The 111793-nt window shown below is 68.2% G+C and carries 102 protein-coding genes, 2 tRNA genes and 1 pseudogene; 51 read left to right on the top strand and 54 right to left on the bottom strand.

From position 1 onward, the window contains the following. Positions 1 to 147: 147 nt before the first annotated feature. Positions 148 to 420, top strand: a complete 273-nt coding sequence (locus tag MNOD_RS00495) for a hypothetical protein (protein ID WP_012634392.1) — start codon at positions 148 to 150, stop codon at positions 418 to 420. A gap of 19 nt (positions 421 to 439) precedes the next feature. On the opposite strand, the gene MNOD_RS00490 is transcribed toward MNOD_RS00495, so the two are convergent. The 6 genes from MNOD_RS00490 to MNOD_RS00465 all read right to left on the bottom strand — a co-directional run bounded on the left by MNOD_RS00490 (position 440) and on the right by MNOD_RS00465 (position 6539). Next, positions 440 to 1237, bottom strand: a complete 798-nt coding sequence (locus MNOD_RS00490; protein WP_012634391.1) for a 2-keto-4-pentenoate hydratase — start codon at positions 1235 to 1237, stop codon at positions 440 to 442. Next, positions 1234 to 2070, bottom strand: a complete 837-nt coding sequence (locus MNOD_RS00485; protein WP_012634390.1) for an SDR family NAD(P)-dependent oxidoreductase — start codon at positions 2068 to 2070, stop codon at positions 1234 to 1236. Before MNOD_RS00485 ends, MNOD_RS00490 begins: the two co-directional genes overlap by 4 nt. Positions 2071 to 2395: 325 nt before the next feature. Further along, positions 2396 to 3289, bottom strand: coding sequence for an ABC transporter permease (locus MNOD_RS00480; RefSeq protein ID WP_012634389.1), 894 nt, complete (start codon positions 3287 to 3289; stop codon positions 2396 to 2398). A gap of 2 nt (positions 3290 to 3291) precedes the next feature. Further along, the gene (locus MNOD_RS00475) at positions 3292 to 4245 is read right to left on the bottom strand and encodes an ABC transporter permease (protein WP_012634388.1); all 954 of its coding nucleotides are present in this window, start codon (positions 4243 to 4245) and stop codon (positions 3292 to 3294) included. Next, positions 4242 to 5525 carry an ABC transporter substrate-binding protein gene (locus MNOD_RS00470; RefSeq protein WP_012634387.1) on the bottom strand — a complete coding sequence of 428 codons (1284 nt, stop codon included), beginning with the start codon at positions 5523 to 5525 and terminating at the stop codon, positions 4242 to 4244. Before MNOD_RS00470 ends, MNOD_RS00475 begins: the two co-directional genes overlap by 4 nt. Positions 5526 to 5549: 24 nt before the next feature. Next, the gene (locus tag MNOD_RS00465) at positions 5550 to 6539 is read right to left on the bottom strand and encodes an ABC transporter ATP-binding protein (RefSeq protein ID WP_012634386.1); all 990 of its coding nucleotides are present in this window, start codon (positions 6537 to 6539) and stop codon (positions 5550 to 5552) included. 289 nt (positions 6540 to 6828) lie between these two features. Here MNOD_RS00465 and MNOD_RS00460 point away from each other — a divergent pair. Both MNOD_RS00460 and MNOD_RS50260 read left to right on the top strand, forming a co-directional pair. Further along, a tRNA-Thr gene (locus MNOD_RS00460) sits at positions 6829 to 6903 on the top strand. A gap of 1376 nt (positions 6904 to 8279) precedes the next feature. Continuing rightward, the gene (locus MNOD_RS50260; protein ID WP_244424632.1) at positions 8280 to 8429 is read left to right on the top strand and encodes a hypothetical protein; all 150 of its coding nucleotides are present in this window, start codon (positions 8280 to 8282) and stop codon (positions 8427 to 8429) included. Positions 8430 to 8517: 88 nt separating this feature from the next. Here the strand turns inward: MNOD_RS50260 and MNOD_RS00450 are convergent, their stop codons facing one another. After that, a complete protein-coding gene (locus MNOD_RS00450) occupies positions 8518 to 8769 on the bottom strand; it encodes a hypothetical protein (protein WP_043747767.1) in 252 nt (83 codons plus the stop codon). An 880-nt stretch (positions 8770 to 9649) separates the two neighbouring features. On the opposite strand from MNOD_RS00450, the gene MNOD_RS42530 reads away from it, so the two are divergent. Beyond that, positions 9650 to 11593 carry an adenylate/guanylate cyclase domain-containing protein gene (locus tag MNOD_RS42530; protein WP_012634383.1) on the top strand — a complete coding sequence of 648 codons (1944 nt, stop codon included), beginning with the start codon at positions 9650 to 9652 and terminating at the stop codon, positions 11591 to 11593. A 695-nt stretch (positions 11594 to 12288) separates the two neighbouring features. Continuing rightward, positions 12289 to 12540, top strand: a complete 252-nt coding sequence (locus MNOD_RS00445) for a hypothetical protein (RefSeq protein WP_012634381.1) — start codon at positions 12289 to 12291, stop codon at positions 12538 to 12540. A gap of 908 nt (positions 12541 to 13448) precedes the next feature. Here MNOD_RS00445 and MNOD_RS42525 read toward each other — a convergent pair. The 4 genes from MNOD_RS42525 to MNOD_RS49820 all read right to left on the bottom strand — a co-directional run bounded on the left by MNOD_RS42525 (position 13449) and on the right by MNOD_RS49820 (position 16150). Further along, entirely contained in the window at positions 13449 to 13703 is a 255-nt protein-coding gene (locus MNOD_RS42525; protein ID WP_083786272.1) for a recombinase family protein, read from the bottom strand. A gap of 433 nt (positions 13704 to 14136) precedes the next feature. Then, positions 14137 to 14694: a phospholipase A2 family protein gene (locus MNOD_RS00440; RefSeq protein ID WP_012634380.1), complete on the bottom strand. Its 558-nt coding sequence runs from the start codon at positions 14692 to 14694 to the stop codon at positions 14137 to 14139. Positions 14695 to 15471: 777 nt separating this feature from the next. Further along, positions 15472 to 15666 (bottom strand): hypothetical protein, encoded by a 195-nt coding sequence (locus MNOD_RS00435; RefSeq protein WP_012634379.1) that lies wholly within the window; start codon positions 15664 to 15666, stop codon positions 15472 to 15474. A 358-nt stretch (positions 15667 to 16024) separates the two neighbouring features. Beyond that, positions 16025 to 16150, bottom strand: coding sequence for a hypothetical protein (locus MNOD_RS49820; protein WP_012634378.1), 126 nt, complete (start codon positions 16148 to 16150; stop codon positions 16025 to 16027). 285 nt (positions 16151 to 16435) lie between these two features. On the opposite strand from MNOD_RS49820, the gene MNOD_RS42520 reads away from it, so the two are divergent. Next, a complete protein-coding gene (locus MNOD_RS42520) occupies positions 16436 to 18379 on the top strand; it encodes an adenylate/guanylate cyclase domain-containing protein (RefSeq protein ID WP_012634377.1) in 1944 nt (647 codons plus the stop codon). A 351-nt stretch (positions 18380 to 18730) separates the two neighbouring features. On the opposite strand, the gene MNOD_RS00430 is transcribed toward MNOD_RS42520, so the two are convergent. Both MNOD_RS00430 and MNOD_RS42515 read right to left on the bottom strand, forming a co-directional pair. Then, the gene (locus tag MNOD_RS00430) at positions 18731 to 18949 is read right to left on the bottom strand and encodes a hypothetical protein (RefSeq protein ID WP_012634376.1); all 219 of its coding nucleotides are present in this window, start codon (positions 18947 to 18949) and stop codon (positions 18731 to 18733) included. A 617-nt stretch (positions 18950 to 19566) separates the two neighbouring features. Beyond that, on the bottom strand, positions 19567 to 19839 hold the full coding sequence (locus MNOD_RS42515) for a hypothetical protein (RefSeq protein WP_012634375.1): 273 nt from the start codon (positions 19837 to 19839) through the stop codon (positions 19567 to 19569). 132 nt (positions 19840 to 19971) lie between these two features. Here MNOD_RS42515 and MNOD_RS00425 point away from each other — a divergent pair, with 132 nt between their 5' ends. Continuing rightward, on the top strand, positions 19972 to 20145 hold the full coding sequence (locus tag MNOD_RS00425; RefSeq protein ID WP_012634374.1) for a CsbD family protein: 174 nt from the start codon (positions 19972 to 19974) through the stop codon (positions 20143 to 20145). 945 nt (positions 20146 to 21090) lie between these two features. Here the strand turns inward: MNOD_RS00425 and MNOD_RS00415 are convergent. The 3 genes from MNOD_RS00415 to MNOD_RS00405 form a co-directional block, all read right to left on the bottom strand. Next, positions 21091 to 21315: a hypothetical protein gene (locus MNOD_RS00415; RefSeq protein ID WP_012634373.1), complete on the bottom strand. Its 225-nt coding sequence runs from the start codon at positions 21313 to 21315 to the stop codon at positions 21091 to 21093. A gap of 865 nt (positions 21316 to 22180) precedes the next feature. Continuing rightward, positions 22181 to 22780, bottom strand: a complete 600-nt coding sequence (locus tag MNOD_RS00410; protein ID WP_012634371.1) for a DUF4142 domain-containing protein — start codon at positions 22778 to 22780, stop codon at positions 22181 to 22183. Between the two features lie 251 nt (positions 22781 to 23031). After that, complete coding sequence (locus MNOD_RS00405; protein ID WP_043747755.1) at positions 23032 to 23274, bottom strand: tyrosine-type recombinase/integrase; 243 nt, start codon at positions 23272 to 23274, stop codon at positions 23032 to 23034. A 250-nt stretch (positions 23275 to 23524) separates the two neighbouring features. On the opposite strand from MNOD_RS00405, the gene MNOD_RS00400 reads away from it, so the two are divergent. Further along, a tRNA-Thr gene (locus MNOD_RS00400) sits at positions 23525 to 23599 on the top strand. 333 nt (positions 23600 to 23932) lie between these two features. Here MNOD_RS00400 and MNOD_RS00395 read toward each other — a convergent pair. Continuing rightward, positions 23933 to 24529 carry a phasin family protein gene (locus tag MNOD_RS00395; RefSeq protein WP_012634370.1) on the bottom strand — a complete coding sequence of 199 codons (597 nt, stop codon included), beginning with the start codon at positions 24527 to 24529 and terminating at the stop codon, positions 23933 to 23935. A gap of 617 nt (positions 24530 to 25146) precedes the next feature. On the opposite strand from MNOD_RS00395, the gene MNOD_RS00390 reads away from it, so the two are divergent. Further along, positions 25147 to 25422: a DUF6894 family protein gene (locus MNOD_RS00390; RefSeq protein ID WP_012634369.1), complete on the top strand. Its 276-nt coding sequence runs from the start codon at positions 25147 to 25149 to the stop codon at positions 25420 to 25422. Positions 25423 to 25783: 361 nt separating this feature from the next. Here MNOD_RS00390 and MNOD_RS00385 read toward each other — a convergent pair whose 3' ends face one another. Continuing rightward, positions 25784 to 26623: an SGNH/GDSL hydrolase family protein gene (locus tag MNOD_RS00385; RefSeq protein WP_012634368.1), complete on the bottom strand. Its 840-nt coding sequence runs from the start codon at positions 26621 to 26623 to the stop codon at positions 25784 to 25786. Between the two features lie 647 nt (positions 26624 to 27270). Between MNOD_RS00385 and MNOD_RS00380 the strand changes: the two genes are divergently transcribed. Further along, entirely contained in the window at positions 27271 to 28683 is a 1413-nt protein-coding gene (locus MNOD_RS00380; protein WP_043750048.1) for an adenylate/guanylate cyclase domain-containing protein, read from the top strand. 37 nt (positions 28684 to 28720) lie between these two features. On the opposite strand, the gene MNOD_RS50255 is transcribed toward MNOD_RS00380, so the two are convergent. Next, positions 28721 to 28903, bottom strand: a complete 183-nt coding sequence (locus tag MNOD_RS50255; protein WP_341874481.1) for a hypothetical protein — start codon at positions 28901 to 28903, stop codon at positions 28721 to 28723. 644 nt (positions 28904 to 29547) lie between these two features. Here MNOD_RS50255 and MNOD_RS00375 point away from each other — a divergent pair. From MNOD_RS00375 to MNOD_RS00350, 7 genes are all read left to right on the top strand, one after another. Continuing rightward, complete coding sequence (locus MNOD_RS00375) at positions 29548 to 29793, top strand: hypothetical protein (RefSeq protein WP_012634366.1); 246 nt, start codon at positions 29548 to 29550, stop codon at positions 29791 to 29793. A gap of 228 nt (positions 29794 to 30021) precedes the next feature. Beyond that, the gene (locus tag MNOD_RS00370) at positions 30022 to 30528 is read left to right on the top strand and encodes a DUF2267 domain-containing protein (protein ID WP_012634365.1); all 507 of its coding nucleotides are present in this window, start codon (positions 30022 to 30024) and stop codon (positions 30526 to 30528) included. 117 nt (positions 30529 to 30645) lie between these two features. Continuing rightward, positions 30646 to 31791 (top strand): DUF3182 family protein, encoded by a 1146-nt coding sequence (locus MNOD_RS00365; protein WP_012634364.1) that lies wholly within the window; start codon positions 30646 to 30648, stop codon positions 31789 to 31791. Then, positions 31778 to 32512 (top strand): alpha/beta hydrolase family protein, encoded by a 735-nt coding sequence (locus MNOD_RS00360; RefSeq protein WP_012634363.1) that lies wholly within the window; start codon positions 31778 to 31780, stop codon positions 32510 to 32512. The genes MNOD_RS00365 and MNOD_RS00360 overlap by 14 nt, the downstream gene beginning before the upstream one ends. 543 nt (positions 32513 to 33055) lie before the next feature. Then, complete coding sequence (locus MNOD_RS00355; protein ID WP_012634362.1) at positions 33056 to 33442, top strand: response regulator; 387 nt, start codon at positions 33056 to 33058, stop codon at positions 33440 to 33442. A 385-nt stretch (positions 33443 to 33827) separates the two neighbouring features. After that, the gene (locus tag MNOD_RS45920; RefSeq protein WP_157091359.1) at positions 33828 to 33965 is read left to right on the top strand and encodes a hypothetical protein; all 138 of its coding nucleotides are present in this window, start codon (positions 33828 to 33830) and stop codon (positions 33963 to 33965) included. Next, the gene (locus MNOD_RS00350; RefSeq protein ID WP_012634361.1) at positions 33962 to 34591 is read left to right on the top strand and encodes a DapH/DapD/GlmU-related protein; all 630 of its coding nucleotides are present in this window, start codon (positions 33962 to 33964) and stop codon (positions 34589 to 34591) included. The genes MNOD_RS45920 and MNOD_RS00350 overlap by 4 nt, the downstream gene beginning before the upstream one ends. 75 nt (positions 34592 to 34666) lie before the next feature. Here MNOD_RS00350 and MNOD_RS00345 read toward each other — a convergent pair whose 3' ends face one another. Further along, complete coding sequence (locus MNOD_RS00345) at positions 34667 to 34948, bottom strand: hypothetical protein (protein ID WP_012634360.1); 282 nt, start codon at positions 34946 to 34948, stop codon at positions 34667 to 34669. After that, entirely contained in the window at positions 34932 to 35138 is a 207-nt protein-coding gene (locus tag MNOD_RS00340; RefSeq protein ID WP_012634359.1) for a hypothetical protein, read from the bottom strand. The genes MNOD_RS00345 and MNOD_RS00340 overlap by 17 nt, the downstream gene beginning before the upstream one ends. A 259-nt stretch (positions 35139 to 35397) precedes the next feature. Here MNOD_RS00340 and MNOD_RS00335 point away from each other — a divergent pair, with 259 nt between their 5' ends. Together MNOD_RS00335 and MNOD_RS00330 are read left to right on the top strand one after the other, a co-directional pair. Further along, entirely contained in the window at positions 35398 to 35901 is a 504-nt protein-coding gene (locus MNOD_RS00335; RefSeq protein ID WP_012634358.1) for a TIGR00645 family protein, read from the top strand. 329 nt (positions 35902 to 36230) lie between these two features. Continuing rightward, positions 36231 to 36755 carry a Ros/MucR family transcriptional regulator gene (locus MNOD_RS00330; protein WP_012634357.1) on the top strand — a complete coding sequence of 175 codons (525 nt, stop codon included), beginning with the start codon at positions 36231 to 36233 and terminating at the stop codon, positions 36753 to 36755. Between the two features lie 441 nt (positions 36756 to 37196). On the opposite strand, the gene MNOD_RS00325 is transcribed toward MNOD_RS00330, so the two are convergent. From MNOD_RS00325 to MNOD_RS00310, 4 genes are all read right to left on the bottom strand, one after another. Next, positions 37197 to 38705 (bottom strand): ATP-binding cassette domain-containing protein, encoded by a 1509-nt coding sequence (locus MNOD_RS00325; RefSeq protein ID WP_012634356.1) that lies wholly within the window; start codon positions 38703 to 38705, stop codon positions 37197 to 37199. Between the two features lie 25 nt (positions 38706 to 38730). Next, entirely contained in the window at positions 38731 to 39657 is a 927-nt protein-coding gene (locus MNOD_RS00320) for a branched-chain amino acid ABC transporter permease (protein WP_012634355.1), read from the bottom strand. Positions 39658 to 39678: 21 nt separating this feature from the next. Next, a complete protein-coding gene (locus MNOD_RS00315) occupies positions 39679 to 40554 on the bottom strand; it encodes a branched-chain amino acid ABC transporter permease (protein WP_012634354.1) in 876 nt (291 codons plus the stop codon). Positions 40555 to 40639: 85 nt separating this feature from the next. Then, the gene (locus MNOD_RS00310) at positions 40640 to 41905 is read right to left on the bottom strand and encodes an ABC transporter substrate-binding protein (RefSeq protein ID WP_012634353.1); all 1266 of its coding nucleotides are present in this window, start codon (positions 41903 to 41905) and stop codon (positions 40640 to 40642) included. A 301-nt stretch (positions 41906 to 42206) separates the two neighbouring features. Here MNOD_RS00310 and MNOD_RS00305 point away from each other — a divergent pair, with 301 nt between their 5' ends. After that, the gene (locus MNOD_RS00305) at positions 42207 to 43346 is read left to right on the top strand and encodes an iron-containing alcohol dehydrogenase (protein WP_012634352.1); all 1140 of its coding nucleotides are present in this window, start codon (positions 42207 to 42209) and stop codon (positions 43344 to 43346) included. Positions 43347 to 43440: 94 nt separating this feature from the next. Further along, a complete protein-coding gene (locus MNOD_RS00300) occupies positions 43441 to 43647 on the top strand; it encodes a DUF3606 domain-containing protein (protein WP_012634351.1) in 207 nt (68 codons plus the stop codon). A 154-nt stretch (positions 43648 to 43801) separates the two neighbouring features. Here the strand turns inward: MNOD_RS00300 and MNOD_RS00295 are convergent, their stop codons facing one another. From MNOD_RS00295 to MNOD_RS00280, 4 genes are all read right to left on the bottom strand, one after another. Further along, on the bottom strand, positions 43802 to 44659 hold the full coding sequence (locus MNOD_RS00295; protein WP_012634350.1) for an urea carboxylase-associated family protein: 858 nt from the start codon (positions 44657 to 44659) through the stop codon (positions 43802 to 43804). Between the two features lie 354 nt (positions 44660 to 45013). Further along, positions 45014 to 46126: an ABC transporter substrate-binding protein gene (locus MNOD_RS00290; RefSeq protein ID WP_012634349.1), complete on the bottom strand. Its 1113-nt coding sequence runs from the start codon at positions 46124 to 46126 to the stop codon at positions 45014 to 45016. Next, on the bottom strand, positions 46123 to 47520 hold the full coding sequence (locus tag MNOD_RS00285) for a sensor histidine kinase (RefSeq protein ID WP_157091358.1): 1398 nt from the start codon (positions 47518 to 47520) through the stop codon (positions 46123 to 46125). Before MNOD_RS00285 ends, MNOD_RS00290 begins: the two co-directional genes overlap by 4 nt. Further along, positions 47505 to 48182 (bottom strand): response regulator transcription factor, encoded by a 678-nt coding sequence (locus MNOD_RS00280; RefSeq protein WP_012634347.1) that lies wholly within the window; start codon positions 48180 to 48182, stop codon positions 47505 to 47507. The genes MNOD_RS00285 and MNOD_RS00280 overlap by 16 nt, the downstream gene beginning before the upstream one ends. Before the next feature lie 119 nt (positions 48183 to 48301). On the opposite strand from MNOD_RS00280, the gene MNOD_RS00275 reads away from it, so the two are divergent. The 8 genes from MNOD_RS00275 to MNOD_RS00240 all read left to right on the top strand — a co-directional run bounded on the left by MNOD_RS00275 (position 48302) and on the right by MNOD_RS00240 (position 56968). Continuing rightward, positions 48302 to 49072, top strand: a complete 771-nt coding sequence (locus MNOD_RS00275; RefSeq protein ID WP_012634346.1) for an ABC transporter ATP-binding protein — start codon at positions 48302 to 48304, stop codon at positions 49070 to 49072. 189 nt (positions 49073 to 49261) lie between these two features. Continuing rightward, positions 49262 to 50140: an ABC transporter permease gene (locus MNOD_RS00270; RefSeq protein ID WP_012634345.1), complete on the top strand. Its 879-nt coding sequence runs from the start codon at positions 49262 to 49264 to the stop codon at positions 50138 to 50140. A gap of 62 nt (positions 50141 to 50202) precedes the next feature. Beyond that, a complete protein-coding gene (locus MNOD_RS00265) occupies positions 50203 to 51219 on the top strand; it encodes an ABC transporter substrate-binding protein (protein ID WP_012634344.1) in 1017 nt (338 codons plus the stop codon). A gap of 121 nt (positions 51220 to 51340) precedes the next feature. Beyond that, the gene (gene pabB / locus MNOD_RS00260; protein ID WP_012634343.1) at positions 51341 to 52735 is read left to right on the top strand and encodes an aminodeoxychorismate synthase component I; all 1395 of its coding nucleotides are present in this window, start codon (positions 51341 to 51343) and stop codon (positions 52733 to 52735) included. Between the two features lie 103 nt (positions 52736 to 52838). Continuing rightward, a complete protein-coding gene (locus MNOD_RS00255) occupies positions 52839 to 53444 on the top strand; it encodes an anthranilate synthase component II (protein WP_012634342.1) in 606 nt (201 codons plus the stop codon). Next, positions 53431 to 54294, top strand: a complete 864-nt coding sequence (locus tag MNOD_RS00250) for an aminotransferase class IV (protein ID WP_012634341.1) — start codon at positions 53431 to 53433, stop codon at positions 54292 to 54294. Before MNOD_RS00255 ends, MNOD_RS00250 begins: the two co-directional genes overlap by 14 nt. Positions 54295 to 54382: 88 nt before the next feature. Then, positions 54383 to 55390: a 2-dehydropantoate 2-reductase gene (locus MNOD_RS00245; RefSeq protein ID WP_012634340.1), complete on the top strand. Its 1008-nt coding sequence runs from the start codon at positions 54383 to 54385 to the stop codon at positions 55388 to 55390. A gap of 45 nt (positions 55391 to 55435) precedes the next feature. Then, positions 55436 to 56968: an acyl--CoA ligase gene (locus tag MNOD_RS00240; RefSeq protein ID WP_012634339.1), complete on the top strand. Its 1533-nt coding sequence runs from the start codon at positions 55436 to 55438 to the stop codon at positions 56966 to 56968. A gap of 272 nt (positions 56969 to 57240) precedes the next feature. Here the strand turns inward: MNOD_RS00240 and MNOD_RS50250 are convergent. Continuing rightward, positions 57241 to 57459: pseudogene (locus MNOD_RS50250) on the bottom strand (MarR family winged helix-turn-helix transcriptional regulator); the annotation flags it as partial. A gap of 158 nt (positions 57460 to 57617) precedes the next feature. Here MNOD_RS50250 and MNOD_RS00235 point away from each other — a divergent pair. The 6 genes from MNOD_RS00235 to MNOD_RS00210 all read left to right on the top strand — a co-directional run bounded on the left by MNOD_RS00235 (position 57618) and on the right by MNOD_RS00210 (position 65450). Further along, positions 57618 to 59000 (top strand): MATE family efflux transporter, encoded by a 1383-nt coding sequence (locus tag MNOD_RS00235; RefSeq protein WP_012634338.1) that lies wholly within the window; start codon positions 57618 to 57620, stop codon positions 58998 to 59000. Positions 59001 to 59004: 4 nt separating this feature from the next. Continuing rightward, positions 59005 to 59463, top strand: a complete 459-nt coding sequence (locus MNOD_RS00230) for a MaoC family dehydratase (protein ID WP_012634337.1) — start codon at positions 59005 to 59007, stop codon at positions 59461 to 59463. Between the two features lie 138 nt (positions 59464 to 59601). Beyond that, a complete protein-coding gene (locus MNOD_RS00225; RefSeq protein ID WP_012634336.1) occupies positions 59602 to 61419 on the top strand; it encodes a DUF294 nucleotidyltransferase-like domain-containing protein in 1818 nt (605 codons plus the stop codon). A gap of 1 nt (position 61420) precedes the next feature. After that, positions 61421 to 62092, top strand: coding sequence for a 3'-5' exonuclease (locus MNOD_RS00220; RefSeq protein ID WP_012634335.1), 672 nt, complete (start codon positions 61421 to 61423; stop codon positions 62090 to 62092). 83 nt (positions 62093 to 62175) lie between these two features. Continuing rightward, positions 62176 to 64011 carry a molecular chaperone HtpG gene (gene htpG / locus MNOD_RS00215; RefSeq protein ID WP_012634334.1) on the top strand — a complete coding sequence of 612 codons (1836 nt, stop codon included), beginning with the start codon at positions 62176 to 62178 and terminating at the stop codon, positions 64009 to 64011. A gap of 206 nt (positions 64012 to 64217) precedes the next feature. Beyond that, complete coding sequence (locus MNOD_RS00210) at positions 64218 to 65450, top strand: CynX/NimT family MFS transporter (RefSeq protein WP_012634333.1); 1233 nt, start codon at positions 64218 to 64220, stop codon at positions 65448 to 65450. Positions 65451 to 65726: 276 nt separating this feature from the next. Here MNOD_RS00210 and MNOD_RS00205 read toward each other — a convergent pair whose 3' ends face one another. Together MNOD_RS00205 and leuD are read right to left on the bottom strand one after the other, a co-directional pair. Further along, positions 65727 to 66923: a lytic murein transglycosylase gene (locus MNOD_RS00205; protein ID WP_012634332.1), complete on the bottom strand. Its 1197-nt coding sequence runs from the start codon at positions 66921 to 66923 to the stop codon at positions 65727 to 65729. Between the two features lie 95 nt (positions 66924 to 67018). Continuing rightward, on the bottom strand, positions 67019 to 67621 hold the full coding sequence (leuD, locus tag MNOD_RS00200) for a 3-isopropylmalate dehydratase small subunit (protein WP_012634331.1): 603 nt from the start codon (positions 67619 to 67621) through the stop codon (positions 67019 to 67021). 390 nt (positions 67622 to 68011) lie between these two features. Here leuD and MNOD_RS00195 point away from each other — a divergent pair, with 390 nt between their 5' ends. After that, complete coding sequence (locus MNOD_RS00195) at positions 68012 to 69124, top strand: helix-turn-helix transcriptional regulator (protein ID WP_012634330.1); 1113 nt, start codon at positions 68012 to 68014, stop codon at positions 69122 to 69124. A gap of 73 nt (positions 69125 to 69197) precedes the next feature. Here the strand turns inward: MNOD_RS00195 and ccrA are convergent, their stop codons facing one another. After that, positions 69198 to 70493, bottom strand: a complete 1296-nt coding sequence (ccrA, locus tag MNOD_RS00190) for a crotonyl-CoA carboxylase/reductase (protein ID WP_012634329.1) — start codon at positions 70491 to 70493, stop codon at positions 69198 to 69200. Positions 70494 to 70827: 334 nt separating this feature from the next. Between ccrA and MNOD_RS00185 the strand changes: the two genes are divergently transcribed. The 3 genes from MNOD_RS00185 (at position 70828) to MNOD_RS00175 (ending at position 75086) form a co-directional block, all read left to right on the top strand. Next, the gene (locus tag MNOD_RS00185; RefSeq protein ID WP_043747741.1) at positions 70828 to 72855 is read left to right on the top strand and encodes a protein meaA; all 2028 of its coding nucleotides are present in this window, start codon (positions 70828 to 70830) and stop codon (positions 72853 to 72855) included. 291 nt (positions 72856 to 73146) lie between these two features. After that, entirely contained in the window at positions 73147 to 74148 is a 1002-nt protein-coding gene (locus MNOD_RS00180) for an MraY family glycosyltransferase (protein ID WP_012634327.1), read from the top strand. Then, positions 74145 to 75086: an NAD-dependent epimerase/dehydratase family protein gene (locus tag MNOD_RS00175; RefSeq protein WP_012634326.1), complete on the top strand. Its 942-nt coding sequence runs from the start codon at positions 74145 to 74147 to the stop codon at positions 75084 to 75086. The genes MNOD_RS00180 and MNOD_RS00175 overlap by 4 nt, the downstream gene beginning before the upstream one ends. Positions 75087 to 75280: 194 nt before the next feature. Here the strand turns inward: MNOD_RS00175 and MNOD_RS00170 are convergent, their stop codons facing one another. The 5 genes from MNOD_RS00170 to MNOD_RS00150 all read right to left on the bottom strand — a co-directional run bounded on the left by MNOD_RS00170 (position 75281) and on the right by MNOD_RS00150 (position 81347). Further along, positions 75281 to 75940, bottom strand: a complete 660-nt coding sequence (locus MNOD_RS00170; RefSeq protein WP_012634325.1) for a LabA-like NYN domain-containing protein — start codon at positions 75938 to 75940, stop codon at positions 75281 to 75283. 200 nt (positions 75941 to 76140) lie between these two features. After that, positions 76141 to 76731 carry an orotate phosphoribosyltransferase gene (gene pyrE, locus MNOD_RS00165; RefSeq protein WP_012634324.1) on the bottom strand — a complete coding sequence of 197 codons (591 nt, stop codon included), beginning with the start codon at positions 76729 to 76731 and terminating at the stop codon, positions 76141 to 76143. A gap of 196 nt (positions 76732 to 76927) precedes the next feature. Continuing rightward, on the bottom strand, positions 76928 to 79141 hold the full coding sequence (locus MNOD_RS00160) for a RelA/SpoT family protein (protein WP_012634323.1): 2214 nt from the start codon (positions 79139 to 79141) through the stop codon (positions 76928 to 76930). 438 nt (positions 79142 to 79579) lie between these two features. Next, positions 79580 to 79990: a DNA-directed RNA polymerase subunit omega gene (gene rpoZ / locus MNOD_RS00155; RefSeq protein WP_012634322.1), complete on the bottom strand. Its 411-nt coding sequence runs from the start codon at positions 79988 to 79990 to the stop codon at positions 79580 to 79582. Between the two features lie 133 nt (positions 79991 to 80123). Further along, the gene (locus MNOD_RS00150) at positions 80124 to 81347 is read right to left on the bottom strand and encodes a caspase family protein (protein ID WP_043747738.1); all 1224 of its coding nucleotides are present in this window, start codon (positions 81345 to 81347) and stop codon (positions 80124 to 80126) included. 356 nt (positions 81348 to 81703) lie between these two features. Here MNOD_RS00150 and yciA point away from each other — a divergent pair, with 356 nt between their 5' ends. The 4 genes from yciA to hemW all read left to right on the top strand — a co-directional run bounded on the left by yciA (position 81704) and on the right by hemW (position 84221). Then, the gene (yciA, locus tag MNOD_RS00145) at positions 81704 to 82123 is read left to right on the top strand and encodes an acyl-CoA thioester hydrolase YciA (protein WP_012634320.1); all 420 of its coding nucleotides are present in this window, start codon (positions 81704 to 81706) and stop codon (positions 82121 to 82123) included. A 75-nt stretch (positions 82124 to 82198) separates the two neighbouring features. After that, on the top strand, positions 82199 to 82459 hold the full coding sequence (locus MNOD_RS00140; RefSeq protein WP_012634319.1) for a hypothetical protein: 261 nt from the start codon (positions 82199 to 82201) through the stop codon (positions 82457 to 82459). Beyond that, positions 82456 to 82758 carry a YkgJ family cysteine cluster protein gene (locus tag MNOD_RS00135; protein WP_012634318.1) on the top strand — a complete coding sequence of 101 codons (303 nt, stop codon included), beginning with the start codon at positions 82456 to 82458 and terminating at the stop codon, positions 82756 to 82758. The genes MNOD_RS00140 and MNOD_RS00135 overlap by 4 nt, the downstream gene beginning before the upstream one ends. Positions 82759 to 83057: 299 nt before the next feature. Continuing rightward, positions 83058 to 84221 carry a radical SAM family heme chaperone HemW gene (hemW, locus tag MNOD_RS00130; RefSeq protein WP_012634317.1) on the top strand — a complete coding sequence of 388 codons (1164 nt, stop codon included), beginning with the start codon at positions 83058 to 83060 and terminating at the stop codon, positions 84219 to 84221. A gap of 278 nt (positions 84222 to 84499) precedes the next feature. Here the strand turns inward: hemW and MNOD_RS00125 are convergent, their stop codons facing one another. Further along, entirely contained in the window at positions 84500 to 85696 is a 1197-nt protein-coding gene (locus MNOD_RS00125) for a penicillin-binding protein activator (RefSeq protein WP_012634316.1), read from the bottom strand. A gap of 177 nt (positions 85697 to 85873) precedes the next feature. Here MNOD_RS00125 and rsmI point away from each other — a divergent pair, with 177 nt between their 5' ends. Beyond that, positions 85874 to 86827 (top strand): 16S rRNA (cytidine(1402)-2'-O)-methyltransferase, encoded by a 954-nt coding sequence (gene rsmI, locus MNOD_RS00120; RefSeq protein WP_012634315.1) that lies wholly within the window; start codon positions 85874 to 85876, stop codon positions 86825 to 86827. Continuing rightward, positions 86814 to 87203, top strand: coding sequence for a YraN family protein (locus tag MNOD_RS00115; RefSeq protein ID WP_012634314.1), 390 nt, complete (start codon positions 86814 to 86816; stop codon positions 87201 to 87203). Before rsmI ends, MNOD_RS00115 begins: the two co-directional genes overlap by 14 nt. A 283-nt stretch (positions 87204 to 87486) precedes the next feature. Here MNOD_RS00115 and MNOD_RS00110 read toward each other — a convergent pair whose 3' ends face one another. Then, positions 87487 to 87801, bottom strand: coding sequence for a response regulator (locus tag MNOD_RS00110; RefSeq protein ID WP_425277525.1), 315 nt, complete (start codon positions 87799 to 87801; stop codon positions 87487 to 87489). Positions 87802 to 88101: 300 nt separating this feature from the next. Here MNOD_RS00110 and MNOD_RS00105 point away from each other — a divergent pair, with 300 nt between their 5' ends. The 3 genes from MNOD_RS00105 to MNOD_RS00095 all read left to right on the top strand — a co-directional run bounded on the left by MNOD_RS00105 (position 88102) and on the right by MNOD_RS00095 (position 90977). Continuing rightward, positions 88102 to 89034 (top strand): glycine betaine ABC transporter substrate-binding protein, encoded by a 933-nt coding sequence (locus MNOD_RS00105; RefSeq protein WP_012634311.1) that lies wholly within the window; start codon positions 88102 to 88104, stop codon positions 89032 to 89034. 63 nt (positions 89035 to 89097) lie between these two features. Continuing rightward, positions 89098 to 90237, top strand: coding sequence for an ABC transporter permease (locus MNOD_RS00100; RefSeq protein WP_012634310.1), 1140 nt, complete (start codon positions 89098 to 89100; stop codon positions 90235 to 90237). Beyond that, positions 90234 to 90977 carry an ABC transporter permease subunit gene (locus MNOD_RS00095; protein WP_012634309.1) on the top strand — a complete coding sequence of 248 codons (744 nt, stop codon included), beginning with the start codon at positions 90234 to 90236 and terminating at the stop codon, positions 90975 to 90977. Before MNOD_RS00100 ends, MNOD_RS00095 begins: the two co-directional genes overlap by 4 nt. A 162-nt stretch (positions 90978 to 91139) precedes the next feature. Here the strand turns inward: MNOD_RS00095 and MNOD_RS00090 are convergent, their stop codons facing one another. Beyond that, the gene (locus MNOD_RS00090) at positions 91140 to 92159 is read right to left on the bottom strand and encodes a L,D-transpeptidase family protein (RefSeq protein ID WP_012634308.1); all 1020 of its coding nucleotides are present in this window, start codon (positions 92157 to 92159) and stop codon (positions 91140 to 91142) included. A 58-nt stretch (positions 92160 to 92217) separates the two neighbouring features. Then, positions 92218 to 92964, bottom strand: coding sequence for an extensin-like domain-containing protein (locus MNOD_RS00085; protein ID WP_012634307.1), 747 nt, complete (start codon positions 92962 to 92964; stop codon positions 92218 to 92220). Between the two features lie 132 nt (positions 92965 to 93096). Between MNOD_RS00085 and MNOD_RS00080 the strand changes: the two genes are divergently transcribed. Both MNOD_RS00080 and MNOD_RS00075 read left to right on the top strand, forming a co-directional pair. Then, positions 93097 to 95154, top strand: a complete 2058-nt coding sequence (locus MNOD_RS00080; RefSeq protein WP_012634306.1) for a M3 family metallopeptidase — start codon at positions 93097 to 93099, stop codon at positions 95152 to 95154. A 104-nt stretch (positions 95155 to 95258) separates the two neighbouring features. Further along, positions 95259 to 96131: a hypothetical protein gene (locus MNOD_RS00075; RefSeq protein WP_012634305.1), complete on the top strand. Its 873-nt coding sequence runs from the start codon at positions 95259 to 95261 to the stop codon at positions 96129 to 96131. Between the two features lie 3 nt (positions 96132 to 96134). Here MNOD_RS00075 and MNOD_RS00070 read toward each other — a convergent pair whose 3' ends face one another. The 9 genes from MNOD_RS00070 to recQ all read right to left on the bottom strand — a co-directional run bounded on the left by MNOD_RS00070 (position 96135) and on the right by recQ (position 107086). After that, positions 96135 to 96314, bottom strand: coding sequence for a hypothetical protein (locus MNOD_RS00070; RefSeq protein ID WP_012634304.1), 180 nt, complete (start codon positions 96312 to 96314; stop codon positions 96135 to 96137). A gap of 972 nt (positions 96315 to 97286) precedes the next feature. Then, positions 97287 to 98186 (bottom strand): NAD(P)/FAD-dependent oxidoreductase, encoded by a 900-nt coding sequence (locus MNOD_RS00060; RefSeq protein ID WP_012634302.1) that lies wholly within the window; start codon positions 98184 to 98186, stop codon positions 97287 to 97289. Between the two features lie 118 nt (positions 98187 to 98304). Next, positions 98305 to 98643 carry a Grx4 family monothiol glutaredoxin gene (grxD, locus tag MNOD_RS00055; RefSeq protein WP_012634301.1) on the bottom strand — a complete coding sequence of 113 codons (339 nt, stop codon included), beginning with the start codon at positions 98641 to 98643 and terminating at the stop codon, positions 98305 to 98307. Positions 98644 to 98656: 13 nt separating this feature from the next. Then, on the bottom strand, positions 98657 to 99172 hold the full coding sequence (locus MNOD_RS41180) for a DUF29 family protein (protein WP_012634300.1): 516 nt from the start codon (positions 99170 to 99172) through the stop codon (positions 98657 to 98659). 17 nt (positions 99173 to 99189) lie between these two features. Continuing rightward, the gene (locus tag MNOD_RS00045; protein ID WP_012634299.1) at positions 99190 to 99426 is read right to left on the bottom strand and encodes a BolA family protein; all 237 of its coding nucleotides are present in this window, start codon (positions 99424 to 99426) and stop codon (positions 99190 to 99192) included. A 26-nt stretch (positions 99427 to 99452) separates the two neighbouring features. Next, a complete protein-coding gene (gene purL, locus MNOD_RS00040; protein WP_012634298.1) occupies positions 99453 to 101666 on the bottom strand; it encodes a phosphoribosylformylglycinamidine synthase subunit PurL in 2214 nt (737 codons plus the stop codon). Positions 101667 to 101747: 81 nt separating this feature from the next. Further along, a complete protein-coding gene (locus MNOD_RS00035; RefSeq protein WP_012634297.1) occupies positions 101748 to 102893 on the bottom strand; it encodes a PepSY-associated TM helix domain-containing protein in 1146 nt (381 codons plus the stop codon). A gap of 1 nt (position 102894) precedes the next feature. Next, positions 102895 to 105024, bottom strand: a complete 2130-nt coding sequence (locus MNOD_RS00030; RefSeq protein ID WP_012634296.1) for a TonB-dependent siderophore receptor — start codon at positions 105022 to 105024, stop codon at positions 102895 to 102897. Between the two features lie 211 nt (positions 105025 to 105235). Further along, on the bottom strand, positions 105236 to 107086 hold the full coding sequence (gene recQ, locus MNOD_RS00025) for a DNA helicase RecQ (RefSeq protein ID WP_012634295.1): 1851 nt from the start codon (positions 107084 to 107086) through the stop codon (positions 105236 to 105238). Between the two features lie 29 nt (positions 107087 to 107115). Between recQ and MNOD_RS00020 the strand changes: the two genes are divergently transcribed. Next, on the top strand, positions 107116 to 107448 hold the full coding sequence (locus MNOD_RS00020; protein WP_244424631.1) for a hypothetical protein: 333 nt from the start codon (positions 107116 to 107118) through the stop codon (positions 107446 to 107448). Between the two features lie 296 nt (positions 107449 to 107744). Here MNOD_RS00020 and recF read toward each other — a convergent pair whose 3' ends face one another. From recF to dnaA, 3 genes are all read right to left on the bottom strand, one after another. After that, positions 107745 to 108893 (bottom strand): DNA replication/repair protein RecF, encoded by a 1149-nt coding sequence (gene recF / locus MNOD_RS00015; RefSeq protein WP_012634294.1) that lies wholly within the window; start codon positions 108891 to 108893, stop codon positions 107745 to 107747. Between the two features lie 116 nt (positions 108894 to 109009). Further along, positions 109010 to 110131, bottom strand: a complete 1122-nt coding sequence (dnaN, locus tag MNOD_RS00010; RefSeq protein ID WP_012634293.1) for a DNA polymerase III subunit beta — start codon at positions 110129 to 110131, stop codon at positions 109010 to 109012. 162 nt (positions 110132 to 110293) lie between these two features. After that, complete coding sequence (gene dnaA / locus MNOD_RS00005) at positions 110294 to 111793, bottom strand: chromosomal replication initiator protein DnaA (protein ID WP_012634292.1); 1500 nt, start codon at positions 111791 to 111793, stop codon at positions 110294 to 110296.

The raw sequence follows: 111793 nt of genomic DNA, 5'->3' as shown, positions 1-111793 counted from the left end.
CTCTCCGCCACGCCCCGGCTTTCCCTCGCCGGCCTCCGATCACGCCGGCACTTTCGCGAAGCTGGACCGTTGACGAAACACGTGCTTCGGCGCGCCCGGACAGCGGCAGGCAGCCGGAGACGACGTCGTCACTCGGAGATTTTCGCGATGAAGCGCTCTCTTCTTCTGGCCTCCCTGGTTCTCGGGACGGTCATCGCGGCGGGAAGCGTCCAGGCGCAGGGCATCCCCGGCGGAATCCGGCGCGGCGCTGCCGAGGGCGACCGGGTCGCCGGCCCGATCGGCGGGATCGTGGGCGGTGCGGTCGGCGGCGCGGTGGGCGGCGTGAACGGCGTGCTCGGCATCGATCCCGGCCGCCGGGCCTACCGCACCAGTCTGCCGGGGCGCCGCCATCACTATCGCCGCCACCGGCATTTCCGCTGAGCGCAAGGAAGGCCGGGCATCATCCCGGCCCGATCCGCACCGTCAGCCGCCCCAGAGGGCCGAGATCGGCCGTCAGCGAACTCTGCGGCCGGATCGGGATCGGCACCGTGGTGGTCCCGGTCGTGACCACCTGTCCGGCTTGCAGCGTGATTCCGAGGCCGGAGAGTTCGTTCACGAGCCAGACCAGGGCGATGCGCGGATCGCCGAGCACGTTCGCGCCGATCCCCGGGTGATCCGGCCCGCCGGACAGCGAGGCCCGCGTCGCGAGGTGGACCAGATCCAGGTCGCGCCATTCTGGCGCCGGCGGGCCCAGCACGAAGAGATGCGCGCAGGCATTGTCGGCGATGAGCTGGGGTCCGCCGGCCGTGACGAAATCGGCGAAGCGGGAATCCGGGAACTCGATCGCCGGATGCACGGTGTCGACGGCCGCCAGCACGGAGGCGAGGTCGTAGGGCTCGGCGCGCGGCGGAAGATTCTGCCCCATCCGAAACGCGATTTCGGCTTCGGCGACCCGCATCAGGTTGCCCCGAAACGGCACCTCCTCCTGCGGATCGAGCACGCGCTCGGCGAGGAGGCGTCCGGCCAGCGGCCCGTCGACACCGATATGAGCCTGTCCGGCCGCGCTCGTGGCGGCGATCTTCCAGCCGAAGAGCGGCGCCCGGCTCAGGCTCGCCATCCGCGCCTGGATGGCATAGCCCTCCGCCCGCGTGGCGGGGCGCTCGGCCGCCGGCAGGGCGTCGAGGCGGCTGCCCTCCTGCCAGTGACGCCAGAGCCGTTCGGCGGCGGCCGCCACCGCCGGGCCGTCGAGCCGGCTCACGAGCCTGCCCGCGCGATCAGGCCGCCATCGACCGGCAGCGCCACGCCCGTGATGTAGGCGGCCTCGTCGGAGGCGAGGAACAGGGCGGCGTTCGCCACGTCCCAGGCGGTTCCCATCCGGCCCATCGGGCAGGCCGCATCGCGGGCCCTCACCATCTCGTCGGCATCGGCGTATTGGCCGGCGATCTGCCGGAAGATCAGCGGCGTGTTCATCATGCCCGGCATGATGGCGTTCGCCCGGATGCCCTCGCGGGCGTACTGGAGGGCGAGCCCCACCGTGAAGTGGTTCACGGCGGCCTTGGCTGCGTAATAGGCGGCGTAGGGATAGCCGGTGTAGCGCACCGCCGCGACCGACGAGATGTTGACGATGCTGCCGGAGCGCTGCGCGAGCATGTGCGGCAGCACGTGCTTGCAGGTGAGGAAACAGCTCGTGAGGTTGAGATCGAGGCTGCGCCGCCATGCGGCCTCGTCGAGCTCGACGGGCCCGCCCATGGTGGCGTGGCCGACATTGTTGTGAAGGATGTCGATCCGGCCATGCGCCGCGACCGCGTCCTCCACCACCGCCCGGACGGCGTCCGAGTTGGTCACGTCGCAGGACGCGGCGGTGGCCGAACCGTCGTCGTGGCGGATGATCGAGACGGTCTCCTCGGCGGCGGCCGGATCGAGATCGATGCAGACGACGCGCGCCCCCGCGCGGGCGAAGGTCACGGCGACGGCCTTGCCGTTGCTCCAGCCCGGGCCGGACGAGCCTGCCCCGAACACCAGCGCCACTTTTCCGGCGAGACGTGCGCTCGGCGCGGCCGCGTTCCGCGGCGTCCCGGCCTCGATGCCCATCGTCACGATCGTCCTCCCGGCGGATCCTGTTCCGATCCTTGCCGCCACCCTACCGCGTCGGCGCCAAAGGCGTCGACCCCGACCCGATCATTCCGGCCTTGTCGCGGTCGCTTCCCCGGGAGCCCCGAGCGCCCGATCACGGTGCCGGCTCGACGGCGCAAGCCGTGGCGGCGAGCAGCGCCATCGGCAGAAGCCGATCGCCGGACGGCTCAGGAACTGGGCAAATTCAGCTCATGCTGCCCGGCTTGCAGGCACCCCGACGCCCTGACCTCCGCCCTGCCGGGATACGGCTGCTGCTTTCCGCAAGGCCCCGGGGGGGATTCGCTCACCCCCCGGGCAGCGCGCGCCGGGCCCGCCGCCGCTGCAGCCAGAGATAGCTCGAGAAGGCGAGCGCGATCACGACCAGCGACACGCCCGTCGTGACGGTGCCGAGCGCGTAGATCTCCGGCGTCGTCACCGTGGTGGTGAGGCCCTGGAGTTCGAGGGGCAGGGTATTGCGTCCGCCGATCGCCTGGCTCGTGCGCGCGAGCTCGTCCCAGGAGAGCGTGAACCCGAACAGGGCGACGCCGACCAGGGAAGGCAGGATGATCGGAATCACGACGTGCAGGAGCGTGCGCGGGCCGCTGGCGCCGAGGTCGCGGGCCGCCTCCTCGTAGGCGCGGTTGAAGCGGTTGAACACCGCGAACATGATCAGCAGCCCGAAGGGCAGCGTCCAGGTCAGGTGCGCGCCGAGGGCGGAGGTGAACAGCCCCATCACCGTGCCGTGGTCCTGGAGGAAGCCCCAGCCGGTGGCGGCGGCGAGCGCCTTGACGGCATCGTCGAGCAGGCGGAATTCGAGGCCGATGCCGAGGGAGACCACGATCGACGGCACGATCAGGCTCGCGACCGCGATGTGGAACAGCAGGCCCTGTCCCCGGAACCCCTTGCGGAAGGCGAGCCCGGCGAAGAACGCCAGGGTGACGGTGAGCGCCATCACCACGAGGCCGAGGGCGAAGGAGCGCCGGAACGCCGCCCAGATGTCGACGACGCCGAGACCCGCCCAGAGCCGCGCGAACCAATGCGTCGAGACGCCGTTCATCGGGAAGGTGAGCCCGCCCTGAGGCCCCTGGAAGCTCAGGACCAGGATCGTCAGCGTCGGCCCGTAGAGGAACAGCACGTACAGAGCGAAGAACCCGGCGAGCAGGTAGAAGGCGAGGGGGCGGGGGCCGTCGCGGACCATGCTCAGAGCTCCCGCCGCAGATCGATGAGGCGGGTGAGGCCGGCGATCACCAGCGTCACCGCACCGAGCAGCACCACGGCATTGGCGGCGGCGGCCGGGAACTGCAGGTAGGACATCTGCACCTGGATGACCTTGCCGACCGAGGCGATCTGCTGGCCGCCCATGACGCCGACCGTGACGAAGTCGCCCATCGCCAGCGTCAGCACGAAGATCGACCCGATGGCGATGCCGGGCTTGGAGAGCGGCACGATCACGCTCCAGAGCGTCTGCCAGCCCGTCGCGCCGGCATCCCGCGCCGCCTCGATCAGCACGGGGTCGATGCGCATCATCGAGTTGAAGATCGGGACGATCATGAAGACGGTGTAGAGGTGCACGAAGGCCAGGACGACCGAGAAGTCCGAGTAGAGCAGGCCCTCGATCGGCCTGTCCGTGAGGCCGAGCGACATCAGCGCATCGTTGACGAGGCCGTTGCGGCCGAGGAGTGGGATCCAGGCGATCATCCGGATCACGTTCGAGGTCCAGAACGGGATGGTGCAGAGAAGGAACAGCACCGTCTGAATGGCGCTCGACCGCACGTGGAAGGCCACGAAATAGGCCACCGTGAAGCCGATGCCGAGCGTGAAGGCCCAGGCCAGCAGGCAGAATTTCAGCGTCGAGAGATAGGTCCGGAAGGTGGTGCAGAGGTCCCCGCCCGAGAAGCAGCCATCGAAGATGTCGGCGTAGTTCTGCAGGGTGAAGGCCGGGATGATCTCGTACTCGTTGTACTCCCAGACGCTGACGACGAGCGTGAGGGAGAGCGGCACCACGAAGAAGACGAGGAAGACCAGCGCCAGAGGGGCCGCCTGCAGGTAGGCGAGGCGGCGCTGGCGCCACCCCTCCGCGGCGAGCCCGGGCACGGCGCGGGGCACCGCCGCGGCACCGAGCAACCGGATCGCGCGCTCGGCCGCCGGGCTCATGCGGCGATGAACTCGTTCCACCGGCGGACCATGTAGGTGTTCTCGTCCATGACCGAGTTCCAGCAGGCCACCGCGCCCATGCGCTCCTCGAAGGAGCCGCCGTCGCGCACGGCGCCGGCCTTCTCCATCACGGTGCCGTCCGGCGCCTTGATGTCCTTCTCCGCCGGCTTGCCCTCCATCCAGTAGGCCCATTCGTAGGGCTCCATCTGGGCCCTGGCGGTCTCCAGCACCGCCGAGTAGTAGCCCTGGCGGTTGAGGTAGGCGCCGGCCCAGCCGGACAGGAACCAGTTGATGAAGTCGTAGGCCGCGTCGAGCTTCCTGCCCGAGAGGGTCTTGGGCAGGCCGAAGCCCGAGGCCCAGGCCCGGTAGCCCTCCTTCAGCGGCTGGTAGATGCAGGGCACGCCCTGCGAGCGGACCTTGGTGACGGCGGGCGACCACATCGACTGGATGACGGTCTCGCCCGAGGCCATCAGGTTCACGGACTCGTTGAAGTCCTGCCAGAAGGCCCGGAACTGGCCGGCGCGCTTGGCCTCGATCAGCACCTTCATGGTGCGGTCGATCTCCGCCTTCGTCATGTTGCCCTTGTCGGGATAGGTGTACTCGCCCATCGCCTCAACCACCATGGCGGCGTCCATGATGCCGATCGACGGGATGTTGAGGATCGAGGCCCTGCCCTTGAACTCGGGGTTGAGCAGTTCCTTCCAGCTTGCGATCGGCCGCTTGATCAGGTCAGGCCGGATGCCGAGGGTATCGGCATTGTAGGTCGTCGGGATCAGGGTGATCCACTCGGTGGCAGAGGCGGCGAACTTCGTCGAGTTCTGGCCTTCGAGGTAGAAGACCTTCCTGGGCGCGGTGCCCTGGTCGCCGATCTTTTTGCCGGCGACCTCGCCGCGGGTGAAGACCGGCGTGATCTTGTCGGCGTACTTGATCCTGCGCGCATCCATCCCGACGAGATTGCCCGAGGGCATCAGCTTCTTGAGGCTGAAATATTCCGAATCGACGATGTCGAAGGAGTTGGGCTGGGTGACGACGCGCTTCGACACCTCGTCGGTGACGACCGGGATGTACTCGATCGTGATGCCGAGATCCTCCTTCACCTTGCGGGCGATGTCGCCGCTCTGGTTCACGGCGGTGCCGAGATAGCGCAGCGTCACCGGCTCCGCGGCGTGGACCGCCGGAAAGCCCGTGATGGCGCCGGACCCGGCCGCGACGCCGGCGGCTCCCGCCCCCGCGAGAAGGCCGCGGCGCGTGAGGCCCTTCGTGTTCGGCGTGTCGGTCATCGTGTGTCTCCTGGAGATGAATCCTCAGGCATCCAGCCGGTGGGCTTCGCCCGCCTGCCAGCCGACCCGCACGGTGTCGCCGGGTGCGAGCGGCCGCTCCGCGAAGGCGCGGTCGCTGACGATGGCGAGGAGCGGGGCCGCCGCATCGGTGGCGAGATCCGGGGCCTCGAGGCCGAGATGCACGGCGCTGCCCTGGTACTCGACCGCGACCACGCGGGCGGGCACCGCGTCGGGTCCGGCTTCGGGCCCGAGCAGCATGCGATCGGCCCGCACGGCGATGCGATGGTCGGGCAGCGCGATGACGTTGTGCCCGCCGATGAAGCGGGCGACGAAGGCGGTGGCGGGCCGTTCGAACACCGTGCGGGGATCCGCCGCCTGCTCGATGCGTCCGCCATTCATCACCACCACGAGGTCGGCGAGCGCCATCGCTTCATCCTGGCTGTGGGTCACGTGCACGAAGGTGATGCCGAGTTCCGTCTGGATCCGCTTCAGCTCGGCGCGCATCCGCACGCGCAGGAACGGATCGAGGGCGGAGAGCGGCTCGTCGAGCAGCAGCACCTTCGGACCGGTGACGAGGGCCCGGGCCAGCGCCACGCGCTGCTGCTGGCCGCCGGAGAGCTGCGCCGGCAGGCGCCCGGCGAGGGCCTCCATCTGCACGAGGCGCAGCATCGCCTCCGCGCGCTGGTTCCGCTCGGCCTTCGGCATGCCGCGCATGCGCAACCCGAAGGCGACGTTGTCGCGGCAGGTGAGATGCGGGAAGAGCGCGTAGCTCTGGAACATCATGGCGGTGCCGCGCCGGGCGGGGGCCAAGTCGCCGACGGCCTTCGGCCCGATCACCACGTCCCCGCTCGTCACGGTCTCGTGGCCGGCGATCATCCGCAGCGTCGTGGTCTTGCCGCATCCCGAAGGACCGAGCAGGCAGCAATAGGAGCCGGAGCGGATCTTCAGGCTGATGGCATCCACGGCGAGGGTGTCGCCGTAGCGCTTGGTAAGGCCGACGAGTTCGATATCCATGCGCACTCCCCCGGGCCGCCGCGGGTGCAAGGCTCAGGCCAGAGCCGGCGGATCCGAAGAGCGCTGCGCCGGGGCCCTTCGGCCCACCGATGGCGGCATGGCGCCGGCCGCGGGGTCGCGCCATGCCGCCGGAAGAGGTCCGGGGAAGCGAACGGGCGACACTCGTCACGATCCCCGCAACAGCGCGATTGCAATGGCCGCGGCGATCCGCTAAAGCCCCACCCGTGTTCGGCGGCGCTGCCGCAGCAGCGCCCCTCGGGCCTTCCGCTCCGGGGTCGAACATCGGTTTGCCGTTGTAGCTCAGTGGTAGAGCGCGTCATTGGTAATGACGAGGTCGGGAGTTCAATCCTCCCCAGCGGCACCATCAAACTCCTGAAATTACAGCGAGTTAGAACCGGCATCGACCACACTTGAATCCGTTTCTCGTCAGCCTGTCACGCTCCAGTCACAGTGGCAGGTCGAAGCTATGGCGACCGTGAGGAAACGGAATGGTAAGTGGCAGGTTCGGGTCCGAAGGGCTGGCTGCAATCCGATCAGTCGCACGTTCCATCAGAAGGCCGACGCTCAAGCTTGGGCACGGCAGATGGAAGCGGAGGCGAACCGACAGGATCTACTGCCACGCCGCCATCATCGTTCAAGGGTCACGTTCGGCGAAATCGTCGCTCGGTATCGTGATGAGGTCGTGCCAAGGAAGCGGGGCCGGAACGGAGAGAGTTTTTTCCTGAACGCACTGCTACGCCACCCGCTCGCTCAAACACCGCTCTCGGCTCTCACTCCGGAGAAGTTTCCAGCCTGCCGTGATGAGCGGCTTAAGCAGGTGAAGGGAGCGTCCGTCAGGCGTGAGTTGGCCGTCCCTCGTCACTGTCTCGAAGTGGCGGTCGGAGAATGGGGCGTGCGACTGACGGCGAATCCTGTGAAGGCGATCAAACTCCCTGCGGATTCGAAAGCCAGTGACCGGCGCCTGAAGGAAGGGGAGGGGATCCGGATCAACGATGCCCTCAATACTCGATCAGCAGCCTACTACCCCTGTGTCACAAAGGAGCGCTGACAGCAGGGACATCGGTGGAGGGCTCGAACCAACGCATGCGCCAAGCTTAGGCGCACAGTCGCAATGGAGTTGGCGACGTGCCGCTCGGGTCGGATCGGGGAGCCCCCCGCAGACCCAGCCGACGAGGATGATGCCGGTTAAGACGCCGTATTGCCGAGCCGCCATTTGGACGTGCCTGCCTCGAAGACGCCACGACCGTGCGCCAGCCTTTCTGCCATCTCAGGAGGAAGGGGGGTATTCCTGATATGCGTCGATCCACGCTGTCCGTTTGCGCCGGTATCGTGGCAGTCTCAGCAATCGTGGCCGGCTTTTGGACGTCCCACGGACACCGCTCTCATGCGGGCCGGGAGAGCCAGCCACTAACTGTTTCCCAGTTGGCCTCCCAACAGCGTTCCACCCCCGACGGGCAGCCCATCCGCACGGTTTATCCGGGCCCTCTGGGTGGATCGGCACAGCCGATCAGCCCTCCGCCGCAGAGCGGAGCGGTAGCAGAATCGGCTCCCCCGGCTGCGGCCCCGGCTGTTGCCTCGTCGGCAGCTCCTCAGACGGCCCAGATTGCGCCGCCCGAGCTTACGCCGCCTCAGGAGCAGGGTGACAGTACGCTGACTACCGGTGTAACGACGGAGACAGCGGCGGTTCCCAGCAATCCGCCGGCACCTTCGGGGCCGGGCACCGACCTCAACACGGCTTCCGTGGAGGAGCTGAATGCACTCGGCGCCGGCATGATCGGGCGCAGGATCATCGCCTTCCGGCCCTACGCCTCGCCTGAGGATCTCGTCACCAAGCGTGTGCTCAAGCGAGCGGACTACGAGATCATCAAGGCTGCGGTTGTCGTCCGGTAGCTCGCCTTTGGTGGAGCGTTCCTCCGACGGCAGGCCGCCGGGCCGGCAGATCGCTTGGCGCTTCCTCACCAGGGAAGCGCCAGTCTCGTCAGTCCTCAGCAGGCTTGTCGGTGGGTGCCGTAGCTTCCTGTGGCCGCAGCTCCGAGGAGCGGTGCGGAGGATCAATCCAGTTCGAAGGCTCGGAACCGTCGCTTGCAGCTTCCTGGCTGACTGCCAAGACCACCGCCTCCGAAGCAAGGTCGGATTGCCTCATGGACGGTCCATCTACGAGCATCATCATGGCTGCGATCATTAGGCAGAGCAGCAGAACGCTGAGAGCGATTTCTCGAACATAGGACATCGGCAGCTCCGACCTGATGAGGTTTGGTCACACCGCATGTCCCAGCATTGAGCTTGTCCATTACGGCTAAGAAATGGCGTGTCAAAATAAGACATCGACAATCAAAGTAGGGGGAGGGGCTGTCCGCCTTATCTTACCGGGCCTGTACACCACCGATTAACTATGATCGGTGCCCATCGAGTTGGGATCGCCCTGTGCTGGCAATTCGGAGCCGGGCGGCCTTCTCGTGCGACCGCTCCGTCTGCGACCAGGGCGTTCAGAGCGTCCGTCAGGGCCCGGAATGGCAGCCGGGACCGTGCAGCAGTCTCCAGATCCTTGAACGGAACCCCTGCCTCACCATGCTGGGGATCAAGAGCTTCGAGGATCTCCTGAACTGTCACGCCCTGCATGGCGTCGGGTCGTGGTCCCCGTGGCCGCATGTGTCATCTCTCCCCGGTGCCAATGCGGAAGCCTAGCAGATCTCTGCCGCCGACATGCCGGCCACCAAGAGGGGAGGGCACTCGGATCAGGTAGGGCGGCGTTGAGCAGCTGCGCGTGAGACCGGAATGCATCCGGGTGAACTCCTCTCGATCACTTGGGCCGGTGTGGACCCCAAAGCCCGACGGGTAGAGGTGCTGAGGACCAAGCACGGCCACCCTCAATCAGCTCCGCTGTCTCCTGCCGCCATTCAGACTCACCTCAGCGATGGGACAAACCTCGGATCGAGCGCTCCCGATGTCCGACAATGCCGTCCCATTGGCGATGGAGGGAATGAGGAAGCGAGCTGGTATTCCAGACCCTCGGTTTCATGATCTCGGGCACAAAGCGGAGGTACGGCTGTTTGGACTCTTCAGAGGCTGTTCAAACGGACTTGCCATAACCGCCAAGGGAGAAGCTTGGCATGGGCCGGACGATTACAGACCGTCGTCTCGTCACAATCCTAGTAGCGGACGTGGTCAGTTACTCCCGCCTTATCGGTGCTGACGAGACCGGCACGCTACGACGCCTCAAGGCCCTCCGCCGAGACGTAATCGATCCGAGCGTCACCTCTGTTCACGGGCGTATCATTAAGACGATGGGGGGCGGGTTTATTGCCGAGTTCGCCAGTGCGGTTAGGGCTGTGAGCTGTGCGGTCACCATTCAGCAGGGCCTTGCCCGTCACGAGGCCGAGATACCGGACGACCGTGCCCTTCGCCTGCGCATCGGCATAAACCTTGGTGATGTGGTCGTGGAGCCCGATGGAGACCTCTATGGCGACGGAGTGAATGTCGCTGCCCGGCTTGAGCCATTAGCCGAGCCAGGGGGGATCTGTATCGCCCGCTCCGTCTACGATCAGGTGAGGGACAACCTCCGATACCCGTTTCAGGATCGGGGCGAGCTGGAGCTTAAAAATATCGCAAGGCCCGTAGGAGTCTACTTTCTCTCAGCCTCGGCAATAGTTGGTCTGGCCGGCACCGACGAACAGGCCCCAGAGCCGGTCAAAACCAGCAATCGTAAGCCTTGGAAGGCGACTGCGGTCGGGGCCGGTTTCTTGACGTTGCTCGCAGCCGGAGGGCTTGGGTGGTGGTCCTGGACGGCTTCAAAGGCACCTGCACCGAACCAAACCATCGCTGCCAAGCTGGCCGGAGAGACGAGAGAGGCGCCTCGCTTATCGATAGTGGTTTTGCCCTTTTCAAATCTGAGCAATGACCCAGAGCAGGATTACTTCGCCGATTCTATAACCGAGGATCTCACGACAGACCTATCCCACTTGGCGGGCAGTTTTGTGATCGCCCGCAATACGGCTTTCACGTATAAGAACAAGCCAGTCGGCGTAAAACAGATCGGGCAAGAACTTGGCGTCCGGTATGTTCTTGAGGGCAGCGTTCGTCGGAGTGGTGAGAGGGTTGTTGTGAGCGCAGAGCTTATCTCTGCCGAAACCGGTGCTCAAATTTGGTTTGATCGTTTCGACGGTGATCAAAGCCGGTTGGGCGACCTTCAGGTAGAGTTTGTTGCCCGTCTAGCTCGGTCGCTCGACGTTCAGTTGACCGAAGCCGAGAGCCTGCGTTCACTTCGTGAGCGGCCGGTCAATCCTGATGCCTCTGATTTGGCGATGAGAGGCTGGGCTTCGCTCAATAAGCAAAGATCGATAGCCAACAATAATGAAGCAATCCGGTACTTTGAACAAGCTTTGAAACTGGATCCGACTCTCCCAAGGGCCACGCTTGGGCTTTCAAGAGCTCTGATGAACAAGGTCTTAAACCGCTGGAGCGATGATATACAGTCCGATACAAGGTCAGCAGATGAGTTGGTAAATAGATATCTTGAGAAATTTCCCCATGACGCTGCTGCGCTCGTTGTGAAGGGTGATGTATTTCGGGCGGATAAATACTTCGATGCGGCCATTGCTATGTATGATGCCGCAATCAGCGATAATGATGATTTTGCGGCTGCGTATGCGGCAAAAGGTCAAGCATCCACTTTATCGGGTAAGGCATACGCTGCCATTCCAAATGTGTTACAAGCAATTCGGATCAGCCCACGTGATCCCCTTGTAAATGTCTGGTATTACTTTGTGTGCCATGCTCATATGCATATGGCGCAGTGGGAAGAGGCGATTTCCTGGTGCAATAGGTCCGTCGCAGTCTCACCATACTGGCTCCCCTATATTGATCTTGCGGCAGCCTATGCGTGGGTTGGACATGATCAGGAGGCAAAAGCTGCAGTTTCCGAGTTATTGAAGCTGACGCCTGGATATACCGTCAAGAAATGGGCCAATGCAGGTTGGTCTAACAATCCAAAATTCTTGGAGGAATACAAGCTCATTGTCGATGGTCTGAGAAAAGCTGGCTTGCAGGAAGAATAGCATTTTCAAAGGCTCTGCCTGAGAATGCTGATACCGAGTTGCTGGTGCAGGTCACATTGTTGGTGTCACCACATATACCTTTTCCTCCGAAACAAGACGGAGCCGCTCTTGTTGCTGATCTTCATCATTATCTGAGCAGAGGGATTGACTCCGGTACGTATCGATCTTCTCTCCAGGCGGATTTCCTAGGCTCGTCTTTCGGGTTCGTGATGTCACCTTTGCTGACAAGGGAGAGCTTGCCCAGGGCAACCTTTCCGAGTTCGCTGCCCGTGATGCCAGTGAGTTTTAATCCATTGCACTCCGGATCGACGTCGTTGGCCCGCAGATTTTCGTGTCTAACAGAGAACCAGCGGCTTCGTGCTCTGCTCCTGCCTTCCTCGACGTGGAGGTGTGGAGGCAGAATCATAACTTTCCCCATATTCAAAAACTACATCTATTTTAAGGGACGAACCTCCACACCTCCACGCCAGCATCGGAAAGGGGAGGGACATCAAGCGACTGACCGTGGTCAGTAGCTCGATCGGCGCAAGCTCGGGCATTCCAGAGGCACTGCGACAAACCGGATCTTCTCCTCAAACAAGGCCCGCCTGCCGGTGCTTGCAGTCCCTACCCACAAGCAATTGCGGATGGGTGGGCGACCGAGAGCTGCCTCAGAGCGTTATCACTCTGACGAATGCTTTCGAGGGGGGCACCCGATGGAACGGCCTTCCTACTACCGCCTCCGTGTTCATGCTGGACGCGAAGACCTCATCGTCAATGCGCCAACCGAGCGGGACATCTGCATTGCTGGCGAGCAGATTGTTCGCCACCTCTTCAGAGTGGATCTTACGGCCATGTACGTGATCGAGGGTCCCGACGCCGAGTGCGAGCGGCGGGTCCGGACTTACCTCATAGATGTGCTCAGCGAGTTGGGCAGCTCTGGAAGAGAGCTGCACCGGCTCATCTGAGCGGTTCATCAGGCAGGTCCCTCACAGCCTGTGTTCGGTCGCAGTTCGCCAGTGGATTGTAGCAATGATCCGCCTGAGTCACGGTTCGTTTCCCTCGATGAACGGCCTCCGCCGCTCCACGGCGGAGGCGTCGAGCGCAGGCGAGACCGGGACCAACAGGTGATCTCATCTGACCTCAGCAGGCCGAGCCACTTACGACACCCCTGGCGGAGCTGATCAAGAGACGGATGCAGGAGCTTGGCCTGACCGACGAGGCTCTGGGCCTCCGTCTCGGCTATGCGAACCCGGCCAAGGCTGCCGGTCGGGTGTACGCCCTGTGTAACGACCGGCCGTTCAGCGCAAAGAGCCGCTTCGCTCTTTGGCGCCTTCCAGACGTCCTTGAGCTTCTCACTACAACGCCTACGCCGCCATCCCACCAGTCTGGTACTACTTGGGTACTATTTTGGGAAGCGCTTACGGATCAAGGCTTGGAAATTGAGCTTGTTTCGCCCAACTCATTGATTTGGTTGGGCGGCTCAAAAATCCCGCCCAAGTAGCACCACGCGGCATCTAAGGCAGGATATTATGTTAAAGAGGTGAGCCGATGGACCTCGCCTGGTCGGTCGTGAGCTCAAGGAAGAGGAAACAAATCTGGTAGCAGGTGGGGCGAAGCCGGCGATCTCAGGAGGAGGGCTGACTACGGCCGGTGATGCCCAAGGCAATCCATTTCCCAGAGGCCCCGGCCTCGGTTTCCTCAACTCGCTCTGTTGAAGCTCCTCGCAGGCCAATTCGTACTCCTCGATTGAGGCCCACCCTCGATCCTGCTGAGGATGCAGCTGCTTGTGGGTGATCGATGCTCAGTGAGTGCCCAGGATGACTGCACAGGGCAGGCTCATGAGAGGACAGACGTCCGGCTCCGGAAGGAAGGTTCAGGTCGTCCATCGCAAAATGCGCTGTACTTGAGCAGCACACCACTTGCCGCCTCTTGCAGTTGGGATGCGGCATGCTTTCAGTTCATTGGCAATCGCACTGAAGCTGTACCCGGCAGATCGAAGCTCCTGCACCGATGGACCAACAGGAGCGGCATTGGCCATTGCCTTGGCCCTCCCGATAGCAATACCAGCAGAGATGGCTTTTGCGTGCCAGAGAAGAAAATTATTGTGTTTTCCGAGTGACGTGCGCATGGCGCATCTTGCTACCACTAACAGAAATAATTTGAATAAATTAGCAGTATTTCGAGTTGTTTGGTAATGATACACTGGGTGCCGGCAATGACGTGAGGCTGTTAACTCACGTCATCGATGCCTGAGAGCAAGCGCACGGAGCTGGCCGAGCCTCCAACTCTCGTGCAGGCCCTTCTTTTCTCTGAGACGACGGGTTGCTGGGGTGTGCTCGTACCAGACCGGCTATTCCTGACCGTTCACGACGCTTTTGAGATATTGGGCCGAGTCGGTTGCCAGGACTGAAGGTGGCTCGCCCTAGCCCATGTCGCACTGCTGGCGATCGTGGGCATCGTGATGGCGCTTCCGAGCAGTAATCCCATTCGGAGCCCACGGCGGGTGAGCGGCGGCCAGTTGCCGTTGTTTCGTGGCCGCCCCTTCGTCTTCCCGCTGTGCTTCAGATCGAGTTATGGAGCGGGCTCATCAATCCTGAAACAAAGGAAGGGAACGCCTCGTGAGAGAGCACATCGGCGGTGATGCTCTCGGCCGAATGCGCCAACAGACCAGCGCCGCCGGCCACGTCGCTTGGGTCGAGGTGCGTCAGCCCGTAGGCGATGTCGTGCTCAGATGTCGTGGCTGCCGCGGCGAGCTGGCGAGCGCTGAGCAGTTCCGGGTGACCATTGGTGACGGTCAGCTGCTCGACTGCAAAAATGAGCGCGGCTCCAGCATAGAGGCTTTCCTCGCCCGACATTGGGGTTTGAGACAGATGCTCAATTCCCATAATCAGGGCGAGATCACCTTCTGCACGCACCAGCGTGCTGGGCGAGTCGTAGACCATATCGTGGGCGCGAAAGAGCGAATCCAATGCGTCGACCGGCGTGGCCGAGTAGTCCACGCTCTGATTGGGTGATGAGAGAATTTCCCCATTCGAATATCCCGGCCCTCCATAGTTGCCATAAGTTGGGATCGGAACGCCATCTGGTCCTGAAACCGGCTTTGACCAATTGATATACATGGCGGCCTCCTAACGGACGTAGTAGGCGGAATGTTGAGGTGCCATTGGCACGATGCGTCGAATGTGGACGCGAAACGAACAGTAGCCCGAAGAAGGAGACCGCACAATCGGTCGGCTTAACAACTTGATCATGCTAATGAATTCCAGCCTATCCTGCCTTTCTTTGTCTCGGCAACGTAATTTGTTCCGTCTCAGCCCTGCTCGTGGTGTCGTGGGCTTGCCGCACTGCCCGAATGCTGACCGGCGCCGGACATCCAGTGAGGCAGGCTGTCTGGGCCGGTGTTGACCCATGCGAACTTCAGCTCTCAGCCGAGTTTGGCTTCGACAAACCTCATTCTTGGACTGGGCTGCAGGCGACCCACAGCAGTCTGTCCAACCGGTGCGCCATGGGTGTGCCCTTCCTGAACTGGCCTCAGGTTGGTTCAATGAGCAGCTTGTGGCCATTCAGAATGAGCCTCTGGCACGTAGACCAACCTACCTGAACCAGTCGAGTTACCAGCCTTTGGCCCGAATGCCAGCACAATCGAGCCACGTACGAGAGCGGCAGCAAGAAGGCTGACGATGCTGGTGCATTTCAAATGAGTGTTGCGCAACAAAGGGCGATATGACGAGATATATCGTGACTGGATGGTAATTAGGTGAAAAGCTTGTCAGTAATCTATCCTGCATGGTTGCTGCATGTTCGGCGGCGCCCTCCTATCATCCGGCAAAAAACGAGGGAGGATTATGGACATGCCACGCGCTAACGTTATCAACGATACGAATTTTATTTCTCCATCAGACGTCACCGATGATGTCCTTGGGCCCGATGCTCATCTGAATGTTCTCACGGGAACGTAATTTCATGCCGTTGGTCAGGGCCAGATCACGACTGACGAAGGCTTTCAGGCGACGGTGAAATTCATTCTGCATGACAACCCAAGCTTCAACACCTTGAATGCTGTGGCTCACACAGACGTTGGCGTCCTCCACTTCAACTCCAGCAGTTACCAGCACACAGACCAGCTGACGGGCCCTGCTGCATCGCTCTTCGACATTGATCTAAGCGAGCACCTTTCAGATTCACCAGCACCTTTTTAGCGGGATTAGCGGAAGGCGTCGGTCCGGGCTCTCTCCTCGGCCGGCGTTTCTCTGTGCGTCTCACTGAGGCCCATCATCGATCGTGCTGAGGATTCCGGCCGCCTGCGTGGCTGACCTACCTACCATCTCGGGTCGTGGGAACGCCTTCCTGATTCAACTCGCAACAGGGTGCGTGAGAAAAGTTCGATGCGCACGTGTCACGCATCGAGCCGTCGTTGAAACTATTCCCGACCGCGTCGTGGTCGTCGCCTCAGCGGCGTTCATCATGGTGCAGTGAGGATCGTGCCCCTGAGGCGTTGTCCAGTATGCGAACCACGGCCACGACGCCGAGGATCGTGACGCCTAGAAAGATCAGGAAGGAGAAGGGCTCAGACATGGGTGCCAGCTCCGACGCATAAAGCCCAACGTTAACAACGCCGTATCCACCGTCAGGTTCCTCTAAATGCCGTAATGGGCCTGCCGCCAGTGAGTGGCAAAGCGGGGCGGAAGTGCCCTCAAGGCTGACCACGCCGGGAGCCGGCACGCCCATGCAGCTCCAGACTACCCGGTACGCCCGCCTCGATAATACCATATGGTGTTTGCGGAACCGCAAACGGGGACAACGATCTGGCTTCAGAACAGGGCGAAACAGTCGTAGCATGACCGTCCAAGGAGGGCGGACATGGACCAGACGATTGCGGACCGTCGTCTCGTAACCATTCTTGTGGCTGATGTGGTTGGGTATTCCCGCCTTATCGGTGCTGACGAGACGGGCACCCTGCGACGCCTCAAGGCCCTCCGCCGGGACGTTATCGGCCCGAGCATTGCAGCTTCGAAGGGCCGTATCATTAAGACGGTCGGAGATGGGTTCATTGCCGAGTTTGGCAGTGCTGTAAGAGCTGTGAACTGTGCGATCTCCATCCAGCAGGGACTTGCTCGCCATGAGGCAGGGATAGCGGAGGATCGTGCTCTCCGGCTTAGGATCGGTATCAACCTCGGTGATGTGGTCGTGGAGCCTGACGGCGACCTGTATGGCGATGGGGTCAATGTCGCTGCCCGCCTTGAGCCGTTATCGGAGGCAGGAGGGATCTGCCTCTCTCGTTCCGTCTACGATCAGGTGAGGGACAAGCTCCGGTATCCGTTTCAGGATCGAGGCAAGCTGGAACTTAAGAATATCGCCCGGCCAGTGGGGGTGTTCTCACTTCCAGCCTCTGCCATTGCTGATCTGACCGACACCGACGAACAGGTCCCAGAGCCGGTCAAAACCAGCAATCGTAAGCCTTGGAAGGCGACTGCGGTCGGGGCCGGTTTCTTGACGTTGCTCGCAGCCGGAGGGCTTGGGTGGTGGTCCTGGACGGCTTCAAAGGCACCTGCACCGAACCAAACCATCGCTGCCAAGCTGGCCGGAGAGACGAGAGAGGCGCCTCGCTTATCGATAGTGGTTTTGCCCTTCTCAAACCTGAGCAATGACCCAGAGCAGGATTACTTCGCCGATTCTATAACCGAGGATCTCACAACCGACCTATCCCACTTGGCGGGCAGTTTTGTGATCGCCCGCAATACGGCATTCACCTATAAGAACAAGCCCGTGGATGTAAAACAGATCGGACGGGAACTTGGTGTGCGCTATGTATTGGAAGGAAGTGTGCGTAGGACTGGTGAGAAGGTTGTCTTAAACTCACAGCTTATCTCGGCTGAGACTGGCGCACATATCTGGTCTGATCGCTTCGACGGTGATCGAAGCCGGCTAGGGGATCTCCAGGTAGAGTTCGTCGCCCGCCTAGCTCGATCACTCGACGTTCAGTTAACTGAAGCGGAGAGCTTGCGTTCATTTCGTGAGCGGCCGGTCAATCTCGACGCCTCCGACTTGGCGATGAGAGGCTGGGCTTCGCTCAACAAGCAGAGATCGGTGGCCAATAACAATGAAGCAGTTCAATATTTCAGCCAAGCTCTGAAGCTGGATCCTAATCTCCCAAGGGCTGTTCTCGGCCTTTCGAGGGCCTTGATGAACAAAGTTATAAATCGCTGGAGTGAAGACATTCAGGCCGATATAGAAGGATCAGATGGGCTGATAACGAAATACATCGAAAAATTCCCGTCTGATGCTGCTGCTCTTGTCGTCAAAGGCGATGTGTTCAGGTCAAATAAGCACTTCGACGCAGCTTTAGCCATGTATGATGCTGCAATCGTGGCAAATAGGAACTTCGCGGCTGCATATGCGCTCAAAGGCCATGTTTCACTTTTGTCAGGAAAGGCATACGCTGCTATTCCCAGCGAGATTGAGGCAATCCGGATCAGCCCACGCGATCCCCTTGTGAATGTGTGGTACTATTTCGTGTGCCACGCCCATACTCATATGGCGCAGTGGGAAGAAGCAATTGCATGGTGTAACAAGTGTGTTGCGATCTCACCATTCTGGCAAGCCTACATTGATCTAGCTGCAGCTTATGCATGGACTGGACGAGCCTACGAGGCCAAAGCTGCAGTTTCGGAATTATTGAAGCTGATGCCCGGCTACACGGTTAAAAAATGGGCGACAGCCGGATGGTCCAACCATTCGAGGTTCTTGGAGGAATACCAGCTCATTGTCGAGGGCTTGAGAAAAGCCGGCCTGCAGGAAGAATAGAAATTTTACAGGCTTGACTTGAGAGTAGCAATACCGGGTAGTCGATACAGGATGCATCATAAAAAACACTACATATCTCAGTGTATCAGTCGCTGACGTGCACGCCGCCGAGATCGACAATGCCATCATTGCCCATGTGGAGTATGGTTGAGCTGGTAAGGCTCTCGATGCCCGTCACATCGACCCCGATGAACTGGAGGTGGTCCGCTCCGAATGCGGAGACCGTGATGCTGCCCTTGCCCGTCGAGAGCAGGTTGAACAGCTACGTGTCTGGGCATTGCCGCCCGTCAGCGCCTTCGTGCCAGGACCGCCGAGCAGGCCAGCAGCCTTCTCGGCGGCCTGCCCTTGTCACTAGGCCACAGCTTCGTGCTCCCAAACGGTAGCGTCCTCTTCGAGGCAACCTCTTACCCACTGCATTGCGTCCTCAGCGGTATCGAACACCTGAGATGGTGTCCGTGAGCAAGGACCGAAGCCTGCTTCGATGAACCAGCGGCCGGCGAACTCCTCACCCACCGAATTGCGAAGCTGGGTGACAACCGAGAGAAGGGTGTCGTTCAAGAACACCAGCATGCCGTCTTCATATCCGGTTTCGAGAGCGATGCGGGTGGGCTGTGATCGAAGCGGAGCATTCATGGGCGCCGCTTACTGGATGCAACTTGCCATTGCTTTCACATTAGATATTACAATCGTACCAATCTGTCAGCGGGCAGTGTTGCAGGGCGGCACCACGCTCCTTGGCGCCAGGCTGGACGGCCTCATTCCAAGGGACGCATCAAGGGGGATTTGACGATTCCTGACGGGTGGCCCTTGCCTCGCACGCTGTCCAGCTTCCCGTATGGGGTGGTCCGAATCGCCTGCTCGCTTTGTCCCCAACGGGCAGGGCACGCAAGGTTGGCTGTGAAGTTCGGGCCTGAGGCACCTCTGGACGAGGTGCCGAAGCGGATTGTGTACGACTGCCCGTGGCACCACCTCCCACGGGGCGGGAGACGAGCCTGATACATCCCCCATTGCGAGGCTCGGTACCCGAACCTTGAGGGGTTATGAAGGCCACCTGACTTGCCGCCTGGGCTGATGCGGCACACGCTCCCGGAGGGCGGGAACGAGTAGAGCTTGTTGCAAAGCTTTCCAGTTGTGCCGCCCCGCTGAAGCGGAGCAGCCAGTTCCCGAGTAGCAGGACTGGGCTGAGCCTAATCGCAGTCCTCCCGGTGCACCGTCTTGGATTCGCCCACGTCGTTCTCCTTGCGAACGGTGGTGTGAGAGCAGCCGCTCCGCCGTTCAATGACCGTACCGGTACGATCTGGCCCGGTTGCGGCATGCCCCACGCCGGCTCCCACTGCCGCGCCGACCGGGCCGCCGACAGCTGCACCCGCAGCAGCCCCGGCTGCTGCACCTTCCTCCGCAGCATACGCTGCCGACCCCATCAGCGTGGCAGCTGCGAGCAACATGATCGTCCGCTTCATTGCACTCCTCCCGAGCTTGCGTCTTGGCGGCGAGGGGGCTCCGTCCCTCGTCCCTGCGTTCGGAACTGTTCTAGCGCGCACACCGTTCCTTACTCTTGAAAGTTAGGTCTGTTGGCGAACAGGGAGAGAGACATGGACAAGGACCGCGTGGAGGGCTCGGCCACCAATATCGGCGGCAAGGTCAAGGAAGGTGCGGGCAAGCTGACCGGCGACGAGAAGATGCGCAGTGAGGGTGTTGCCGATCAGGTCAAGGGCAAGGCCCAGAATGTCGTCGGTGGCATCAAGGACGCTCTCAAGGGCAAGTAGCCCTCTGACAACGGACCGACCGCCCGCACCATCGGGTCTAGTTCGCCTGAGGTGCGGGAGGCCCACCCCTGGAGGCCACGATGAGGGGTACCCCACGCAGTCTTTGGCTTTCTGCCGCCAGCCGTGCTGCTGGATGGTGGATGGGCACTGCGACAGCCATCATGCGGCAGCAACAACGTGCGGCCGTCTCGAAGGCGGCCAAGCCGACCGGGAGCGTGACGCGGAAACCGAAACGCCGAGCGAAGCAACGGCAGAGCTGAGGCGGAGTAGCAAGGGCCACCCTTACGCCGCCTGGGCAATTGCGCCAGTGCAGGGTTACGGACCCGTACAATGAACCTCCAAAAATTGGTGCTACATACGTGAGGCGGGATCGACAGAGCCCGCTTTTGCTACTTCCGCCGAGCCCCTCTCCGGCTTCCCTCGGGTGAAGTTTTCAAGGTTGTTTGCAACCCAGGTCATGGCGAGGGAGGCCACCGAGGCCCTATCAGGCCGCCATGCATCATGACGACCTACTTCTCGAACGTGCGGCCTGTGCCATCCGTGAAGCTCAAGAACTTCGCAGAAAGCAGCTGCAGCAGCTATGCGACAGGGCCCAGGAGCTGAGGGCCGAGCGTCGCCGCATCATGAGGAGTCTGAACCGCCTTCGGGGTCAGATGAGGGCTACGTCGTCCTCAGAGGTAAAGATGACTGATGAGTAGGGTCCGATTCCCTGCTAATAAGGACAACCGGATTGGTCTGATCCATACTGCTAGAAGCGGTATAGGAATGATTTTGAAGCAGATAATGTTCTTTTTCAGCCTGTGTGGAGACTATAACGCAAGCCGCAGAGCGCCTTAAGTGAGGAGGCTTCGATCTCGCAGACAAGGAGGTAGATCATACCTTCTCCTCTCCAGATCCAGAACGGGCATCTTACACGATCTGAGCTTGTCCGCGTGGCACGCCACTTCAACGAGACCGGGTCATCAGTGCGGTAAGAGCGTCGATATTGCTGCTGACTTCGAGAGCCCTGACTCGATGAAAGCGAGCGATGCTGAGGATAATGTCCGCAGCCTGCGTGTCGCCTTCCGATTCACTTATCCGAGCCAGCCTGCCGCAGTCTCCAGCGAGGTTCTCATGGACGAGCACGGCTGCCCTCAGCTTCATATGTAGCTTCTCAATCTCGCTGGTCATGAGAGCACTCGTCAGAAGGCCTGTCCTGCTTCTGCTTTGAAGGTGTTTGTTGATGCGGGTGAACAGGAATCGGCCAATGCCCAGCTAATGCACGCGCTGCGCCCGCCAGCACAGGATCGAAAACGCTGCCGAAGCAGGGAACATGCGGGTCTGCGGCTATAAAGCTTGTCTTTGATTTAGCTAACGGTGAAGCCATTGTGGAGCAGGTGGTAAGGACTCGCCCCTGTTAACGCCACATCCGGGGCGATGTTGCCGTCTACCCCGAAGGAGCACATCTTGGCTTTAAGCCTCAGCCAAGTTGGTGGCTCCTTGGTGGGAGTCGTGCAGACGGGGCAGCCACGGACCAGTTCAATGACCCTGTGACGCTCTGTGGGCCGGGTTGACACGAGAGGTCTGCGTGGCGGAGACCAGGAGCCGCTCCGTCGGCTGATGGCCCACCCTGGCACCGGTCTTATGGACTAGACTGTCACTCTGCCTTCCGGTCCTCTCTTCTGAGGTCGGAGCAATATCCGTGACGGACGCCTAAGCTCCAATGCAGGACCTGCAACATCATGAGCAGCAGAACGCCCGGCAACGAAGGGGAGACCTTGCCGGGTGTCTGTGACACCGGGTGATCAAGCTTAAAGGAAGAAACGTGCCTTCATGAACCGTCAGCATCGAGTCTGACAATAAGAAAACCCCTAGCGTCGATGTGCTGACCCTCCACTCTCAGCAAAAGAGCCCCACGGAAATCGCTACGGCTCTCGGGATCGGCTGGGCCAGTGCTTACCGCATCATCGGCTCAAAGGTAGCTTGAAGGGAGGGGCGGCATGTCTCATCCGTGCCGCCACCCCACAATGTATGAGCAGGTCTCACTTGAACATAGTCATTCTTTCAAGTCTTTCTTGATATCAGACAGCAAAGCTAAGTGCTCTTTGATCATGCCACGAGCAAGCTTCGCGGCTCCTAAGTTCTCACGGTCCTTGCCTGTTGCCAGATAGTCCTCTTGGATTTTCAAGAGCGATTGATGTCCCTCGATTTGTCCTTTGATGTACTCTGCATCGAACGCGGGACCGGCCTTTGCCTGCTCCAGCTTGTCTAGTGTTGCCTTGCCCCTGGAGTCGATTTGACCTGTCACTTCCGGCTCGGAGGGCGCCTTCACCTGCCCGCTGGCCGGGGTGCTCGGGTCCCGCATCGCCTTCAGCACATCAGCGATGGTCTCCTGTTCGGCGACTTCGAACTGCGCAAACTGCTTAACGTCGTCATCCTTTGCCTTTTTGAGCGCTATCCGACTGGCAGCGAGGGCCAATGAGCCAGCCGCGAGAGTGTCAGCCGCGTGCTTGGCCTCGGCCTCACCCATCCTGGCGCCAGTGTTCCCAGTGGATTTCGAAGCGGAGCTTGGCTCGTTCTGCGCAAAGGCAGCGCCAATGAAGGACGGAATGGCGAAAGCCGAAGCTAGGGCGGTAAGTGCAAGGCGACGGTCCATGAACGTTTCCTTTAACTGTGCTGAACACGGTTGAACGTTCGTACCCAACTCGCCCCTGGACAAGACTGTTTCAGCTTCACCTTGGGAATGAACCGCCTGCGGCGATGAGGCTCAGTACCTTGGCAGCTGCTGCTCGCCGCCACGAAAGATCGGCATGATGGAGAAAGGAGGGCCTCACCGCTGAAGGCCCGCCACACTCAAGATCAGGATGGTGGCGGCTGACGGTCCATTGCACCAGCCGCCGAGGCCGTTTACCGCCGGGCTGCCGCCAACTTCTCCGCAAGAGCCTCGGGTCTCAGGTGCGTGTACCGCATCAGCCTCCGGGTATCCCGATGCCCACTGAGCATCGCCACCTCGGGGACGCTCAGACCCATCTCGAAGAGCCGGCTCACAGCTTCGTGTCTCAGGTCGTGAAAGCGGAGCCCTTGAACCTCGGCCCGCTTCCTGAGGCGTTCCCAGGCGAGACGGGCGGCATTGCCGCCGACGGGGAACATACGAAGGTTGGTCCTGGGGAGAGCGTTAGCATCTCGATGGCCTTTGGGTGCCATTCACTCCTGAATCCAGGGCTCCAGGGTGTCACAAGCAGCCGGTCACACTCCTGTCACAGCACCATTGCTCCCAAGCACCGCCAAACACCCGAAATCACAGGCATCGCACGCTTGATCAAGCAGCCGCCATAGGGTACCCAGGCCGCAGCAACAGGCTGATAGGAATACGGTTTTTCGAGCGATCGAACATCGGTTTGCCGTTGTAGCTCAGTGGTAGAGCGCGTCATTGGTAATGACGAGGTCGGGAGTTCAATCCTCCCCAGCGGCACCAGTCTCCCCTTGAAAATCAATCGCTGAGACCGCCGCAATCTTTGTGCTGCTGCCGGCCAGCGAGCAGCAATGGACCTCGCCCCCGGCATCGATCAAAGGCCCTGGCGTCCGCGAACCCGGCCACGTGCCTCGGGGGACGTCCTGCAAGCGGCCGCTTTGTCTCGGCGGCCACGATCTCGCTGAGGCCCCCGCGCGACGCGGACTGACAACGCGTCTTCGTACGCTGCCGTCCCCGGGCGCTCCGGGAGCGGGCAACCCGCGGAGAAGGGTCCGACAATCGGGGACGCCCCTCCGCGAGAGGAGTGCTACCGAGCCAAGCCCCCGCCTTGGCGGACTAGCGGATCTGCGCGAGCGGCTTCACGCTGGCGCAGATTCTGCTGGCTTCCTCGAAGGCCCGCAGCGACGACTCGGCCACCGTACGCGTGTCCTGAACAAGGTTTTGCAGGCTCTCGCGAGCCACTTCGCTCTGAAGCATGGCGAGTTCGTGCACCGACCTGGCTCGGGTCAGCTTGTTCAAGCCGTCGAGGTTGCTTTGCCACCGCTTCTGACCCAGCTCGAAGCTGTTCCGGAAGGCATCCTGCACAGCCTGGGTCAGCACCGTGCCGCAGCGGGCGATGGCTTCCGCGTTCTGCCGGGATTGGTCGGCCAAGCGTTCGCTATCCTCGCTGCCGAAGCCAAAAGTCCTCGTGATTTGATCGTTGAGTTCGCGAGTGTTCCTTGCGATCGTCTCAACGCTCATCTGCACGACCTGCAATGCGTTGTCGGCCGCGCGGTCGCGCAGATCGGACACTCTGCTCAAGTTCTCCTTGGCAAGATTGACCGCCTCTGAACCAGTCTCGGCTGCTCTGTCGACACTCTCTTGCGCCGGGTCCGCGATCCTGCGGATCTGCTCGGTCTTCTTGCTCTGATCGGTATGCTGAGCGACGGCCATTTGGATGCTCCTCGTCTGCTGCACTCGATGCTTTTCCTCGCCTGTGGCACATGCTCCCCAGTTACATGCCTAAAACGGGGAAATATTTTACTGTGCCAGTTTCAGTTGTTTTATGTCTTGGCACGATGCCAATGCTAAAATCCCACAGCCGAAAGTCAACCTGCGATCAACCATCAACTTTCCCTAGCAAATGTTGTACTCATTTCATAAGTGATTGATCGTATTGCACAATGCACAATCCTGCCTCTGGAATGTACAGTCTCGTGGCAGCCCGGTTTCGTCGCCCCCTTCCCAGAGGGCGCTGGGGCATTTCGGTCGCCGATGGGATTGGCCTTGAGCCTTCGCGCGGCCGGCCGGTGAACCGGGTCCGCAAGGGCGGCGACGAGGCCGCGCGGTCAAGCATGCCTGCCGATACTGCCGATGCGGATGGCGTTCCACGGTCCTGAAGGGGTCTCGCTCGCCTCTGCGCCGTCGCGCATCGCGCATGAGGCCGATCGGCGCCTTTCCGCATTCCGCATCGAGCGGGAGTGACAGGCGCCTTTCGAGAGGGCAAGCTGCGTGACGCGCTCAAGGGCGGAGAACAGCCTGCAGAGCGGGGAGGAAGCTTGGAGGGCGCAATGCCGCGTTACTATTTCGACGTGCTGTCCCGGTCCGGCCTCGTTTGCCAAGATTTCCAGGGGCTGGAGTGTCGCGACGACGCGGCGGCCCTTGCTGTCGCTCGCCATGGCGCCGGGTTCACGTCGCATGACGATTGTGCCCGTAATCCGCAGCTCACCCACTACCTGTTTTCAGTGGCTGATGCGGCGCACCGACCCTTGTTCACGGTCCCGTTCACGGAGCTTGAGCCGGACCAATCACAGGCACCGCGCCGACGCCGCGGCGCCGCTCATTAGAGCCGTGCCCGGCCACATTGGGTCGGGCACGGCTCCCAAATCTTGCTGCCGCGCGCTCCCTTGCGCCGTACCGGCCTCCACTTCGGCGGGGAGCGCTTTCGCACGATCGACTCGAAGCCCTGATTTGTGCAGTGAGTCGCCAAGGCTGCTGATGTGCGCCCCCGCAAAGCTGCCCTGACGCCCGGGCGCTTTCTTCGTGGCGCTCTCGCCGGGCGGCCCGGCCACCCCCTCTCGCCGGGCGGCCCGGCCACCCCCGTCGCCCTGCCCGCATCATCGCCAGGCGCAGCCGGAGGCTTGGCATTCTTCGCCGCCTCTATCGGCTACGCCTCCCGCTGCGACGGTCTCGCTTCGGCAGCCGATGTCACTCGCCCGCTTGCGCCATCACCACGGGCTGGGCCCGGCGCAGGATGTCGCGAGCAACGGCCTGCCCGAGCAGGTCGTAGCCGCGGTCGGCCATGTGCAAGCCGTCGGGCGCGAACAGCTCTTCGCGCGTGAGCCTCCCGCCGGCGATCCAGTCCCGCATCAGGTCCGAGCGGCGGATCACCGGAACGCCGAGCTCGGCCCCGATCTCCCGCACCATGTCCCGGAACCGATAAGCGTCCGGCGTCGCATCGAGCTTCGGGCACCATTGCGGCTCCATCAGCACGACGTCGCTGCCTGCAGCCTGCATCCGTCGCACACCCGCCACCGTCGCCTCGCGGAAATGCTCCAGGGAGACGCCCCGCAGCGGGTCGTTGCTGCCCGTCTGCCAGATCACGAGGTCGGGCCTGGCGGCGAGCACGTCGCGCTCCAGCCGCCCGAGCATGTCGTCCGCGTGCTCGCCGCCGATGCCGCGGTTGAGCACCGTGATGCCGCCCGCGAGGCGCGGAAGGGCACGCCTGAGAGCGGCCTCCAGCCGGGCCGGATAGGCGGCCGCCGGGGAACTGGCGCCGACGCCTTCGGTCGACGAGGAGCCGAAGGCGACGATCCGCAGAGGAGCGCCCTGCTGCGCGAGCCGCCGGGTGAGGTGCGGCAACCCTCCGGCCGGTGAGGCAAGAATCTCCTGCTCCATGACCTGCGGCAGCAGATCCGCATAGGCCAGGACCATCGTCGAGGAGGTGCTGAGGCTGACGAGCAGCGCCAGGCTGCGTGCGATCCGCCGCCAGCCACTGGCCGGACGTGGCTGAGAACTGACCGAGGACCGATGGCCGTCGCGCGTCATCGCTGAGCGTTTCCCTCTCCGAATCCTGCGCGGCGTGTCACGGCTCCGGAGGAGCCTGGACCGCCGCGATCGCCTGGACGAGGCGAATGGGATCCTGGAGCGAAGCCGCGCCAGCGCGCCGTCCTCGCCACGGTCTCATCGCCTGAGCTTGAGTGCTGCGCCTTTGCAGCAATCGCCAACATCTGCGCCGACCTGCTAAGGTCGACTGCCATCGACAGCATCGTCGAATCAGATTGTTGCGATGCACATGCTCGTACATGAGATGTGAGTGCAATGCAACACGCTTTATCTTGAGGGTTGATTGAGAGCGTGAGGAAGCGGCCGCAGAGTCGATGCTCGGCAGTTGAGCTCAAGCTCTGCCTCTGTCGGGCTGCGGCCGCAGCAGTGAACTGCCGGGATGGGCCGGCAGCGGATATTCGGACTCCGTCCGCGGAAGCTCCGTCTGACCTGGCGCAGGCCGGCTCGTGTGCTCGCGGATCCGGATCTGCCGGCGATGGCGGCTCCCCTCATCGAGCTCGGACGCGCCTCGGAACAGATCAACCGGAAGCCGTGTGAGGCCCACGGGTCATGCTGGCGCTCCCGGTTTGGCGATCGCGCCCGCTCCATCGTTGGTGCACGATCGCGCGAACCGGTATAGGCTTAAGATGATGCACGACAGCGACGCTCTCCTCGACGCCCTTCGTCAAGCGGGCGACCCCGAAGCGGTGCAGGCGCTGGAGCAGCTGATCCAGCACGGTGCCGATGAGGAACTCGTCCGCATCAACGCGCTGAGCTTTGCAGGCGAACACGGCTTGAGCCAGGACGCGGTGATCAGCACGCTCCTGCACGGCGCCCGGCTCGGTCTGTTCGAGATGTCCTGGAATATCCTCTGCTCCAGCTGTGGAGGCGTGCTCGGTGCGAATGCCAGCCTGAAAAGCGTGCGGCAGGACGCCTATCGCTGCGCCTTCTGCGCTCTCGACACGGAGCCGATCCTCGACGATGCCGTCGAGGTCAGCTTCGCGATCAGTCCGCGCATTCGGCGCGTCGCCGCGCACGATCCGGGCAGTCTCGCCTTCTGGGACTACCATCGGCAGATCTTCTTCGGCACGGGGGTGGTCTTCCCTGAGCCGCCCGCATTCGAGGACCTCGCGCGATTGGCGACGCTCGAAGCCGTCGAGCTGCAGGCCGGCGAGAGGATGATCCTGGCGCTGCAGATTCCGGCCGGGTCCCTGATCCTGTTCGATCCGGTCACTCATACCGCGCAGGTTCTCGACGTTGCTGGCGAACCGGCTCAGCAGCGTCAGGAGCTCAGCCTCGTGTTCGATGACATCAGGCCCGCCGTCGGCCATGTCGACCTGAAACCGGGCCAACTTCGCCTCACGTTGGAGAACCGCAGCGAAGAACGCGTGCTGCCCGGCATCTTCATCGCCGGCGAGGCGCTGAACACGCTGATCGGGGGCCGTCGGCCCTTCCTCACCGCGAAGCGCCTTTTGAGCAATCAAGCTTTCCGCGACATCTATCGGACCGACGCTCTCGATGTCGATCAGCGGCTCAAGATCCTGAGCTTGACCTTCGTGTTCACCGACCTGACCGGCTCAACGGATCTCTACGAACGGGTCGGCGATCTCGTCGCCTACGACCTGGTGCGCTCGCATTTCCAGATCCTCACGGCGGTGGTGGCTTCTCACGGCGGAGCCGTCGTCAAGACCATCGGCGATGCCGTGATGGCGACCTTTCCGATGCCGAGCCAAGCCGTCGCGGCTGCCCTCGAGATGCGAGAGGCCATGCGTCGTCTGAACACAGGTCGCGAGACGGACGAGCTGATCCTCAAGATCGGGCTTCATGAGGGACCCTGCCTTGCTGTCCTTCTGAACGACCGGCAGGACTACTTCGGACAGACGGTCAACATTGCGGCGCGCGTGCAGGAGCTCGCCACCTCCGGCGCCATCTTCGTCAGCGAGCCGGTCGTCCGGCATGCGGAGGCAGCCCGCCTGCTCACGGAGAAGGGGCTTCAGGCACAGCGGCACCTTTGCAGTTTGCGTGGGATCGGCAGTCGCATGCCCGTCTTCGAGCTGACTTAGAGCCGTTCCCGACCTGATTGCACCAGGTCGGCGGCTCTCAAGCCTTGATATGACGCGCTCCCTTACGCCGAACCGGCATCCACTTCGGCGGGGAGCCCTCCGGAGCATAGTCCGACGAAGTGGGTCCAGGTTCGGCAAGACGGAGCGACAAAGCCGGAATACCGAACGACGCGTCCGGATCCTCGACGATCAGCACGACGCTCTTCGTCCCGGCGGGCACATCGCACCAGGCGAGGGGAGGCGAGATCGTCTTTCCCGGGCGTATTTCGAAGGGATCGGTTCCCGGAGAGAAGGCGGAGCTTTCGCGTGTGAACGCCAGGACGGACCTTGTTGTGGATCGACGAGCCGGACGAAACCAGCAGCGCCGGATCAATGCTCCGCAGGTGAGCGCTCGCCCCTCACCCGACGGCTCGGCGGCCCTGGCGTGACGCCGTCACTCCGATACCGGAATCATCCTAAGGAAATCTCCGGTGCAACCACGATCGAGGTGCAGGATTCATTCACACGAGCAGCCTTCGCGCCACCCCGAGCCCCCATGCCGGGGAGAGCCCTGCGGTGCGGGATCGGGCAGGGGCGGCGTCCCGGCTGTGGGGTTCTCAGGCCATGAGTGGCTTCGAGAAACCCGAGGAGCGGGAGGTGGAACGGCCTCGCAATCTGGATCGACGCGAGTTGACGGGCCGGAGAGAAGCGCAGCCGCAAGCCGCCGATGCAAGCCGGCGATGATCGTGAAAACGACCCGAACAGGCGCAGGACCATGGAAGATGTCCTCGGCTCCAGGGACGAAGCGGCCTCTCCGGCTCGGGACAACTCCATCCTCACGGAGCAGGCAGGCCGCGCCTGAACGATGGCACCGGAGCCGAAGCGATGCAGCTGAGTGAGCTGGCCTGTGAGATCCTTGAGATCTTCCGTCAGAATCATCGCCGGCCGGGGGCGAGACTGACCTTTGGCTACTTGAGGGAGCGGCTGGGCTCCGAGCCGACGCTCACCGCGGCGGCGTCCGAGCTCACGGATGCCGGATACGTCATCGCCCCTGACGCGGACACGATCGAACTCACCGCACGGGGCTTCGATACGCTCCAGCGCGAGAATTATGGGAGCACGACAGGATAGCCGCGCGCTCCCAAGGCTCAGCCGGGCGGCCAAGATCGCAGAGGACCGGCGCCGGAGCGCGGGTCTGGACCGCCCGGCACGACCGGGAGCCGCCGCAACGGCCGGGCCGGAGGCTCCCCCGCGGAGACGGAACGGCGCGCCGTCCGCCGGACGCACATGCGGCGCCTCGAACGAAGCCTCGGGGCTTCCCGAGAAGCATCGTCTCAGGTCGTGAACAGGAGGAAACTCATGAGTGCGACAGGTCTCGCCGTCTTCGACAAGACCCTTCAGATCACCCATATCTGGCTCGACGAGCTGATGGCGGAACTCGGTCCCGACCGCGAAGTCGCATGGCACGTCCTCGGGGTCGTCCTGCGCCGAATCCGTGACCGCGTACCGCTCGAGCTTGCCGCCCATCTCGGCGCTCAACTGCCACTTCTGGTGCGTGGACACTACTATGACCAGTGGCGACCGGGTCATCAGCCGGAACGGTCGCGCAGCCTCGACGAGTTCCTGGACGGCATCGCGGCAGGCCTGGCGAATACGCGACCGGTGAACGTGCAGGCCGCGTCGCAGGCGGTGTTCGGCGTGCTCTCGCGCCATGTGGACCGCGGCCAGGTCGACAAGGTTCGCGCGGCGCTGCCCGAGGAGGTCCGCCTCCTCTGGCCCCATGAGCCGGATGCGCCCGGCATCTCGATCCTCGAAGACGAGCCTGGCGCGACGCCGTATCCTTCGGTCGGAGCAGACCGAGGCTGACATGGCCCCTCATGGAACGGCGTCGGGCGCGTCCGGTCGCTTCGGACGCGCCGCGGTTCCCGTCCACGCCGCCGAGGGCTGCGCTTTTCGCGCGATGGTGCGCCCGGGCTTCAGGCCATGCCGCAGCAAGCACGACCTCATCTGCATCAGCCGGCGCCGAACGGCGTCGTCGTCGTCCTCACGGCCGCCGACGGCGGGCTCTCCTCGCTTCACGAAAGGATGACACGAACCGAGATCGCAAAGCGGCTCGCCGGGCTCATGAATTTCGAGTTCGGGGGAGAGTATGATGCAGGGACGCGCTATCCCGGGCGGCTCTATTTTGTTCCGAGCCGGACGCTCGTCGGCCTCGAGACGGCGCAAAGCCTCGGAATACGCGGTGAGCAGGATCTGTTCGGAGGCGTGGTGCCGCACGCTTTCGTGGCCACGAAAGCCATCACCCAGCCGCTCGTGACCCCGGATGCATGCGCGCCGCCGGGATGGAACCGCGCATTCGGCGACGCCGTGCAGAACCTCGTTCTCGCCGGGTTCTCGGTGTTCACGCGGGAGGATGCTCGCCGGGCAGCCGAGACCCTCCTGCGATGCGGGAGAGTGCGGCTCAAGCCGGTTCTTGCCACCGGTGGGCGCGGGCAGGTGCTGCTCTCGGATCTCGCCGAACTGGAGACCGCGCTCGAAGCCGTCGACCCTGACGAGCTCTCCAGCTGCGGCCTCGTCCTCGAAGAAAACCTGACCGGCACGACGACCTACAGCGTTGGTCAGGTGCGAAGCTGCAACCTCCTGGTGACCTATTACGGGACGCAGCGCGTCACCACGGACAACAGCGGGCGTGAGGTCTATGGCGGCTCGACCCTGGTGGTCGTCCGCGACGGGTTCGAGGCCCTGCTCGCCCTCGATATCCCGAAGCTCGCGCGGATCGCCATTCGGCAGGCGCAGGCCTATGACAGCGCCGCATGGGCGCATTTCCCGGGCCTGCTCGTCTCCCGGAGGAACTACGATGTGATTCAGGGGCTTGATGCACGAGGACGCTGGCGTTCCGGCGTCCTGGAACAATCCTGGCGCTTGGGCGGCGCGAGCGCTGCGGAAATTGCCGCGCTGGAAGCATTCGCCGGTGATCCGGGCCTTCGGGTCGTGCGCGCGTCCTGTGTCGAGATCTACGGAGACAGTAAAGATCCGCCCACCGATTCGATCACCTTGTTCCGCGGTGTTGATGATGAGGTGGGCTTCATTTCGAAATATGCAATGGTTGACCTCCATGATACGGGATGAGCAAATCGAAATACCGGTCGACCATCGGCGGATCGCCGGCACTATGGTCCGCCCGACGATCGCAGCGCCCGGCATCCTGTTCGTGCATGGCTGGGCCGGCAACCAGGATCAATATCTGTCACGCGCGCGCGGAATCGCGGCGCTCGGCTGCGTCTGCCTCACCTTCGACCTTCATGGGCATGCAGAAACCGAATCCGATCAGGACAAGGTTACACGTGAAGATAATCTGAGGGATATCGTTGCCGCCTACGACAAGCTCGCTGGCCAAGCCGATGTGGATGCGGGTGCGATCGGTGTGATCGGCAGCAGCTACGGCGGCTATCTTGCGGCGATACTGACCTCGCTGAGGCCCGTCCGCTGGCTCGGATTGCGGGTGCCTGCCCTCTACAAGGATCACGACTGGACCGTACCGAAACAACAGCTCAACAAAAGGGAGCTGGCGATCTACCGACGCGGTCCCGTCTGTGCCGATGAGAATCGGGCACTGGGAGCCTGCGCAAATTTTCGGGGCGATGTGCTCATCGTCGAATCCGAGTTCGACGATGTCGTGCCGCATCCCGTCATCGTCAATTATCGCGACGCATTCGATCGGGCTCGATCCGTCACCTACCGGGTCATCGCGGGAGCCGATCACGCCTTGTCCGAGCCGCCCTGGCAAGAAGCCTATACTTCCCTTCTCGTGAACTGGGCAGAAGAACTCATCATCGGCGCGAGAGAATGACCGACCAAGGTACTGCTATCCAACATGAACTCTTGAGTCCGGCTCTTGGGAGGTGCCCGATGCCGGCCGATGGGCGAATCCGCCCCACCGGCCGACCCTCTCCGCATGCCCCGGCCCCATTCTCGCGGGGCGGGCCACGGCCGGCGGACCCCGGACCCCGGGCGCGAAGGCCGGATTGATCCGCCAAGGGAGGGCGGACGGGAGGGCGGACGGGTCGAGGGTCTCACCAGTGGACCGCCCGAAGCCTGCGGCGGCCGAGGACGGCTCGGCCTGCCGGCATCCGTGAAACGCGAGAGCTTTCCGCCGAGCCCTGACGCAGGCTCGGTCGCAGGCGTGCCTCCCTGCAGGCAGGTCTTGGTAGATGAAGAAGGTTGTCTGGCGCACGAATCAATTGCGCTCGTAGTAGATCATCGACCGCATCATCGATCATCGGAAAAAAATCTCATCGGATAATGGCAGCGCTTGAACCTGCCCCACATGATGTCGTTACAAGTCCCAGTGCGACCGCTTCCATAACCAGTCACATTCATGAGGACCTGAGGGATGGGACAGGCGATTTTTTCACGCGGAATAGCCCTGGTGGTCGAGGACGACCCCCACCTGCGCGACCTGGCTGCGGCCCTCCTCGAAGAGACCGATCTGCGCGTGGTCGAGGCGGCGAGCGGCGAAGAGGCTCTGGACTACCTGCGGGAACGCGCCGACGAGGTGGCCTTCGTGTTCGCCGACGTGCGCCTTCCCAACCTCGTCGACGGTGTGGACCTCGCGCGCATGATCGCGCTCAAGTGGCCGTGGATCCGGATGGTGGTGACCTCCGGCGCGGCCGGCGACCGGATCGATTACTTGCCCCGCTCGGCGACCTATATGCCGAAGCCGTGGAGGGCGCTCGACGTGCTGGTGGCTGCCGAGCAGGCCATAGCCCGCAACAGCTGAGCGCATCATGGCCGCGCCGGCCGTGATCCTTCGTGAACGCTGGCCGCATCCGGTAAGCCTGCGCACCTGATTGCCCGTCCTCGGCTCGCCCGCCGCAGGTGGGCGAGCCGGCCCGTCGGCGCCGTCGCGGATCCTGGGGCCGCCCGGGTCTGCGCGACGCGCTATCCGGCGGGCGCCGCCACCCGGGCCAGGACCGGGCGCCGACCGTAGCGCCTCGACCACCATGGAGGCCCGCAACGCCGAAGCCGGCGATTGATGGGACCTTGCGGATGGCGCCCGACGCCATCGGGCCGTCACAAGGGCTGCAAATACCGGTCCTAATGGGGGTTCCGGTGCCGCTTACGCGGTTTCCGGCCGCTCGCGAACGAGACGAAGCGCCCCCTCGATGAGGCCGCAAGCCGATGAAATCACGGCATTCGGCAGTCGGTTCATGGAGGCGGCGCTCACCCGGCGCATCGCAGGCGGCGCCATGGCGGTCGAGGATATCGACCAGGAACGCAGGCGACGGAACCTGGTGTCATGAACGACGCGACGCGCGCACCCAAGATCGCCCGGACGATCGTCGATGAGACGACGTCCATTCGGGAGACCAGCTTAGGGGCCTGCTGCGAGATTCTCGCCCGCTGTTCGATCGAATATGCGTCGATCGGCGATTACAGCTATATCGGCCACGACTCGATCGTCGCCGATGCCGAGATCGGCAAATTCTGCGCCATCGCCGCGCATGTGCGCATCGGCGCTCCCAATCATCCGATCGAGCGTCCCTCGCTGCATCGGTTCACCTATTGCCCGGAATACTACGATGCGGGCGCCAAGCGCGACCACGCCTTCTTCCTCCGCCGCCGCGAAGACCGGGTTCATATCGGCCATGACGTCTGGATCGGGCATGGGGTGATCGTGCTGCCGGGGGTCCGGGTCGGCACCGGCGCGGTTTTGGCCGCCGGCGCGGTGGTGACCAGGGATGTCGCGCCCTATGCGGTCGTCGCCGGCGTTCCGGCGCGCCGGATTCGGGAACGCTTCCCACCCGATATTGCGGAGCGCTTGCAGCGCATCGCCTGGTGGGATTGGCCGTTCTCCCGAATCATGGAGCACATCCGTGATTTCCAGTCGGACGATATCGGCCGCTTCTGCGAGACATGGGATCGTTGACCGGTCGATGGGTGCGGGCCGCGCAGGCGGCAACGTCGCAGCGCCTCGACCGACGCGCCGGCACGCGCAAGGCCCTCATGGAGGACCGGACGGCAACCTGAGGAACAGCTGATACGGGTCACCCATTCCGCTCCCAGGACCGGAGTCCGGCCTCGGACAATCCTGTGCGCGTTCGATGGCCGCCTGCTCGGCATCGGTGATCGCCTGCGCGATCCTGACCACGAGATCATGGCGCGCATTCTCGATTTCGGCCGGGTCGGCACCGCGCGCGGCGAAGGCGAGCTTATGGCCTAAGTCGTCGACGATGGCGTGCGCGGTGCGGATGGCATCCGCATGAGGTTCATAGGGCCGCGGCATCCGCAGGTCTCCCGGTCATCAGATCCGGAGCGGGCAACAGTGCCGACGCATAGGAGACGTTGACCGCCTTCCAGAAGGCATTCCGCTCGTCCGGGCTCAGCCGGGCCAGCCGCCGGTCGAGGTCCGACCGCCCTTTCGCGGCGTATTCTGCGCGTTGCGCCCTGGAGAGCGCATCTGCTGCGTTGATCATACGCACTTCCAAACCGGGGAGGTGCATCCTGCACCCAGATTGCACTGTCACATCCGGGCGCATGCGCCCGGATGTGATCTGGGAAACCCCGCGGGGGTATCCCCTGTTCCGAACAGGGCCGGGCAGCCGGCGCCGACGAGAACAGGTCGTCGAGCACCGGTGCCCTGGGGGCGGGGGGCGCCCCGGCCCACCCCTCGCCTTGGCCGGCAATCTCGCTCATAGGAGCGGTCCGGCCAAGGCTGCAGGGAGAGCGAGACGGATGTTGGAGCGGATCTTCGAGCGGACGCTGTTTGCCTCACGCTGGCTGCTGGCGCCGTTCTACGTGGCGCTGATGATCGGACTGGTTGTGTTGCTGATCAAGCTGGCACAGGAGTTGCTGCACTTCGCATTGCACGCCTGGGAAGCCGCCGAGGCCCAGACCATTCTCGGCGTGCTGACGCTCGTGGATCTGTCGTTCACGGCTTCACTGCTGATCATCGTGATGTTCTCAGGTTACGAGAACTTCGTCTCGAAATTCGACCATACCGACCACAAGGACTGGCCCGAGTGGATGGGCACGATCGACTTCACGGGACTCAAGCTCAAGCTGATGTCGTCCATCGTGGCCATCTCCGCCATTCAGCTGCTCAAGTCGTTCATGGACGTCAAGAACAACGTCGACCGTGACCTGATGTGGCTGGTCGGGATCCACATGGTCTTCGTCGTGTCCGGGCTGCTGATGGCCCTCACCGACCGCGTGGTGGCTGGTCATCATGACAAGTGATACCAACCGGCCTTGAAAATGACCGTTGGTACCGGTCTCGGATTTTCGGCAAGCCTGTGGCTTGGCGTCGAAAATCCGAGATGGGCCAACGGTCCCGTGCGTCGGCGCCCGCTGCGTCAGCAGCCCGGGCCGTTGGGATCGGTTCGCCACCGGCTGTGCCAGCAGAAGAGAGAGGCCGTGGCAGAGCGGCCCATCAGATTGTCCCGTAGGGCACGGATTACAACCTTAATTTGCAGGAAATCAAAATTTCATCTGTGGGTTATCACATGGTCGCATTGACCATGATCGTAATCACTACAAAACCTGCCTCATTTACGGAGAGCATGTCCATGGACGAAGAGGCAGGCACTGTCACCCCAGGACCCGGGGCGGAGACCATCGAACTGGTCGCCGGCATTGTTTCCGCGTACGTGTCGAACAACGTCGTGCCTCCAGCCGAATTACCGGACCTGATCGCGATGGTCAGCCGGACGCTTGGCGAGCTTGGCAAGTCCTCTGCGCCTGCCGCCGAGGAGATTCCCAAGCTGACGGCGGCGCAGATCCGGAAATCGATCACTCCGGATCACATCGTCAGTTTCATCGACGGCAAGCCCTACAAGTCGATGAAGAGGCACCTGACCAAGAACGGCCTGAGCCCTGACGCGTACCGTCAGAAGTATGGCTTGCCGCACGATTATCCGATGGTGGCACCGAACTATGCGGCTCAGCGATCGGAACTCGCCAAGAGCCTCGGCTTGGGACAGTTGCGGCGGCGCGCCATGGAAAGGCGTGCCGAGAGCGAGGCCCCGGCGGCCGCGGCGGGCGGGACGAAGAAGGGGCGCGGGCGCTCGAAGGAGGCACGGAGTGACCGCTGATCCGGGCAGAGTGGCATAGCGAGAGTGGCATGGCGAGCATGTGTCACTCTGTGCCAGGGAGATCCGTAGCGAGGCTTGCCGGCTCCTTATAGAATGGCTCTTGGAGACACCGGCCACGCAGCTTCTGCAATAGAGCCGGTGCACAAGGGGCCATGATGAAGCCGTCTGTCAGAGCGCTCGTGAAATGCCGGGTGCTGCGAGAGCTGGATTGCATCCTTGCGCAACGCAAGGCGGAGCGCATGCGAATACCTCTCAAGTCTCAGCGCCGGGGTGACGAGTACGGTTCCACCGCAGCGTAGCAGCGACAGGGCCCTCGCGGGCTCAACGCCGTCGAGGCCATCTGACGGCATGGACCTCCGAGCCGCATCGCGTCGGGCTCGATCCGATCGGTCCCATGCCGGACCGACCGTCTCGAACGGCGAGACGGGGCGCGTCCCGGGGTCAGAGATAGCCGGTGCCGGCTTCAGCGGCGAAGCGGTCGGGCGTGCCCTCCCAGACGATGCGGGCATGCTCCAGCACGTAGACGCGGTCGGCGTGGGGCAGGGCGAAGGTGACGTTCTGCTCGCCGAGCAGCACGGTGATCGGCGTGGTCTGGCGCAGCCGCTCCATCGCCTTCGAGAGCTGTTCGAGGATGACCGGTGCGAGCCCGAGCGTCGGCTCGTCGAGGATGAGGAGGCGCGGGCGCATCATCAGCGCGCGGGCGATCGTCAGCATCTGCTGCTCCCCGCCCGAGAGCGTGCGGGCCATCTGGCCGCTGCGGCTGCGCAGGATCGGGAAGAGGTCGAGCAGCCAGTCGAGCTGGCGGGCGGCCTCGGCCTTCGGCAGGTGCTGGCCGCCGAGATCGAGATTCTCGCGCACGCTCATCTCTCCGAACAGCTCGCGGCTCTCGGGCACCTGCACGATGCCGGACCGGGCGATCGAGGCCGGGCTGCGGCGCGCGAGGGTTTCGCCGCCATAGGTGATCGTGCCCGTGTAGGGCACGAGCCCCGAGACGGCGTTGAAGAGCGTCGTCTTGCCCGCCCCGTTCAGTCCCACCACGGAGACGAACTCGCCCTCGTGCACATGCAGGCTCACCCCCTGCAGCGCCTGGGCCTTGCCGTAGAGCACGTTCAGATTGTCGATTCCCAGGAGCGACTCGCCCGAGAAGGAGGATTCCGGGCGCGCGGCGGTCTCGATGCTGCCGCCGAGATAGACGCGCCGCACGGTTTCGTTGCGCATCACCTCCGTGGCGGAGCCCTCGGCTACCCGCTCGCCGAGATACATGGCGAAGACCCGGTCGACGAGCGCCGCGACGCTCTTCACGTTGTGGTCGACGAGGAGCACGGCCTTGCCCTCGTCCCGGAAGCCCCGGATCAGTTGCGAGAAATCGGCGACCTCGGCTTGCGTCAGACCCGCGAAGGGCTCGTCGACCAGCACCACCTTGGGGTCGCGGGCGATCGCCTTGGCGAGCTCCATCCGGCGCAGATCCGCGAAGGGCAGGGTCGCGGGCCGCCGGTCCATCACGGCGCCGAGGCCCACGCGCTCCGCGATGGCGCGCGCCCGTTCCTCGACGTGCGGATCGGCGAAGAGCCGCAGCAGGTTGTCGGGCAGGAGCGCGAGCTTGATGTTCTCCAGCACGGTCTGGCGATGCAGCGGCCGGGAATGCTGGAAGACGAGGCCGATCCCGGCCCGCGCGACCCGGTGCGAGGGCCAGCCGGCGATCTCGACCCCGTCGAGCTTCACGCTGCCGGCATTCGGCCGCTCGAGCCCCATGATGAGCTTCATCACGGTCGACTTGCCCGAGCCGTTCGGCCCGATCAGGCCCAGGATCTCGCCGGGCGCGACCGTGAAGCCGATCGACTTGACCGCGACGAGCCCGCCGTAGCGCTTCTGCAGGCCCTCCACGGCGAGAAGGGGGCGGCCCGCCATCGGTGCGGGCCGCGGGGGGATCGGCAGGACGGCAGCTGTCATGACCATACCTCGCTCTGCCGGAAACTCACGCCCGCTGCCCCTGGCGGGTCAGGATCCCGAGGAGACCCGCGGGAACGAACAGGATCACGGCGAGGGCCGCCGCCGAGACCACGAAGGTCGAGAGCGAGCCGAGCGGCCGCAAGAGCTCGCCCGCCGCGATCAGGAAGACCGCACCGAGCACCCCGCCCAGGATGGTGCGCCGGCCGCCCAGCACCGCGCCGATGATGACCTGAACGCCGACCGAGACGTCGACGAGCGTCCCGACCGAGGCCGTCCCCATGTAGAAGACGAGGAGCGCACCGGCGAGACCGGAGAAGAAGGCGCTGACGCAGAAGGCCGCGAGCTTGTGCTTGGCGACGTTGAAGCCGAGCGCACCGGCCTCGACCGGATCCTGTCCGCTCGCCTGGAGGATCAGCCCGACCGGCGAGGCGGCGATCGCGAACAGGATCAGCCCGCTCACGGTCATGAAGCCGAGGGCGATCCAGTAATTCGTGGCGGCGTCGACGCTGATGACGTCCGGCACCGTGAGGCCGATCTCGCCGCCCGTGGTCTCGGCGAAGACCACGATGAAGTTCTGCAGGATCAGCACCGCCACGACCGTCGTGAGCCCGAAATAGGGTCCGCGCACGCGCAAGGCCGGGAGCGCGAGCACGAGGCCGCCGATCACCGCCGCGACGGCGCCGGCCGCGAGGCAGAGCGGGATCGAGACGCCATGGCCATTGAGGATCCCGGCCGAGTAGGCGCCGAGCCCGATCAGGAAGGTCGGCCCGAAATTCACCTCCCCGGCAAAGCCGAACAGAAGGTCCCAGGCCATCGAGAACACGCCGAAGTAATAGGCGATGGTGAGCAGGCCGAGGACGTAGCCCGAGACCCAGAGCGGAAGCACCGAGGCGAGGGCGAGCCCGACCAGGCTGAGCCAGAAGAGCGGGCTGTTGAGGAGTTTCTGCACCATGAAGGCCTCGCGGGTGAAAGCTCAGCGGCGTCCGAGCAGGCCTTGCGGGCGCACATACATCACCGCCACCAGAAGCAGCAGCGCCGGGATGGTGCGGTAGGCCGGGGAGATCAGGTAGGCGGTTATGGTCTCCAGGTAGCCGACCACGTAGGCGGCGATGAGCGAACCGGAGACGCTGCCGAGCCCGCCGAGCACCACGATCGAGAAGGCGCTCGCGGTGAGCGGCCCGACGCTGTAGGACGAGACGCCGAGGAACTGGCCGAGCAGCACGCCCGCGATGCCGGCCAGCACCCCGTAGATCAGCCAGATCGCCACATAGATCTTCGACAGTTCGAAGCCGAGCAGGGTGACGCCGCGCGGGTTCATCGAGGCGGCGAGCACCACCTTGCCGGTGCGGGTGCGGTTCACGAGCAGCCAGAGCAACGCGATGGTTCCCCAGCACACCACCGCCGTGAAGATCTGGTTCCAGGGGGTGCGCACGCCCGCGATCGTGACCACGCCCTCGACGATGGGCATCACGGTCTTGGCATTGCTGGTGAACAGGTAGGCGATGAACTCCTGGATCATGATCCCCCACAGGAGCGTGCCGGTGAGGATGAAGATCTCCTTCTCCTCGGCGGGGATCGCCTTCGAGCGGTCGATCGGCTTCACGACGATGCCGTAGGTGGCGAGCGTGAGCAGCGTGCAGACCGCGACCCCGACCGCCGCCCCCGCATAGGAGCCGAGGCCGAGTTCGCTCGATGCGGCCCAGGCGACGACCGCCGCCGTCACCATCAGCGCGCCGTGGGAGAGGTTGAGCACGCCGGACACGCCGAAGATCAGGGTGAAGCCGGTGGCGCCGAGCGCATAGAGCGCCGAGATGGCAAAGCCGTCGATGAGGATCTGGATGGCGGTCATGGAATCCGCAAGAAGTGCCAGTGAGAACGGATCGTCCCCTGCCGCGGCCCGGGGAAGGGCCCCCGGGCCGCGGCAGAGCGCGCCGTCAGTTCGCGGGCGTGCCGGCCTTCACGAAGCTCGGGAAAGTGAGCTTGCCGTTCGCCACGTTCGGCGGCCAGACGGCGAGCTGCTTGCCGTCCTGCCATTGCATCATCATGCCGGAGACGAGGCCCGGCCCGTACTTGATCGAGTGGGTGAAGTCGTCGTCGCGGCCATAGAACTGGATCCGCCCGAGCGTGCCCTCCCAGTCGGTCTTTTCCAGCGCCTCGACCAGCTTGTCCGGGTCGGTCGATCCCGCCCGCCGCACCGCATCGGCGATGTAGTAGACCTCGTCATAGGCGGTGTAGCCGGCGTAGCTCGGATAATTGCCGTACTTCGCCTTGAACGCCTCCGCGAAGGGGGCGGTCTTCGGGGTGACATTGGTGCCCGGCGCGGCGAACATCTCGAACAGCACGCCCTCGGTGGCGCCGTTCGTCTCCTTCCAGAAGGTGGCGTTCGTCGCCTGCGAGGCGATGCCGATCATCGGGATCGGCAGTTGCTGGCTGCGCCACTGCACGGTCGGCTGGACGCCCACATGCGAGATGCCGGTGACGATCACGTCGGGCTTGGCGCCCTCGATGCGGCTGAAGATCGGGCTGAAATCGGTGGTGCTCGGCGAGAACCGGATGTGATCGAGAACCTGCAGGCCGACCTTCGGCAGGCATTCCTTGTAGCCCTCGTCCAGGGGCTTCGTCCAAGCCGCGTCCTCGCTCATGATCACGGCGGTCTTCATCTGGCGGCCCTCGACGAGGATCGCCTTGGCGGCGTCGCAGACTGCCTGCGACTGCGCCTTGGAGGTCAGATAGCCGTGGAAGGAATACTTGTTGCGGGCGTAGTCCTTGTGGACATTGAGCGGGATCTCGTTCGAGGCCGCGCCCGGCGTGATGAAGGGCATCTTCAGGCGCGCCGACCACGGCTGCAGGGCGAGCACCACCTCGCTGATGTAGCTCGCGATGACGGCGTGGACCTTGTCCTCGCTCGCGGCGCGCTGGAAGGCGCGGACGGAATCCGCCGCGGAGCTCTTGTTGTCGTAGGTGACGAGCTCGACCATGCGCCCGTCGATGCCGCCCTTCGCGTTGATCTCGTCGGCGGCGAGCTGCGCCGCCTGCGGGATCGAGGCGCCGGCGAGCGCCTGGGCCTCGGCGATCACCGCGATGCGAATCGGGTCCGCGGCCTGGACCGATGACGTGACGGCATGGCTGCCGACCAGGATGGTCGAGGCGAGAAGCACACGGACGAGCCGCCGCGTCGCGGCCGGCGCGAGTTTCCTCATGGCGTTTCCTCTCCGATGCCGCTGTTGATTGTGGGGTGGCGGCTCGGGCCGGGAGTGTAGCGCGCTCATCCGGGACAACAAGCGGTCGGGCGGATATTTGGTCGACCAGCTCGCCGCCGCGCTACGAGCCATGCGAAAATTCGATAGCTCGCCGGGCGCAGCCGAGGCGCCCGCTGCCGGGTGGCCCGCGTCCGGTGCCTGCATCCGACAGTCCCGGATTTCGCTTTGCCCGAACATCCTCTAACGAACCGGCAACGAACCGACGCGGCATACGCGCGACCGGACGGGAGGACAGGGCGACATGGGTCTCATCACCTATCTCACGCGCATCCAGTTCGAGCGGGGCGCGATTCGCCTCATCGACGAGGAACTCGCCCTGCTCGGCGCACGGCGACCGCTGATCGTCACGGATCGCGGCGTCGTCGCGGCCGGGCTCATCGCGCGCATCGCTGCGGCGAGCCGTCTCGTCGCCGACGCGCCGGTCTTCGACGCCACGCCCGAGAACCCGACCGAAGCCGCCGTACTGGCGGCGCGCGACCTCTTCCGCGAGCATGGCTGCGATGCGGTGGTCGCCGTCGGCGGCGGCTCGCCGCTGGACCTCGCCAAGGGCGCGGCGCTGCTCGCCACCCATGCCGAGCCGCTCGCGCAGTATGCGGCCATCCTCGGCGGCCTGCCGCGCATCCGCGCCGACCAGCCCCCGGTCCTGGCGGTGCCGACGACTGCGGGGACCGGCAGCGAGGTCGGGCGGGCGGCCCTGATCACCCTCTCGGACGGCCGCAAGCTCGGCTTCATCTCGCCGCACCTGATCCCGAATGTGGCGATCTGCGACCCCGAGCTGACGATCGGCCTCCCGCCCGGCCTCACCGCCGCCACCGGGATGGATGCGGTCACCCATTGCATCGAGACCTATCTGAGCCCGCGCTACAACCCGCCCGCGGAGGCAATCGCCCTCGACGGGCTGCGGCGCGCCACGCGCGCGCTCCGGCGGGCGGTCCGGGACGGCGGCGACCTCGAGGCCCGCGAGGACATGATGATGGCCGCCCTCGAGGGCGGTATGACCTTCCAGAAGGGGCTCGGCGCCGTCCACTCGATGTCGCACGCGCTGGGCGGGCGTCAGGCGAAGCCGCTGCATCACGGCACGCTCAATGCCGTGATCCTGCCGCACGTCCTGCGCTTCAACGAGCCGGCCTGCACGGACAAGTACGCGGCGCTGCGGGAGGCGATGAACCTGCCCCCCGGTGCCGACCTCCCGGCCGCCATCGAGGCGCTCAACCGCGACCTCGGCCTGCCGGCGACCCTCGCCGAACTGGGCGTGACCGCTCAGGATTGCGAGGGCCTGATTCCGTGGGCGGTGGAGGACCATTCCACGGCCACCAACGGACGCCCGCTCGGCGCCGACGACTTCCGGCATCTGTTCATCGCGGCCCTCGGCTCTTCGTGAGGGACGGCCGGCGCGGCCGGCACCCGCTCCGTGCCCTGGATGGGGAGGCGATCGGATCCAGATCTCTGCATCGCAGAACGCAAGGAGGAGCGACATGGCAGACGCTACCCACGGCCGATCCACGGGCGATCCGGAACGGGTGCTTCTGGATGATGCCGACACACGCGCCTTCTGGGCGCGGCGCCTGCAGGTTCCCATCGAGCAGATCGAGGCGGCGGTCGAGGCGGTCGGGGACGATCCCGCGCGGGTGGCCGCCCATCTCGGCAAGCCGTGGCCCTACGAGGAGAGCGGCATCGTCTGAATCGCAACTGACCTGCGTGGACGCCACCACGCTCCTCAGGTTCGATTGAGACCGCGTCAGCCCACGCGGCGATGTCCGCTCTCCCTTTCCCTGGCGCATGCAGCGTCAGCGGAAGGAGACCGGATGAGCTCACTGCCGGCCGGGCCGGTGATGCTCACGCGTCCGGGGCCGCGTAGCTGTTGCGGGCCGGCGAAACCCATCCGGCCGGCGGCGCCTTGGGCCGGTAGACCTCGATGAGCAGCGGATAGCACCGGGCGACATCGCTGGAATGCTCCGCACTGCAATCCCCGCCGGGGCAGGCCGACAGCGCGCCGAGGAGATCGACCTCGGCGAAGAACTCCAGATAGTCACCCGGCCTCACCGGGCTCGCCTTCATGAAGTACTGATGCGTATCGCGGGTGAAGCCCGTGCACATGAAGACGTTGAGCACGTCGTGCACGTGCCGCTTGGCCTGCGCTGGCGGCAGCCCGGTCTGTGCCGCGAGCGCCCGCGTCAGGTTCGAGTGGCAGCAATGGTGGTAGGTTCCGCCCGTGAGCAGGCGATGGGTGTAGGGATCGCAGCGGGTGCCGATCACGTCGTGCACGCCGCCGCCGTCTTCATCGAAGCCGTACCAGTCGAGCGTGTCGTCCGTGATCGTCGCGAGCGGGCGCAGAAAGGGCAGGCTCGACCACAGACGATGGCCCGTGGTGACATGGGTGCCGTGCAGCGCCCGGGTCTTGCCCGAGAAGAAGCGTTCGCCGAGGTCGTCCGCCGACCAGAGGTTCAGGTCACCGACCTGGGGTCCCTCCACGCTGACGATCCGGAAGAAGCAGCCGGCCGGCACCGTGAAGCTGCGTGCATCGCGCGGCGGCACGGTCACGGCCGCGACACGCTCCCAGCCGAGGCGGGCGGCCCGGTAGCTGTCGAGATCCGGCGGCGCGAGCGCGTCGACCGGGTAGCAGACGACCGGCCGCACCGCGCGCCTTTCGTCGGCATCCGGCGGCGGGCGATGCTCGGGAGAGGGGCGGCTCAAGGGACCTCCATCGGGAACGGCAAGGCGGTTCGGCCGCGCTCGCGGACCGCGTCACGATGGCCGCAACGATGATGCGAGTCGCGCGGATCCGCATGAGACCCGGAGCCGGGGGCGTCGTCAAACCAGCAATCAGCGGGACCAGTGCTCGGGAAGGCGCATGCCGCAGGACGGGGGGTGACTCGCCTGATCTTCCGCAAGATCGACGAAGCCCGGCCGGCATGGGCACACCGATCCTGGCATACAGTCGACTTACAGCAAGTCCGTTTCACGCCCGCCGCACCGGAATCCCACGGCTGCGGCCCTGGACGAGTTTTTGCCGGTCGAGAGATGCACTCCCGTCGGCCGACCGAGCGGTCAGGGCCGGCGGGCCTGCCCGTTCGGCCCGGCCGCCGGCCGATCGAGGCCGATCGACTGGCGCCACTCGGCGAGGAAGCGTGCCCGCTTCGCGTGGTCCTGCACGGCGAGGAGCGCCGGGCCGAGCGGAATCGGCCGGAACACGCCGGCAGCCGCCAGGCTCGGAGGGCCGTCGATGCCCGGGGGCAGGGGGCCCGTGAGATCGAAGAAGAAGGCCTGGTCCCGGCTCACGCGCCGCCCGCGCTCGGACAGCAGATAATCGAGGAAGGCGAAGCCCTCGGCAGCATGGGCCGCCGTGGTCGGAATGAGCGCGGCGCGGCTCAACACCAGCGTGTAGTCGCGCGGCACCACGATGCCGAGCTTCGCCCCCCGCCGCATGGCGCCGTAGACGTAGGAGCCGAGGAGATTGTAGCCGAGCGCGATGCGGCCGGCTTCGAGATCGGCGATCAGCGCGCCGGTGCAGCAGCGCACCTGGAGGTTCGCGCGCCCGAAGGCCTCGACGAGGCGCCCATAGGTGACGGCGCTGCGCGCGTCATAGGCCGCGAACAGGTAGCCGATCCCCGAGACCGTGATGTCGTAGGAGCCGACCCGGCCCGCGTAGCGTCCCGCCTTCTCGCGCAACAGATCCACCAGCGCGGCGCGGCTGTGGGGCACGTCGTCCGGGGGCACCAGGTCCGGCCGGTAGGCGATCACCGCCGGCTCGGTGGTGAAGCCGAACACCTCGTCGCGCCACAGGGCATAGGCCGGCAGCCGGGCGGTCTCGGCGGAGCGGTAGGACCGGGCGCAGCCGTCATTGGCGAGTTCGACGAGGTGGTCGACGGACGAGGAGATCAACAGGTCGGCGGAAAAGCCGGCGGCGCGCCCGGCCGCACAGGCGGCGGCGGCCTGCGCGTAGAGATCGGCGGTCTCGTACTCGACATAGATCACCGCGACATCGGGCGAGAGGGACTGGAAGTCCCGGATCAGCGGGGCCATCGCATCGACATCGGCGGCGGACCGGATCGTCAGCTCCACGCGCTGCCATTCCGGGGCCGGGAACCGCGTCACCTCCTCGGCGCCCGCACGGCCCGCACCGAGGATAAGCACCAGCGCAGCCAGCACGGTCCGGATCACGGCGCCGCCTCCGCGGCCGGAAAGGAGAGGAGGACGGCGAAGCCCTCGTCGGAGCGCGACTCGAAGCGCATCTCGCCCCCATGCGCCGCCGTGACCTCGGCCGCGATGGCGAGGCCCAGCCCTGAGCCGATCGCGCCGCCGGAGGCGGCCTGGAACGGCTCGCGCACGCGCCTCCACTCCGCCGCCGGGATGCCCGCGCCGTCATCCACCACCTCGACGGTGATGCGGTCGCGCTCGCGCCGGGTGCGCACCGTCAGCCGGCCCGGCGCCCCATGCTTGATGCCGTTGTGGATGAGATTCGCCAGGGCCTCGCGCAACGCGATCGGATCGCCGCGGATCGGGAGCGGCTCGTCCGGCCCCTCGTAGCCGAAATCGATCGGGCGTGTGCCGGCGAGAGGAATCGCGTCGATCAGGGTGCGGCGGGCGATCGCCCCGAGATCGACCGGCGCGAGCGGAATGGAGCGCGCCCGGTGGATGACCATGGCGTGGTTGAGGAGCTGGTTCGTGAGGCGCCCGAGCTCCGCGGTGCGCTCCTGGACGCGGATCACCTGCTCGCGCCGGCGCGCCTCGTCGCCTTCCGCGGACAGGAGATCGACCTGCGCGCCGAGCGCGGCGAGCGGCGTGCGGATCTGGTGGGCCGCGTCGGCGATGAAGCGCCGCATGATCGCCATATGCCCGGAGAGCCGGTCCATGAAGTGATTGATCGAGGTCACCAGGAGGTGGATCTCCCGCGGGACCGCCAGATCGAGCGGATCGAGGTCGTTGGGGCCGCGCCCCGCCAGCACGCGCTCCAGGGCGGCGAGCGGGCGCAGGGCCGCCCGCACCGCCACCGTGACGGCCCCGAGGGCAAGGGCGCTCATCGTCAGGACGAGGAGGCTCGCCTTGGCGGTCAGGTCGCCCGCGAGCCCGTTGCGGGCCTCCCGCGTCTGGGCGACGACCACGGCCGCCCAGCCGGCCTTCGGGATATCCGGCACGTAGCGGCCCGCCACCACGACGCGCACGGGCTCGCCCCGGTGCGTGGCGTCGAGGAGGAGGGGGCCGTCGCCGAGCCGCGCCCGGTCCACCGGCACGGCGAGGTCGGGGCTCCCGGTCAGAAGGCCGTCCGACGGGTCGACCACCTTGTAGAAGATGCGGTCCCGCGGGGCGAGGCCGAGCGTCTCGAAGGCCGAGAAGGGGGGATCGACGGTGATCTCGCGCCCGTCGCTCGCGATGGTCTCGGCGATCTGGAGCGCCGCGCCGACGAGGAGGCGGTCATAGGCCTGATCGGCGGCGAGCCGCGCCGAGGTCCAGGCCGCCCCGAGCAGGAGGGCGGCCCCCACCGCCAGGACCAGCCCGAGCACCGTCACGAGGCGCAGGAACAGCGAGGGCGTGCGGCCGATCACGGCTCGGGACACACGACCTGATAGCCGAGTCCGCGCAAGGTGCGGATCTCGGGCTCAGCGCCCGCCTGCGCGAGCTTGCGGCGCAGGCGGGCGACGATCTGCTCGAGGGCGTTCTCGCTCGGCTCCTCCTCGAAGGTCGAGAGGCGGTCGAGCAGCTCCGCCTTGCCGAAGATGCGCCCGGGCCGGGCCGCCAGGATCTCGATCAGCGTCCATTCGCGGCGGGTGAGGTCGAGGGGCTGGCCGCCGACGCTGGCGCTGCGGGCGGCCCGGTCGAGGCTGAGATTGCCGCACGCGATGGCGTTGTCGGCATGCCCGCTGTGCCGCCGCAGCAGCGCCCGCACCCGGGCCTCCAGCTCGCGAAAATCGAAGGGCTTCACGAGATAGTCGTCGGCGCCGAGATCGAGGGCGCCGACCCGGTCGTCGACCTCGGAGCGGGCGGTGAGGACGAGGACGGGCGTGCGGCCCCGGCGCGCCCGCATCCGCTTCAGGATGGCAAAGCCGTCGAGCCCCGGCAGGTTCACGTCGAGGATCACGAGGTCGTAGGGCTGGACCTCCAGCACCGCGTCGCCCATTGCCCCGTCGCGCTCCCAGTCGACCGCGTGGCCGAGCGTCCGCAGGCGCGCCACGATGGCCTCGCCGACGTCCTGCGTATCCTCCACGAGCAGGATCCGCATCGGGCCGCGCTCTCCCTCCCCAGCCCCGTTCTGTCAGGTTGGCAACAGGTTTCCAGCCTACATCAGCGGCCAACGCCCGGCCAAGCGGGTGAGAAGAATTCCTCAAGGGAGGTTCCATGATGAACGCACGCCCGAGCCTCGTCCCGGAGCCGCTGCTCTCGGTCCAGGGCGTCACGCTCCAGTACAAGACCAGCGATCACCTCGTCACCGCGACCTACCGGGTGGATTTCGAGGTGCTGCCCGGCGACCGCTACATCCTGCTCGGGCCTTCGGGCTGCGGGAAATCGACCCTGCTCAAGGCGATCGGCGGCTATCTGACCCCCGTCGAGGGTGAGATCCGGCTGAAGGGCCGCAAGGTCAGCGAGCCCGGCCCCGACCGCATGATGGTTTTTCAGGAATTCGACCAGCTCCTGCCCTGGAAGACCGTCAAGCAGAACGTCGCCTTCGCGCTGACCGCGAGCGGCCGGGCCTCCGGGCCTGAGGCCATGGACCGGGCGATGGCCTATATCGAGAAGGTCGGCCTCGCGAAATTCGCCGATTCCTACCCGCACATGCTGTCGGGCGGCATGAAGCAGCGCGTCGCGATCGCCCGCGGCATGGCGATGGAGCCCGACATCCTGCTCATGGACGAGCCCTTCGCGGCGCTCGACGCGCTCACCCGCCGCAAGATGCAGGACGAGCTGCTCCGGCTGTGGGAGGACACCCGCTTCACGGTCCTGTTCGTCACCCATTCCATCGAGGAGGCGATCAAGGTCGGGACGCGCATCCTGCTGCTCTCGCCCCATCCGGGCCAGGTCAGGGCGGAGCTGAACAGCCTCGCGCCGTCCGAGCTCGGCACCGCCGCCCAGGGCGCCCTCGAAGCCCGCATCAACGACATGCTCTTCGCTTGAATGGATACCAACGGCCCAGGCTGCTGACGCAGCAGGGGCTGACGCAGCGGGCCGTTGATCCATCTCGAATTGTCGATGCCAAGCCTTTGGCTTGGCGACAATTCGAGAGCGGAACCAACGGTCACATGAAAATGACCGTTGGTAGAAGACCGCTCCTCGCCGCGACGAGGAGCCAGGGAGAGACACGCCATGACCACCGCTTCCACCCTCGGTCTCGACCGCCGGCCCGAGATCCTGCGCGAGACCTCCGCGGCCGGCGCGATCACCGTCGAGCAGCGCCTGTCGCTGCCGGAACTCCTCTACCGGCAGGGCTGGCTGCGCAAATGCGCGGTGCTCGCCACCCTCGCCGTGCTCTGGGAGGTGTACGGCCGCTGGCTCGACAACCCGCTCCTGTTCCCGACCTTCTCGGCCACCGTCGAGGCGTTCGGGACCGCGATCCTGAGCGGCGAGATCCCCGCCAAGGCGCTGATCTCGCTGCAGACCCTCGCCATCGGCTACGGCATCGGCATCGCGCTCGCCGCAATCCTCACCACGATCGCCATCGGCTCGCGCATCGGCACCGACCTGCTCGAGACCCTGACGGCGATGTTCAACCCGCTTCCGGCGATCGCGCTCCTGCCGCTCGCCCTGATCTGGTTCGGTCTCGGCCAGGGCAGCGTGGTCTTCGTCCTCGTGCATTCGGTGCTGTGGGCGATCGCCCTCAACACCCATGCGGGCTTCCGCTCGGTCTCCAACACCCTGCGGATGGTCGGGCTGAACTACGGCCTGCGCAACCTGCGGCTGGTGCGCGCGATCCTGATCCCGGCGGCCTTCCCGTCGATCCTCACCGGCCTCAAGGTCGGCTGGGCCTTCGCGTGGCGCACGCTGATCGCGGCAGAACTCGTCTTCGGCGTCTCCTCGGGCTCGGGCGGCCTCGGCTGGTACATTTTCGAGAACCGCAACGCGCTCGAGACCACCAACGTCTTTGCGGGCCTGTTCACCGTGATCCTGATCGGCCTCTTCGTCGAGAACGTGGTCTTCGCCAATATCGAGAAGCGGACGATCCGGCGCTGGGGCATGCAGCATTGAGGATGGGCGGCTCGCGCCGCCCTCCTGCCAAATCTTCAACGACACTCACGAGGAAACGACCGATGTTGGGACAGAAATGGCTGAGGCTCGCCGCTGGCGCCGCGATCGCGCTCGGCCTCGCGACGATGCCGCTGCGGGCCGAGGTCTCGGAGGTGCGCATCTCGAAGGGCTACGGCATCCTCTACCTGCCGCTCTTCGTCATGCAGGAGAAGAAGTTCCTGGAGGCCCAGGCGGCCAAAGCCGGCCTCGGGGACGTGAAGGTGACCTGGCTCACCCTCGACGGCGGCAACGTCATCAACGACGCCATGATCGCGGGCTCCCTCGACATCGCCGGGACCGGCGCGCCGGGCTTCCTCGCCCTCTGGTCCAAGGGGCGCGGCAGCCCGAAGACCGAGGTGATCGGCGTCTCGGGCATGTCCACCACGGCGCTCGACCTCAACGTCAACAAGGCCGAGATCAAGTCGCTCGCCGACTTCACGCCCAAGGACAAGATCGCGATCCCGGGAATCAAGACCTCGCTCGCCGCGGTCGTCCTGCAGATGGCGGTCGCCAAGCAGTTCGGGCCGGAGAACTACGGCAAGCTCGATGCGAGCACGGTCGGGCTGCCGCATCCGGAGGCGGTTGCGGCGCTCCTGTCGGGCAAGACCGAGATCGTGGCCCATTTCGCCTCGCCGCCCTTCACCCAGGTCGAGCGCGCGGACCCGAAGATCCGCACCATCCTCAAGGCGTCCGAGGTCTTCGGCCCGATCACCCTCGACGTGGTCTTCGCCCTCAAGCGCTTCACCGAGGCCAACCCGAAGCTCACCCAGGCCTTCCTGGACGCCCTCGATCAGGCCAACGCCTTCATCCAGGAGAACAAGGCCGAGACGGCCGAGATCTTCGCCCGCGCCTCGAAGGTGAAGGTGACGCCCGAGGAGGTCCGGCCGATGCTGGACGACCCCGACAGCCGGTTCTCGTCGACCCCGACCGGCATCATGGAATTCGCGACCTTCATGCACCGCGTCGGCATCATCAAGACGAAGCCGGCCGCCTGGACGGACCTGTTCATTCCCGCCCTTCGCGAGCGGGCGGGGAGCTGAGCACCGGCCGCCAGGGCGGCTGACGGAAAAGTAACGGCGCCTCGGACGGCGGGGCGGGCTCCCGCCGTCCGGACCTTCTGTCGGCTTTCCCGCCCCGCGCGCCCTCGGCTATCAGGGTGCGATGTGGACCCGGCCCATTCCCTTCCTCGACCCGATCGCGGCCGCCGCGCGCCTGCAGGGCCGGCCGGGCCTCGCCTTTCTCGACAGCGCCATGCGCCACCCGGAGCTCGGGCGCTATTCCTACCTCGCGGCCGATCCCTTCCTGCGCTTCGAGGTCCGCGGCGGACGGGCTTTCCGCGATGGCGCTCCCCTCGAAGGCGCACCGCTTGCGGCGCTGCGGCGCCTGCTCGCGCCCTACCGGGCCGAGCCCCTGCCCGGGCTGCCGCCCTTCCAGGGCGGCGCCATCGGCTATCTGGCCTATGATTTCGGGCAGAGCCTCGAGCGCGTAGCCGTGCCGCCGCGGCGCGCCAGCCTGTGCGACGACATCGCCCTGAACCTCTACGGCACTCTGGTCGCCTGGGACCACCGGGAGGAGACCTGCCACCTCGTCGCGACGGGCTTCCCGGAGACGCGGGGGCCGGCCCGCGAGCGGCACGCCCTGGCCTGTCTCGACGCCTGGGAGGCTCTCCTCGCGGGTCCCGAACCGGTCGCCCGTCCCCGGAGCGTTCCGCCCCTGGCGTGGCGCTCGAACTTCTCGGCCGAATCCTACGCCGCGGCGGTCGAGCGGGTGCGCGCCTATATCCGGGCCGGCGACATCTACCAGGCGAACATCGCCCAGCGCTTCACCGCCGCGCTGCCGCCCGGCTTCGACGCCTTCGCCTTCTACCGCCGCCTGCGGGCGCGCAACGCCGCGACCTTCGCGGCCTATCTCGATTTCGGACGGCTCAAGGTGGCGTCGAGCTCGCCCGAGCGCTTCCTGCGCCTCGACGGGCGGCAGGTCGAGACGCGGCCGATCAAGGGCACCGCGCCCCGCTCGCCCGATCCGGCCGAGGACCGGGCCCGGGCGGAGGCGCTTCTCGCCAGCGACAAGGAGCGGGCGGAGAACGTCATGATCGTCGATCTCCTGCGCAACGACCTGTCGCGGATCTGCGAGCCGCACAGCGTGAGCGTCCCGACGCTCTGCGGCCTGGAGACCTATGCGGGCGTGCACCATCTCGTCTCGGTGGTCACGGGACGCCTGCGCGCGGGCGCCGATGCCCTCGATCTCCTCGCCGCGACCTTTCCGGGCGGCTCGATCACCGGCGCCCCGAAGCTGCGCGCCATGGACATCATCACGGAGATCGAGGGTGATGCGCGGGAACTCTACTGCGGCAACATCGGCTGGATCGGCTTCGACGGCCGCATGGACACCAACATCGCGATCCGCACGGTGTTCATGGACGAGCGCGAGGCCGTGCTGCAGGCGGGCGGCGGCATCACGCTCCTCTCCGACCCCGTCGCCGAGTACGAGGAGACGCTGACCAAGGCGGAGCGCATCTTCGCCGCGTTCACGGAAGCGGCGGGAGACCCCACATAGGTCGTGAAAGACCGCGTCCCGGCACGATCCTCGCTCCCGAAGCTCGGGGATCGCGGTCCTCGGGTTCAGGAGCCGCGGCCCTGCGCGGCGTAAGGCATCCCGGATGATCCTCGTCATCGACAACTACGATTCCTTCGTCTTCAACGTGGTGCGCTACTTCGAGGAGCTCGGCGCCGCCGTGGAGGTCGTGCGCAACGACGCCCTTGATGTGCGGGCGATCCGGGCGCGGGCGCCCGAGGCGCTGGTGATCTCGCCCGGGCCGTGCACCCCGGCGGAAGCCGGCGTGTCCCTTGAGGCGGTGCGCGCCCTGTCGGGGGAGCTGCCGCTCCTCGGGGTCTGCCTCGGCCACCAATGCATCGGCGCGGCCTTCGGTGGCCGCGTCGAGCGGGCCGGCCGGCCCCTGCACGGGCAGGCCTCGCCCGTGACCCATGACGGGCGCGGGCTCTTCCGCGGCCTGCCCTCGCCGATGCGGGTCGGGCGCTATCACTCCCTCATCGTGGCCCCAGAGCCCGCCATGGAACGGATTCTGAGCGTCGATGCCGTCTCGGCGGAAGGGGAGGTGATGGCGCTCTCCCATCGCCGCCATCCCACCTTCGGCATCCAGTTCCACCCGGAATCGGTGCTGACCGAGAACGGCCACGCAATCTTCGCCAATTTCCTCGCCCTGGCCCGGGCGTGGCGCGAGGCCCCGGCCCATGCCGTGGCTTGATGGGCAGTTGCATGACGGGCCGATCGCGCCCTTCGACCTCACCGATCGCGGCCTCCTCCTCGGCGACGGCGTCTTCGACACCGCGCTCGTCCTGAACGGCCGCGTCGTCTTCGAGGCAGCGCATGTCGGCCGGCTCGTCGGCTCGGCCGCCGCCCTCGGCTTCGCGCTCGAGCCTAAGACCGTCAGGGCGGCCATGCGGGCAATGGCCGAGGGCCAGACGCGAGCGGCCTTGCGCACCACCGCGACCCGGGGCAGCGGCCCAAGGGGCCTGCGCCCGCCGCTTGAGCCCCACCCGCGGCTGCTCGCATCGGCCGCCCCGCTGCACGGCCCCGGCTCCGCCTTCGCGCCGCTCTCGCTCCACCTCACGGGCATCCGCCGCAACGACACCTCGCCGGCCTCCCGCCACAAGACGCTGGGCTATCTCGACGCGGTGCTCGCCGCCGCGGAGGCGGCCCGGGTGGGCTGCGACGAGGCGATGTTCCTCAACACAAGCGGGCAGGTGGCCTGCGCCGGCACCGGCAATCTGTTCGCGGTCTTCGGCGAAGCGCTCGTCACCCCGCCGCTCGCCGACGGGGTGCTGGCCGGCATCGTCCGGGGCTGGATCCTGGCGGAGGCGCCGGGTCTCGGACTGTCGGTGGCGGAACGCTCGATCGGGCCCGCGGATCTCGCCGAGGCCGACGCGCTCCTCGTCACCAATTCCTTGCGCCTGATCGCGCCGGTGCGGGCGCTCGACGCTCGATCCTATCCGGGCGACCACCCGACCGCACGGCGCCTCGCGGATGCGCTGCGTGCGGCCATCGCGGCCGAGACCGGCCGCGATCCCGCCCCGCTCGGGAGAGATCTGGCATAATGTACACCAGAAGGGGGCTTGTCGAACGGCGCTGAATGCGGTGTCTGTCCCTATCAAGTGCGCGCAGGCGCCGGCAGGGAGGCAGAGAATGAGCATCGCGATCGTGGGGGCGGGCGCCATCGGCGGCTATCTGGGCGTTCGGCTCGCCGCGGCGGGCGAGTCGGTGACCTTCATCGCGCGCGGCGCGAACCTGGAGGCCATCCGGCGCACCGGCATGCGCCTCATCGAGGAGGACGGCCGCGAGGTGCATGTGCGCGACCTCAGGGCGACGGCCTCGATGCAGGAGGCCGGCCCGCACGACGTGGTGCTGCTCACCCTCAAGGCGCATCAGGTCGGCCCGATCGCCCAGGACCTCAAACACCTCATCGGCCCCCGGACGGTGGTCGTGACGATGCAGAACGGCATCCCGTGGTGGTACTTCCACAAGCACGGGGGCGAGTATGCGGGCACGCAGCTCGAGACCGCCGATCCGGGCGGCCTGATCGCCGCAGCGATCGACCCCGAGCAGGTCATCGGCAGCGTGGTCTACCCGGCCGCGATCCTCACCGAGCCGGGCGTGGTGAAGGTGGTGGAAGGCTCGCGCTTCGGCCTCGGTGAGCTCTCGGGCGAGATGTCGGAGCGCGTCCAGGCCCTGGCGCAGCTGCTGATCAAGGCCGGGTTCAAGGCGCCGGTGACGAACGACATCCGGGCCGAGATCTGGCTGAAGCTGTGGGGGAACCTGAGCTTCAACCCGATCAGCGCGCTTACCCACGCGACGCTCGTCGACATCTGCCAGTTCCCCGAGACCCGGGCGCTCGCCTCCGAGATGATGCGCGAGGCGGAGACCATCGCCAACACGCTCGGCATCACCTTCCGGCTCGGCATCGAGCGGCGCATCGCGGGCGCCGAGAAGGTCGGCGCGCACAAGACCTCGATGCTGCAGGACGTCGAGGCCGGCCGGCCGATCGAGCTCGAGGCGCTGGTCGGCTCGGTGATCGAGCTCGGGCGCCTGACGAAGACGCCGACGCCGCATATCGATGCGGTCTATGCCTGCATGCGGCTGCTCGCCCGCACGCTGGAGCAGCAGAAGGGCCGGCTCCAGGTCCAGCCGGTCTGACCGGTTTTCCGTTCCACCAGCACATAAGCACGAGGAGAGGCCGGGATGGCCGAGGATGCGGGCCGCACGATCGAGGCCCTGATGCGGGCGGGCGCGGAGGGCGCGACCGCCCTCGACGCGCCCGGAGGCACGCCGCTGAGCTTCGGGGCGCTGCGTGCCCTGATGCGGCGCATCGTACAGGACCTCAATGCCCACGGGGTCGGGCGCGGCGACCGGGTGGCGATCGTGCTCGACAACGGCCCGGCCATGGCGGCGGCCTTCATCGCGATCGCCGCCGGCGCCACCTCGGCACCGCTCAATCCGACCTACCGGGCCGAGGAGTTCGAGTTCTACCTCACCGACCTCAAGGCCCGGGTGCTGGTGACGGCGGAGGGCAGCACCTCGCCCGCCATCGCGGTGGCGGAGAAGCTCGGCGTGCCGGTAGTGCGCCTGCGCGAGACCCCCGAGCACGGGGCCGGCTCCTTCACGCTCCGGTTCCCGGCACCGGCCGCGCCCGCCGCGCAGGGCGGCCCGGCGGAGCCCGGCGACGTGGCGCTGGTGCTCCATACCTCGGGCACGACCTCGCGGCCCAAGATCGTGCCGCTGACGCAGTGCAATGTCTGCGCCTCGGCCCGCAACATCCGGACCGCGCTCGCCTTCGGGCCGCAGGACCGCGGCCTCAACATCATGCCGCTGTTCCACATCCACGGGCTCATCGCCGGCATCCTGGCGCCGCTCTCGGCGGGCGGCTCGGTCGCCTGCACGCCCGGCTTCAACGCGCTCAAGTTCTTCGCCTGGATGGATGAGGTCGGCCCCACCTGGTACACGGCCGTGCCGACCATGCACCAGGCCATCCTCGCCCGGGCCGGGCGCAACCGCGAGATCATCGCGCGCCACCCCCTGCGCTTCCTGCGCTCCTCCTCCTCGTCCATGCCGCCGCAGGTGCTGCGCGAGCTGGAGGCGGTGTTCGATGCGCCCCTGATCGAGGCCTACGGGATGACCGAGGCCGCCCACCAGATGGCCTCGAACCCGCTGCCGCCCCGCGCCCGCAAGGCCGGCTCCGTCGGCCTGGCCGCCGGGCCGGACATCCAGGTGGTGGACGAGGCCGGCAACCCGCTGCCCGCGGGCGAGACCGGCGAGATCGTCATCCGCGGCGACAACGTCATGGCGGGCTACGAGAACAACCCGAAGGCCAATGCGGAGGCCTTCACGCCGCAGGGCTATTTCCGCACCGGCGACCAGGGCGTGATGGATGAGGAGGGCTACCTCGCCATCACCGGGCGCCTGAAGGAGATCATCAACCGGGGCGGCGAAAAAATCTCGCCGCGCGAGGTCGACGAGATCCTGATGGACCATCCGTCGGTGGCGCAGGTCGTCACCTTCGCGGTGCCCCACGACAAGCTCGGCGAGGAGGTCGGCGCCGCGGTGGTCCTGCGCGACGGCCAGCACGTGGACGACAAGGAGTTGCGCGCCTTCGTGGCCGAGCGCGCCGCCGCCTTCAAGGTCCCGAGCCGGATCATGATCCTCGATGAGATCCCCAAGGGCGCGACCGGCAAGCTGCAGCGCATCGGCCTCGCGCGGAAGCTGGGGCTGGCGTAGCGCCGGAACCCCTCTCCCGGGCGGGAGAGGGGTTCGATCGCGCCCGCGAACGCGGTGCCGAACTCCGCCGAGGCGATCTCCTCGACGAGCAGGCGCAGCTGCGCCGCCTTCTCGGCCCCGAACGTTGCCTCGAAGCGCAGCTGTGCCTCCCGCCACAGCCGCGCCGCCGCGCGGAACCGCTCCCGGCCCGTCTCCGTCAGGACCACCCGCCGGCTGCGCCGGTCGCGGGGATCGACCTGAAGCTCGACCAGCCCGTCGCGGGCGAGCGGCTTCAGCGTGTGGCCGAGCGCCGACAGATCCATCACCATCGCCTCGGCGAGCTCGCCCATGGTCGGCGTGCCGAGCTGGCGCAGCTGCGCCAGCAGGCCGAACTGCGTCGCTCTCAACCCCGAGGGCGCGATCGCATCGTCGTAGAGCTGGCCCAGCCGCCGTGTCGCCCGCCGCAGGCCCGCATTGCTGCAGGAGCCGGGCTCCCGCCTCTCCTCGCTCATCGCCGCTCCGCTCTCATGCGCGCCCCGTGCCGGCCGCATGGCTCGCCCTGCATCCGCCGCTTGACGAATACTGGCATATGCCATCAATTTCGTCACGACGCGACGGGGACGATGCCGGATCCATCCGCTCCTCGTCGAGACCCTGTCGCGAGGCTCCCATGGACGACCGCACGCGCCGCCTGCTCCGGGGACCGATCGGCCCGACGCTCCTGCGTCTCGCCGTCCCCAACGTGCTCGTCATGCTGGTCCAGGCCGGCGTCGGCCTGATCGAGACCGCCTTCGTCGCCGGCCTCGGCACGGATGCGCTCGCCGGGATGGCGCTCGTCTTCCCGCTCGTCATGACGGTGCAGATGATCTCGGCCGGGGCCGTCGGCGGCGGCGTCCTCTCGGCGGTGGCGCGGGCCCTCGGTGCCGGCCGGCGCGAGGCGGCGGAGGCAGTGGCCTGGCACGCCGTCGCGATCGGCCTCGCGCTCGGGCTCCTCACCACGGCGCTGGCGCTCGCCTTCGGTCCGGCGCTCTACCGCACGATGGGGGCGGAGGGCGCGACGCTCGCAGCGGCCTGCGCCTATGGCGGCGTGGTCTTCGCCGGTGCGGTCCTGATCTGGCTGTTCAACGCCCTCGCTGCGGTCATCCGGGGCACCGGCAACATGGCGCTTCCGGCCGCCGTCACCTGCACCGGCGCCGCCGTGCTGGTGCCCCTGTCCCCCGCCCTGATCTTCGGTGTCGGTCCGCTGCCGGGGCTCGGTATCGCCGGGGGAGGGGTGGCGGTGCTCGCCTATTACGCGGTCGGCACGGCCGTGCTGGCGCGCTACCTGCGCGCGGGGCGCGGCGTGCTGCGGCTCGGCCGCCCGCCGGCGCTGGCCTGGGCGCCGGCCCGGGAGATCCTGCGCGTCGGGGCGGCCTCGTCGCTGGTCAGCCTGACCACGAACGTCACCATCGCGACCGCGACGGGTCTCGTCGCCCGCTTCGGCTCCTCGGCGGTGGCCGGCTACGGCACCGGGGCACGGCTCGAATACCTGCTGGTGCCCCTCGTCTTCGGTCTCGGGGCGCCGATCTCCGCCATGGTCGGCACCAGCATCGGGGCCGGGGACCGGGCGCGGGCCTTGCGCGTGGCCTGGACCGGGGCCGCCCTCGCGGTCGGCCTGACCGAGACGATCGGGCTCGCGGCGGCTCTGTGGCCGGACCTGTTCCTGCGGGTCTTCGCGACCGATCCGGCCATGCTGGGCACGGGTGCCCGCTACCTGCGCGAGGTCGGCCCCTTCTACGGCTTCGTGGGGCTCGGCCTGTCCCTCTACTTCGCCGCGCAGGGGGCAGGCCGCATCGGCTGGCCGCTCGCGGCCGGCCTCACCCGGCTGACCCTCGCGGTCGGCGGCGGGTGGTTCGCCCTGCGGACGGGGGCGGGCCTCGATGGCATCTTCCTGGCCCAGGCCCTCGGTCTCGTGGCGCTCGGATCGATCAATGCCGGGTCGGTTGCTGCGGGCGTCTGGTTCCGGGCCCGTCCACTTCCGGCCGCCTCCCTCGCGGCCCGCTCGGGAGCATGACGCCATGACACGCCTCTATCTCGAAGACCTCGCCCCCGGGCAGATCTATCGCTCGGGCGAGCTCACCGTGTCGGCGGAGGCGATCAAGCGCTTCGCCGCCGAGTACGACCCGCAGCCCTTCCACCTCGACGAGGCCCGGGCCGAGGCCTCGTTCTTCGGCGGGCTCGCGGCGAGCGGCTGGCACACCGCTGCGCTGACCATGCGCCTCCTCGTCGAGAGCGGGCTGCCGCTCGCCGGCGGCGTCATCGGGGCGGGCATGGACGAGCTGCGCTGGCCGCGCCCCCTGCGCCCCGGCGAGACCATCCGCCTGGAGAGCGAGGTGCTGGAGGTCCGCCCCTCCCGCTCGCGTCCCATGCAGGGGCTCGCGAAGGTCCGCACCACCACGCTCAACCAGCAGGGCGAGCCGGTGCAGGTGCTGGTCGCGAATCTCGTGGTGCTGCGGCGCGAGCCGGGCGAGGGGTGATCGCGCGGGGAGGCCTCCGGTCCGACCGGTCTCCGCCGAGCACGACGATCCGGGGCTCGCGCCGCGGGCTGAGCCCGCGCGGCATCTTCCGGCACCCGCTCGGGCGGGATACGGTCACGTCCCCCGGAGGGCGCGGCCGTGCAGACCTTCGACGTCCTCAACCCTCCCTTCGACCGCCTCACTGCCGCGGAGGCGGACAGCCTGCGCCGCCACGTCGATGTCGGCTATTTCCGGCCCGGGACGGTCATCGTGACGCAGGGCAAGGAGGCGGACCTCCTGCACGTCGTGATCAAGGGGGCGGTGGAGGCACGCAACCAGGGCGCACTCCTGGCGGTGCTGCGGGCCGGCGACACCTTCGATGCCCGCGCGGTGGTGCACGGGGAGGCGGGCGAGAACTTCGTCGCCGCCGAGGAGACGCTGTGCTTCCTGATCCCGCGGGAGGTGATCGTCCGGCTCGTCCACGCCAACAGCGCCTTCGCGGCCTTCTTCTACGCGGAGATCTCCCGCAAGCTCGACGCGCTCGCCTCCTGGCAGCGGCGCGAGAGCATGGATTCGGTGCTGCGCACGCGCATCCGCGACGCGCGCCACGCGCCGGCCGTCTTCCTGTCCGGCGGCTCCACCCTGGAGGAGGCCGCCAGGCGGATGCTCGCGGCGGATGTCGACGCCGTCTTCGTGGAGGATGCCGGCCGCACCGGCCTGCTCACCGGGCACAAGGTGACGCGCGCGGCGGTGATCGAGCACCGGCCGTTCGACACGCCCGTGCGCGACCTCGCGAAATTCGACGTGACCGCCGTCGAGGCCGACCAGTTCCTGCTCGATGCGCTCCTCGTCATGACGCGCCACGGCAACCGGCGGATCGCGGTGCGCCAGGACGGCGCCTATGTGGGCTGGCTGCGCGACATCGACCTTCTCGGCGCCTTCGCGGGCAACGCGCAGCTGGTGCCGAGCCGCATCGACCGGGCGGCCAGCATCGAGGATCTGCGCGAGCCCGCGCGCGACATCCAGGCGCAGGGCCAGCAGCTGCACCGCCAGGGCGTGCGCGTCGACGCGGTGGCGCAGGTGATCTCGGACTTGAACCGGCGGCTCTATGCCAGGCTGTTCGCGCTCCTCGCCCCGGCGGCGATCCGCGAGGCCGGATGCCTGTTCCTGATGGGCTCGGAGGGCCGCGGCGAGCAGACCTACCGCACCGACCAGGACAACGGCCTCATCCTCTCCCGCCCGGTGCCGCAGGCCGAGCTGGCGGACTTCCGCGACGCCTTCTCGGCGGCGCTCGGCGAGCTCGGCTATCCGCCCTGTCCGGGCGAGATCATGGTGCGCAACCCGCTCTGGTCGCAGGAGGCCGACCACTTCGTGAACCAGCTGCGCCTGTGGGCGCAGGCCGGGGATCCGGACGCTGCGATGAATCTCGCGATCTTCGCGGATGCGACCGCCGTCGCGGGCGATCCCGCCCCGCTGCAGCGGGCCAAGACCTTCCTCACCGAAGCGGTGCGGGGCGAGACGCGGCTGCTGGCGCAGATCGCCAACCTGATCAACATCGCGGGCGACGCCGCGAACGGGGGCTTGGTCGACGCGGTCTTCTCCCGGGTCGGCCTGCGGCGCAACGAACTCGACCTCAAGCGGGCGGGCCTGTTCCCGCTCGTGCACGGGGTGCGGGTGCTCGCCATCGAGGCGGGCATCGCCCCGACCGGCACCGTCGAGCGCATCCGCGCCCTCACGCAGGGCGGGATCCTGGAGGAGGGGTTCGGGCGCGACCTCGCGAGCGCGCTGCTCGCCCTGATGGGCCTGCGCTTCGACCGGCAGCTCGCCGCCGCCCAGCGCGGGCAGGGGCTCGGTCCCGTGATCCTCGACTTCGACGCGATGCCGACCCTGGAGCGGGATCTCCTGCGCGACTCGCTGCGCATCGTGCGCCGCCTGCGCGAGGTGATCCACGTCCGTTACGCGCTCGGGCAGTTCTGAGATGTGGCGGGGCCTGATCCGCCGGATCGACCGGGCGCGGCTCACGGATCCGCGCTTCGCCTTCCTGTTCGCGCCGAGCCCTGCGGACGAAGCCGTCGCCCTCGATTGCGAGACGACCGGGCTCGATCCGCGCCGGGACGAGATCGTGGCGGTGGCGGCGATCCGTATCCGGGGCGACCGGATCCTCACGAGCGAGAGCTTCCGGGCCACCGTGCAGAGCCAGCGGCCCTCCTCGCCGGAGGCGATCAAGGTGCACCGCCTGCTCGAGGCCGAGATCCGCCAGGGCATGCCCCATGACGTGATGCTGCCGGAGCTGCTGCGCTTCATCGGCAGCCGGCCCGTCGTCGGCTACTACACCGACTTCGATGTCGGCATGGTCGACAAATATGCGCGGCGCATCCTGCGGATCCGGCTGCCGAACCCGCGCATCGACGTCTCGGCCCTCTATTACGCCTGCAAGTACCGGGACGCTCCGGACTACGTGAAGATCGACCTGAGCTTCGCGCGCATCGCCGCGGATCTCGGGCTGCCGGCGCTGCCCCAGCACGACGCGTTCAACGACGCGCTGATGACCGCGATGATGTATGTGCAGCTGCGCGACATGCTGGAGCGCCGGGCCTCGATCCCGCGCACGGGCACGGAACCCGTCGAGAGCGCCGCCTTCGGCGCCTGACCCGCGCGGCATTCGTGTTGAAAAGCGCGGCAGAACTTCGCATATCGCCGCCGTCAATCGTGGGACAAGGGAGCCAATCTGACGTGAGCGAGACTCTGGAACGGCATGCCTTCGGGGCCGAGGTCGGGCGCCTCCTGGATCTCGTCGTCCACGCGCTCTATTCCGAGCGCGAGATCTTTCTGCGGGAACTCGTCGCCAATGCGGCCGACGCGGTCGATCGGCGCCGCTTCGGGGCGCTCACCGACCCCGCCCTCGCTCTGCCGGCCGAGGCCAAGGTTCGCATCCGGCCCGACAAGGCCGCGCGCACCCTGACCATCTCGGATCCGGGCATCGGCATGGGCAAGGAGGATCTGGCGCAGAACCTCGGCACCATCGCGCGCTCGGGCACCCGCGCCTTCAGCCAGTCGCTCGCCGAGGCCAAGCCCGACGAGCGGCCGAGCCTCATCGGCCAGTTCGGCGTCGGCTTCTACTCGGCCTTCATGGTGGCCGACCGGGTCGAGGTGACCTCGCGGCGCGCCGGATCCGACGAGGCCTGGACCTGGGCCTCGGACGGGGAGGGGGAGTACACGCTCTCGCCCGCGACCCGGGAGGAGCCCGGCACCGACGTCGTGCTTCACATGAAGGCCGATGCCGACGAGTATCTGGAGCCCCTGCGCATCGAGACCATCGTGCGCAAATGGGCCGACCACATCACCGTGCCGATCACGCTCCTGCGCGACGGCGAGGAGGTTTCCGGCAACGAGGGCACCGCGCTCTGGCGCAAGCCCAAGGCGGAGATCACCGAGGAGACCTACACGGCCTTCTACCGCCACCTCACCCACAACTTCGACACGCCGTGGGCGACGCTGCACTGGCGGGCGGAGGGCGCCCTGGACTTCTCGGCGCTGCTCTTCATCCCGAGCATGAAGCCCTTCCTCGCCGTCGAGGAGGAGCGCGAGAGCAAGGTGCGGCTGCATGTGCGCCGCATGTTCATCACCGACGAGGCCGGGCTGCTGCCCTCCTGGCTGCGCTTCGTGCAGGGCGTCGTCGACACCGAGGATCTGCCGCTCAACGTCTCGCGCGAGATGCTGCAGGCGACGCCGGTGCTCGCCCGCATCCGCCGCGCGGTGACGGCCAAGGTCCTCTCGGAGCTGAAGTCCCGCGCCAAGGATGCGGATGGCTATGCCAGCTTCTGGCAGGCTTTCGGGCCGGTGCTGAAGGAGGGCATCTGGGAGGATGCCGAGCAGCGCGACGACATCGCGGGCCTCATCCGCTTCCGCTCCTCGGCCGTGGAGGGCTGGACCTCCTTCGCCGACTACGTCTCGCGGATGAAGCCGAACCAGGAGGCGATCTACATCCTGGTCGGCGACGACACCAAGGCGCTGGCCTCCTCCGCCCAGATCGAGGGGTTTCGAGCCCGCGGCATCGAGGTGCTGCTCCTCTCCGACCACGTGGACGCCTTCTGGCCCGAGCGCCTCGACAAGTTCGACGGCAAGCCGATCCGCAGCATCACGCAGAGCGCGGACGATCTCTCGGCCTTCGCGCCGGAGGGTGAGTCGGAGGGCGAGGCGGCGGACCTCGCCGACCTCGTGCCGAAGCTCAAGGAGATCCTGAAGGACGACGTGACCGACGTGCGCGCGAGCCAGCGCCTCGTCGAGAGCGCCGTCCTGCTCTCCGCCTCCTCGGGCGGGCCGGATCTCCAGATGCAGCGCCTTCTGCGCCGGGCCGGCCGCGGCTTCGGGGCGGGCCTGCCGGTGCTGGAGCTCAATCCGCGCCACGCGCTGGTCCGCCGCCTCGCCGAGCGGGCGAAGACCGGCGAGGACATCGCGGAGGCGGCGCAGACGCTCCTCGACCTCGCCCATGTTCAGGGCGGGGATGCGCCCCGCGACCCGGTCGCCTTCGCGCGCCGCGTGGCCACGGCGCTCGCCGCGCAAGGATAGGCTGGGCGAGGCGCAGGATCCTCGGGAGCCCCTCTCCCATCCGGGAGAGGGGCTCCCTGCGCTTCCCGCGCTCTTCTCCTCGATGCAGCACAACCCCCGAGCCATGCTCCGGCGCGATGCAAGCCCGCGCCAGCACGCCTTCCCCCGCCGGCGAAATCGTCTAAGTGCCTCCCGATTGTGCAGCGACGCAGCAGGGAGGGCAGCTGTTGCAGACGATCCGGGAGAGCCGGCCGCGGGACGGCCGCGAGAACGAGGCCGGCCGGGAGGCCGCGCGGCTGCGCCGCCCGCTCTGGATCGCCCTCGGCCTCATGCTGATCGCCTTCAACCTGCGGCCGGCCCTCTCCAGCGTCGGACCGCTGCTGGCCCGCATCCGCGAGGATACCGGCATGAGCGGCGCGCTCGCGGGAGCGCTCATCACCCTGCCGGTGCTCTGCCTCGGGGTGTTCGGGCGGCTCGGGCCGCCGGTGACGCGCCGCCTCGGGCCCGATGCCGGCGTGCTCGCCTTCCTCATCGTCATCGCCGCCGGATTGGTGCTGCGCGGATTCGGCGGCCTGCCGGCCCTGTTCGCCGGATCCGTCCTGGCGGCGGGCGGCATCGGCGTCGTCGGCGTGATCCTGCCCGGCATCGTCAAGCGCGACTTTCCCGAGCGGCCGGGCCTGATGATGGGCCTCTATACGGCGGTGCTGTGCCTGGGCGCCGCGGCGGGGGCGGGGCTCACCGTTCCGGCGGGCCGCCTGCTCGAATCCGGCTGGCAGGGCCCGATGATGATCTGGGCCCTGCCGGTGCTCCTTGCCGCCCTCGCGTGGCTGCCCTTCGTGCGAGCGGCGCCCGCATCGCCGGGCCTCGGGCCGCGCCGGTTCGCGGCGCTCTGGCGCGACCGGCTGGCTTGGCAGGTCACGGGCTTCATGGGCCTGCAATCCTCGCTCGCCTACATCGTGTTCGGCTGGCTGCCGGCCGCCCTGACGGACCGGGGCTTCGACCCGCTCGCGGCGGGCCTCGTCGCCTCGCTCTCGGCCATGGCCCAGACGGTGCTGGCGCTCCTCGTGCCAACGCTGGCCGGCCGGAGCCGGGACCAGCGCCCGTGGGTGCTGCTCGTCGTCGGGCTCGCGGTCGGGGGATTCTGCGGCCTGCTGGTGGGGCCGATCGGCCTCGTCTGGCCCTTCGCCCTGATGCTCGGCCTCGGGCTCGGCGGCTGCTTCGGCCTTGCCCTCACTCTGATCGTGCTGCGCTCGCCCGACGCGCAGACGGCCGGCGATCTCTCGGCCATGGCGCAGGGCGTCGGCTATACCCTCGCGGCGCTCGGACCGCTCCTGATCGGGCTCGCGCACGATGCGAGCGACGGCTGGGGCATCCCGGCGGCGCTCTATGGCGGCCTCGGCCTCGCCGCAGCCACGCTCGGGCTCCTCGCTGCCCGCAACCGTCACGTCCTGGCGCGATAGGTCCGGCAGGCGAGGAATCCGGCCCCGCTCGGGGTGTCACACGAAATCCGCTTGCTGGCCTCGCTATGCGGATGTTGGATGAGACCGCGTCAGCCCCCGCGACGATGTCCGTCTGACGCGTCCAGCGATGATCGATGATCGTCTCGCCCGGCCTGCTGTCGCCCGCTCTCCCCCTGTCCCGGGTCGCATTCCGCTGACGCTGCAGTCGTCCGGGAAAGTGGGAGGGGGCGGAGACCCTGTGATCCGGTCTGCGAACGATCCGTTCGGAGAACGGTGTCAGCCGCGCCGCAGCGCCTCCAGCACCTTGGCGCCGGGACGGCCGGTCTGGGGCCAGCCGAGCTGGCGCTCGATGTCCTTGATGGCGTCGCGCGTCTTGGCGCCCACGCGCCCGTCCGGCTCGCCCACGTCGTAGCCGCGGGACGCCAGCGCGCTCTGGAGCGCCCGGCGCTCGGCACGGGAAAGGGGCGGATCGTCGGTCGGCCATGCGGTCTGGATACCCGACCGCCCGCGCAGGCGGTCGGAGAGGATCGCGATGGCGAGGCCGTAGGACTCCGCCGCGTTGTAGGAATAGATCGCGTCGAAGTTCCTCGTCACCAGGAAGGCCGGCCCGTCGATGCCCGCGGGCGCGATGATGCCGGCCTGCCCCTCGCCGGTGAGCTGCCGCCCATCGATCCTCGTGACGCCGAGGCTCGCCCAGTGGCTGACCGGGCGCTTGGACTTCCGCCCGGCCGCCGCGAGATTGAAGCCGCGCGGCAGGCGCACCTCGTAGCCCCAGGGCAGCCCGTTCTGCCACTTGGCAACCCGCAGGAAGTTCGCCGTCGAGCCGACCGCATCCGCCACCGAATCGACCACGTCCCGCCGCCCGTCGCCGTCGAGGTCGACGGCGAGGCGCTGGTAGGTCGAGGGCATGAACTGCGTCTGCCCGAAGGCCCCGGCCCAGGAGCCGGTCAGCCGGCTCGCCTCGATGTCGCCCCGGTCGATGATCTTGAGCGTCGCCATCAGCTCGCCCTTGAAGAACCCGGCGCGCCGGTTGGAGCTGCAGGCGAGGGTCGCGAGGGACTGCACCAGCGGCATCTTGCCGAGGTTCTTGCCGAAGTTCGACTCCACCCCCCAGACCGCCGCGATCGTGTAGCGGTCGACGTTGAAGCGCGCCTCCGCCTGGGCGAGCGCCGAGGCGTATTGGCGCATCGCCGCGCGCCCGTCCTCGACCCGCTCCTCGTCGACGAGGGCCGCGATGTAGTCCCAGATCGGCGTCTTGAACTCGGGCTGGGCCTGCGAGAGTTCGATCACCTTGTCGTCGTAGACGATGCCTGCCGTTGCCGACTGGAAGGTCGACGGCGAGATCCCGTGCGCCGCCGCCTCCCGGCCGAGACCGGCGAGGCAGGAGCGGAAATCCGCCTGCGCCGCGCCCGGCAGCGCGAGGCCGCCGAGGCACAGCAGGGTGGCGACCGTGGTGCGCGCGCGACGCGTCATCGGGGGAGAACTCCGTGTGCCCCTGAGCCAAGCACCCGAATAGGGCAGGACGAGGGTTAACGAAGTCCTGCCGGTCTCGGTCGGAAATGCCGGCGTCAGGCCCAGGGCCGCTCGGCGAGCTTCGCCTCGTAGGCCTCGATCGCCGGGGCCCGCTCCAGGGTCAGGCCGATCTCGTCGAGCCCGTTGAGCAGGTTGTGCTTGCGGGCCGGATCGATCTCGAAATGCAGCACGCCGCCATCCGGCCCGCGGATCTCCTGGCGCTCCAGGTCGACGGTCAGCGTCGCGTTGGCGCCCCGCTCGGCGTCGTCGAACAGCTTCTCCAGATCCTCCGGCGATACCGTGATCAGCAGGATGCCGTTCTTGGCGCTGTTGTTGAAGAAGATGTCGGCGAAGCTCGTCGAGATGATGCAGCGTATGCCGAAATCCGCGAGCGCCCAGGGGGCATGCTCGCGCGACGAGCCGCAGCCGAAATTATCCCCCGCCACCAGGATCTTGGCGTTGCGGTAAGCGGGCTGGTTGAGAACGAAGTCCGGATTCTCCGACCCGTCGTCCCGGTAGCGCATCTCCGAGAAGAGGCCCTTGCCGAGTCCCGTGCGCTCGATGGTCTTGAGGTACTGCTTGGGGATGATGCGATCGGTATCGACGTTGACGATCCGCAGCGGTGCCGCGACGCCTTCGAGAACGGTGAACTTTTCCATGGCAAGAGCTTTGGCAAGAGCTTTCCGCGCCCCGGCCCGGGGGCGACCCGTCCGGACCTTCTAGCAAGCCGGCCGGGCGGCGCAAACCCCGACGCGGATGCGGGTGAGGGACCGGAAGCGGTCGCCGCCCTTCTGCGCGGGGAGCCCCATCGGCTCCCGCCTCATATGAAGGGTGCGGGCCGCCGCCCGCCGCGGGCCCAATCCCGGCCAGCGGGAGACGTCGGCAATAGCAGATGCTGCATGGTTGCAGTAATTTATGCAACCCTGAATTTTCTTGATTGTCATTAACATAATTAATAGTTGCAATCTGCAAGTCAACATTCAATTGAGGTTGTGCCGCCGAATCGATTTTGCTCAAGTTGTCCCAGAACCATAGGGGATCGGACCGCCATGGCGGAGGTGCGGGAAGATCGTCTCGCGGCGACGATTGATCTGTTCTACGAAGCTGCGATGCAGCCGGAGCGATGGCCCTCGGCCCTCGAAGCCTACGGCGAGGCCCTGGGGGCCGACGGGGCGCTGATGCTGACCGGCCCCGAGGCGCCGCTGTCGCCGACCATCTCGGAAGGCGTGGCGGAGATCGTGGCCATCGGCTTGCGGGACGGCTGGCTGGCCGACAATCCCCGCATCGCACGCGGCATCCCGGCGCTGATCAACGATCCGCAGGGAGTCGTCACCGAATCCCACCTCTTCACGCCGCAGGAGCTCGATGAGATCCCGTTCAACGCGGAGTATGTCGCCCGCTACGGCTTCCGCTGGTTCGCCGGCGCCTATCTCGTGCCGGACGGCAACCGCAGCGTCATCCTCTCGGCTGAGCGGAGGCGCGAGCGGGAGATGTACTCACATCGCGAGATCGAGCAGATCGAGCGCGCCGTGCCGCATCTCCAGCGCGCCGGTCAGATCGCGGTGCGGCTCGCCGAGGCGCGGGCGCATGCGACGCTCGACGCGTTCGAGATGATGCACTGTGGCGCCTTTCTCCTCGACAGCAGCGGCGCCGTGCTGCGCATGAACCCGCAGGCCGAGCGGCATCTCGGCGGCGGCCTCGCGGTGGTCAAGGGCGCGCTGCTCGCGCAGCACCGCGCGGCGAATGCGGATCTCGGGCGCCTCATCGCCAGCGCCATTCATCCCGGCAAGCCGCACGAGGCACCGCCGCTCGGGGCCCTGGCGGTGCCGCGGCCGGAGGGGCCGCCTCTCGTGCTCCATGCCGCCCCGCTCGCCCGGACCACGAACGACATCTTCCAGCGCGCCCGCGCCATCATCGTGGTCACGGATTCCGCCGCCGGGCAGAAGCCCGGCGAGGCGCTCCTGCGGCAGGCCTACGGCCTGACGGCCGCCGAGGCGCGGCTCGCCAACGATCTGGCGGATGGGGCCGATCTCGCGCGGGTCGCGGCCGGCCTCGGGATCACCGTGGCGACGGCGCGCACGCAGCTCAAGGCGGTCTTCGCCAAGACCGGCACGCACCGCCAGCCGGAACTCGTCGCCCTGCTGACGCGGATGCGGCCATAGGCGGCGCCCAACGAGTTCAAGCCTCGCAGGAGACCGAGGGCGGCGGCCGCAGGAACGCCCGCCGCCCCGCCGGTCAGCGCGAGCCGGATAGTTCCAGCACGTCGTCGAAGGTGCGCAGACCCGCCTTCGGCGAGTTCACCAGCACCGCCATGTTGCCGGGGGCGTGCTGGTTCTTCCACATCTTGGTATGGGCCACCGGGATCTTGTCCCAGGGGAAGAGCTCGCTCATGCAGGGATCGACCCGCTGGTCGAGCACGAACTGGTTCGCCGCGGCCGCCTGCTTGAGATGGGCGAAGTGCGAGCCCTGGATCCGCTTCTGGCGCATCCAGACGTAGCGGGCATCGAAGGTGATGTTGAAGCCGGTCGTGCCGGCGCAGAACACCACCATGCCGCCGCGCTTCACCACCAGCGTCGAGACCGGGAAGGTCGCCTCGCCCGGATGCTCGAAGACGATGTCGACGTCGTTGCCCTTGCCGGTGATGTCCCAGATCGCCTTGCCGAACTTGCGGGCCTCCTTCAGCCACTCATTGTATTCGGGCGAGTTGACCTTCGGGAGCTGGCCCCAGCAGTTGAACTCCTTGCGGTTGATGACGCCCTTGGCGCCGAGGCTCATGACGTAGTCGCGCTTCGACTCGTCGGAGATCACCGCGATGGCGTTGGCGCCGGAGGCCGCGCAGAGCTGCACGCCGAACACGCCGAGGCCGCCGGAGGCGCCCCAGACCAGCACGTTCTGGCCCGGTCTCACCGTGTGGGGCGCATGGCCGAACAGCATCCGGTAGGCGGTGGCCAGGGTGAGGGTGTAGCAGGCGGATTCCTCCCAGGTCAGGTGCTTGGGCCGCTTCATCAGCTGGCGCGACTGCACCCGGCAGAACTGGCCGAAGGAGCCGTCCGGGGTCTCGTAGCCCCAGATCCGCTGCGACGGCGAGAACATCGGGTCGCCGCCATTGCACTCCTCGTCGTCCCCATCGTCCTGGTTGCAGTGGACGATGACCTCGTCGCCGACCTTCCAGCGCTTCACCTTGGCGCCGACCGCCCAGACGATCCCCGAGGCGTCCGAGCCCGCGACGTGGAACGGCGCCTTGTGCACGTCGAAGGGCGAGATCGGCTCGCCGAGGCCCGCCCAGACTCCGTTGTAGTTCACGCCGGCCGCCATCACGAGGACCAGCACCTCGTCGTCGCCGATCGACCAGGTCGGCACGACCTCGATCTGCATCGACTGCTCCGGCGGCCCGTGGCGCTCCCGGCGGATGGCCCAGGCATACATCTTGGCCGGCACGTGGCCGAGCGGCGGGATCTCGCCGATCTCGTAGAGATCCTTCAACTGACCCGCACCCCCGGCGATCGGCTGCACCGCAGCGCCCGCACCCATTGCGGCTCCTCCATCGCGATATTGCACTGCATCGATCCTAGCGGCGATCAGGACCGGGTCAAATAGACCAAAAGCAGGGCGATCGGGCGATGAAAATGCGGGCAAAGTTCCGCTTGCCGCCGCGTCATGCGGGCTTCGCCCCGGCAGGCGCCGGGGGCGGGCACCGGATCTTGGCCCCACCCGCCGATGCTCTTGGCGGGGCGGTGTTTTCCAGGGCGCGCCGGCCCGGATGATGCTTGCCCGGATGATGCTTAGGTCAAGGGTGACGCGTTCGGGAGGCTTGTCTACGATGCCGCCCCCGCGAGGGCTGAGGAACACGAGGGACGAGGGCGCCATGGGCGATCAGGCGATGGGAACGGCGCAGCGCGACAAGCCGTGGATCATCCGCACCTATGCGGGGCATTCCACCGCTGCGGAATCGAACGCCCTCTACCGGCGCAACCTCGCCAAGGGGCAGACCGGCCTGTCGGTGGCCTTCGACCTGCCGACCCAGACCGGCTACGACCCGGACCACGAGCTCGCCCGCGGCGAGGTCGGCAAGGTGGGCGTCTCGATCGCGCATCTCGGCGACATGCGGACCCTGTTCAAGGACATCCCGCTCGCGCAGATGAACACCTCGATGACGATCAACGCGACGGCGCCCTGGCTCCTGTCGCTCTACCTCGCCGTCGCCGAGGAGCAGGGCGCCCCGATCTCGGTCCTGCAGGGCACGACGCAGAACGACATCATCAAGGAGTACCTGTCGCGCGGCACCTACGTGTTCCCGCCCGCGCCGAGCCTTCGGCTCACCAAGGACGTGATCCTGTTCACGACCAAGCAGGTGCCGAAGTGGAACCCGATGAACGTCTGCTCCTACCACCTGCAGGAGGCGGGGGCGACGCCGGTCCAGGAACTGTCCTACGCGCTCGCCATCGCCATCGCGGTGCTCGACACCGTGCGGGCCGACCCCGATTTCGACGAGGCCAGCTTCTCGGAGGTGGTCGGGCGCATCTCCTTCTTCGTCAATGCGGGCCTCAGGTTCATCACCGAGATCTGCAAGATGCGGGCCTTCTGCGATCTCTGGGACGAGATCACCCGCGACCGCTACGGTATCACGGACCCGAAGAAGCGCATCTTCCGCTACGGCGTGCAGGTGAACTCCCTCGGCCTCACCGAGCAGCAGCCTGAGAACAACGTCCACCGCATCCTCATCGAGATGCTGGCGGTGACGCTCTCGAAGCGCGCCCGCGCCCGCGCCGTGCAGCTTCCGGCCTGGAACGAGGCGCTCGGCCTGCCGCGCCCCTGGGACCAGCAATGGTCGATGCGCATGCAGCAGATCCTCGCCTACGAGACCGACCTCCTGGAATTCGACGACATCTTCGACGGCTCGAAGGTGATCGACGCCAAGGTCGAGGCGCTCAAGGCCGAGACGCGCTCGGAGCTGGAGCGGATCGGCGCGCTCGGCGGCGCGGTGGCGGCGGTCGAGACCGGCGCCCTCAAGCGCGCCCTCGTCGAGTCGAATGCCCGCCGCATTGCGGCGATCGAGCGCGGCGAGCAGGTCGTCGTCGGCGTCAACCGCTTCGAGACCGGCGAGCCCTCACCGCTGACCGCGGGGGACGGGGCGATCTTCACCGTCTCCGAAACCGTCGAGATGGAGGCCCAGCAGCGCATCCGCGCCTGGCGCGCCGAGCGCGATGCCAAGGCCGTGGCCAGGGCCCTCGACGACCTCGAGGCGGCAGCCCGCTCGGGCGCCAATATCATGCCGGTCTCGATCGCCTGCGCGAAGGCGGGCGTGACGACGGGCGAATGGGGAGAGCGCCTGCGCGAGGTGTTCGGCGAGTACCGGGCCCCCACCGGCGTGACTCCCGAGACCACCACCTCGGGGGCGGCCGAGGAGGCCCGCCTCCTCATCGCCGATCTCGGCGAGCGCCTCGGCGAGACGCCGAAGCTCGTGGTCGGCAAGCCCGGCCTCGACGGTCATTCGAACGGCGCCGAGCAGATTGCGCTCCGCGCCCGGGACGTCGGCTTCGACGTGACCTATGACGGCATCCGGCAGACCCCGGACGAGATCGTCGCCAAGGCGCGCGAGCGCGGCGCCCATGTGATCGGCCTGTCGATTCTGTCCGGCTCCCACGTGCCGCTGGTGCGCGAGGTGAAGGCGCGGCTGCGCCGCGAGGGGCTCGACCACGTGCCGGTCGTGGTCGGCGGCATTATCTCGCCGGAGGACGAGCTCGTCCTCAAGAACATGGGCGTGGCGGCGGTCTACACGCCGAAGGACTATGCCATGGACACGATCATGGTGGGCCTCGCCAAGGTGGTGGAGAAGGCGCTCGCCCGGCGCGAGGCCGATTCGGCGCTGCCGAACCGCGAACAGGTGTTTTGATACGGTTGCTGGTTGATCCGTTCGGAGACAAGAGGGCGCGGGACCCGCGGGATCCCCTCTCCCGTGCGGGAGAGGGGTAGGGGTGAGGGTCCCGGACCCTTTAGAATAAAACCAAGACGGCGGTGCTGGCAGCGGCCCGGTTCAGTCTTCTTGCCGAACCACCTGGGCCCTCACCCCTGCCCCTCTCCCGTGCGGGAGAGGGGATCCCCGCGCAGGCTCGTCTCGGAACAGATCAACCGGAAACTGTATGACGCTCTCCCCAGAACGCGGCGGTCCGGCTAAACCCGGTGCATGAGTCTCGCGCCGTTGATCGCCGTTCCGCTCGCCGCGCTCGCCGCCGCCGCGCTGATCCTGGCCCTGCACCCGCTCCTGGTGCGCTACGCGCTCGCGCGGCCGAACGCGCGGTCGAGCCACACGGTGCCGACGCCTCAGGGCGGCGGCATCGCGGTGATCGCGGCGGCGCTTGCCGTCGCCGGGTCGCTATGGCCGTCTCCCTTCGGGATCGAGGCAGCCGCTTTGTGCCTTGCGGCCCTCGGCCTTGGCGCCGTCGGCGCAGTCGACGACATCAAGCCGCTCCCGGCGCTGCCGCGGCTCGTCCTGCAGGCCGTCGCGGTCGGCGGCGTGATCGCCGCCTCCGGCCCGCGCCTGTGGCCGGACCTGCCCCTCGGGCTCGAATGGGGGCTGTCGTTGCTCGCCGGGCTGTGGTTCGTGAACCTCGTCAACTTCATGGACGGGCTCGACTGGATGACGGTCGCGGAGACCGCCCCGGTCCTGACCGCGCTGCTCGTCTTCGGCCTTGCCGGGTTCCTGCCACCGGAGCCCACCCTGGCGGCCGGGGCGCTGCTCGGCGGGGTGCTCGGCTTCGCGCCCTTCAACCGCCCGGTGGCCCGCCTCTTCCTTGGCGATGTCGGCTCGCTGCCGATCGGGCTTATCCTCGCGTGGCTGCTCTACCGCCTTGCCGGGGAGGGGGGCCTGGCGGCCGCGATCCTGCTGCCGCTCTACTATCTCGCCGATGCGACGCTCACGCTGATCCGGCGCCTGCTCGCGGGCGAGCCCGTCTGGCAGGCCCACCGCACGCATTACTATCAGCGCGCCACGGCGAACGGGCATCGGGTGCCGGCGGTGATCGGCGCGGTCTTCGTGCTCAACGGCGCGCTGGCGCTCATCGCCGGCGCCACCCTGGTCTGGCCGTCCTGGCCGGTGATAACGGCGGCGCTGGCGCTCGGCGCCGGCCTCGTCGCGGCTTTGCTGCGCGCCTTCGCGACGCCGCGTGCTCTCACGGTGACCGCATGACCACGCCCCTGATCGCGCTCACCGGGGCCACCGGCTTCATCGGCCGGCATCTGCTGCGGGATCTCACGGCGCGCGGCTACCGGGTCCGCGTGCTCCTGCGCCGGCCGGTCGCGCTGCCGCCCGGAGCGAGCGGCGCCGTGGTCGGCGACCTCGCCCGGCCGCAGAACATGGCGGCGGCGCTCACGGGCGTCGACGCGGTGGTGCATTCGGCCGGGCTCGCCCACGCCATGTCGGGGGCGCCGGAGGACGATTACCGGACCTTCAACACCGAGGCGACGCGCGGCCTCGCCCAGGCCGCCGCGCGGGCGCGGGTGCGCCGCTTCGTGTTCCTGTCCTCCATCCGCGCGCAATCCGGCCCCTCGGCAGCCGGCGTGCTGACCGAGGCCGACGCGCCGACGCCCACCGATGCCTATGGCCGCTCGAAGCTCGCCGCCGAGGAGGCCCTCGCGGCGGTCGATATCGACTTCGCGGCTTTGCGTCCGGTCCTCGTCTACGGGCCGGGGGTCAAGGGCAACATGGCGGCCCTGCTCGCTCTCGCGGCGCGGCCGCTGCCCCTGCCGCTCGGCGGGCTGAAGGGGCGCCGCTCGATCGTCTCGGTGGAGAGCCTCGCCGACGCCATCGCCACGGTGCTGCACGCGCCGGGCGAGTTGCGCCGGCCCTTCATCGTGACGGAGGCGGAGCCGCTCACCGTCCCGGAGATGCTGACGGCTTTGCGGGCCGGGCTCGGGCGGCCGCCGGGCCTCTGGCCCGTGCCGGCCCTCCTGTTCGACGCGGCACTTCGCCTCGCGGGGCGGGGCGAGGTGCGCGAGCGCCTCTCGGGCTCCCTGATGGCCCGCGCCGATGCGCTCGGGGCTCTCGGCTGGACGGCCCCGCGCGACAGCCGGGAGGGCCTGGAGGCACTCGCCCGGCTCGAGGTGGCTCATCCGACATCCGGTTGATGGCTTGGCCATGCGGATGTCGGCTTCACTCAGGCCGGCATGGAGCACAGCTCGGCGCCACGCGGGCTTGCTGAGACGGTCTCCGAACGGACCGTCCGGAAACCGGATCAGTGGCCACGCAGGTCAGGGTTCGGTCTCGACGGAGCAAGCGCTCGGCGTCGCAGGCTCCACCTCACCCGCAGAGCCGGTTCTATTCAATCCTCCTCGGTCTCGTCCTGACGGATCCCGTAGCGCTGCTCCAGGGTCGCCGAGGGCCGCACGGGGCTGCGCTCGCCGTTCTCGCGCAGCCCCTCGCCGGCCGGAGCCGGGCGCAGCGGCCGGGTCGGACGGTCGCTCTGGTCGCGACCGATTCGCGGGATCAGGTGGACGATGTCGACGAAATCGTCGGCCTGCCTGCGCAGATCGTCGGCCACCATCGGCGGCTGGGTCTGGATGGTGGAGACCACCGTCACCCGCACGCCCCGCCGCTGCATCGCGGCGACGAGCGGCTTGAAGTCGCCGTCCCCGGAGAACAGGACCATGTGGTCGATATAGGGACTGAGCTCCAGGGCATCGATCGTGAGTTCGATGTCCATGTTGCCCTTGACCTTGCGGCGGCCGCTCGAGTCCGTGAATTCCTTCGCGGGCTTCGTCACCACCCGGTAGCCGTTATAATCCAGCCAGTCGATCAACGGCCGAATCGACGAGTATTCCTGATCTTCGACCAGTGCCGTATAGTAAAACGCCCTGATAAGGTTTTCGCGCGCCTTGAAATCCGCGAGCAGCTTTCGATAATCGATGTCGAATCCGAGAGCCTTGGTCGTCGCGTACACATTAGCGCCGTCGATGAAGAGGGCGCTGCGTTGATATGTCATATGCTATTCCTGACCGCCCGAAATGCCGGGCTGAACAATGGCCACACGGTTCCGAGAACACGGCGCAACGATGAAACGCAGGATGATCGTGAAAACATCCACCGCTGAGGGCGCGCCGGCCCGCGGTCTTGCAATAGGTCTGAGGTAAGGACCGCGGCCGTCCGGTGTCAAGCTGAGGCCGCGCGATTTGCACGGACGACTCAGCTCGCCTTCATGGCGCGGCTTCCGGGCTTCACGGCCGGGATCGCGGCGAGTTCGGGCGGAAGCTGATCGGCCGGGTAGTTCGGGATGTCGAGGGTGGCGAGGGCCACCAGGGGCGCACCGAGATCGGCCCGGCCGCCCGAGCGGTCGATGAGGCAGGCCGCCCCGACGATCTCGCCGGGCTCCGCCTTCAGGGCGGCGAGGCATTCCCGCGAGGAGAGGCCGGTCGTGACGATGTCCTCGACCATCACGGCCCGGGCGCCGGCCGGGATGCTGAAGCCGCGCCGCAGCTGGAACGGGCCGCCGGGGTCGCGCTCGACGAAGATCGCCCTGGCGCCGAGCGCGCGCGCGGTCTCGTAGCCCGGCACGATGCCGCCGATCGCCGGCGAGACCACGATGTCCACGGCGCCGTAGCGCGCGCGGATCAGCGCGGCGAGGCCCGCGCAGACCCGCTCCGTGCGCACCGGATCGCTGAAGATCGCCATCTTCTGCAGGAAGACCGCGCTGTGCAGGCCCGACGAGAGGATGAAGTGGCCTTCGAGGAGCGCGCCCGCGGCGCGGAATTCTTCGAGCAGGTCGTCTGGCGTCATCGGGCGGGCCGTCCTCGGATCGGGTTTCGCGGCTTGTGGCAGGGGGCGGGGCGGGGCGCAACCGGGCCCTCATACCAACGGCCCAGGCTGCTGACGCAGCGGGCCGTTGAGCCATCTCGAATTTTCGACGCCAAGCCTTTGGCTTGGCGACAATTCGAGAGCGGAACCACCGGTCACATGAAAATGACCGTTGGTGTCACCCGTTCACCCGCTCGACCCGGCTCACCACGCGCTTGGCCCGCAGCTCCGAGACGATCGCGTTGAGGTGCTTCAGGTCCCAGACCGACAGGTCGATGAGGACATCGGTGAAGTCCTGGCTGCGCCGCTTCATCGAGATGTTGTCGATGTTGCCGTCGTGGTCGGCGATCACCTGGGCGATCTGGGCGAAGCTGCCGGGCTCGTTGATGGATTGCAGGGCGATGCGGGCCGGGAAGCGCTGATTCGAGCCGCCGTCCACGTCCCAGCGCACGTCGAGCCAGCGGTCGGGCTCGTTGTCGAAGGCGGCGAGGGCCGGGGACTGGATCGGGTAGATGGTCACGCCCTCGCCGGGCGTGAGGATGCCGACGATGCGGTCGCCCGGCACCGCGCCGCCCTCGGGCGCGAAGCGCACCGGCAGGTCGCGGTCGAGGCCGCGGATCGGGATCGCGCCCTCGTCTTCCTCGCCGCGCCCCTTGCCGGGCCAGGTCAGGCGCACCGTCTGGTCCTTGTCGAGGGAGAGGCGGCCCGCCCCGTTGACGTGGGGCTTGGGCCCCGTGGCGGCAGACTGGCTGCGCCGCTCGTCCTTGTAGTCGGGATAGACCGCCTTCACGACGTCCCCTGAGAACATCTCGCCCCGGCCCACCGCCGCGAAGACGTCCTCGGCGGAGGTGCGGGCGAGGCGGGGGAGGGCGCCGCGCAGCTTCTCGTCGGAGAAATTCTTGCCGGCGCGCTCGAAGGCGCGGTCGAGGATCTGGCGCCCGAGCCCCGCATATTGCCGCCGCACCGCCGAGCGCGTCGCCCGCCGGATCGCCGCCCGCGCCTTGCCGGTGACGACGAGGGATTCCCAGGCCGCGGGCGGGGTCTGACCGTCCGCCCGCACGATCTCGACCTCGTCGCCGTTCTGCAGCTCGGTGAGGAGCGGCGCGATGCGCCCGTTGATCTTGGCGCCGACCGCGGCGTTGCCGAGCTCGGTATGGACCGCGTAGGCGAAATCGATCGGCGTCGCCCCACGCGGCAGCGCGATCAGCCGGCCCTTCGGCGTGAAGCAGAAGACCTGATCCTGGAAGAGTTCGAGCTTGGTGTGCTCCAGGAATTCTTCCGGGCTGTCGCCCTCGGCGAGGAGCTCGATGGTGCGGCGCAGCCACTGATAGGCGCCGCTCTCGGTGGCGAGATGGGGCGAGCCGTCCTTGTAGAGGGCATGCGCGGCGATGCCGTACTCCGCCACCTCGTCCATCTCGGCGGTTCGGATCTGCAGTTCGACGCGCTGGCTCTTCGGCCCGATCACCGTGGTGTGGATCGACCGGTAGTCGTTCTGCTTCGGGGTCGAGATGTAGTCCTTGTAGCGCCCCGGCACCATCGGCCAGGTCGTGTGCACGACGCCGAGTGCCCGGTAGCAGGTGTCGACCGAATCGACCACGACCCGGAAGCCGAAGATGTCCGACAATTGCTCGAAGGCGACGGACTTGCGCTCCATCTTGCTCCAGATGGAGTAGGGCCGCTTCTGGCGCCCCCTGACCTGCGCGGTGATGCCTTTGGCCGCGAGCCGCTGGACGAGATCGCGCTCGATGCTCTCGACGAGGCTCTCGGACTTGGTCGTGAGGTCGTCGAGCCGCTTGCTGATCGTCGCGTAGACGTCGGGCTTGAGGTTGCGGAAGGAGAGATCCTCCAGTTCCTCGCGCAGCTCCTGCATCCCCATGCGGCCGGCGAGCGGCGCATAGATGTCGAGGGTTTCCTGGGCGATGCGGACGCGCTTCTCCGGCGGCATGTGGTGCAGCGTGCGCATGTTGTGCAGCCGGTCGGCGAGCTTGACCAGCAGCACCCGCACGTCCGCCGCGATGGCGAGCAGCAGCTTGCGAAAATTCTCGCCCTGCGCCGCCTGTTTGGAGACGAGGTCGAGGCGCTTGATCTTGGTGAGACCGTCGACGAGGGTGCCGATCTCGGGCGTGAAGGTGCGGTTGATCTCCTCCAGGGTGGCAGCCGTGTCCTCGACCGTGTCGTGCAGCACCGCCGCCACGATGGTGGCATCGTCGACGCGCAGCTCGGTGAGGATCGCCGCGACTTCGAGCGGATGGGCGAAGAACAGGTCGCCGGATGCCCGCATCTGCGAGCCGTGCGCCCGCATGGCATAGACGTAGGCCCGGTTGAGCATCGCCTCGTCGGCGGCGGGATTGTAGGCCTTCACCCGCTCGACGAGTTCGTACTGGCGCATCATCCGCCGGTGGTCTCCTGACACCCTGTCTTCCATCGCAGGCGGCGCGCCGTCGCACGCAGGCAGCCGAGCAGGCCTCGCGGACGACGCTTGAGGGGGAGACGCGACTATCGGGGGGAAATCGCGTCCGCGCCAGATCCTTCTCGTCGCAAAGCGCATTTCAGCCCCGCCGAAAACGCAAGAACCCGGCGCGGAGGCCGGGTTCCGGGGGGAGAGCCGGGGAGAACCGGCGGCCGGTAGAGGCTGTCAGGCGCTCCAGTATGCGCCTGACAGCCTCTCAGCCTTCGATGTGTCGTCTGTCCGGACGGAGAACCGGCCTCCACTTCTCCTGGACAGACTCTAAGCGGACTTGGTGGGGCGTGCCACCGCTTCGTCCGCTCAGGCTTTTGATATGCCGCATGTTTTCGACGGAAAACCGCAACGCACTGGTCCGAAACCTGCTTAGTCGCCCTCGTCCTCGGTCTCGGTCGGCGGCGCGAGGTTCTCCAGGCCGCGCAGCAGGTCCTCCTCGCTCATGCGGTCGAACTGGATGTCGCCGTCGTCGCCGGAGGATTGCGGCGCCACGGCCGCCGCAGCGGGCGAGCTCGACAGGAGCGGCACGGCCTCCGCCTCCGGCTCGTCGACCTCGACGTATTTCTGCAGCGAGTGGATCAGCTGCTCCTTGAGGTCGTCCGGCGTGATGGTCTGGTCGGCGATCTCGCGCAGCGCGACGACCGGGTTCTTGTCGCGGTCGCGGTCGACGGTGAGGGGCGCGCCGGACGAGAGCAGCCGGGCCCGATGGCCGGCGAGCAGAACGAGCTCGAACCGGTTCTCGACCTTGTCGATGCAATCTTCAACGGTGACGCGAGCCATGCGCGGCTCCTTCCTTCGGACGGTCGGCGTATCGGGATCGCGTCTCTCTACACGAGATGCCATTTTGCAACAAGCACAGGACTTGCTGCAGATCGCCGCCCTCACGCCCGCCCGGCGCTCCGGCCCGGAGGGCTCACGGCAGCAGCGGCGCCCGACGGCAGCAGCCGACATAGTCGCCATGGACCCAGCCGGTCTCGCCGGTGCGCAGGCGCACGTTGAGCCAGACGCCCTGCCGGCCCAGCACCGTGAAGAGCGAATCGGGGCCGAGCTTCATCAGACGCACACCCTCGCTGGCGCTCGGGCGGCTGCGCAGGGCAAGCCAGTTGTCGCCGCCCGGATCGAGCCGCACCGGATGGCTGAACAGGCCGATCCTCGCGTCCCGGAGCGGCTCGCCCGCAGCCGGGGCCGACGGCGGCCATGTCGCCGGAGGGCGGGACGGAGCGACGGCCGGCGGGACCGGCGGAACCGAGGCCGGGAGGGCCGGCGGCGTGGCGGCGCCCGGCGCCTCGGCCGGACGCGGCGCCGCGGGCGGCGGATCGACCGCCGGCCGGGGAGCGGCCTCTGCACCGGCGAGGCTGATGAAGCGGGCGCCGCGCACCTCGTTGTAGTAGGCGGGCACCTGCTTGTGCGGCACGGTCTCGGCGAGCTTCACCACCTCGTCGCGCACCGTCTCGCCGAGATCGATGAGGTTGAGCCCCGGCCGCCGCAGCTGCGCCACGAAGACCCGGGTGAAGACGGAGTTCGGGCTCGGGTCCCGGCCGGGCAGGCGGTCGAGGGCCTGCTGGCCCGCGCCGGCCGCGTAGAGCGAGAAGACGCCCTCGGCGGGCTCGGTCCGCGCGAGGCCGCGGCTCAGGCCGACGCTCCGCGTCCCGGCGCGCGGGAAGGGATTGTCCCGGCAGGCATCGATCACCATGACGACGACCCGGGCGCCGCGCTCGCGCAGGGCCGCGCTCAGGTCCGCCTCGGCGAGCGCACGCGTGCGGGCGAGGAGTTCCTGGCCCGGCTCGATCGCCGGAATGTCGGAGGGCAGCAGGTAGTTCGTGCCCTGGAGCGCGATGCCATGGCCCGCGAAGTAGAACAGGGCCGTGTCGCCGGGCTGCACCTGGTCCGCGAAGGCGCCGAAACGGCGCAGGAAGGTCTCCTGCGTCACCGCGGCGGAGAGGAGCGTCACCCGGAAGCCGATCGCCTCGAGGGTCTCGGCCACCGCCCTCGCATCGGCGACCGGCCGCTCCAGGGCGGCGGCGGGCCCGAGATTCGGATAGGTGTCGACCCCGACCACGAAGGCGAGCCGGTTGGCCGCCGCGGCCTCGTGGACCATGGCGGCCCACAGGATCAGCCAGAGCCAGACGCGCCGCACGAGCCCCTCTCCCTCGGGCAATGACCGGGAGCAGCTTCCGCTCAGGGCGACCGGATGCTGCCTAGGAGTTATGTCCAGGAGAAATGGACACCGGTTCTCCGGCACCTTTTCTCCGTCCGGACATACGACACATCGAGGACTGGGAATCCGTCCGGCGCGTCCGGACGCGCCGGACGGATTCTAGACTTCCGATCTCGCCGCATGGTCTGCAACGAGCCGGTATCCTCAGCGTCGGACCATGCTCTAGCTGGCGCCGGAAGCGGCCGCAATGCGGGCGCCCGCATTGCGGGCGGCATGTCGCCTTGGCCGCAAAGCGCCTATGCTCGCTCCCGCCCAACGAGAGGTGCAGGACCGCCATGCCCGCCACCGAGGACACCACGACCGACCTTCCCCGCGGCGATCTCACCGTGCGCACGATCGCCATGCCCGCCGACACCAACGCCAACGGCGATATCTTCGGCGGCTGGGTGATGTCGCAGATGGACCAAGCGGGCGGCATCGCCGGGGTCGAGCGGGCGCAGGGCCGCGTCGTGACGGTGGCCGTCGAAGGGATGAGCTTCATCCGCCCCGTCCGGGTCGGGGACGTGCTGTGCGTCTACACCCGGGTCGTCCAGGTAGGCCGCACCTCGATGCGCATCGAGATCGAGGCCTGGGCCCGGCGCTTCCGCACGCAGCTGCGCGAGAAGGTGACTCAGGCCAGCTTCACCTTCGTGGCGATCGACGACGAGGGCCGGCCGCGCCCGGTGCCGCCCGCTCCGAAAGCAGAGCGGCCATGACGGAGCGGTAGGGGACCTTTCAGGCTTTGGCGCATTGTTGAGGCTCGCCGCGTGAGCGGTCCCTCGGAGTCAGGCATGTTCGAAGTGTGGGTTGAGTCCGTCCTGCTGGCGGTGGAGTCGCAGAGCGTGATCGCGCGACGTCTGGTGAAGCTCGCTGCCTGCGATGCCGCCGCCGCCGCAGAGGCGCACCAGATGGTGAGCGAGAAGGTGGGTGCCCTCATCGAGGCATCCGGCACGCTGCTCGCGGGCGGCAGCATGGGCGCCGTGCTGGCGCGCTACCGCGAGCACGTCGCCGCCAACGCCGCGCGGCTCGCCCTGCCGCCCCCCGCCGAGTGAGCGCGCCGCCCGCCTTCGCCTGCCAGGCCTGCGGCGCCTGCTGCGCCTATTCGGCCGACTGGCCGCGCTTCTCGACCGAGGACGAGGCGGCGCTCGCGGCGATCCCGGCGGCCTATGTGGATGATCCGGCCGGTCGGATGCGCTGCGAGGGCGACCGCTGCAGCGCGCTCGCGGGCGAGGTCGGCGTCGCGGTGACCTGCCGCGTCTACGCGGTGCGGCCCGAAGTCTGCCGCACCTGCGAGCCGGGCGATCCGGAATGCCTGACGGCGCGGCGCCGGTTCGGCCTGCCCGTCCCCTAGATAGAATCCGACCTGCGTGGCAGCCGCCAGGCTCCTCATGCTGAGGTGCGAGCGTCAGCGAGCCTCGAAGCACCCCGGACCGGTTCTCCCATCCGCCGGAGCCTCGGACCAGCGGTCAGGCGTGCTTCGAGGCTCGCTACGCGAGCGCCTCAGCACGAGGGCCTGGGTTGGCTGCCGCGGGAGGGAGCGCTCCGTCAGCCGCGATGTCATCCGACAGAATCGCCCGGCCGGTGGTGAACTGACACACGCGGCCTCCTGGGACCTTGTGCCGGGCCGCGCGCGGCGGCACATCCGGGCCCATGATCGATCATCCCACCCGAGACGTCGGTTTCGGGGTCTACCTGCACTGGCCGTTCTGCGCGGCGAAGTGCCCGTATTGCGACTTCAACAGCCACGTGCGCCACGCGCCGCCGGACGAGGCGGTGTGGCGGGCGGCCTTCGCGCGCGAGATCGCGCATGTCTCGGCCCTCACCCCCGGCCGCACGGTCACCAGCATCTTCTTCGGGGGCGGCACGCCCTCCCTGATGCAGCCGGCGACCGTGGGCGCGCTCCTCGATGCGGTGGCGGGCGCCTGGAGCCTGTCGCCGGACGCCGAGATCACCCTCGAAGCCAATCCCACCAGCGTCGAGGCGGAGCGGTTCCGCGGTTACCGGCTGGCGGGGGTCAACCGCGTGTCGCTCGGGGTCCAGGCTCTCGATGACGCCTCGCTCAAGCGCCTCGGCCGCCTGCACAGCGCCGCCGAGGCCCTGGCGGCCGTCGCGACGGCGGCGCGGCACTTCGAGCGCTACTCCTTCGACCTGATCTACGCCCGGCCCGACCAGACGCAAGCGGCCTGGGCGGCGGAACTGCGGGAGGCGATCGCCCGGGCGGCCGAGCACCTGTCGCTCTACCAGCTCACGATCGAGGAGGGGACGCCGTTCCACGGTCTCGCGGCAGCGGGCAAGCTCGTCACCCCGGACGAGGATGCGGCCCGGGCCCTGTTCGACGTGACCCAGGAGGTCTGCGCGGCGGCGGGCCTGCCCGCCTATGAGATCTCGAATCACGCCCGGCCCGGGGCCGAATCCCGGCACAACCTGCTCTATTGGCGCTATGGCGAGTATGCGGGCATCGGCCCCGGCGCCCATGGCCGCCTCGTCCTGCCGGAGGGCCGCACCGGGACCGTGACGGAGCGCGTGCCGGAGGCGTGGCTCGCCCGCGTCGCCCGCGATGGGCACGGCATCGTGACCATGGAGCCGCTTAAGCCCGCGGAGGAGGCGGACGAGTTCCTGCTGATGGGCCTGCGCCTGGCGGAGGGGATCGATCCCGCCCGCTTCGCGGCCCTGGCCGGGCGGCCGATCGACCGGGGGCGGCTCGACGCGCTGGTGCAGGAAGGGCTCATAGCCCTGACCGGATCGGGCCGGATCGCCGCGACGCCCAAGGGGGCGCCGGTGCTGAACGCACTGGTGGCGGAACTCGCCGCCTGAGCGCCGTTCGACGGAGACCCGCTGTCCAACGCGCAGCCCAAATCGAACCCGAGGCGCGTGGAAGCGGCCCCGCTCCTCAATCGAAACTGACGTGCGTGGAAACTGCCCCGCTCCTCATGCTGAGGCGCGGGCGATCGCAGATCGCGCAGGCTGCCTCCAAGCACCCCGGACCGGTGCTCCCATCCACCACAGCCTCGGACCACCGTTCCGGCGTGCTTCGAGGCTCCTTCGGAGCACCTCAGCATGAGGCCGGGATCGACCGGACGGCCGAGGCCCCCTCACGTCCCCGAAGGCCCGAGCGCCCGCGGGGCCGGGCTCACCACCGCGGCGGCGGCGCCGCGGATCTCGAACACCGCCAGCGCCCGCTCGCTCGTTCCCTCGGCCCTGAACCGGAAGGTGCCGTCGACCCCCGCGAAGCCGGACGGGTTGGTGAGCGTCGGCTCCGCGAAGCGCTGCGACCCGTATTGCCGGTTGAGTGCGGCGGCGAGCGAGACCGCGTCGTAGGCGAGGGAGGCCACCCGCACCGGCTCGGTGCCGAAGCGGGTGCGGTAGCGCTGGGCGAAATTGGCGTAGCCGCCCGGATCGACCGCCGCGAACCAGCCGCCCTGGAGGGCCGGCAACGCGAAGACGCGCGGGTCGTTCCAGATCGCGGTGCCGATCGGCTTGACCCGCGTCGGGTTGAAGCCCGCCCGGGTGAGCGCGCCCGCCGTGCCGGCGAGCCCCTCGGGCGCGTCGGGCAGGAAGAGCACGTCGGCCTGGGCGCCCGGTCCGGTGATCAGCGGCGCGAGCCGCCCGACCGCCGCCGCGGGATTGCCGGCCGGGTAGCGCTCGAGGGCCACCACGCGCCCGCCCTTGCGGGCGACCGCCTCGCGGAACTGGGCCTCGACCACATGGCCGTAGGTCGTCTCCGGGATGAGCGCCGCGAAGGAGCGCCGGCCCGCGGCCGTCACCTCGTCGACGACGCGGTCGACCTCGGGCTGGGGCAGGAAGCTCAGGAGATAGACGCCGCGGGCGGCCACGCTGGCATCGGTCGAGAACGCGATCACCGGCTTGCCCGCAGCCCGGGCGGTCGCGGCGGCGCCCTGGACGCTGCCCGCGAAGAGGGGGCCGATCACGAGTTCGGCCCCCTCCGCCACCGCCGCCGACGCGGCCTCGCGGGCCCCCTCGGGCGAGCCGCGGTCGTCCTTCACCAGGATCTTCAGATCGGGGTTCTGGAACTCCTGCACGGCGAGTTCGGCGGCGTTGCGCATGGCGGTCCCCGCCGCGGCGCCCGGGCCGGTGAGCGGCAGGATCAGCGCCACCTTGACGGAGCCGGCCCCGATCGTCGCGGCATCGCCGGCCGGTGGGGCGGGCGCCTCCACAACGGGCCGCGTCGCGACGACAGGGCTCACCCCGCCGCCGCAGGCGGCGAGCCCGAGGGCGAGCACCATGCTCGCCGCCAGCCGCCCCCGTCGTCCGAAGCGCATCGCCGCCATCGCCCCCGCTCCCCCGCTGCGACCGCCCCGACGCCCGACGGCATCGGCCGGCTGCAGAAAGTCTCCTCAGGAAGTGTAAACGACGGAACGCTCCGCGGTGAAGCAACAATGCCGCCGGTTTCCCCTGATGATCATCCCCCATGGTCAGTCCGGCCGCAATCGTGCGAGATACGGGCCATGAGCGACCGTGCCGATGATCCCCCCCGCCGCCCCGACGCGCCCGGCCGAGGGCCGGCGGTCTACACCGCCTTCGGCCTCGCCGCAGAGGCCGAGCCCCTGGCGCCGGGCCTGCACGTGGTGGCGACGCCGATCGGCAACCTCAAGGACGTGACCTTCCGGGCGCTCGGCACCCTCGCGGCGGCGGATGCGGTGCTGGCCGAGGACACCCGCGTCACCCGCACGCTGCTCGCCCATTACGGCATCACCACCCCGCTCGTGTCCTATCACGAGCATTCGGGCGAGGCGGTCCGCGAGCGCATGGTGGCGCGCATGAAGGCCGGCGAGGCGCTCGCCCTGGTCTCGGATGCCGGCACGCCCCTGGTCTCGGATCCGGGCTTCAAGCTCGTGCAGGCGGCGATCGCCGCGGGGCTCTCCGTCACGCCGGTGCCCGGCCCCTCCGCGGCCATCACCGCCCTGATGGCCGCGGGCCTGCCGACCGACCGCTTCTTCTTCGAGGGCTTCCTGCCGCAGAAGGCGGGGGCGCGGCGCAACCGCCTCGCCGCCCTCGCGAGCGTGCCCGGCACCCTCGTCCTGTTCGAGGCGCCCCACCGCCTGCCCGAGATGCTGGCGGATGCGGCCGAGATGCTGGGGGGCGGGCGCTCCGCCGCGGTCGCCCGGGAACTCACCAAGCTGTTCGAGACCGTGCGCCGCGGCGACCTCGCCTCGCTCGCGGCCGAGTTCGCCGCCTCCGGGCCGCCGAAGGGCGAGGTGGTGGTGGTGATCGGCGCTGCCGTCGAGGGCGCGCCGGGCCCCGAGGCGGATGCCGACCTCGACGCGCGGCTCACCGCAGCGCTCGCGCGCCATTCCATCAAGGATGCGGCGGCGCTCGTCGCCGACGAGACCGGCCAGAAGCGCCGCGACGTCTACGCGCGCGCGCTCGCGCTCACGCGGCGCGCCGATGACGAGGACTGACGATCCGGCGGCGCGCCGGCGGCGCGCCACCTATCTGCGCGGGCACGGGGCCGAGCGGCTCGCCCTGCTGGCGCTGCTCCTCAAGGGCTACCGGCCGCTCGCGCGGCGCTTCGCGGCCGCGGGCGGGGAGATCGATCTCGTCATGCGGCGCGGCAGCGTCATCGCCTTCGTCGAGGTGAAGGCCCGGCCGACCCTCGACGCGGCCGCCGCGGCGATCGACGCGCGCAAGCGCCGCGCCTTCTCGCGGGCGGCCCGCGCCTGGATCGCGCGGCATCCCTGGAGCGCCGGGCTCACCCTGCGGGCCGACGCGGTCTTCGTCGCACCGCGGCGCTGGCCGCGTCATCTCGTCTCCGCCTTCGACCTTGAGCCGTCCTGACAGGAGTTGGCAAACCATGCCGCGCCGTTCATGCTCTGTGCAGCGCAGCAAGGCCAGGGTTCCGCGCGGACCGGCCGGAGGGGCATCATGCGAAGTGGGTTCGGCTGCGAAGCCTGCGGCAGCCCGGCGGTGCGGTTCCCGGCCGTGCTGCACGAGGACGCACCGATCCAGTGCGACCGTTGCGGCTGCACGCTGATGGCCTGGGGCGCGTTCAAGCGCCGGGTGGAAGCGGAGACGGTGCGGCCCGACAGAGCCCGGGGCGATGAGGCGGAGGCGCCCGCCGTCAGTCCGAATGGCCCCGGATCGCCGCGATCAGGGTGCGCTTGAGGTCCTGCTGGCTGAAGGGCTTCTGCACCACCGGCCGGTCGCGGAACGGCTCGCGGATCCCGGCCCCGCCATAGCCCGTCGAGAAAACCAGCGGCAGGCCGCGCCGCACCACGGCCTCGGCGACCGGATAGATCGGCTCGCCCGCCACGTTGACGTCGAGGATCGCGACCGCGAAGGTCTCGTTCTCGGCCATTTCGAGCGCCGTGCTCAGCCGCGCGGCCGGACCCACGATGTCGCAGCCGAAATCGAGGAGCATGTCCTCCAGGAGCATCGAGATCGCCGCTTCGTCCTCGACGACGAGGACGCGGGCCCCATTCAGGATCTGGTCGCTTGTTTCCGTGCTCACGCCGGAGGCTCTTTCCTCAATGCCTCGCACCGAGGCCACGCTGTCACTCTGTGGATGGTCTGGATCACCGTTGGCCGCCAGGGCGGCGAATCCGCGCGCCCGCGCTCGCCGCGGAATCGCGCCCCCGCGGGTCGCGAGGGCCGTTGAGGCGTCGCCTGGAACGGGGTCCATGTCAAGCGTCGCCGTGACCCATCTCCGGCCGGTTCAAGTCGTGCGGATAAGAGGATGAACCCTCCCTCTCCAACGTCGCGGGCCTTGTGCACACTCAGCCGCCGCAAGCTGATTCTCGGGGCGAGTGCCGCCGCGCTCACCGGGAGCGCCGCCCGCGCGGCGGAGACGCCCGTGACCGTGGCCTCGAAGGGCGATGCGGAGGGCACGCTGCTCGGCCAGATGATCCTCCAGACCCTGCGCCGCATCGACATCCCGGTCGTCGACCGGCTGCAGCTCGGGCCGACGCGGATCGTCCGCACGGCCCTCGTCGCGGGCGAGATCGACGCCTATCCGGAATATACCGGCAACGTGGCGTTCTTCTCGGGGACGGAGACCGATCCGGCCTGGAAGCGTGCCGAAACCGCCTACGCGGCGGCGCGGCGCTTCGACGCCTCGCGCGGGCTGGTCTGGCTGACGCCCGCGCGGGCGAACAATTCCTGGCAGATCGCCGTGCGGGGCGGCCTCGCGCGGGCCGAGGGGCTGTCGAGCATGGAGGATTTCGCCCGGGCGGTCCGGCGCGGCCTGATCGAGTTCGCCGCCTCCGCCGAGTTCGTGGAGAGCCCGGCGGCGCTCGCGGCCTACGAGCAGGCCTACGGCTTCGTCCTGCCCCGGGAGCGCATCGTCACGCTGCCGGGCGGCGACACCTCGGTCACCCTGCGGGCGGCCGCCCAGGGGATCAGCGGCGTCAATGCCGGGATGGTCTACGGCACCGACGGGGCCATCACCGCCCTCGACGTAGTGGTGATGGCCGATCCCAAGGGCGCGCAGATCGTCTACGAGCCGGCCCCGGTCTTCCGCGAGCCCGTCCTCGCCCGCCACCCGGCGATCGCGCCCGCCCTCGACAGGGTCTTCGCGGGGCTCGACCTGCCGACCCTGCGCCGCCTCAACGCCGCCATCACCGTCGAGGGCGAGACCCCCGAGGCGGTGGCCCGTCGCCATCTCGGGTGAGGCCCGGATGGCGCGCGACCCTGCGGGCCGGCCAAGGCTCCCGACCCCGGATCGGGCGGCGCCATGACGCTCGGCGCCCGCCCGCTCCCGGTCCTCGCCTTCGCGGCCGCCGCGACCGCCGCGGCGGCGCTCGCCGGTCTGCCGCTCCTGACCCTGGCGCCGAACCGGCTCGTCCCGGGTGCACCGGTCGGGGCCGGCTGGGCGGGGGCCGGCGCGGCCCTGCTCGGCCTGCTCGCCGCGGGATTGCTGTCCGGCACGCGCCGCCGCGATGCGCTCCTGGCGCTCGCCGCCGCCCTCACGGGGCTCGCAGTGCTGGGCCTCGGCATCGGGGCGGGAGCGGCCGGGCTCCTCGCCGGGCAGCCACCGGCCGCGCGGGCCTCCCTCGGCGCGGGGGCGTGGATCGCCGGGCTCGCGCTCGCGCTGATCGCGGGCGAAGCGGTCCGGGCCACCGCCCTCCAGGCCGCCGGGCTCTTGACGCTCGCGATCTCCGTCCTGGCTGGCGGGATCGCGGTCCATTCCGGATTGTTCGACTCCCTCTCGCTGGTGGTGGAGTACCGCGCCCGCGCCGGGGCGGTGAATGCCGCCATCCTCCAGCACCTCGCGCTCGCCGCTGGCGCACTGGCGCTCGCCGTTGCGGCGAGCGTGCCGCTTGCGCTTCTGAGCCTGCGCCGAGGGTTCGCGGCGCGCCTGATCGACACGGCGCTCAACGGCGTTCAGGTCGTGCCGGCACTGGCGCTCTTCGCCGCTTTGGTCTCCCTGCTGTCGGGCCTGCTCGCGCGGCTGCCCGGGCTGCGGGAACTCGGCCTCGGGGCGATCGGGCCGACCCCGGCCGTGATCGGCACCGCCGCCTACCTCGCCCTGCCGCTCGTCCGGAGCCTCGCGGCGGGCCTTGCCGCGACGGATCCCACCGTCGTCGAGACCGCGCGCGCCCTCGGCCTGACGCCGTGGCAGGTCCTGCTGCGGGTGCGGCTCCCGCTCGGCGCCCCGATCCTCCTCGGGGGCCTCAGGGTCGCGGCGGTGCAGAGCATCGGGCTGACGACGCTCGGCGGCCTCGTCGGCGCGGGCGGGCTCGGGGCGGTGGTCTTCGACGGGATGGCGCAGTTCGCCCCGGACCTGATCGTGCTCGGCGCCGTGCCGGTGATCGCCTTGTCGCTCGCCGTCGATCGCGGCCTCGCCGCACTCAACCCCCGGAGGGTCGCATGAGCCCGCGCTGGTCCGGCGCCCTCGGCACTGCCGCGATCGGGCTCCTCCTCGCCGCCCTGGCGCATCCGGCCGTCGCGGGCCTCGTCGCCCGGGCGGCCGGGCTGTCCGCGGGCGCCCCCGTGCCGCTCGACCGGCTGCTCTGGCTCGCGCAGCGCCACCTGTTCCTTGCACTTGCCGGCTTCGCGCTCGCCGGCGGGCTCGGCCTCGCCCTCGGCATCCTGGCGACCCGGACGGGGGGCGCGCGGCTGCGCGGTCCGATCGACGCGCTCGCCGCCGCCGCCCAGGCCGCCCCGCCCGTCGTGGTGATCGGGCTCGCGCTCCCGGTGCTCGGTTTCGGCGCCCCGCCGACCCTGCTGGCGCTCGCCTGCTACGGGCTGATGCCGGTCCTGCGCGCCACGAGCGATGCGCTGGGAAACGTGCCGGAGGAGGTGCGCGCCGCCGCAATCGCCATGGGCTTGACGCCCGCGCAGCTGTTCTGGCGGGTGGATCTGCCGCTCGCGGCCGGTCCGATCCTCGCGGCCCTGCGCGTTGCGATGGTGGTGGCGGTGGCGACCGCCGCGGTCGGGGCGCTCGCCGGCGCACCGACCCTTGGCACCCCGATCGTGGTCGGGCTGCAGAACCAGAACGGGCTGCCTCTGCTGCAGGGCGCGGCGGCGGCGGCGGCGCTCGCCTTCCTGGCCGATGCGGTCGTGCTCGCGGTCGAGGCCGTCGTTCGGCGTCCGGGGCAGGATCCGTCCTAAATAGAAACTGAGATGTGCGGAAGCCGCCCCGCTCCTAAGTTTCAATTGAGGGCCGGTGGGGCTGCCGCAGGCGGGAGCGCTCAATCCGCCACGGTGTCATCCGCCAGGGTCGGCAGCGCCGGTGGCAACTGATACGGACGGGGATCGCTGCGGGATTTGGGGTCAACCGCCGATCTCCACGGTCGCGCCCTTGACGACATGGCGGGCGAGGTCGCGGGCATCCCAGTTGGTCAGGCGGATGCAGCCATGCGATTCCGTCTTACCGATTTTCTCCGGGTCCGGCGTGCCGTGAATGCCGTAGGATTCCGCCGAGAGGTCGATCCAGACGAGGCCGACCGGATTGTTCGGACCGGGCCTGATCGTGAACTTGTGCTTCGCGTGCACCCCCGCGAAGCCGTATTTCGGATCGTAGGTGTAGTCCGGATCGAAGACGATTCCCTTCACCTTGAAGGTGCCCTGCGGGGCGGGTTTCTCCTCGCTGCCGATCGAGGCCGGGTAGACGGCGAGGAGCGCGCCGTCGCCCCCATAGGCCCGCACCTGAAGGGCCTCCTTGTCGACGACGATCCGCTGGACTTTCGGCTCCTCGGGCAGGCTCTTGGCGGCGGGCCGCTCCAGCTCCAGCGGGGCGACGGCCGCCACCGTGACCAGAGTCCCGGGCTTGTCGAACGCCTTGCCCGGGTTCAGGGCCTCGAACAGCGCGCGACTCATGTGGAAGCGCTCGGCCAGCATCTCGGCCGGGCCGGTATAGGCCAGGGCCTTGAGATCGGCCTGCTCCTCCATCTTCGCGGGGATCTCCTTCACGAAGGGGCCAGCCGTGTCCTTCTCGGTGATGGTGTAGTCGCCGAGCACCGGATCCTGGCTCGTCACCGCGAGGGCGTCCCAGAGCGCCCCGTCGAGGCGGCCCGACGCCTTCATGCCCCTGGCCTCAGCGAAGGCCTTGAGCGCGCCCTCGAGATTGTCGCCGGAGCGGCCATCGATGACGCCCGGGGAGAAGCGGGCCCGGTCGAGGAGCACCTGCACCTTGACGAGGAGCGGATCGGGCTGCTTGCCGGTTTCCCTGGTCTGGCGGTCGGGCTCGAACCGCGCCGTATTCACGGCCTCGCGGTCGAGGGCGGTCTCGGCCGCGCCCGCGCCTCCGATCAGCAGGAGACATGCCGCCACTCCGTAGATCGCCCGTCGCATCGCCTTGACCTTGTTGCCGCGCTCGCCTCAAGTCGCGGAGGGGCCCTCCCGTTCCACATCATTGGCAAAGCCGGTGCCCGGCCGGGCGCTCGCGCTCGTCGAGATGGAGGTGGTTGCCGTGCGCGGCATCCGATCCGGGCCCGAGCACGGTGCGGAAGAAGGCGCAGGCCTTCGCCTGCACCGCCGCCTGGAAGGCCGCCTCGGGCGTGCCGTCCGCTTCTGTCCCGATCGTCACTGGATCGCGGCCCTCGAAGGTGAAGCCCACGATGTCGACGGCGTTCGCGAAGGCGTGCTCGCTCAGCTTGGCCTCCGGGTCGCGGTTCTGGCCGCGGCACTCGTAGGAGGTGGCGATGCGGACGGAGCGGGGGGCATAGCCGAGCCCCCGCTCGGCGAGGACACGCACCTCCGTGCTCCACCGGGCGAGCGCCTCGGTGGCCTGGCAGGTGAGGGTGGCTGCGGGCGAGACCAGGACACCGTCCGGCAGTTCGGTGACCCGGAGCGGCTTCGGCGCGCCGCAGAGCCCGTCCGAGAGCGGCGGCAGGGGTTCGGCCTTGACCCCGAGGCGGTCGAGCCGACGCAGGCAGGCGGTGTCGTCCGGCACCACCGGCGTCACCGGACCGGCGGGCAGCTCGGCGGGTCGTTCGGGCGGCAAGGGGGCAGGCGTGGGGGCGGGCTCGAGGGGAGACGGGGCGGGCTCGGCCGCCGGCGGCGGCCGATCGGGGCGCGGCGGCGGGAGCGGCACCTCGGCCACCGCGGGCCGGGCCAGAAGCAGGGCGGCGAGGAGGACAGGATGACGAATCAGCATTCCTTCCGCCGATCGTGTCCAGCGTCTCTCAACGGCCCGCGACCGTGACCGTTCCACGACCTTGCGGCTTGCACCCCGGGCGCCGCCCTCTATCGTCGGGGCTTAAGGCTCACAGGCACAGGATCGACGCGCATGGCTGGCACGACGGCGACTCTCCCGGGCAATCCGTTCTCGGAGCCGGTCTGGACGACGCCCCACGGCCTGCCGCCCTTCGAGCGGATCGAACCCGCCCATTACGAGCCGGCCTTCACGGCGGCGCTCGCGGAGCACGAGGCCGAGATCGCGGCGATCGCCGACAGCCCGGAGCCGCCGAGCTTCGCCAACACGGTTGCGGCGCTGGAGCGGTCGGGTCAGGGGCTCAAGCGCGTCAGCGGCGTGTTCTTCAACATCACGGGCAGCCACACCAACCCGGAGCTCCAGGCCGTCGAGCGCATCATGGCGCCGCGCCTCGCCCGGCACCGCAGCGCGCTCTTCCTCAACGGAGCGCTGTGGGCACGGGTCAAGGCGCTCGACGAGGCGGGCCTGTCGGAGGAGGAGCGCCGCGTCCTCGACCGCTACCGCACGCTGTTCCGCCGCGCGGGCGCGGATCTCGACCCGGCCGCGAAGGAGCGCGTGGCCGCCATCACGGCGCGGCTCGCCGAACTCGGCACGCGTTTCTCGCAGAACCTGCTGGCCGACGAGAGCAGCTTCGTGCTGCCGCTGGAGACCGAGGAGGATCTCGGGGGCCTTCCCCCCTTCCTGCGCGCGGCCGCGGCGCGGGCCGCCGCCGAGCGGGGCCTGCCGGGCCACGTCATCACCCTGGCGCGCTCCCTGATCGAGCCCTTCCTGGTCTTCTCCACCCGGCGCGACCTGCGCGAGCGCGCCTATACGGCCTGGATCCGCCGGGGCGAGAACGGGGGCGAGACCGACAACCGCGCGATCATCGTGGAAACCATGCGGCTGCGGGCCGAGCGGGCGCGGCTCCTCGGCTACGAGACCTTCGCGGATTTCAAGCTCGCCGACACGATGGCGGGCACGCCCGAGGCCGCCATGAAGCTCCTGCGCGAGGTCTGGACGCCCGCCCGCGAGCGCGCGGCGGCCGAGCGCGACCGGCTGCAGGCCATGGTCCGGGAGGAGGGCGGGAATTTCGACCTCGCTCCTTGGGACTGGCGTCACTACGCCGAGAAGCTGCGCCGGGCCGAGCACGACCTCGACGAGGGCGAGATCAAGCCGTACCTGCCCCTCGACGGCGTGATCGCGGCGAGCTTCGACACGGCCTCGCGCCTGTTCGGCTTGAGCTTCGAGGAACTCCCGGCCTTCCCCCGCTACCATCCGGACGTGCGCGCCTGGGCGGTGAAGGACCGCGACGGCACGACGATCGGCCTCTTCCTCGGCGATTACTTCGCGCGGCCGAGCAAGCGCTCGGGCGCCTGGATGAGCGCCTTCCGGTCGCAGGAGCGGCTCATCGGCCCGGTGACGCCGATCATCGTCAACGTGATGAACTTCGCCAAGGGTGGAGAGGGCGAGCCCTCGCTCCTCTCCTTCGACGATGCCCGCACGCTGTTCCACGAATTCGGCCACGCCTTGCACGGACTTCTGTCGGACGTCACCTATCCGCTGCTCGCCGGCACGGCCGTGGCGGGCGATTTCGTCGAGCTGCCCTCGCAGCTCTACGAGCACTGGCTGGAGCAGCCCGAGGTGTTGCGGGCGCATGCGCGCCACTACCGCACGGGCGAGCCGATGCCGGAGGCGCTGCTCCAGCGGCTGCTCGCCGCCCGCACCTTCAACCAGGGCTTCGCCACCGTGGAATACACGGCCTCGGCCATTGTCGACCTCGACCTGCATCTCTCGCGCGCCGTGGAGGAGGGGCTCGACGTGAACGCCTTCGAGGCCGAGGCCCTGCGGCGGATCGGCATGCCGGCCGAGATCAGCATGCGGCACCGCTCGCCGCACTTCGCCCATATCTTCACGGGCGAGGGCTATGCTGCCGGTTACTATTCCTATCTCTGGTCGGAGGTGCTGGACGCGGATGCCTTCGACGCGTTCCGGGAGGCGGGCGACATCTTCGACCCCGAGACGGCGCGCCGCCTGCGGACCTATGTGTACGGGGCGGGGAACCTGCGCGACGCGCAGAGCGCCTACACGGCCTTCCGGGGCCGGCTGCCGAGCATCGAGCCTCTCCTGCGCAAGCGGGGCCTGCTCGCCGCCTAAGTATCCATGCCGGAACGGCTGCCGTTGCCGATGGCCGCTAACCATTCGGTAAACAAACATCCTTAACCAATAGCTTCCTGGGATCGTTGGGAAGCTTTTGCGTCATGAGCGACGGCAAGGATCAGGCCGGGGCGTCGGCGCCCGGCACGTCGGCAGCCTCCGCGGAGGCGAGCCTCAAGGATGCGGTGACGAGCGCCAGGGCTGCGCTCCCGAAGGCCGAAGCCTTCCGCAAGGTTCCGGCCTTCCGCCTGAAGCTGCGCCCGCCGATCGCGGCGGCGCTGCTCGGCGGCCTCTGCCTCGGCTCCTTCGGAGGCGGCGCCGCGGTCGCGCTCCTCACCAAGGGTGCCCGAGCGGAGCGGCCGGCGATCGGACAGGCCGAGTGGAAGAAGCTCGCGACGCGCCTCGACGCGCAGGCCGCCGAGTCCGCTCGCCTCGCCACCGACATCAAGCTCCTCAAGGACCGCACCGCCGAGGCGCATGATGCGGCCGAGAAGGCGCGGGCCGAGAGCGGCACGCGCTTCGGCCAGCTCGCCGAGCGCCTCGACCGGCTGAACAAGGTCGGCGGCGAAACGGCGACGAAGCTCGCCGGTCTCTCCGAGAAGCTCGACCATTTCGACCGCGAGCAATCCGCCCGCGTGACGGCGCTCGGCGAGAAGGTCGAGCGGCAGCGGAGCGCGGCCCCGGCCGCTCCTGCGCCCGCGGCGCCCGCCGCGAAGGTTGCCGCGGCCGAGCCCGCGCTGACCGGCAGCCTGCCCGACAAGCCGGCCGCGAAGCCTGCGCCCACCCTGGTGGACGGCTGGACGCTGCGCGACGTCTATGACGGCGTGGCGATGATCGAGAACCGCAACCGGCGCCTCGTCGAGGTGGGGCCGGGCGACACCGTCCCCGGCATCGGCCGCGTCGAGGCGATCGAGCGCCGGGGCAAGACCTGGGTCGTCGTGACGAACCGGGGCCTGATCACATCGCAGCTGTGGTGAGGCTCACGCCGCCTCGTCCGACTTGGCGTCGGCGGGCTTGGCCGCAGCGACAAGCCCTTCGCGCTCGCGGCGCCGGCCCCGGGCCTTCGCCTGGGCCCGCAGGGCCTTGGTCGGATGAAGAATCTCGGCGAGGCGGGCGAGAGCCTCGGCGTCGTCGAGATGGCGGGCGTCGAAATCGGGCATGATGGTCCCCCGGGCGCGAGGCCCGTGGCTGGTGGGGTACGCACACGCATACAAGATACACAACAACCGATGACAAGCTGAACAGTTCCGCACCTGACGAGGCCGCGCAACAAAAGTTTTCGCGCCTCGCTGCAAGTCAGTGGACCTGCGCTCCGCTCGGTTTCCCAAGTTCTAAGGCGGCCCTCCAAGTCTCGTTGTGCGGCAACGCACGTGCGGGTCGCGTTGCGGTGCAAGACAAAGTGGTCACGAAGGCGCGAGGAAACGCGCGCCGGTTGTCGCTGTGACACAGCTACCGGCACCGATCAATCAGAGGTTGTCCCGACCATCCGGCGGCCTCTGCTGCGGTGCCGCAAGGCCGGCTCAGGCTTCGATCACGCGTCTCTGCCGCCGCGCCTGCGAGGTGGCCTGAGCTCTCGCGCAAGGCGGTCCGCAACGGCGCGGCGCGACCGCCATCTCAAAGCTGCCGCAACGGACTTGAACCGTCTCGCAGCAGGGTCACTCGTGTCCGTCCCGAATCGCGTGCCGATGCGTCACGTTCCCGGGACGGTCATGGATCGATGGAAGCGGCAGCGAGCGCCGCCCCCGGTCAGTTCCGGTGGATGCGTGCGGACTGGGCCATGCGGATCAGCTCGCGCGCCGTGAGCCCGCGATGCTCCTGCTCCCGCTCGATCGGCCTTGCGGTCACGGAAACCGGACGCGCCGCCTCGTTCCGCGACGCGTCCTGGGGATCCTGGAACGCACGGCTCCGCCAGGCTCTTGCCAAAGCTCTCATGCTCACCCCCGGTGCAAATCAGTGTGCATCAAGGCTAACAAAGCTTTGCAGCTCACGACATTCTTGAAGGTCGGGAGGGGTGCCCTAGGGCGCTCCCCGCCGACGTGGATGCCGGTTCGGCGCAAGGGAGCGCGACAAATCAAAGACTGAAGAGCCGTGACCGTTTCAATCGAAACGGCCACGGCTCCAGCGCGGCGGGCTCAGCGCGTATCCTCTTGAAGAAGCTCGGTATTGATCGCGAAGGCGGCCATCGCGCCCTCGGCCGCGGCCACGATGGCGAACTGCACGCGGCGCGAGGCGTCCCCCGCCACGTAGAGGCCCGGCACGTTCGACTGCTCGTAGTCGCGGGTCGGCACCGTGCCCTTCGGCGTCAGGTCGCAGCCGATCCGCTCGACGAGCGGGGAGGGGGCGCAGGCGGCGGGCGCGAAGAACAGGGCACGGCAGGGCAGGGCATCGCCATCCGCGAAGCGGAGGCGGACCGGGCGTCCGTCCTCGCCTTCGAGGCGCGCCACCGGCCGCTCGTCGATGCGGATGCGCTGACGCGCGAGCCGGTCGCGATCGGACGCCGACAGCTCCTCCGCCGGACCGTCCGTGCAGAGGACGAGGTCCCGGGTCCAGCTGGTGAGTTCGAGGGCGAGGCCCTTGCCGCTCCCGCCGCGCCCGTAGACGACGACGGGCGCGTCCCGGTTCTCGTAACCGTCGCAATAGGGGCAATGGTGGACGCCATGGCCCCAGAACTCCGCGAAGCCCTCGACCGGCGGCAGCTCGGTGGCGAGTCCAGTGGCGAGGATGAGGCGGCGGGCCCGTTCCGTGCGGCCATCCGCCAGGACGACCGTGAAGCCGTCCTCCTCGCGGCGCGCATCCGTCGCCTCGCCGTCGCGGCATTCGACACTCGGATAGCGCGCCAGCTCCGCCCGGGCGGTCGCGCGCAGCTCGCCCGGCGGGCAGCCGTCATGGCCGAGATAGCCGTTCATCCGCGCCGTCACGGCGTTGCGCGGATGCCCGGCATCGATGAGCAGCACCGTGCGGCGGCACCGGGCCAGAACCAGGGCCGCACTCAGGCCCGCGGGCCCGCCGCCCACGATGATCACGTCGCGCATGAGAGTTCCGCCGCTGCACCCCTGTCCGACAAGACGCGAGGCGCAGGGAGGGTTCACGCGGCGCGCACGAAAAAGGGCGCTCGCGCGCCCTTGTCCCGATGCCGCAGATGCAATCCGGTCAGGCGGCGGCGGTCTTCACCGCGATGCCCCTCTCGGCGAGCAGCTGCTGCAGCTCGCCCGACTGGAACATCTCGCGGGTGATGTCGCAGCCGCCGACGAACTCGCCCTTCACGTAGACCTGCGGAATGGTCGGCCAGTTCGAATAGGCCTTGATGCCCTCGCGGATCTCCATGTCCTCCAGCACGTTGATGCCCTTGTAGTCGACGCCGAGGTAATTGAGGATCTGAGCGACCTGACCCGAGAAGCCGCACATCGGGAATTGCGGCGTGCCCTTCATGAACACGACCACGTCCTGTGACTTGATCTCGTTCTCGATGCGGGTGTTGATGTCGGTCATGATGGTTGTCCCTTTAGGTCGGGCGGCGTCGGCCGCCGGTTGGTGCGAGAAGCGGGCCTAAGCGTGACAGCGCCGCGTCCATGTCGAAATCCGGTGCAACCAGCTCCTCGGGCGTGAAGGGCATCTGCTCCGGCAGTCCCTCGATCAGGCTGTCGCCGTGAATGTGAAGGGACGCATCGGCATTCCGCTTCGCCGACCGCCACAGATCGTCCCAATCGATGCGCTGGCGCGTGGAACGCGTGTAGAGGCCGCGGGCCGCCGTCTGAAAGGTGATCACCTCCGCCCGCCACGACCGCGTCGACTGCGCCGTCGGAGCCGAGACGTACTTGAGGACATGGACCAGAACGAGCAAGAGAGCACTCGCAGTCGCCCGAATGCGCGACGCCCCCACCTCCTCGATCTCCTCGGCGACGGCGTCCCAATCGAGCGCGTTCGACAAGTCCGGACGAGCGGCCAAACTCCGCAGGGCCGATGCCTGCTGCTCGGCCCACGTCACAATGTCCTCCTCGTAGAGCGGGGGCTGGTCCATTGCGGGCTCCGCGGAGCCTAATCCTGGGGGACGCCCGTCGTCAGCGCAAGCGCGTGGAGCACGCCCCCCATGCGACCCTGCAATGCGCCGTAGACCATCTGGTGCTGCTGCACCCGCGACTTGCCCTTGAAGGACGAGGACAGGACGGTGGCGGCGTAGTGGTCGCCATCGCCGGCGAGGTCGCGGATCTCGATCTTGGCATCCGGGAGAGCCTCCCGGATCATCGCCTCGATCTCGCGGGCGTCCATGGGCATGGTTCAGGAATCTCCGTGGATAAGGTTCAGGCGGCGGGGCCGGCCATATAGTTCGGCAGCCACGCCTCGTGGACGCCGCGCAGCTCCTCCACCGATATGGTCTCGTCGCCCGGCAGGGTCAACGAATCCGCCCCCGTGACGCCGATCACCGCCGCGTCGATGCCCTGCGCGGAGGCGCTGTAGAGGAGGTCGGGAAGGGTCTCGGGATCGACCGCAAGGAGATAGCGGCCCTGGTCCTCGCCGAACAGGTAGGCGTGGCAGGGGACCGGCAGGGGGCACTCGGGCAGGGCGGCGCCGATGCCGCCGGCCATCGCCATCTCGGCGAGCGCCACGGCGAGGCCGCCATCCGAGAGGTCATGCACCGTGTCGACGAGACCCGAGGCGATGAGCCCGCGCACGAACTCGCCGTTGCGGCGCTCGGCTGCGAGATCGACCGGGGGCGGGGCGCCCTCCTCGCGGCCGCAGATCTCGGCGAGGTAGAGGGACTGGCCGAGCCAGCCCTCGGTGCGGCCGATCAGCACCAGCGCGTCGCCCTCGCGCTTGAACGCGATGGTGGCGGTCTTCCTCACGTCGTCGACGACGCCGACGCCGCCGATGGTCGGGGTCGGCAGGATGCCGACGCCGTTGGTCTCGTTGTAGAGGGAGACGTTGCCCGAGACGACCGGGAAGTCGAGGGCGCGGCAGGCCTCACCGATGCCGTGGATGCAGCCGACGAACTGACCCATCACCTCCGGCCTCTCCGGGTTGCCGAAGTTGAGGTTGTCGGTCACGGCGAGCGGCCGGCCGCCGACCGCGCTGATGTTGCGGTAGGCCTCTGCCACGGCCTGCCGGCCGCCCTCGACCGGATCGGCCTCGCAGTAGCGGGGGGTCACGTCGGTGGTGAGCGCAAGCCCCTTCGGCCCGTCCTCGACCCGCACCACGGCGGCGTCGCCCCCGGGCTTCTGCACGGTGTTGCCGAGGATGAAGTGGTCGTACTGCTCCCAGACCCAGCGCTTCGAGGCGAGGTCGGGCGAGCCGACGAGCCTGCGCAGCGCGTCCACGTTCGTCACCGGCGCCGGCACCTCCTCAGGCCCGAGCACCGGGTGGTACAGGTTCGAGCGGTGCGGCCGGTCGTAGACCGGGGCCTCGTCGCCGAGTTCCTTGATGGGCAGGTCCGCGACGGTCTCGCCGCCATGCTTGATGACGAAGCGCAGCGTGTCGGTGGTGTGGCCGATGATCGCGAAATCGAGGCCCCACTTCACGAAGATGGCCTTCGCCTGCTCCTCCATGCCCGGCTTGAGCACCATGAGCATGCGCTCCTGGCTCTCGGAGAGCATCATCTCGTAGGCGGTCATGCCGGGCTCGCGGGTCGGGACCGCGTCGAGGTTCAGCTCCACCCCGAGATTGCCCTTGGCGCCCATCTCCACTGCCGAGCAGGTGAGGCCCGCCGCGCCCATGTCCTGGATCGCGATGACGGCGCCCGAGGCCATCAGCTCCAGGCAGGCTTCGAGGAGGAGTTTTTCCGCGAAGGGATCGCCCACCTGCACGGTCGGGCGCTTCTCCTCGGAGGATTCGTCGAAGGCGGCCGAGGCCATGGTGGCGCCGTGGATGCCGTCGCGCCCGGTTTTGGAGCCCAGATAGACGATCGGGTTCCCGACGCCGGTCGCCGCCGCATAGAAGATCGCATCGGCCCGCGCGAGCCCGACCGCCATGGCGTTGACCAGGATGTTGCCGTCGTAGCGCCGGTGGAAGCCGACCGAGCCGCCGACGGTCGGCACGCCGAAGGAATTGCCGTAGCCGCCGATGCCCGCGACGACGCCCGCCACGAGGTGGCGGGTGCGGGGATGGTCGGGGGAGCCGAAGCGGAGCGCGTTCAGCGCCGCGATCGGCCGCGCGCCCATGGTGAACACGTCGCGCAGGATGCCGCCCACCCCCGTCGCCGCGCCCTGGTAGGGCTCGATGAAGCTCGGGTGGTTGTGGCTCTCCATCTTGAACACGCAGGCGAGGCCGTCGCCGATGTCGATGACGCCCGCATTCTCGCCCGGGCCCTGGATCACCCAGGGCGCGCTGGTCGGCAGCGTCCGCAGGTGGATGCGCGAGGACTTGTAGGAGCAGTGCTCGTTCCACATCGCCGAGACGATGCCGAGCTCCGTGATGGTCGGCTCCCGCCCGATCAGTCCCTTGAAGCGGGCGTATTCCTCCTCGGTGAGGCCGTGCTGGCGCACCAGTTCGGGCGTGATGGCGATGTCGTTGCGGATCATGCGGCACCCTCTCCGGCGTCCTGCGGCCTCGCGATGCGCTTAATGCCTCGCGGGACCGGATGGCAACTCGCCGGTGCGATCCTATCCCCGCTGCGGCACCGGCTCCGCCCTTGCGGCGGCCCGGCGCCGGCTCCGGCGCCGCCCGAGATAGAGGAGCAGGCCCGTGACCCCGAAGAGCGGCATCGCCAGCGCGGCCAGGAAGAACAGGAGCGTGCCGGGCCAGCCGAAGAAGCGCCCCTCGTGCAGCGCCAGCATGCTGCCGGCGAGCTTCTCCCCGAGCGGTCGGGCGGCGTAGAGATCGCTCGACACGACGGTGCCGTCCGGCCGGATGCGCCACTCGTCGCGGGCCTGGCGGTGGGGGGCGTCCGGGGCCACGGAGCGGATGCGGATCGGCTCGGGGCCGCGCGGCGGCGCCAGGGTCGCGACCGCATAGCGCCCATCCGTGGCGGTCTCGAAGGCCGCGAAGGCCCGGTCGAGGGAGCCGCCGGAGCCGGGGCCGTCCCGGCGGGCCTCCGCGGCCTCGCCGCGCGGCAGACGCCCGGTGAGGAGCAGGGCGGCGCCGTCCCGATACCAGCCGAAGGACCACCACAGGCCGGTGAGGGCGATGACGAGGTAGATCGCGAGCACCCAGGTCCCCACGACCGCGTGGAGGGACCAGTAGAGGGGCCGGCCGCGGCGGCTCAGCGCCGGCCTCAGCCAGACCCGCCAGTCGCCGACCCGCTTGGGCCAGCGCAGATAGAGCCCCGAGAGCGCGAGATAGACCAGCGCCAGCAGGCTCGCGCCGGTGAGGGTGCGGCCGAAGCCGTTGCCATCCCCGGGGATGAGGAGCCAGCGGTGCAGGCGCAGGATGGTGCCGAAGGCCGCCTCGCCCCGGCCCGGCCCGAGGATGCGGCCGTCATACGGATCGACATAGACCGTCTCGCCGCGTCCCCGCCCGCCCTCGGGCGCGAAGCGGATGCGGGCGGCCCGCTCCGGCTCGCCCGAGAGCGTGAGCAGCGCGACCCGCTGGCCCGGCGCCTCCGCCTGGAGCCGGGCGAGGAGCGCGTCCGGCGTGAGTCGGGGGGCGGATCGCGGCGCCACCGTGACGATGCCGGGGCTGAGCGCCTCGACGATTTCGTCCTCGAAGGTCAGGAGCGCACCGGTGACGCCGCACAGCATCAGGACGAGGCCGGCACTGAGGCCGAGGAACCAGTGGATCTGGAACAGGAGCGGATGCAGGCGGGCCATGTCAGAAGCTCACCCGCGCCGAGGCCAGGACCTGGAACGGCTCGCCGACCTCCACCCCGAGATTGTTCGTGCCGATCGAGGACGTGTAGTAGGTCGTGTCGAGCAGGTTGCGGATGTTGAGCTGGAGCGTCGTCGGCAGGGCGGCGACCACGGTGTCGTAGGCGACGAAAGCGTCCACCACCGCGTAGTCCGGCAGCTTGAAGCTGTTCACCGCGTCGCCCGGCCGGTAGCCGACGTAGCGCGCTCCCGCGCCCGCCCGCAGGCGCCCGTCGCCGACGATGCCGAAATCGTGGGTGACCCAGAGGGAGGCGGTCTGCGGCGCCACGTTGGTGAGGCGCTTGCCGGTGAGCAGCGGATCGGCGAGGACCACCGCGTCCGTATAGGCGTAGGTGGCGATCACGCTCCAGTCCGGCGCGATCTGGCCGGCGATGTCCACTTCGAAGCCGCGCGAGCCAACCCGGCCGGCCGTGCGGCTGACGCTGATGCCGTTGACGGTCTCGGTGTAGAGCACATTGCTCTTGACGATGTCGTAGAAGGCTGCCGTAGCGGTGATGCCCTCGGTCTGGACCTTGATGCCGACCTCCACCGCCTCGCCGGACTCAGGGGGAAGAGCGCCGATATAGCTCGCGATCGAGGAATTCGGCCGGAAGGTCTCGCTATAAGAGGCGTAGACGGAGGTCTCGGGGTTGAGGAGATAGACGGCCCCGACCCGCGGCACCACGCGCCCGCCCGAGACGTCGGTGTTGAGGTTGAAGGGGCGGCCCTTGCCGGCCTGCTGGGTGAAATCCTGGTAGCGCAGGCCGCCGACGAGGCTGAGCCGCTCGGTCACCGCCACGGTGTCCTGCGCGTAGACGGCCGCGGTCTCGATGCGCTCGAGCTGGTCGCTGTCGGCGGCCGAGACCGCGCGGCTCGCCGGCAGGGTGCCGTAGACGGGCGCGAAGATGCTGAAGCCGGCATTCGTCGGGCCCCGGATCATATCGGTGCGCAGCACCCGGCTCGCATCGTAGGAGGCGCCGAACAGGAGCTCGTGCGAGAAGCCGAGCGGATCCTCGACGCGGCCCGTCAGGTCGAGGCGGGCGGCATGCACCCCGAAATTCGAGTCCTGGGTGGCGTCGGCCCTTCGGGTCACGCGCCCGGTCGCCGCGTTGAAGGCCGTCACCCGGGCCTGGTTGTCCTCGTAGAAATTGTGGCTGTAGGCGTAGTTGAGGTCGAGCTTCCAGGTCTCGCCGAGGTCCTGGTTCACCTCGAACCCCGCCACGTGGCTCTCGCCGGCCGTGATGTTGTAGCGCTCGTCGAAGCGCCGGCCGCGCGGCACCGGCACCGCCCTGTGGGTGCCCGGATAGAAGATCGTGCCGCGGTCGAACGGCGCGCGGTAGTGCGAGAACTCATAGAACAGCCGCACCGTGGCGGTGTCGCCCCGCCAGGTGAGCGAGGGGGCGAGCACCTGCTGGTTCTGCGTGCCGAAATTGCGCCAGTACTCGGCATTGCGGTGCTCGGCCACGAACCGGTAGGCGAGTTCCGTGCCCTCGATCGGCCCCGTGAAGTCGAGCGAGGCGCCGCCGCCATTGAAGCTGGTGCCGAAGGCCTCGACGGTCCCGGCCGGCACGAAGCGCGGCTTCTTGGTGACGATGTTGACGAGCCCGCCCGGGTCGAGGATGCCGTAGAGGGCCGAGGCTGGCCCTTTCAGCACCTCCACCCGCTCGGTGGTGGGCATGAAGCTGCGGGGCAGCGCGGTGCGCAACCCGTCCCGCAGGATCGAGCCGTCGCGGTTGTCGCCGAAGCCCCGGCGCAGCACCGCATCCTGCGTGCCGCCGAGCGTGTTGGCCTGGGTGATGCCCGGGACGTTGTAGAGCGCCTCGTCGAGGGTGCGGACCTGCTGGTCGCGGATCACCTGCTCGGTGACGACGCTGACCGCCTGCGGGATCTTGAGGATCGGCGTCTCGGTGCCGTTCACGATGCTGCTGCGCACCGGCTGGTAGCCCCGCGCCACCACGGCGCCCTCCGGGGCGGAGCCCGCGACGGAGATCTCGTCGAGGGCGATGACCGGATCGCTCGCGCCCTGCGCGACGGCTCCGCCGATCCACGCCGCCTGCGCCGCGCAGACCACCAGCGCCACCCGACCCTTCACCATATCCCGAAACTCCGGATCCCCGCGCTCCCGTGACGCCGAGATGCGTTCGTCCGGGATGAGAACGGCGCGATGTCAATCAAACCAGCGGGACGGTGTCAACGCCGCAAGCCATTGAAAATAAACGATTATAATTGAAATAGTTCTAGTTTGCCACGGCCCGGGACGCCCGCTGCCGGCTGCTCGGCGGAGCCGACCGGCAGACCGATGCCGGTCAGCCGGCCCGCTTGGCCGCATCGGCGAGGAAATCCGCGATGGTGCCGACGAAGGCCTCGCCATAGGCCTCGCGCTTCCTCTCGCCGACGCCGTGCACGGAGCGCAGGGCCCAGAGGTCGACGGGCTTGGCGCGGGCCATCTCGATGAGCGTGCGGTCCGGGAAGATCATGTAGGCGGCAACCCCCTCCTGACGCGCGAGCGTGGCGCGCAGGCCCCGCAGGTGCTGGAACAGCGCCTCGTCGTCCGGCGACAGGCCGAGCGTGTCGTCGTGGTCGGCGGCGCTGCGGCTGCGGCGCTCCTTGGGCGGGCGCGGCTCCGGATCGGGACGCAGTTGCACCGTCTCGCGGCCGAACAGGATCGCCTCGCCCTTGTCGGTCATGGCGAGGCCGCCATAGCCGTCCTGGTTCTCGGCGACCGCCCCCGCCGCGAAGAGCTGGCGCATAATGGAGCGCCATGCCGCCACCGGCTTGTCGGCCCCGACGCCGAAGGTCCTGAGCCGCGTATGGCCGTTGCGGCGGATCTGGTCGGTCTCCTTGCCATGGACGAGGTCGCAGATATAGGCCGCGCCGAAGCGCTGGCCGGTGCGCACGATCGCGGACAGGACCTTCTGGGCCGCAACCGTGCCGTCGACCAGGGAGACGCCGCCCCGGCAGAGGTCGCAGCGGCCGCAGGGGCCGCTCGCCTCGCCGAAATAGGCAAGCAGCGACTGGCGGCGGCAGGTCGCCCCCTCGCAGAGCGCGATCATCGCCTCGAGCTTGCGGCGCTCGACCCGACGGCGCTCGTCCGGGATGTCCTTCTCGTCGATCTGCCGGCGGCGCAGCGCCATGTCGTCGAGGCCGTAGAGGGTCAGCGTGTCGGCCGGCAGCCCGTCGCGCCCGGCGCGGCCGATCTCCTGGTAATAGCCCTCGACATTGGAGGGCATGTCGGCGTGGCAGACGAAGCGCACGTCGGGCTTGTTGATGCCCATTCCGAAGGCGACGGTCGCCACCATGACGATCCCGTCTTCCTGCAGGAAGGCATCCTGGTTGCGCATGCGGGTGCCCTGGTCGAGGCCCGCATGGTAGGGCAGGGCCCTGACGCCCTCCTCCTGCAGCAGCTGCGCGAGCTGCTCGGTGCGCTTGCGCGACGAGCAGTAGACGATGCCGCTCTCCGCCCGGCGCGGGCGCAGGAAGCGGCTGATCTGGCGCGTCGGGTGCTCCTTGGGCGCGAAGGTCAGCCGGATGTTCGGCCGGTCGAAGGAATGGACGAAGACCTCGGGCTTGCGGCCGGCGGGGAAGAGCCGCTCGCTGATATCGGCCCGGGTGGCGGTGTCGGCGGTCGCCGTGAGCGCCACCGTCTGGACGCCGCCCAGCGCCTCGCGGGCCCGGGCGAGATCGCGGTATTCGGGCCGGAAGTCGTGGCCCCATTGCGAGACGCAATGCGCCTCGTCGACGGCGAGGCGCCGCACGCCCGCGCTCTGGAGCGCCTCGATCAGCCCCTCCATCAGCAGGCGCTCGGGCGAGACGAAGAGCAGGCGCAGGTCGCCCGCCCGGATCTGGCGCCAGGCCGCCCTGGCCGTGGCCTCGTCGATCGTGGAGTTGAGGGTCGCGGCGGCGACGCCGAACCCCTGCATCTGCTGCACCTGGTCGTGCATCAGGGCGATCAGCGGCGAGACCACGACGGTGAGCGAGCGCTCGACCAGGGCCGGGAGCTGATAGGTCATCGACTTGCCCGAGCCCGTCGGCATCACGGCGAGGACGTCGCGCCCGGCGAGCACGGCGCCGATGACCTCGGCCTGGCCGGGCCGGAAATCCTCATAGCCGAAGGTGGTGCGAAGCGCGGCGCGGGCCTCGTCGAGGCGTGAGGTCATCGGATCCCTGTTTCAGTGGCCGGAGCGGCATGGACGCCCCGGCGTTGAACGTGCCGGCGCGCGTTGCGACCGGCTTGGCAGGCATTACTTTTCGCCCGTCTACACGGCAGGTCCGCAATGCCTCTGAACATCCGCAGCGAGGAGGTGAATCGCCTCGCCGAGATGCTGGCTTCCGTCGCGCGCGTCAGCAAGACGAAAAGCCGTGCGTATGGCGCTGGAGAATGAAATTCAACGCCGCGAACAGTCGCTCTTTAGCGTTCCGCGCACGCATCAAGCCGATCCAGGACGCCTTGGCAGCCGCTCCAGAAACGGGCCTCAAGGCCGACAACGCCTTCTTCGACCATCTGAGCGGTGAGCCCTGATGTTCATTGAGTCCGCGCGGGGAACCCCTCTCCCGTGCGGGAGAGGGGCAGGCGATCGAAGATCGCGCGTGAGGGCCCAGGTGGTTCAGCAAGAAGCCTGAACCGGCCCGCTGCCAGCACCACGGCTTCAGAATCATTGCGGAACGGTCCGGGACCCTCGCGTGGGATCTTCGATCCCCATACCCCTCTCCCGCACGGGAGAGGGGATCCCGCGGTTCCCGCGCCCTCTTGTCTCCGAACAGATCAACCGGAAGCCGCATCACACCGACATCGCCTCCAGCCTCACCTGACGCCGGTCAGCCGGGAGCGAGGTGGCCATCCGCGACCGCGATCAGGTCGCCGCGGTTGCCGAGTTCGGCGAAGAGGGCCGGATCCGCCCCCGTCATCCAGACCTGTCCGGGCAGGGCTTCGAGCGCATCGAACAGGCCGGCGCGGCGGCGCGGGTCGAGATGGGCCGCGACCTCGTCGAGGAGGACGAGGGGCGGCAGGCCACTCATGCCGGCGACAAGCCGCGCATGGGCGAGCACGAGGCCGATCAGCAGCGCCTTCTGCTCGCCGGTGGAGGCGGTGCCGGCCGGCACATCCTTGGGGCCGTGGCGCACGAGCAGGTCGGAGGCTTGCGGGCCGGCGAGGGTGCGGCCGGCGGCGCGATCGCGAAAACGGTTCTGGCGCAGCATCGCGCGGAAGCGGTCCTCCGCATCGACCGCCGGCCAGACCGCCACGAGGTCGTCGATCTCGCCTTCGAGCCGCACCCCCGCCCAGGGGAAGGGCGAGGCCTCGTCCCGGCTGGCGAGGATGAGGCGGTCGAGGCGTTCCACCGTCTCGCGGCGGGCGAGCGCCACCGCGATGGCGAGTTCCGCCACCTCGCGCTCCACCGCGTCGAGCCAGGGAGTGTCGTCGGGCCGCTCCTCCAGGAGGCGGTTGCGGGAGCGCAGCGCCCGTTCGAGCGCGCTCACCCGGGCGCCGTGGCCGGCATCGACCGCGAGGACCAGCCGGTCGAGGAAGCGGCGCCGCTCCCCTGCCGGGCCACGGAACAGCGCATCGAGGTCCGGCGTGAGCCAGACCACCCGCAGATGCTCGGCGAAGGCCGTGGGGGAGGGCGCGCTCGCCCCATCGATGCGGCAGAGCCGGCCTGCGCGCTCCTCGCGGGTCTGCGGCGGCTCCCAGGCGGTGCCGACCCGGTGCTCGCCATGCGGCCCGGCAAGGTTCAGCGAGACCGCGAAGCCCCCCGGCCCGCCCTCGCGGGCCATGGCGGCGAAGTCCGCCCGGCGCAGGCCGCGTCCGGGCGCGAACAGCGAGAGCGCTTCAAGGATGTTGGTCTTGCCGGCGCCGTTCTCGCCCACCAGGGCGACGAAGGGCCGGCTCACGCCGAGATCGAGGCTCGCGTGATTGCGGAAATCCCGGGCGATGAGGCGCGTGACGCGAAAGGGGTCGGGGGCGGCCATGGGCGTTGAGCCACCCAATCAAGGGTCGTCGAGGAGCGTTGCAAGATCCCGCGCCCCATGAACGACGCGATCAATCGCCACGTCGTCAGTGAGGACGCTCACAAAGGGCTACGCCCTCACACCCGCATCGGCATCAGGACGTAGAGCGCGGGGGCTCCGTCCTTGTCCTGGATCAGGGTCGGCGAGCCCGGATCGGCGAGCTTGAACAGGGCGGTGTCCCCGTCGAGCTGCGCGGTGATGTCGAGGAGATAGCGGGCGTTGAAACCGATATCGAGGGGCGCCGCCTCGTAATCGGCATCGAGCTCCTCGGTGGCGCTGCCGGAATCCGGGTTGTTCACCGAGAGCGAGAGGCGTCCGCCGGCCACCGCAAGCTTCACGGCCCGGCCCCGCTCGGAGGAGATGGTCGAGACGCGGTCGACCGCCTTGGCGAACTGGTCGCGCTCCACGGTCAGGAGCTTGTCGTTCCCGGTCGGGATGACGCGCTGGTAGTCCGGGAAGGTGCCGTCGATGAGCTTCGAGATCAGCATGACGCCGGTCGAGAACGTGAAGCGCACCTTGGCGGAGGAGATCTCGACGCCGACGCTGTCGCCGCCATCCTCCACGAGCTTCTGGATCTCGGCCACGGCCTTGCGCGGCACGATGATGCCCGGCATGCCGTGGCTGCCCTCGGGCGCCGGCATCTCGACGCGGGCGAGGCGGTGCCCGTCGGTGGCGACCGCGCGCAGCTTCACGCCGCCCTCCGCCTCGATCGTGTGAAAGAAGATGCCGTTGAGGTAGTAGCGCGTCTCCTCCGTGGAGATCGCGAACTGGGTCTTGTCGATGAGCTTTTTCAGCTCCGCGGCCTGGAGCTGGAAGCGATGGGGCAGCTCGCCCGCGGCGAGGTCCGGGAAATCGGTCTCCGGCAGGGCGCCGAGCGTGAAGCGCGAGCGGCCGGAGCGGATCAGCATCTGGCCGGTATCACCGGTCGTCTCCAGGGAGACCTGCGCGCCCTCCGGCAGCTTGCGGACGATGTCGTAGATGACATGGGCCGGGACCGTGGTGGCGCCCCCGTCGGCCACGTCGGCCGGGATGGTCTCGGTCACCTCGATGTCGAGGTCGGTCGCCTTGAGCTGCAGGCCGTCGGCGCTCGAGCGCAGCAGCACGTTCGACAGGATCGGGATCGTGTTGCGCCGCTCCACGACGCGGTGCACGTGGCCGAGCGACCGAAGGAGGGCCGCGCGCTCGACTGTGACTCTCATGGGGGTGGTCCGCCGTCTCAAACATTCCGGCCGGAAGGCCGGCACCACATCGCTTCCCGTGCCCGCACGGGGACGAAACTTTGGCGAAGCCGGACCCCGAAGGCAAGTCGGGACCCGGCGCGCGCCCGTGGGGCGCGCGCCCACGGGTGGAACCGGGGCGGATCAGTCCTGGAGCATGCGCTTGAGGAGCTCGACCTCGTCGCAGAGGGCGGAATCCTCGCCGATCGCCTTCTCGATCTTGCGCACCGCATGCAGCACCGTGGTGTGGTCGCGCCCGCCGAAGCGGCGGCCGATCTCCGGCAGCGAGCGCAGCGTCAGCACCTTCGAGAGATACATGGCGATCTGGCGCGGCTTCACCACGGCGGCGGTGCGCCGCTCCGAGAGAATGTCGGAGCGCGAGACGTTGTAGCGGCTCGCCACCAGCTTCTGGATGTCCTCGATCTTGACCCGCTTGGGCTCGCGGTTCTTCACGAGGTCGCGGATCGCCGTCTCGGCGGTCTCGAGGGTCACGGGGGCGCCCGTCAGGGTCGCGTGGGCGAGGAGGCGGTTCACCGCCCCTTCGAGGTCGCGGCCATTCGCCGTGATCGCCTTGGCGACGTATTCGGCGACGGCAGGGCTGACCTCGAAGGCCGGGTGCGTGGCGCGCACCGCCTCCAGGCGCGACTGCAGGATGGTGGCGCGCAGGGCCTCGTCGAGGGTGCCGATCTCGACCACGAGGCCGCCCGCAAGGCGCGAGCGCACGCGCTCGTCGAGGCTCTCCAGCTCGGTCGGCGGCCGGTCGGCGGCGGCGACGACCTGCCGGCCGGCATCGATCAGGGCGTTCAGCGTATGGCCGAACTCGGCCTGGATCGAGCGGCCCTGGATGAACTGAACGTCGTCGAGGATCAGCACGTCGATGGCGCGCAGACGCTCCTTGAAGGCAAGCGCGTTCTGCGTCTTCAGGGCGTTGACGAAGCCGTACATGAAGCGGTCGGCCGTGAGGTAGATCACCCGCCGCCCAACCTCCTTGGCCGCATGCCCGATCGCGTGCAGGAGATGCGTCTTCCCCAGACCCACCCCCGCATGGAAGTAGAGCGGGTTGTAGACCGGCCCGCCGCCGTCATGGGCCGCGACCCGCTCGGCCGCCGCATGCGCGAGCGCGTTCGAGCGGCCGACCACGAAGCTCTGGAAGGTGAGGCGCGGATCCAGGGGTGCGCCGCTGAGATCGGCGGCCTCGGAGCGGCCGGCCCGGTCCGCCTCCGCCGTCTCGGCGGCGGCCGGGGCGGAGGCGGCCAGCCGCACGGGCGTGGCCGCCTTCGGAGCGGCGGGCGCCATGCCGACCGGAGCCGCGCGGGCGGGCGCCATCGGCCCGCGCACGCCGACCTCGATCCCCTCGACGCCGTCGGCCTCGCTGCGGAAGGTGGCGAGCACCCGGTCGAGGTAGTGGGACTCGATCCAGCTCTTGAGGAAACGGGTCGGCACGGTGAGACGGGCGGTCCCCCCGGAGACCTCCTGCAGTTCGAGCCGCGCGAACCAGCTCGCGAACACGTCCTCGCCGAGCTCGGCCCGCAGGCGCCGCTTCACCCGCTGCCACGCGGCCGCGACGTCGCCGCCACCGCCGCTGCCGCTACTGCCGCCGCCGCCCGGATCGAACCCTTCCGCCAAGCTGCCATCCACACGCAT

The sequence above is a fragment of the Methylobacterium nodulans ORS 2060 genome (assembly GCF_000022085.1).
Classification (GTDB): domain Bacteria; phylum Pseudomonadota; class Alphaproteobacteria; order Rhizobiales; family Beijerinckiaceae; genus Methylobacterium; species Methylobacterium nodulans.
The sequence above is the reverse complement of the archived record's forward strand: the minus strand, read 5'-3'. Positions and strand labels throughout refer to the sequence as shown.

Excerpts from the sequence above, each read along its gene's own strand:
- MNOD_RS00350 (WP_012634361.1), top strand. The coding sequence starts at position 33,962 with ATGAACGACGCGACGCGCGCACCCAAGATCGCCCGGACGATCGTCGAT.
- MNOD_RS00160 (WP_012634323.1), bottom strand. The coding sequence starts at position 79,141 with ATGATGCGCCAGTACGAACTCGTCGAGCGGGTGAAGGCCTACAATCCC.
- MNOD_RS00125 (WP_012634316.1), bottom strand. The coding sequence starts at position 85,696 with ATGGCGGCGATGCGCTTCGGACGACGGGGGCGGCTGGCGGCGAGCATG.
- MNOD_RS00195 (WP_012634330.1), top strand. The coding sequence starts at position 68,012 with ATGGCGGAGGTGCGGGAAGATCGTCTCGCGGCGACGATTGATCTGTTC.
- MNOD_RS00315 (WP_012634354.1), bottom strand. The coding sequence starts at position 40,554 with ATGACCGCCATCCAGATCCTCATCGACGGCTTTGCCATCTCGGCGCTC.
- MNOD_RS00365 (WP_012634364.1), top strand. The coding sequence starts at position 30,646 with ATGCCGCAGCAAGCACGACCTCATCTGCATCAGCCGGCGCCGAACGGC.
- MNOD_RS00185 (WP_043747741.1), top strand. The coding sequence starts at position 70,828 with ATGGGCGATCAGGCGATGGGAACGGCGCAGCGCGACAAGCCGTGGATC.
- MNOD_RS00465 (WP_012634386.1), bottom strand. The coding sequence starts at position 6,539 with ATGGATATCGAACTCGTCGGCCTTACCAAGCGCTACGGCGACACCCTC.
- MNOD_RS00330 (WP_012634357.1), top strand. The coding sequence starts at position 36,231 with ATGGACGAAGAGGCAGGCACTGTCACCCCAGGACCCGGGGCGGAGACC.
- MNOD_RS00310 (WP_012634353.1), bottom strand. The coding sequence starts at position 41,905 with ATGAGGAAACTCGCGCCGGCCGCGACGCGGCGGCTCGTCCGTGTGCTT.
- MNOD_RS00095 (WP_012634309.1), top strand. The coding sequence starts at position 90,234 with ATGAGCCCGCGCTGGTCCGGCGCCCTCGGCACTGCCGCGATCGGGCTC.
- MNOD_RS00475 (WP_012634388.1), bottom strand. The coding sequence starts at position 4,245 with ATGAGCCCGGCGGCCGAGCGCGCGATCCGGTTGCTCGGTGCCGCGGCG.
- MNOD_RS00445 (WP_012634381.1), top strand. The coding sequence starts at position 12,289 with ATGGAACGGCCTTCCTACTACCGCCTCCGTGTTCATGCTGGACGCGAA.
- MNOD_RS00450 (WP_043747767.1), bottom strand. The coding sequence starts at position 8,769 with ATGTCCTATGTTCGAGAAATCGCTCTCAGCGTTCTGCTGCTCTGCCTA.
- MNOD_RS00380 (WP_043750048.1), top strand. The coding sequence starts at position 27,271 with ATGCACGACAGCGACGCTCTCCTCGACGCCCTTCGTCAAGCGGGCGAC.
- grxD (WP_012634301.1), bottom strand. The coding sequence starts at position 98,643 with ATGACCGACATCAACACCCGCATCGAGAACGAGATCAAGTCACAGGAC.
- MNOD_RS00100 (WP_012634310.1), top strand. The coding sequence starts at position 89,098 with ATGACGCTCGGCGCCCGCCCGCTCCCGGTCCTCGCCTTCGCGGCCGCC.
- MNOD_RS00300 (WP_012634351.1), top strand. The coding sequence starts at position 43,441 with ATGGCAGACGCTACCCACGGCCGATCCACGGGCGATCCGGAACGGGTG.
- MNOD_RS00370 (WP_012634365.1), top strand. The coding sequence starts at position 30,022 with ATGAGTGCGACAGGTCTCGCCGTCTTCGACAAGACCCTTCAGATCACC.
- MNOD_RS00485 (WP_012634390.1), bottom strand. The coding sequence starts at position 2,070 with ATGGGCATCGAGGCCGGGACGCCGCGGAACGCGGCCGCGCCGAGCGCA.
- MNOD_RS00235 (WP_012634338.1), top strand. The coding sequence starts at position 57,618 with ATGGACGACCGCACGCGCCGCCTGCTCCGGGGACCGATCGGCCCGACG.
- MNOD_RS42525 (WP_083786272.1), bottom strand. The coding sequence starts at position 13,703 with ATGCGCACGTCACTCGGAAAACACAATAATTTTCTTCTCTGGCACGCA.
- MNOD_RS00440 (WP_012634380.1), bottom strand. The coding sequence starts at position 14,694 with ATGTATATCAATTGGTCAAAGCCGGTTTCAGGACCAGATGGCGTTCCG.
- recF (WP_012634294.1), bottom strand. The coding sequence starts at position 108,893 with ATGGCCGCCCCCGACCCCTTTCGCGTCACGCGCCTCATCGCCCGGGAT.
- yciA (WP_012634320.1), top strand. The coding sequence starts at position 81,704 with ATGCCCGCCACCGAGGACACCACGACCGACCTTCCCCGCGGCGATCTC.
- MNOD_RS00355 (WP_012634362.1), top strand. The coding sequence starts at position 33,056 with ATGGGACAGGCGATTTTTTCACGCGGAATAGCCCTGGTGGTCGAGGAC.
- MNOD_RS00170 (WP_012634325.1), bottom strand. The coding sequence starts at position 75,940 with ATGACATATCAACGCAGCGCCCTCTTCATCGACGGCGCTAATGTGTAC.
- MNOD_RS41180 (WP_012634300.1), bottom strand. The coding sequence starts at position 99,172 with ATGGACCAGCCCCCGCTCTACGAGGAGGACATTGTGACGTGGGCCGAG.
- MNOD_RS49820 (WP_012634378.1), bottom strand. The coding sequence starts at position 16,150 with ATGTCTGAGCCCTTCTCCTTCCTGATCTTTCTAGGCGTCACGATCCTC.
- MNOD_RS00325 (WP_012634356.1), bottom strand. The coding sequence starts at position 38,705 with ATGACAGCTGCCGTCCTGCCGATCCCCCCGCGGCCCGCACCGATGGCG.
- MNOD_RS00320 (WP_012634355.1), bottom strand. The coding sequence starts at position 39,657 with ATGGTGCAGAAACTCCTCAACAGCCCGCTCTTCTGGCTCAGCCTGGTC.
- MNOD_RS00180 (WP_012634327.1), top strand. The coding sequence starts at position 73,147 with ATGAGTCTCGCGCCGTTGATCGCCGTTCCGCTCGCCGCGCTCGCCGCC.
- MNOD_RS00375 (WP_012634366.1), top strand. The coding sequence starts at position 29,548 with ATGCAGCTGAGTGAGCTGGCCTGTGAGATCCTTGAGATCTTCCGTCAG.
- MNOD_RS00340 (WP_012634359.1), bottom strand. The coding sequence starts at position 35,138 with ATGATCAACGCAGCAGATGCGCTCTCCAGGGCGCAACGCGCAGAATAC.
- MNOD_RS00275 (WP_012634346.1), top strand. The coding sequence starts at position 48,302 with ATGAACGCACGCCCGAGCCTCGTCCCGGAGCCGCTGCTCTCGGTCCAG.
- MNOD_RS42515 (WP_012634375.1), bottom strand. The coding sequence starts at position 19,839 with ATGAAGCGGACGATCATGTTGCTCGCAGCTGCCACGCTGATGGGGTCG.
- MNOD_RS45920 (WP_157091359.1), top strand. The coding sequence starts at position 33,828 with ATGAGGCCGCAAGCCGATGAAATCACGGCATTCGGCAGTCGGTTCATG.
- MNOD_RS00415 (WP_012634373.1), bottom strand. The coding sequence starts at position 21,315 with ATGACCAGCGAGATTGAGAAGCTACATATGAAGCTGAGGGCAGCCGTG.
- dnaA (WP_012634292.1), bottom strand. The coding sequence starts at position 111,793 with ATGCGTGTGGATGGCAGCTTGGCGGAAGGGTTCGATCCGGGCGGCGGC.
- MNOD_RS00085 (WP_012634307.1), bottom strand. The coding sequence starts at position 92,964 with ATGCTGATTCGTCATCCTGTCCTCCTCGCCGCCCTGCTTCTGGCCCGG.
- MNOD_RS42520 (WP_012634377.1), top strand. The coding sequence starts at position 16,436 with ATGGACCAGACGATTGCGGACCGTCGTCTCGTAACCATTCTTGTGGCT.
- MNOD_RS00105 (WP_012634311.1), top strand. The coding sequence starts at position 88,102 with ATGAACCCTCCCTCTCCAACGTCGCGGGCCTTGTGCACACTCAGCCGC.
- MNOD_RS00280 (WP_012634347.1), bottom strand. The coding sequence starts at position 48,182 with ATGCGGATCCTGCTCGTGGAGGATACGCAGGACGTCGGCGAGGCCATC.
- pyrE (WP_012634324.1), bottom strand. The coding sequence starts at position 76,731 with ATGACGCCAGACGACCTGCTCGAAGAATTCCGCGCCGCGGGCGCGCTC.
- dnaN (WP_012634293.1), bottom strand. The coding sequence starts at position 110,131 with ATGAGAGTCACAGTCGAGCGCGCGGCCCTCCTTCGGTCGCTCGGCCAC.
- MNOD_RS00205 (WP_012634332.1), bottom strand. The coding sequence starts at position 66,923 with ATGACGCGTCGCGCGCGCACCACGGTCGCCACCCTGCTGTGCCTCGGC.
- MNOD_RS00070 (WP_012634304.1), bottom strand. The coding sequence starts at position 96,314 with ATGCCCGATTTCGACGCCCGCCATCTCGACGACGCCGAGGCTCTCGCC.
- MNOD_RS00140 (WP_012634319.1), top strand. The coding sequence starts at position 82,199 with ATGTTCGAAGTGTGGGTTGAGTCCGTCCTGCTGGCGGTGGAGTCGCAG.
- pabB (WP_012634343.1), top strand. The coding sequence starts at position 51,341 with ATGTGGACCCGGCCCATTCCCTTCCTCGACCCGATCGCGGCCGCCGCG.
- MNOD_RS42530 (WP_012634383.1), top strand. The coding sequence starts at position 9,650 with ATGGGCCGGACGATTACAGACCGTCGTCTCGTCACAATCCTAGTAGCG.
- MNOD_RS00470 (WP_012634387.1), bottom strand. The coding sequence starts at position 5,525 with ATGACCGACACGCCGAACACGAAGGGCCTCACGCGCCGCGGCCTTCTC.
- MNOD_RS00175 (WP_012634326.1), top strand. The coding sequence starts at position 74,145 with ATGACCACGCCCCTGATCGCGCTCACCGGGGCCACCGGCTTCATCGGC.
- MNOD_RS00265 (WP_012634344.1), top strand. The coding sequence starts at position 50,203 with ATGTTGGGACAGAAATGGCTGAGGCTCGCCGCTGGCGCCGCGATCGCG.
- MNOD_RS00240 (WP_012634339.1), top strand. The coding sequence starts at position 55,436 with ATGGCCGAGGATGCGGGCCGCACGATCGAGGCCCTGATGCGGGCGGGC.
- MNOD_RS00305 (WP_012634352.1), top strand. The coding sequence starts at position 42,207 with ATGGGTCTCATCACCTATCTCACGCGCATCCAGTTCGAGCGGGGCGCG.
- hemW (WP_012634317.1), top strand. The coding sequence starts at position 83,058 with ATGATCGATCATCCCACCCGAGACGTCGGTTTCGGGGTCTACCTGCAC.
- rsmI (WP_012634315.1), top strand. The coding sequence starts at position 85,874 with ATGAGCGACCGTGCCGATGATCCCCCCCGCCGCCCCGACGCGCCCGGC.
- MNOD_RS00030 (WP_012634296.1), bottom strand. The coding sequence starts at position 105,024 with ATGGTGAAGGGTCGGGTGGCGCTGGTGGTCTGCGCGGCGCAGGCGGCG.
- MNOD_RS00405 (WP_043747755.1), bottom strand. The coding sequence starts at position 23,274 with ATGTTCCCCGTCGGCGGCAATGCCGCCCGTCTCGCCTGGGAACGCCTC.
- MNOD_RS00410 (WP_012634371.1), bottom strand. The coding sequence starts at position 22,780 with ATGGACCGTCGCCTTGCACTTACCGCCCTAGCTTCGGCTTTCGCCATT.
- MNOD_RS00080 (WP_012634306.1), top strand. The coding sequence starts at position 93,097 with ATGGCTGGCACGACGGCGACTCTCCCGGGCAATCCGTTCTCGGAGCCG.
- MNOD_RS00360 (WP_012634363.1), top strand. The coding sequence starts at position 31,778 with ATGATACGGGATGAGCAAATCGAAATACCGGTCGACCATCGGCGGATC.
- MNOD_RS00425 (WP_012634374.1), top strand. The coding sequence starts at position 19,972 with ATGGACAAGGACCGCGTGGAGGGCTCGGCCACCAATATCGGCGGCAAG.
- rpoZ (WP_012634322.1), bottom strand. The coding sequence starts at position 79,990 with ATGGCTCGCGTCACCGTTGAAGATTGCATCGACAAGGTCGAGAACCGG.
- MNOD_RS00390 (WP_012634369.1), top strand. The coding sequence starts at position 25,147 with ATGCCGCGTTACTATTTCGACGTGCTGTCCCGGTCCGGCCTCGTTTGC.
- MNOD_RS00250 (WP_012634341.1), top strand. The coding sequence starts at position 53,431 with ATGCCGTGGCTTGATGGGCAGTTGCATGACGGGCCGATCGCGCCCTTC.
- MNOD_RS00495 (WP_012634392.1), top strand. The coding sequence starts at position 148 with ATGAAGCGCTCTCTTCTTCTGGCCTCCCTGGTTCTCGGGACGGTCATC.
- MNOD_RS00245 (WP_012634340.1), top strand. The coding sequence starts at position 54,383 with ATGAGCATCGCGATCGTGGGGGCGGGCGCCATCGGCGGCTATCTGGGC.
- MNOD_RS00075 (WP_012634305.1), top strand. The coding sequence starts at position 95,259 with ATGAGCGACGGCAAGGATCAGGCCGGGGCGTCGGCGCCCGGCACGTCG.
- MNOD_RS00345 (WP_012634360.1), bottom strand. The coding sequence starts at position 34,948 with ATGCCGCGGCCCTATGAACCTCATGCGGATGCCATCCGCACCGCGCAC.
- MNOD_RS00335 (WP_012634358.1), top strand. The coding sequence starts at position 35,398 with ATGTTGGAGCGGATCTTCGAGCGGACGCTGTTTGCCTCACGCTGGCTG.
- MNOD_RS00230 (WP_012634337.1), top strand. The coding sequence starts at position 59,005 with ATGACACGCCTCTATCTCGAAGACCTCGCCCCCGGGCAGATCTATCGC.
- MNOD_RS00270 (WP_012634345.1), top strand. The coding sequence starts at position 49,262 with ATGACCACCGCTTCCACCCTCGGTCTCGACCGCCGGCCCGAGATCCTG.
- MNOD_RS00035 (WP_012634297.1), bottom strand. The coding sequence starts at position 102,893 with ATGGCCCGCCTGCATCCGCTCCTGTTCCAGATCCACTGGTTCCTCGGC.
- MNOD_RS00385 (WP_012634368.1), bottom strand. The coding sequence starts at position 26,623 with ATGACGCGCGACGGCCATCGGTCCTCGGTCAGTTCTCAGCCACGTCCG.
- MNOD_RS00115 (WP_012634314.1), top strand. The coding sequence starts at position 86,814 with ATGACGAGGACTGACGATCCGGCGGCGCGCCGGCGGCGCGCCACCTAT.
- MNOD_RS00480 (WP_012634389.1), bottom strand. The coding sequence starts at position 3,289 with ATGGTCCGCGACGGCCCCCGCCCCCTCGCCTTCTACCTGCTCGCCGGG.
- MNOD_RS00430 (WP_012634376.1), bottom strand. The coding sequence starts at position 18,949 with ATGCTGGTGTTCTTGAACGACACCCTTCTCTCGGTTGTCACCCAGCTT.
- MNOD_RS00110 (WP_425277525.1), bottom strand. The coding sequence starts at position 87,801 with ATGCTCCTGGAGGACATGCTCCTCGATTTCGGCTGCGACATCGTGGGT.
- MNOD_RS00395 (WP_012634370.1), bottom strand. The coding sequence starts at position 24,529 with ATGGCCGTCGCTCAGCATACCGATCAGAGCAAGAAGACCGAGCAGATC.
- MNOD_RS00090 (WP_012634308.1), bottom strand. The coding sequence starts at position 92,159 with ATGCGACGGGCGATCTACGGAGTGGCGGCATGTCTCCTGCTGATCGGA.
- MNOD_RS00060 (WP_012634302.1), bottom strand. The coding sequence starts at position 98,186 with ATGCGCGACGTGATCATCGTGGGCGGCGGGCCCGCGGGCCTGAGTGCG.
- MNOD_RS00020 (WP_244424631.1), top strand. The coding sequence starts at position 107,116 with ATGGACGCCCCGGCGTTGAACGTGCCGGCGCGCGTTGCGACCGGCTTG.
- MNOD_RS00045 (WP_012634299.1), bottom strand. The coding sequence starts at position 99,426 with ATGCCCATGGACGCCCGCGAGATCGAGGCGATGATCCGGGAGGCTCTC.
- leuD (WP_012634331.1), bottom strand. The coding sequence starts at position 67,621 with ATGGAAAAGTTCACCGTTCTCGAAGGCGTCGCGGCACCGCTGCGGATC.
- recQ (WP_012634295.1), bottom strand. The coding sequence starts at position 107,086 with ATGACCTCACGCCTCGACGAGGCCCGCGCCGCGCTTCGCACCACCTTC.
- purL (WP_012634298.1), bottom strand. The coding sequence starts at position 101,666 with ATGATCCGCAACGACATCGCCATCACGCCCGAACTGGTGCGCCAGCAC.
- ccrA (WP_012634329.1), bottom strand. The coding sequence starts at position 70,493 with ATGGGTGCGGGCGCTGCGGTGCAGCCGATCGCCGGGGGTGCGGGTCAG.
- MNOD_RS00220 (WP_012634335.1), top strand. The coding sequence starts at position 61,421 with ATGTGGCGGGGCCTGATCCGCCGGATCGACCGGGCGCGGCTCACGGAT.
- MNOD_RS00255 (WP_012634342.1), top strand. The coding sequence starts at position 52,839 with ATGATCCTCGTCATCGACAACTACGATTCCTTCGTCTTCAACGTGGTG.